This window comes from Mycobacterium ahvazicum (assembly GCF_900176255.2).
GTDB classification, from domain to species: Bacteria; Actinomycetota; Actinomycetes; order Mycobacteriales; family Mycobacteriaceae; genus Mycobacterium; species Mycobacterium ahvazicum.
In genome coordinates, this window is record NZ_FXEG02000001.1 from 337,699 (window position 1) to 453,041 (window position 115,343).

The 115,343-nt window shown below is 67.2% G+C and carries 97 protein-coding genes and 3 pseudogenes (2 of these 100 only partly in view); 52 read left to right on the forward strand and 48 right to left on the reverse strand.

The window, feature by feature from the left end; translation table 11 throughout:
• Positions 1 to 762: pseudogene (locus tag MAAFP003_RS01585) on the reverse strand (sigma-70 family RNA polymerase sigma factor); it reaches 370 nt to the left of the window's first position.
• Here MAAFP003_RS01585 and MAAFP003_RS01590 point away from each other — a divergent pair.
• The 4 genes from MAAFP003_RS01590 (at position 761) to MAAFP003_RS01605 (ending at position 4,994) form a co-directional block, all read left to right on the forward strand.
• The gene (locus MAAFP003_RS01590) at positions 761 to 1,549 is read left to right on the forward strand and encodes an alpha/beta hydrolase (RefSeq protein WP_243393737.1); all 789 of its coding nucleotides are present in this window, start codon (positions 761 to 763) and stop codon (positions 1,547 to 1,549) included. The pseudogene MAAFP003_RS01585 and the gene MAAFP003_RS01590 overlap by 2 nt on opposite strands.
• A gap of 93 nt (positions 1,550 to 1,642) precedes the next feature.
• A complete protein-coding gene (locus MAAFP003_RS01595; protein WP_096283853.1) occupies positions 1,643 to 2,392 on the forward strand; it encodes a DUF2786 domain-containing protein in 750 nt (249 codons plus the stop codon).
• Positions 2,389 to 2,910: a TIGR04338 family metallohydrolase gene (locus MAAFP003_RS01600; protein ID WP_096283855.1), complete on the forward strand. Its 522-nt coding sequence runs from the start codon at positions 2,389 to 2,391 to the stop codon at positions 2,908 to 2,910. The genes MAAFP003_RS01595 and MAAFP003_RS01600 overlap by 4 nt, the downstream gene beginning before the upstream one ends.
• Entirely contained in the window at positions 2,898 to 4,994 is a 2,097-nt protein-coding gene (locus tag MAAFP003_RS01605; RefSeq protein ID WP_207768434.1) for a beta-glucosidase, read from the forward strand. The genes MAAFP003_RS01600 and MAAFP003_RS01605 overlap by 13 nt, the downstream gene beginning before the upstream one ends.
• A gap of 35 nt (positions 4,995 to 5,029) precedes the next feature.
• On the opposite strand, the gene mymT is transcribed toward MAAFP003_RS01605, so the two are convergent.
• The gene (gene mymT, locus MAAFP003_RS01610) at positions 5,030 to 5,185 is read right to left on the reverse strand and encodes a copper-binding metallothionein MymT (protein WP_085222450.1); all 156 of its coding nucleotides are present in this window, start codon (positions 5,183 to 5,185) and stop codon (positions 5,030 to 5,032) included.
• A gap of 200 nt (positions 5,186 to 5,385) precedes the next feature.
• Between mymT and MAAFP003_RS01615 the strand changes: the two genes are divergently transcribed.
• Entirely contained in the window at positions 5,386 to 6,051 is a 666-nt protein-coding gene (locus tag MAAFP003_RS01615) for an O-methyltransferase (RefSeq protein ID WP_096283857.1), read from the forward strand.
• 16 nt (positions 6,052 to 6,067) lie between these two features.
• Here the strand turns inward: MAAFP003_RS01615 and ilvD are convergent, their stop codons facing one another.
• Positions 6,068 to 7,780: a dihydroxy-acid dehydratase gene (gene ilvD / locus MAAFP003_RS01620; RefSeq protein WP_096283859.1), complete on the reverse strand. Its 1,713-nt coding sequence runs from the start codon at positions 7,778 to 7,780 to the stop codon at positions 6,068 to 6,070.
• A 99-nt stretch (positions 7,781 to 7,879) separates the two neighbouring features.
• On the opposite strand from ilvD, the gene ricR reads away from it, so the two are divergent.
• The 3 genes from ricR (at position 7,880) to MAAFP003_RS01635 (ending at position 10,683) form a co-directional block, all read left to right on the forward strand.
• Entirely contained in the window at positions 7,880 to 8,170 is a 291-nt protein-coding gene (gene ricR, locus MAAFP003_RS01625; protein WP_096283861.1) for a copper-sensing transcriptional repressor RicR, read from the forward strand.
• A gap of 140 nt (positions 8,171 to 8,310) precedes the next feature.
• The gene (locus MAAFP003_RS01630; RefSeq protein ID WP_096283863.1) at positions 8,311 to 9,555 is read left to right on the forward strand and encodes an MFS transporter; all 1,245 of its coding nucleotides are present in this window, start codon (positions 8,311 to 8,313) and stop codon (positions 9,553 to 9,555) included.
• A 117-nt stretch (positions 9,556 to 9,672) separates the two neighbouring features.
• Positions 9,673 to 10,683, forward strand: coding sequence for a L,D-transpeptidase (locus MAAFP003_RS01635; RefSeq protein WP_096283865.1), 1,011 nt, complete (start codon positions 9,673 to 9,675; stop codon positions 10,681 to 10,683).
• On the opposite strand, the gene MAAFP003_RS01640 is transcribed toward MAAFP003_RS01635, so the two are convergent.
• Positions 10,680 to 11,720 carry a carbon-nitrogen hydrolase family protein gene (locus tag MAAFP003_RS01640; protein WP_243393729.1) on the reverse strand — a complete coding sequence of 347 codons (1,041 nt, stop codon included), beginning with the start codon at positions 11,718 to 11,720 and terminating at the stop codon, positions 10,680 to 10,682. The two genes, MAAFP003_RS01635 and MAAFP003_RS01640, sit on opposite strands and share 4 nt — an antisense overlap.
• Positions 11,721 to 12,183: 463 nt before the next feature.
• Between MAAFP003_RS01640 and MAAFP003_RS01645 the strand changes: the two genes are divergently transcribed.
• The 5 genes from MAAFP003_RS01645 (at position 12,184) to MAAFP003_RS01665 (ending at position 17,872) form a co-directional block, all read left to right on the forward strand.
• On the forward strand, positions 12,184 to 12,498 hold the full coding sequence (locus tag MAAFP003_RS01645; protein ID WP_243393738.1) for a DUF485 domain-containing protein: 315 nt from the start codon (positions 12,184 to 12,186) through the stop codon (positions 12,496 to 12,498).
• Positions 12,495 to 14,129, forward strand: a complete 1,635-nt coding sequence (locus tag MAAFP003_RS01650) for a solute symporter family protein (protein WP_096283867.1) — start codon at positions 12,495 to 12,497, stop codon at positions 14,127 to 14,129. The genes MAAFP003_RS01645 and MAAFP003_RS01650 overlap by 4 nt, the downstream gene beginning before the upstream one ends.
• 23 nt (positions 14,130 to 14,152) lie before the next feature.
• Entirely contained in the window at positions 14,153 to 14,959 is an 807-nt protein-coding gene (locus tag MAAFP003_RS01655; protein ID WP_096283869.1) for a TrmB family transcriptional regulator, read from the forward strand.
• An 80-nt stretch (positions 14,960 to 15,039) separates the two neighbouring features.
• Entirely contained in the window at positions 15,040 to 15,615 is a 576-nt protein-coding gene (locus MAAFP003_RS01660) for a TetR/AcrR family transcriptional regulator (protein WP_096290807.1), read from the forward strand.
• A 19-nt stretch (positions 15,616 to 15,634) separates the two neighbouring features.
• Entirely contained in the window at positions 15,635 to 17,872 is a 2,238-nt protein-coding gene (locus tag MAAFP003_RS01665) for a molybdopterin-dependent oxidoreductase (protein ID WP_096283871.1), read from the forward strand.
• Here MAAFP003_RS01665 and MAAFP003_RS01670 read toward each other — a convergent pair.
• Positions 17,869 to 19,863, reverse strand: a complete 1,995-nt coding sequence (locus MAAFP003_RS01670) for a M13 family metallopeptidase (protein ID WP_096283873.1) — start codon at positions 19,861 to 19,863, stop codon at positions 17,869 to 17,871. The two genes, MAAFP003_RS01665 and MAAFP003_RS01670, sit on opposite strands and share 4 nt — an antisense overlap.
• Before the next feature lie 78 nt (positions 19,864 to 19,941).
• On the opposite strand from MAAFP003_RS01670, the gene MAAFP003_RS01675 reads away from it, so the two are divergent.
• Entirely contained in the window at positions 19,942 to 20,613 is a 672-nt protein-coding gene (locus MAAFP003_RS01675; RefSeq protein ID WP_096283875.1) for a hypothetical protein, read from the forward strand.
• Complete coding sequence (locus tag MAAFP003_RS01680; RefSeq protein WP_096283877.1) at positions 20,610 to 21,299, forward strand: hypothetical protein; 690 nt, start codon at positions 20,610 to 20,612, stop codon at positions 21,297 to 21,299. The genes MAAFP003_RS01675 and MAAFP003_RS01680 overlap by 4 nt, the downstream gene beginning before the upstream one ends.
• A 10-nt stretch (positions 21,300 to 21,309) precedes the next feature.
• Here the strand turns inward: MAAFP003_RS01680 and MAAFP003_RS01685 are convergent, their stop codons facing one another.
• Entirely contained in the window at positions 21,310 to 21,819 is a 510-nt protein-coding gene (locus MAAFP003_RS01685) for a transcriptional regulator (protein WP_096283879.1), read from the reverse strand.
• Positions 21,816 to 24,839, reverse strand: a complete 3,024-nt coding sequence (locus MAAFP003_RS01690) for an MMPL family transporter (protein WP_096283881.1) — start codon at positions 24,837 to 24,839, stop codon at positions 21,816 to 21,818. The genes MAAFP003_RS01685 and MAAFP003_RS01690 overlap by 4 nt, the downstream gene beginning before the upstream one ends.
• Before the next feature lie 241 nt (positions 24,840 to 25,080).
• On the opposite strand from MAAFP003_RS01690, the gene MAAFP003_RS01695 reads away from it, so the two are divergent.
• On the forward strand, positions 25,081 to 25,596 hold the full coding sequence (locus MAAFP003_RS01695; RefSeq protein ID WP_096283883.1) for a hemophore: 516 nt from the start codon (positions 25,081 to 25,083) through the stop codon (positions 25,594 to 25,596).
• Here the strand turns inward: MAAFP003_RS01695 and MAAFP003_RS01700 are convergent.
• The gene (locus tag MAAFP003_RS01700; protein WP_165796276.1) at positions 25,593 to 26,807 is read right to left on the reverse strand and encodes a lysylphosphatidylglycerol synthase transmembrane domain-containing protein; all 1,215 of its coding nucleotides are present in this window, start codon (positions 26,805 to 26,807) and stop codon (positions 25,593 to 25,595) included. The genes MAAFP003_RS01695 and MAAFP003_RS01700 overlap by 4 nt on opposite strands.
• Positions 26,808 to 26,927: 120 nt before the next feature.
• On the opposite strand from MAAFP003_RS01700, the gene MAAFP003_RS01705 reads away from it, so the two are divergent.
• Positions 26,928 to 28,070, forward strand: a complete 1,143-nt coding sequence (locus MAAFP003_RS01705) for an AI-2E family transporter (RefSeq protein ID WP_096283887.1) — start codon at positions 26,928 to 26,930, stop codon at positions 28,068 to 28,070.
• Positions 28,071 to 28,085: 15 nt separating this feature from the next.
• Here the strand turns inward: MAAFP003_RS01705 and mmpL3 are convergent, their stop codons facing one another.
• The 3 genes from mmpL3 to trmB all read right to left on the reverse strand — a co-directional run bounded on the left by mmpL3 (position 28,086) and on the right by trmB (position 32,513).
• Complete coding sequence (mmpL3, locus tag MAAFP003_RS01710) at positions 28,086 to 30,899, reverse strand: trehalose monomycolate exporter MmpL3 (protein WP_096283889.1); 2,814 nt, start codon at positions 30,897 to 30,899, stop codon at positions 28,086 to 28,088.
• A 64-nt stretch (positions 30,900 to 30,963) separates the two neighbouring features.
• Positions 30,964 to 31,692 carry a PIN domain-containing protein gene (locus tag MAAFP003_RS01715; RefSeq protein ID WP_096283891.1) on the reverse strand — a complete coding sequence of 243 codons (729 nt, stop codon included), beginning with the start codon at positions 31,690 to 31,692 and terminating at the stop codon, positions 30,964 to 30,966.
• Between the two features lie 2 nt (positions 31,693 to 31,694).
• Complete coding sequence (gene trmB / locus MAAFP003_RS01720; protein WP_096283893.1) at positions 31,695 to 32,513, reverse strand: tRNA (guanosine(46)-N7)-methyltransferase TrmB; 819 nt, start codon at positions 32,511 to 32,513, stop codon at positions 31,695 to 31,697.
• 222 nt (positions 32,514 to 32,735) lie between these two features.
• On the opposite strand from trmB, the gene MAAFP003_RS01725 reads away from it, so the two are divergent.
• From MAAFP003_RS01725 to MAAFP003_RS01755, 7 genes are all read left to right on the forward strand, one after another.
• Entirely contained in the window at positions 32,736 to 33,776 is a 1,041-nt protein-coding gene (locus MAAFP003_RS01725) for a hypothetical protein (protein WP_096283895.1), read from the forward strand.
• On the forward strand, positions 33,773 to 35,314 hold the full coding sequence (locus MAAFP003_RS01730; RefSeq protein ID WP_096290808.1) for a hypothetical protein: 1,542 nt from the start codon (positions 33,773 to 33,775) through the stop codon (positions 35,312 to 35,314). The genes MAAFP003_RS01725 and MAAFP003_RS01730 overlap by 4 nt, the downstream gene beginning before the upstream one ends.
• Positions 35,315 to 35,481: 167 nt before the next feature.
• Complete coding sequence (locus MAAFP003_RS01735; protein WP_096283897.1) at positions 35,482 to 37,311, forward strand: phosphoenolpyruvate carboxykinase (GTP); 1,830 nt, start codon at positions 35,482 to 35,484, stop codon at positions 37,309 to 37,311.
• A gap of 139 nt (positions 37,312 to 37,450) precedes the next feature.
• Complete coding sequence (locus MAAFP003_RS01740; protein WP_423790842.1) at positions 37,451 to 37,750, forward strand: hypothetical protein; 300 nt, start codon at positions 37,451 to 37,453, stop codon at positions 37,748 to 37,750.
• 59 nt (positions 37,751 to 37,809) lie between these two features.
• Positions 37,810 to 38,883 (forward strand): alpha/beta fold hydrolase, encoded by a 1,074-nt coding sequence (locus tag MAAFP003_RS01745; protein WP_103175393.1) that lies wholly within the window; start codon positions 37,810 to 37,812, stop codon positions 38,881 to 38,883.
• Between the two features lie 48 nt (positions 38,884 to 38,931).
• Positions 38,932 to 40,449 carry a fatty-acid--CoA ligase FadD4 gene (fadD4, locus tag MAAFP003_RS01750; RefSeq protein ID WP_096283901.1) on the forward strand — a complete coding sequence of 506 codons (1,518 nt, stop codon included), beginning with the start codon at positions 38,932 to 38,934 and terminating at the stop codon, positions 40,447 to 40,449.
• Positions 40,450 to 40,452: 3 nt separating this feature from the next.
• Complete coding sequence (locus tag MAAFP003_RS01755; protein WP_096283903.1) at positions 40,453 to 41,421, forward strand: enoyl-CoA hydratase/isomerase family protein; 969 nt, start codon at positions 40,453 to 40,455, stop codon at positions 41,419 to 41,421.
• Here MAAFP003_RS01755 and MAAFP003_RS01760 read toward each other — a convergent pair.
• Together MAAFP003_RS01760 and MAAFP003_RS01765 are read right to left on the reverse strand one after the other, a co-directional pair.
• Positions 41,415 to 41,873, reverse strand: coding sequence for a CD225/dispanin family protein (locus MAAFP003_RS01760; RefSeq protein WP_096283904.1), 459 nt, complete (start codon positions 41,871 to 41,873; stop codon positions 41,415 to 41,417). The genes MAAFP003_RS01755 and MAAFP003_RS01760 overlap by 7 nt on opposite strands.
• Before the next feature lie 111 nt (positions 41,874 to 41,984).
• Positions 41,985 to 43,190, reverse strand: coding sequence for an acyl-CoA dehydrogenase family protein (locus MAAFP003_RS01765; protein ID WP_096283906.1), 1,206 nt, complete (start codon positions 43,188 to 43,190; stop codon positions 41,985 to 41,987).
• An 8-nt stretch (positions 43,191 to 43,198) separates the two neighbouring features.
• Between MAAFP003_RS01765 and MAAFP003_RS01770 the strand changes: the two genes are divergently transcribed.
• The 3 genes from MAAFP003_RS01770 to MAAFP003_RS01780 are packed head-to-tail and all read left to right on the forward strand — an operon-like array spanning position 43,199 to position 46,718.
• Positions 43,199 to 44,203 carry a MaoC family dehydratase gene (locus MAAFP003_RS01770; protein ID WP_096283908.1) on the forward strand — a complete coding sequence of 335 codons (1,005 nt, stop codon included), beginning with the start codon at positions 43,199 to 43,201 and terminating at the stop codon, positions 44,201 to 44,203.
• An 11-nt stretch (positions 44,204 to 44,214) separates the two neighbouring features.
• Positions 44,215 to 45,411, forward strand: a complete 1,197-nt coding sequence (locus tag MAAFP003_RS01775; protein ID WP_096283910.1) for a CoA transferase — start codon at positions 44,215 to 44,217, stop codon at positions 45,409 to 45,411.
• Positions 45,405 to 46,718 carry an amidohydrolase family protein gene (locus tag MAAFP003_RS01780; RefSeq protein ID WP_096283912.1) on the forward strand — a complete coding sequence of 438 codons (1,314 nt, stop codon included), beginning with the start codon at positions 45,405 to 45,407 and terminating at the stop codon, positions 46,716 to 46,718. The genes MAAFP003_RS01775 and MAAFP003_RS01780 overlap by 7 nt, the downstream gene beginning before the upstream one ends.
• On the opposite strand, the gene MAAFP003_RS01785 is transcribed toward MAAFP003_RS01780, so the two are convergent.
• Positions 46,715 to 47,617, reverse strand: coding sequence for an alpha/beta hydrolase (locus MAAFP003_RS01785; RefSeq protein WP_096283914.1), 903 nt, complete (start codon positions 47,615 to 47,617; stop codon positions 46,715 to 46,717). The two genes, MAAFP003_RS01780 and MAAFP003_RS01785, sit on opposite strands and share 4 nt — an antisense overlap.
• 326 nt (positions 47,618 to 47,943) lie before the next feature.
• Here MAAFP003_RS01785 and MAAFP003_RS01790 point away from each other — a divergent pair, with 326 nt between their 5' ends.
• From MAAFP003_RS01790 to MAAFP003_RS01825, 8 genes are all read left to right on the forward strand, one after another.
• Positions 47,944 to 48,600 (forward strand): methyltransferase domain-containing protein, encoded by a 657-nt coding sequence (locus MAAFP003_RS01790; RefSeq protein ID WP_096290810.1) that lies wholly within the window; start codon positions 47,944 to 47,946, stop codon positions 48,598 to 48,600.
• Positions 48,597 to 49,841, forward strand: coding sequence for a molybdopterin-dependent oxidoreductase (locus MAAFP003_RS01795; protein WP_096283916.1), 1,245 nt, complete (start codon positions 48,597 to 48,599; stop codon positions 49,839 to 49,841). Before MAAFP003_RS01790 ends, MAAFP003_RS01795 begins: the two co-directional genes overlap by 4 nt.
• Before the next feature lies 1 nt (position 49,842).
• On the forward strand, positions 49,843 to 50,361 hold the full coding sequence (locus MAAFP003_RS01800) for a hypothetical protein (RefSeq protein ID WP_096283918.1): 519 nt from the start codon (positions 49,843 to 49,845) through the stop codon (positions 50,359 to 50,361).
• 112 nt (positions 50,362 to 50,473) lie between these two features.
• Positions 50,474 to 51,679, forward strand: coding sequence for an alpha/beta hydrolase (locus MAAFP003_RS01805; protein WP_096283920.1), 1,206 nt, complete (start codon positions 50,474 to 50,476; stop codon positions 51,677 to 51,679).
• A 44-nt stretch (positions 51,680 to 51,723) separates the two neighbouring features.
• Entirely contained in the window at positions 51,724 to 53,133 is a 1,410-nt protein-coding gene (locus MAAFP003_RS01810; RefSeq protein ID WP_096283922.1) for a WS/DGAT/MGAT family O-acyltransferase, read from the forward strand.
• Between the two features lie 126 nt (positions 53,134 to 53,259).
• Positions 53,260 to 54,039: a crotonase/enoyl-CoA hydratase family protein gene (locus MAAFP003_RS01815; RefSeq protein WP_096283924.1), complete on the forward strand. Its 780-nt coding sequence runs from the start codon at positions 53,260 to 53,262 to the stop codon at positions 54,037 to 54,039.
• Between the two features lie 81 nt (positions 54,040 to 54,120).
• Complete coding sequence (locus tag MAAFP003_RS01820) at positions 54,121 to 55,647, forward strand: class I adenylate-forming enzyme family protein (protein ID WP_096283926.1); 1,527 nt, start codon at positions 54,121 to 54,123, stop codon at positions 55,645 to 55,647.
• Between the two features lie 17 nt (positions 55,648 to 55,664).
• Positions 55,665 to 55,961 (forward strand): hypothetical protein, encoded by a 297-nt coding sequence (locus tag MAAFP003_RS01825; RefSeq protein ID WP_096283928.1) that lies wholly within the window; start codon positions 55,665 to 55,667, stop codon positions 55,959 to 55,961.
• Here the strand turns inward: MAAFP003_RS01825 and MAAFP003_RS01830 are convergent.
• The 4 genes from MAAFP003_RS01830 to MAAFP003_RS01840 all read right to left on the reverse strand — a co-directional run bounded on the left by MAAFP003_RS01830 (position 55,958) and on the right by MAAFP003_RS01840 (position 59,529).
• Positions 55,958 to 56,536: a TetR/AcrR family transcriptional regulator gene (locus tag MAAFP003_RS01830; protein WP_096290811.1), complete on the reverse strand. Its 579-nt coding sequence runs from the start codon at positions 56,534 to 56,536 to the stop codon at positions 55,958 to 55,960. The two genes, MAAFP003_RS01825 and MAAFP003_RS01830, sit on opposite strands and share 4 nt — an antisense overlap.
• An 86-nt stretch (positions 56,537 to 56,622) precedes the next feature.
• On the reverse strand, positions 56,623 to 56,754 hold the full coding sequence (locus MAAFP003_RS29845) for a hypothetical protein (RefSeq protein WP_279304274.1): 132 nt from the start codon (positions 56,752 to 56,754) through the stop codon (positions 56,623 to 56,625).
• Positions 56,755 to 57,187: 433 nt separating this feature from the next.
• Positions 57,188 to 58,657, reverse strand: coding sequence for an aldehyde dehydrogenase (locus MAAFP003_RS01835; RefSeq protein WP_096290812.1), 1,470 nt, complete (start codon positions 58,655 to 58,657; stop codon positions 57,188 to 57,190).
• Positions 58,658 to 58,749: 92 nt separating this feature from the next.
• On the reverse strand, positions 58,750 to 59,529 hold the full coding sequence (locus tag MAAFP003_RS01840; RefSeq protein ID WP_096290813.1) for a class I SAM-dependent methyltransferase: 780 nt from the start codon (positions 59,527 to 59,529) through the stop codon (positions 58,750 to 58,752).
• Between the two features lie 219 nt (positions 59,530 to 59,748).
• Here MAAFP003_RS01840 and MAAFP003_RS01845 point away from each other — a divergent pair, with 219 nt between their 5' ends.
• On the forward strand, positions 59,749 to 60,903 hold the full coding sequence (locus tag MAAFP003_RS01845; RefSeq protein WP_096290814.1) for a glycosyltransferase family 4 protein: 1,155 nt from the start codon (positions 59,749 to 59,751) through the stop codon (positions 60,901 to 60,903).
• Positions 60,904 to 61,002: 99 nt separating this feature from the next.
• Positions 61,003 to 62,211: a Fic family protein gene (locus MAAFP003_RS01850; protein WP_096283930.1), complete on the forward strand. Its 1,209-nt coding sequence runs from the start codon at positions 61,003 to 61,005 to the stop codon at positions 62,209 to 62,211.
• An 84-nt stretch (positions 62,212 to 62,295) separates the two neighbouring features.
• Here MAAFP003_RS01850 and MAAFP003_RS01855 read toward each other — a convergent pair whose 3' ends face one another.
• Positions 62,296 to 63,996 carry an MmpA family trehalose lipid delivery protein gene (locus MAAFP003_RS01855; protein ID WP_096290815.1) on the reverse strand — a complete coding sequence of 567 codons (1,701 nt, stop codon included), beginning with the start codon at positions 63,994 to 63,996 and terminating at the stop codon, positions 62,296 to 62,298.
• 42 nt (positions 63,997 to 64,038) lie between these two features.
• Complete coding sequence (gene pgfA, locus MAAFP003_RS01860; protein WP_165796278.1) at positions 64,039 to 65,292, reverse strand: cell envelope lipid trafficking protein PgfA; 1,254 nt, start codon at positions 65,290 to 65,292, stop codon at positions 64,039 to 64,041.
• A gap of 153 nt (positions 65,293 to 65,445) precedes the next feature.
• Between pgfA and MAAFP003_RS01865 the strand changes: the two genes are divergently transcribed.
• Positions 65,446 to 66,576 carry an acyltransferase family protein gene (locus MAAFP003_RS01865; protein ID WP_423790847.1) on the forward strand — a complete coding sequence of 377 codons (1,131 nt, stop codon included), beginning with the start codon at positions 65,446 to 65,448 and terminating at the stop codon, positions 66,574 to 66,576.
• Here MAAFP003_RS01865 and MAAFP003_RS01870 read toward each other — a convergent pair.
• The 3 genes from MAAFP003_RS01870 to MAAFP003_RS01880 are packed head-to-tail and all read right to left on the reverse strand — an operon-like array spanning position 66,573 to position 69,577.
• Entirely contained in the window at positions 66,573 to 67,052 is a 480-nt protein-coding gene (locus MAAFP003_RS01870; protein ID WP_096283936.1) for a YbjN domain-containing protein, read from the reverse strand. The genes MAAFP003_RS01865 and MAAFP003_RS01870 overlap by 4 nt on opposite strands.
• A 50-nt stretch (positions 67,053 to 67,102) precedes the next feature.
• Positions 67,103 to 68,599 carry an AMP-binding protein gene (locus MAAFP003_RS01875; protein ID WP_096283938.1) on the reverse strand — a complete coding sequence of 499 codons (1,497 nt, stop codon included), beginning with the start codon at positions 68,597 to 68,599 and terminating at the stop codon, positions 67,103 to 67,105.
• Positions 68,600 to 69,577: a phosphotriesterase family protein gene (locus MAAFP003_RS01880; protein WP_096290816.1), complete on the reverse strand. Its 978-nt coding sequence runs from the start codon at positions 69,575 to 69,577 to the stop codon at positions 68,600 to 68,602.
• Positions 69,578 to 69,697: 120 nt separating this feature from the next.
• Here MAAFP003_RS01880 and MAAFP003_RS01885 point away from each other — a divergent pair, with 120 nt between their 5' ends.
• A complete protein-coding gene (locus tag MAAFP003_RS01885) occupies positions 69,698 to 71,398 on the forward strand; it encodes an acyl-CoA dehydrogenase family protein (RefSeq protein ID WP_096283940.1) in 1,701 nt (566 codons plus the stop codon).
• 2,262 nt (positions 71,399 to 73,660) lie between these two features.
• On the opposite strand, the pseudogene MAAFP003_RS01890 reads toward MAAFP003_RS01885, so the two are convergent.
• From MAAFP003_RS01890 to MAAFP003_RS01915, 6 genes and pseudogenes are all read right to left on the reverse strand, one after another.
• Positions 73,661 to 74,299 (reverse strand): annotated as a pseudogene (locus MAAFP003_RS01890) (PPE family protein); the annotation flags it as partial.
• A 128-nt stretch (positions 74,300 to 74,427) separates the two neighbouring features.
• Entirely contained in the window at positions 74,428 to 75,282 is an 855-nt protein-coding gene (locus MAAFP003_RS29850) for a PPE domain-containing protein (RefSeq protein WP_279304277.1), read from the reverse strand.
• Positions 75,283 to 75,321: 39 nt separating this feature from the next.
• The gene (locus MAAFP003_RS01900) at positions 75,322 to 76,551 is read right to left on the reverse strand and encodes an IS256 family transposase (protein ID WP_096290817.1); all 1,230 of its coding nucleotides are present in this window, start codon (positions 76,549 to 76,551) and stop codon (positions 75,322 to 75,324) included.
• A gap of 110 nt (positions 76,552 to 76,661) precedes the next feature.
• A pseudogene (locus MAAFP003_RS01905) lies at positions 76,662 to 77,000 on the reverse strand (PPE family protein); the annotation flags it as partial.
• A gap of 127 nt (positions 77,001 to 77,127) precedes the next feature.
• Entirely contained in the window at positions 77,128 to 79,749 is a 2,622-nt protein-coding gene (locus MAAFP003_RS29855; RefSeq protein ID WP_096283946.1) for a helix-turn-helix transcriptional regulator, read from the reverse strand.
• 151 nt (positions 79,750 to 79,900) lie between these two features.
• Positions 79,901 to 80,545: a S1 family peptidase gene (locus tag MAAFP003_RS01915; RefSeq protein ID WP_096290818.1), complete on the reverse strand. Its 645-nt coding sequence runs from the start codon at positions 80,543 to 80,545 to the stop codon at positions 79,901 to 79,903.
• Positions 80,546 to 80,676: 131 nt separating this feature from the next.
• On the opposite strand from MAAFP003_RS01915, the gene MAAFP003_RS01920 reads away from it, so the two are divergent.
• Both MAAFP003_RS01920 and MAAFP003_RS01925 read left to right on the forward strand, forming a co-directional pair.
• Entirely contained in the window at positions 80,677 to 81,372 is a 696-nt protein-coding gene (locus MAAFP003_RS01920) for a TetR/AcrR family transcriptional regulator (protein WP_096283948.1), read from the forward strand.
• Positions 81,369 to 82,304, forward strand: coding sequence for a R2-like ligand-binding oxidase (locus MAAFP003_RS01925; RefSeq protein WP_096283950.1), 936 nt, complete (start codon positions 81,369 to 81,371; stop codon positions 82,302 to 82,304). The genes MAAFP003_RS01920 and MAAFP003_RS01925 overlap by 4 nt, the downstream gene beginning before the upstream one ends.
• A 7-nt stretch (positions 82,305 to 82,311) precedes the next feature.
• Here the strand turns inward: MAAFP003_RS01925 and MAAFP003_RS01930 are convergent, their stop codons facing one another.
• Entirely contained in the window at positions 82,312 to 83,727 is a 1,416-nt protein-coding gene (locus MAAFP003_RS01930; RefSeq protein WP_096283952.1) for an NADP-dependent succinic semialdehyde dehydrogenase, read from the reverse strand.
• A gap of 81 nt (positions 83,728 to 83,808) precedes the next feature.
• On the opposite strand from MAAFP003_RS01930, the gene MAAFP003_RS01935 reads away from it, so the two are divergent.
• Complete coding sequence (locus MAAFP003_RS01935; protein WP_096283954.1) at positions 83,809 to 85,455, forward strand: acetolactate synthase large subunit; 1,647 nt, start codon at positions 83,809 to 83,811, stop codon at positions 85,453 to 85,455.
• Positions 85,456 to 85,492: 37 nt separating this feature from the next.
• Here MAAFP003_RS01935 and MAAFP003_RS01940 read toward each other — a convergent pair whose 3' ends face one another.
• The 5 genes from MAAFP003_RS01940 to MAAFP003_RS01960 form a co-directional block, all read right to left on the reverse strand.
• Positions 85,493 to 86,935, reverse strand: a complete 1,443-nt coding sequence (locus MAAFP003_RS01940; protein WP_096283956.1) for a lipase maturation factor family protein — start codon at positions 86,933 to 86,935, stop codon at positions 85,493 to 85,495.
• Between the two features lie 67 nt (positions 86,936 to 87,002).
• Positions 87,003 to 91,259 (reverse strand): DUF3367 domain-containing protein, encoded by a 4,257-nt coding sequence (locus tag MAAFP003_RS01945; protein ID WP_207768435.1) that lies wholly within the window; start codon positions 91,257 to 91,259, stop codon positions 87,003 to 87,005.
• Positions 91,260 to 91,308: 49 nt separating this feature from the next.
• Positions 91,309 to 91,482 (reverse strand): DUF2613 domain-containing protein, encoded by a 174-nt coding sequence (locus tag MAAFP003_RS01950; protein WP_066947240.1) that lies wholly within the window; start codon positions 91,480 to 91,482, stop codon positions 91,309 to 91,311.
• Positions 91,483 to 91,568: 86 nt separating this feature from the next.
• Positions 91,569 to 91,775, reverse strand: a complete 207-nt coding sequence (locus tag MAAFP003_RS01955; RefSeq protein WP_096283958.1) for a DUF2613 family protein — start codon at positions 91,773 to 91,775, stop codon at positions 91,569 to 91,571.
• 88 nt (positions 91,776 to 91,863) lie between these two features.
• A complete protein-coding gene (locus tag MAAFP003_RS01960) occupies positions 91,864 to 92,124 on the reverse strand; it encodes a DUF2613 family protein (protein WP_096283960.1) in 261 nt (86 codons plus the stop codon).
• A gap of 127 nt (positions 92,125 to 92,251) precedes the next feature.
• On the opposite strand from MAAFP003_RS01960, the gene MAAFP003_RS01965 reads away from it, so the two are divergent.
• The 3 genes from MAAFP003_RS01965 to MAAFP003_RS01975 all read left to right on the forward strand — a co-directional run bounded on the left by MAAFP003_RS01965 (position 92,252) and on the right by MAAFP003_RS01975 (position 95,371).
• Positions 92,252 to 93,397, forward strand: coding sequence for a glycoside hydrolase family 3 N-terminal domain-containing protein (locus MAAFP003_RS01965; RefSeq protein ID WP_096283962.1), 1,146 nt, complete (start codon positions 92,252 to 92,254; stop codon positions 93,395 to 93,397).
• Between the two features lie 66 nt (positions 93,398 to 93,463).
• Positions 93,464 to 94,093, forward strand: a complete 630-nt coding sequence (locus tag MAAFP003_RS01970; RefSeq protein WP_096283964.1) for a TetR/AcrR family transcriptional regulator — start codon at positions 93,464 to 93,466, stop codon at positions 94,091 to 94,093.
• Between the two features lie 18 nt (positions 94,094 to 94,111).
• Positions 94,112 to 95,371, forward strand: coding sequence for a chloride channel protein (locus tag MAAFP003_RS01975; RefSeq protein WP_096283966.1), 1,260 nt, complete (start codon positions 94,112 to 94,114; stop codon positions 95,369 to 95,371).
• Positions 95,372 to 95,374: 3 nt separating this feature from the next.
• Here the strand turns inward: MAAFP003_RS01975 and MAAFP003_RS01980 are convergent, their stop codons facing one another.
• Both MAAFP003_RS01980 and MAAFP003_RS01985 read right to left on the reverse strand, forming a co-directional pair.
• On the reverse strand, positions 95,375 to 96,220 hold the full coding sequence (locus tag MAAFP003_RS01980) for a MaoC/PaaZ C-terminal domain-containing protein (RefSeq protein ID WP_096283968.1): 846 nt from the start codon (positions 96,218 to 96,220) through the stop codon (positions 95,375 to 95,377).
• Between the two features lie 73 nt (positions 96,221 to 96,293).
• Positions 96,294 to 97,670: a 3-oxoacyl-ACP reductase gene (locus MAAFP003_RS01985; protein ID WP_096283970.1), complete on the reverse strand. Its 1,377-nt coding sequence runs from the start codon at positions 97,668 to 97,670 to the stop codon at positions 96,294 to 96,296.
• A gap of 177 nt (positions 97,671 to 97,847) precedes the next feature.
• Between MAAFP003_RS01985 and MAAFP003_RS01990 the strand changes: the two genes are divergently transcribed.
• Entirely contained in the window at positions 97,848 to 99,140 is a 1,293-nt protein-coding gene (locus MAAFP003_RS01990) for an acetyl-CoA C-acetyltransferase (protein WP_423790843.1), read from the forward strand.
• 301 nt (positions 99,141 to 99,441) lie between these two features.
• On the opposite strand, the gene MAAFP003_RS01995 is transcribed toward MAAFP003_RS01990, so the two are convergent.
• Positions 99,442 to 101,277 (reverse strand): acyl-CoA dehydrogenase, encoded by a 1,836-nt coding sequence (locus MAAFP003_RS01995; RefSeq protein WP_096283974.1) that lies wholly within the window; start codon positions 101,275 to 101,277, stop codon positions 99,442 to 99,444.
• 210 nt (positions 101,278 to 101,487) lie between these two features.
• Here MAAFP003_RS01995 and MAAFP003_RS02000 point away from each other — a divergent pair, with 210 nt between their 5' ends.
• Together MAAFP003_RS02000 and MAAFP003_RS02005 are read left to right on the forward strand one after the other, a co-directional pair.
• A complete protein-coding gene (locus MAAFP003_RS02000) occupies positions 101,488 to 102,543 on the forward strand; it encodes an isopenicillin N synthase family dioxygenase (RefSeq protein WP_096290820.1) in 1,056 nt (351 codons plus the stop codon).
• Entirely contained in the window at positions 102,540 to 103,028 is a 489-nt protein-coding gene (locus MAAFP003_RS02005; RefSeq protein WP_096283976.1) for a flavin reductase family protein, read from the forward strand. The genes MAAFP003_RS02000 and MAAFP003_RS02005 overlap by 4 nt, the downstream gene beginning before the upstream one ends.
• A 69-nt stretch (positions 103,029 to 103,097) precedes the next feature.
• On the opposite strand, the gene MAAFP003_RS02010 is transcribed toward MAAFP003_RS02005, so the two are convergent.
• From MAAFP003_RS02010 to MAAFP003_RS02025, 4 genes are all read right to left on the reverse strand, one after another.
• Complete coding sequence (locus tag MAAFP003_RS02010) at positions 103,098 to 103,844, reverse strand: succinate dehydrogenase/fumarate reductase iron-sulfur subunit (protein ID WP_096283978.1); 747 nt, start codon at positions 103,842 to 103,844, stop codon at positions 103,098 to 103,100.
• The gene (locus MAAFP003_RS02015) at positions 103,844 to 105,763 is read right to left on the reverse strand and encodes a fumarate reductase/succinate dehydrogenase flavoprotein subunit (RefSeq protein ID WP_096283980.1); all 1,920 of its coding nucleotides are present in this window, start codon (positions 105,761 to 105,763) and stop codon (positions 103,844 to 103,846) included. The genes MAAFP003_RS02010 and MAAFP003_RS02015 overlap by 1 nt, the downstream gene beginning before the upstream one ends.
• Before the next feature lie 40 nt (positions 105,764 to 105,803).
• A complete protein-coding gene (locus tag MAAFP003_RS02020; RefSeq protein WP_096283982.1) occupies positions 105,804 to 106,631 on the reverse strand; it encodes a hypothetical protein in 828 nt (275 codons plus the stop codon).
• A 79-nt stretch (positions 106,632 to 106,710) separates the two neighbouring features.
• A complete protein-coding gene (locus MAAFP003_RS02025) occupies positions 106,711 to 107,007 on the reverse strand; it encodes a hypothetical protein (protein ID WP_096283984.1) in 297 nt (98 codons plus the stop codon).
• Between the two features lie 112 nt (positions 107,008 to 107,119).
• Between MAAFP003_RS02025 and MAAFP003_RS02030 the strand changes: the two genes are divergently transcribed.
• On the forward strand, positions 107,120 to 107,881 hold the full coding sequence (locus MAAFP003_RS02030; protein ID WP_096283986.1) for an isocitrate lyase/PEP mutase family protein: 762 nt from the start codon (positions 107,120 to 107,122) through the stop codon (positions 107,879 to 107,881).
• Positions 107,882 to 108,006: 125 nt separating this feature from the next.
• Here MAAFP003_RS02030 and MAAFP003_RS02035 read toward each other — a convergent pair whose 3' ends face one another.
• Positions 108,007 to 108,501: a winged helix-turn-helix transcriptional regulator gene (locus tag MAAFP003_RS02035; protein WP_096283988.1), complete on the reverse strand. Its 495-nt coding sequence runs from the start codon at positions 108,499 to 108,501 to the stop codon at positions 108,007 to 108,009.
• Positions 108,502 to 108,598: 97 nt separating this feature from the next.
• On the opposite strand from MAAFP003_RS02035, the gene MAAFP003_RS02040 reads away from it, so the two are divergent.
• The gene (locus tag MAAFP003_RS02040) at positions 108,599 to 109,138 is read left to right on the forward strand and encodes a DUF302 domain-containing protein (protein WP_096283990.1); all 540 of its coding nucleotides are present in this window, start codon (positions 108,599 to 108,601) and stop codon (positions 109,136 to 109,138) included.
• Positions 109,139 to 109,203: 65 nt separating this feature from the next.
• Here the strand turns inward: MAAFP003_RS02040 and MAAFP003_RS02045 are convergent, their stop codons facing one another.
• On the reverse strand, positions 109,204 to 109,644 hold the full coding sequence (locus tag MAAFP003_RS02045; protein WP_096283992.1) for an Hsp20/alpha crystallin family protein: 441 nt from the start codon (positions 109,642 to 109,644) through the stop codon (positions 109,204 to 109,206).
• 225 nt (positions 109,645 to 109,869) lie between these two features.
• Between MAAFP003_RS02045 and nirB the strand changes: the two genes are divergently transcribed.
• Together nirB and nirD are read left to right on the forward strand one after the other, a co-directional pair.
• Entirely contained in the window at positions 109,870 to 112,437 is a 2,568-nt protein-coding gene (nirB, locus tag MAAFP003_RS02050) for a nitrite reductase large subunit NirB (RefSeq protein WP_096283994.1), read from the forward strand.
• A gap of 17 nt (positions 112,438 to 112,454) precedes the next feature.
• Entirely contained in the window at positions 112,455 to 112,811 is a 357-nt protein-coding gene (nirD, locus tag MAAFP003_RS02055; protein ID WP_096283996.1) for a nitrite reductase small subunit NirD, read from the forward strand.
• Here the strand turns inward: nirD and MAAFP003_RS02060 are convergent.
• From MAAFP003_RS02060 to MAAFP003_RS02075, 4 genes are all read right to left on the reverse strand, one after another.
• The gene (locus MAAFP003_RS02060; RefSeq protein WP_096283998.1) at positions 112,808 to 113,257 is read right to left on the reverse strand and encodes a TetR/AcrR family transcriptional regulator; all 450 of its coding nucleotides are present in this window, start codon (positions 113,255 to 113,257) and stop codon (positions 112,808 to 112,810) included. The two genes, nirD and MAAFP003_RS02060, sit on opposite strands and share 4 nt — an antisense overlap.
• Before the next feature lie 24 nt (positions 113,258 to 113,281).
• On the reverse strand, positions 113,282 to 114,019 hold the full coding sequence (locus MAAFP003_RS02065; protein ID WP_096284000.1) for a sirohydrochlorin chelatase: 738 nt from the start codon (positions 114,017 to 114,019) through the stop codon (positions 113,282 to 113,284).
• The gene (locus tag MAAFP003_RS02070) at positions 114,016 to 115,161 is read right to left on the reverse strand and encodes a uroporphyrinogen-III synthase (RefSeq protein WP_096284002.1); all 1,146 of its coding nucleotides are present in this window, start codon (positions 115,159 to 115,161) and stop codon (positions 114,016 to 114,018) included. Before MAAFP003_RS02070 ends, MAAFP003_RS02065 begins: the two co-directional genes overlap by 4 nt.
• Before the next feature lie 77 nt (positions 115,162 to 115,238).
• On the reverse strand, positions 115,239 to 115,343 hold the final stretch of the coding sequence (locus tag MAAFP003_RS02075) for a nitrate/nitrite transporter (protein ID WP_096284004.1). It continues 1,293 nt past the right edge of the window; only the last 105 of its 1,398 coding nucleotides appear in the window; the start codon falls outside the window, past its right edge; its stop codon occupies positions 115,239 to 115,241.

Below are 115,343 nucleotides of genomic sequence, written 5' to 3' on the forward strand. Positions count from 1 at the left end.
GAATCCGGCGGCGCCAGGCGGTCATTCGAGCTGGGCCCGACGGTTTCCAGCTGGGTCCGGGCCCGCTGCAGCAGGCTGTTGACTGCGGTCGTGGTGGTACCGATCGCGTCGGCCACCTCGGCGGCCTTCCACTGCAGCACGTCGCGCAGCAGCAGCACCGCCCGCTGCCGCGGTGAGAGGTGCTGCAGCGCAGCGACAAACGCCAACCGCACCGATTCGCGCGAACCCACGATCACCGACGGGTCGGCCGGATCCTCCGTCGTGTCGGGCAATGGTTCCAGCCACGGCACCTCACGGCGTTCCACCAGCTCGGCCGTCGGATCCGAGCTGGGCCCGCCGAGCCCGGTGGGCAGCGGCCGGCGCGTGCGGCCCTCCAGCGCGGTCAGGCAGGTGTTGGTGGCGATGCGGTGCAGCCAGGTGCGAATCGAGGACTTGCCTTCGAACCGGTCGTAGGCCTTCCACGCCCGCAACAGCGTCTCCTGCACCAGGTCTTCCGCGTCGTGCAGGGAGCCGGTCATCCGGTAGCAGTGCGCCAGCAGCTCGCGGCGATACGGCTCCGCATGAGCCGAGAAATCGCCGTGGCCCCCGCCCGTTGCGGGGATTTCTGCGTCGCCGGAATTCTCCGCGAGCACGCTCACCCGACTGAGCCTACGCAGCGCCTCGGACAACAGAGCCGCAGGAGCCATTACGCTGCCCCTAATGACTAGGACGACCCGTGACCCGCACTGAACGGAACTTCGACGGCCTCGGCGGCGTCCGCATTGTGTACGACGTCTGGACGCCGGATACCCCGCCGCGGGCCGTGGTGGTGCTGTCGCACGGTCTCGGCGAATATGCGCGCCGCTACGACCATGTCGCCCAGCGCTTCGAGCAGGCCGGCCTGGTCACCTACGCGCTGGACCACCGCGGGCACGGCCGCTCCGGCGGCAAACGCATGCTGGTGCGCGACGTGTCGGAGTACACCGCCGATTTCGACACCCTGGTCGGTATCGCCACCCGCGAACACCCCGGCCTCAAAATTATCGTGCTCGGGCACAGCATGGGCGGCGGCATCGTCTTCGCCTACGGTGTCGAGCGCCCGGACAACTACGACCTGATGGTGCTGTCCGGGCCGGTGGTGGCCGCGCAGGACGCGGTGCCCGGGCTGGTGGCGTTCGCCGCCAAAGTCCTGGGCTCGGTGCTGCCCGGCGTGCCGGTGCAGGACCTCGACGTCGACGCCATCTCCCGTGACCCCGCCGTGGTGGCCGCCTACAAGGCCGACCCGCTCGTCTACCACGGAAAGATCCCGTTCGGTGTCGGCCGGGCGATGCTGGAAGTCAGCGAGACCATGCCGCAGCGCGCGCCGGCCCTGACCGCTCCGCTGCTGGTGGTGCACGGCGAATGCGACCGGCTGGTGCCCGTCGCCGGAAGTCGTCGACTGGTCGAATGCGTGGGATCCACCGACGTCACGCTGAAGGTCTACCCGGGGCTCTACCACGAGGTCTTCAACGAACCGGAGCAGGATCAGGTGCTTGACGACGTCGTCGCCTGGATCACCGAGCGCCTGTGAGCGTTGAGCGAATTGTCGGGATGCTCCCGTAGTTTGGCGCTATGACCCGCGCCGGCGACGATGCAGAGCGGAGCGATGAAGAGGAGCGGCGCTATGACTGACGACAAAATGTTGGCGCGCATCGCCGCGCTGCTGCGTCAGGCCGAGGGCACCGACAACGCGCACGAGGCCGATGCCTTCATGACGGCCGCGCAACGGTTGGCGACGGCGGCGTCCATCGACTTGGCGGTCGCCCGTTCGCATTCGTCCAACCGCTCGGCGGCCCAGGCGCCGACGCAGCGGACCATCACGATCGGGGCGGCCGGCACCAAGGGGCTGCGGACCTACGTGCAGCTATTCGTGCTGATCGCATCGGCCAACGACGTGCGCTGCGATGTGGCGTCGAATTCGACGTTCGTCTACGCCTACGGGTTTGCCGAGGACATCGACGCCAGCCACGCCCTCTACGCCAGCCTGGTCGTCCAGATGGTGCGCGCCTCGGACGCCTACCTTGCCTCGGGCGCGCACCGGCCCACCCCGACGATCACCGCCCGGCTGAACTTCCAGCTGGCCTTCGGGGCACGCATCGGCCACCGGCTGAGCGAGGCGCGCGAAGAGGCCCGGCGCGAGGCCACCAAGGACAGCAGCCGCCGGCCAGGAACCGCTATCGCATTGCGGGACAAAGATATCGAGCTGCACGATCACTACCGCAAGGCGTCCAAGGCGCGCGGCACCTACCAGGTCAGCCGGGCGACAGCGGGATACTCGTCGGCGGCGCGGCGCGCGGGTGATCGGGCCGGCAAGCGGGCGCGGCTCGGCAACAGCACCGAACTGCCCGGAGCGCGGAGCGCGCTGGGCACGTGACCGCCGGGGAGGCGCCGAAGCGGGATACCCAGCGCGCCAAGGTGTATGCCGCCGAGGAATTCGTCCGCACGTTGTTCGACCGTGCCGCCGAGCACCGATCGTCGGCCGTGGAATTCTTCGGCACCCAGTTGACGCTGCCGCCGGAAGCGCGATTCGGCTCGGTGGCGTCCGTACAGCGCTATGTTGACCAGGTGCTTGCGCTGCCGGCGGTACGCGAACGGTGGCCCGAGGTGGCGCCGCTGAGAGTGCGCCCGCGCCGGGCCGCGACCGCGGCTCATTACGAAAACTACGAGGACACAGGCATTATCGCGGTTCCCGACCGTCACACCGCCGACTGGGCGCTGCGCGAGCTGGTGGTGCTGCACGAAGTCGCACATCACCTGTGCCAGGTGCAGCCGGCACACGGTCCGGAGTTCGTCGACACGCTCTGCACGCTGGCGCAGTCGGTGATGGGACCGGAGCTCGGGCATGTGTTGCGGGTGGTGTACGCCAAAGAAGGGGTGAAATGGGCGAATTAGCCGATCCGGACGCCCGGGCCCGCGACGTCGAGAGCCGGATGACCGACGACGAACGCTTCACGTTGCTGGTCGCGGTGATGGGAACGTCGGAACTGTGGCCACTGCCGGACGACCGCATCCCGCCCGGCACCCCGATGAGTGCGGGCTACGTGCCGGGGATTCCCCGGCTTGGTATCCCGGCGCTGCGGATGAGTGATGCCGGGCTCGGCGTCACCAATCCCGGCTACCGCCCGGGTGACACCGCGACCGCGCTGCCGGCCGGCCTGGCGCTGGCCGCCGGTTTCGATCCGGCGCTCGCGCACGCCGCCGGCGCCGTGATCGGACGCGAGGCGCGCAGCCGCGGATTCAACGTGCAACTGGCGGGCGCGATGAACCTGGCGCGCGACCCTCGCAACGGCCGCAACTTCGAATACGTCTCGGAAGACCCACTTTTGACGGCCACGATCGCCGCCGCATCCGTCAACGGAATCCAGCAGCAGGGCGTCATCTCGACCGTCAAGCACTACTCGCTGAACTGCAACGAGACCAACCGGCATTGGCTGGACGCGGTTATCGACCCCGACGCGCATCGCGAGTCCGACCTGCTGGCATTCGAGATCGCGATCGAGCGGTCTGCGCCCGGTGCCGTGATGACCGCCTACAACAAGGTCAACGGTGACTATGCCTCGGCGAACGGGCTGCTGCTCAACGACATCCTGAAAGACGCTTGGGGATATCGGGGTTGGGTCATGTCCGACTGGGGCGCCACACCCGGCTGGGAGTGCGCGCTGTCCGGCCTGGACCAGGAATGCGGTGCCCAGATCGACACCGTGTTCTGGGGTGCGGAGGCATTCACCGAACCGCTGCGGTCCGCCTACGCCGACGGAAAACTGCCCAAAGACCGCCTGTCCGACATGGTTCGGCGGATTCTGCGTTCGATGTTCGCGGTCGGAATCGACCGGGACGCTCCCGAGCCGGATATGGCCGCCCACAACGAGATTGCGCTGCAGATCGCCCGCCGGGGCACCGTGCTGCTGCAGAACCGCGGAGTGCTGCCGCTGGCACCCGATGCCCACATCGCCGTGATCGGCGGCCACGCGCAGCTGGGAGTTCCGACGGGCTGCGGCTCGAGTACCGTCGTTCCTCCCGGCGGCTACGCGCAGGTGGTCCCGATCGGGGGAGCGGGTCTGACCGGAGGCACCCGAAATCTCTACCTGTTGCCGTCCAGCCCGGTCGAGGAACTCAGGAAGCAATTGCCCCACGCGCGGCTCGAGTTCGATCCCGGCCTCAGTCCGGCCGAAGCGGTGCTGGCCGCGCGGCGGGCCGACGTAGCGATCGTGTTCGGGATCCGGGTCGAGGGCGAGGGTTTCGACGGTGCCGACTTGTCGCTGCCGTGGGGTCAGGATGAGGTCATCGCCGCGGTCGCGGCCGCCAACCCGAACACGGTGGTGGTGCTGGAGACCGGTAACCCGGTGGCGATGCCGTGGCGAGATTCGGCGAGCGCGATCCTGCAGGCGTGGTATCCGGGCCAGGCCGGCGGCCAGGCGATCGCGGAGATCGTTGCCGGACAAGTGAATCCATCGGGGCGCCTGCCGATCACGTTTCCGGACGGACTGGACCAGACGCCGCGCCCGGAGCTGCCCGACCTCGGCGCCGCGTTCGGCACGCCGACCGCGATCGACTACTTCGAAGGAGCCGAGGTCGGTTACCGGTGGTTCGCCGGTCAGGGTCACACGCCGTTATTCGCGTTCGGTCATGGCTTGTCCTACACCAGTTTTGAATACCACGACTTAGTGGTCACCGGTGGTGACACGGTCACGGCGAGCTTCAGCGTCGTCAACACCGGCCAGCGGAGCGGGGCCGATATTCCACAGTTGTATCTGACTCACCAACGCCTGCGGTTGCTGGGATTCGAGCGGGTCGAGTTGGACCCGGGTGCGACGTGCCGGGTGACGATCTCCGCGGATCCGCGCTTGCTCGCCCGCTACGAACGCGGCAGCTGGCGGATCGAGCCGGGCCAGTACCAGGTGGCGGTCGGCGCCTCGGCGGCCGCGGTTCGGCTGACGGCCGAGGTCGAGCTGGCCGGTCGTGCGTTCGGGCGCTGATTGGCACGTCGAACGCGACGACCGGCCGGCTGGATTTACTTGACGGGCACCAATGCTTCGCCGCAGGAGCAGCGGTAGTCCTCGTCCGCGCCCGAGCAGTGGCATGCGACCTCGATGCGGACGCGACATCCGCATCCCTCGTGACCGCACGTCAGCTGGGTCCCCTCGTCGTAGTGCGCCATGTGAATCACCCTTGTCTGTTACGGGATCCCGGTTGGTTCACCGCAATCCAGTGGATACCTTCCGTGGTTGCCCGACGATCGGGCCGCCACGCTCAATGTATACCCCATACGGGTATCTGGTAAAGCCTCGGCGTTGGGTCCGTTATCGATTGGATGCGCGACCAGGTGCGAGACGGCGGCCGGCGCCGCGTGCGGCTAGCGTGGATCGCATGACCGACGAACCCACCCCGCAAGACGTCGACGCCTTCTTGGACAGCACCGTGATCGGTGACGATCCGGCCTTGTCCGCGGCGCTGGAGGCCAGCAACGCCGCCGGTCTGCCGCAGATCGCGGTGTCGTGGCAGCAGGGCAAGTTCCTGTCGCTGCTGGCCGGTGCCATCCAGGCGCGGCGCATTCTCGAAATCGGCACCCTCGGTGGCTTCAGCACCACTTGGCTGGCGCGTGCGGTGGGCCCGGACGGACAGGTGGTGACGCTGGAATTCGAGTCCAAGCACGCCGACGTCGCATGCGCCAATCTGAAGCGGGCCAACGTCGTCGATCGGGTCCAGGTGGTTGTCGGCCCGGCGCTGGAAACCCTGCGGACACTGAACGGCGACCCCTTCGACTTCGTGTTCATCGATGCGGACAAGGAGAACTATCCCAAGTATCTGGAGTGGGCGATCAAGCTGACCCGCGTCGGTGCACTCATCGTGGTGGACAACGTAATTCGGGAAGGCGAAATCCTGTCACCGGATTCCGATGATGAGAAAGTGGCCGCCACCCGGGAGACGCTGCAGCTGATGGGTGAGCACGCGCAACTGGACACCGCGGTGATTCAGACGGTCGGAGCCAAGCACTGGGACGGCTTCGCCATCGCGTTGGTCAAAGAACTCTGAACCCCGCTCGCGGCGGTTAGCCGCAGACCGCGCCGATCGCGGCCGAGCTGACCAGCTTGACGTACTTGGCCAGCACGCCGGTCTTGTAACGCGGCGCAGGAGGGGTGAAACCACTTTGGCGAGAAGCGAATTCGGTCGCGTCGCCCAGCACGTCTAGGGTGCCGCCGGCCACGTCGAGCCGGATCCGGTCGCCGTCGCGCAGGAATGCGATCGGTCCGGCGTCCACTGCCTCCGGTGCGATGTGTCCCACGCACAGGCCGGTGGTTCCGCCGGAGAACCGGCCGTCGGTGAGCAGCAGCACGTCTTTACCCAGCCCGGCACCCTTGATCGCCCCGGTGATGGCCAGCATTTCGCGCATCCCGGGCCCGCCCTTGGGGCCCTCGTAGCGGATCACCACCGCGTCACCCTTGGTGATGGTGCCGTCTTCGAGCGCGTCCAGGGCGGCCCGCTCGCCATCGAAAACCCTTGCGGTGCCTTCGAACACGTCGGAGTCGAAACCGGCGGACTTGACCACCGCCCCCTCCGGGGCCAGGCTCCCACGCAGGATCGTGATCCCACCCGTCGGGTGGATCGGATCGCTCAGCGCGCGCAGCACCTTGCCGTCCGGATCGGGCGGCTCGATGGCGGCCAGGTTCTCGGCCAGGGTGTGGCCGGTCACCGTGAGGCAGTCGCCGTGCAGCAGCCCCGCGTCCAGCAGTGCCTTCATCATCACCGGGACGCCGCCGATGTGGTCGACGTGCGACATCACGTGCCGGCCGAACGGCTTGACGTCGGCCAGGTGCGGCACCTTGGACCCGATCCGGCTGAAGTCATCGAGCGTCAGCGCGACCTCGGCCTCGTGGGCGATCGCCAGCAGGTGCAGCACCGCGTTGGTCGAACCACCGAACGCCATCACCACCGCGATCGCGTTCTCGAAGGCTTCCTTGGTGAGGATGTCGCGGGCGGTGATGCCGCGGCGCAGCAGTTCGATGACGGCCTGTCCGCTGCGCCGGGCGAACCCGTCGCGGCGGCGGTCGGTGGCCGGGGGAGCGGCACTGCCGGGCAGTGACATGCCCAGTGCCTCGGCGGCGCTGGCCATCGTGTTCGCGGTGTACATCCCGCCGCACGCGCCCTCGCCGGGACAGATCGCGCGCTCGATGGCGTCGACGTCCTCGCGCGACATCAACCCACGCGAGCAGGCGCCGACGGCCTCGAACGCATCGATGATCGTCACCTCGCGCTCGCTGCCGTCGGAGAGTTTGGCCACGCCCGGCAGGATCGAGCCCGCGTAGAGGAACACCGACGCCAGGTCCAGGCGCGCGGCGGCCATCAGCATGCCGGGCAGCGACTTGTCGCAGCCGGCCAGCAGCACCGAGCCGTCGAGTCGTTCGGCCTGCATCACGGTCTCGACGCTGTCGGCGATCACCTCGCGGGACACCAGGGAGAAGTGCATGCCTTCGTGGCCCATCGAGATGCCGTCGGAGACCGAGATGGTGCCGAATTCCAGCGGGTAGCCGCCGGCGGCGAACACCCCCTCCTTGACCGCCTTGGCCAGCCGGTCCAGCGAGAGGTTGCACGGCGTGATCTCGTTCCAGGACGAGGCGACACCGATCTGCGGCTTGGCGAAGTCTTCGTCGCCCATGCCTACGGCACGCAGCATGCCCCGGGCGGCGGTCTTCTCCAGACCGTCGGTGACGTCACGACTACGGGGCTTGATGTCGGCTGTTGCCGCCTCGGTGTGCAGGGCCATTGATCAAGTATGCGCGGCCAGGACAAGCCAATTTCACGGGCAATACCCCGCTGGGGTATAGGGTATCGTGGAGGTTTGACACGCCGCAGAGAGGCTGAGATGACGACTCCACACGGATACTCGCAGCAGAAGGACAATTACGCCAAGCGGCTGCGGCGCATCGAGGGCCAGGTGCGCGGCATCGCCAAGATGATCGAGGACGACAAGTACTGCATCGACGTGCTGACCCAGATCAGCGCCGTGAACAGCGCGATGCGGTCGGTGGCGCTGAACCTGCTGGACGAGCACCTCGGACACTGTGTGACCCGCGCCGTCGCCGAGGGCGGCAGCGACGCCGACGAGAAGCTCGCCGAGGCATCCGCGGCCATTGCGCGTCTCGTTCGTTCCTGATCGGTGACGTAGTTGAGACCGGTGTTGCGGTCCTAAGTTGGCCGAACCCGTTGTTGAGGTGCGTACGGTAAGGCAGTGTGATCGCATTAGGCACGACAACCCAGGAACTGGGGAGCCCGGCCGATACCGTATCCCACGCCATGACTGCCGAAACCGGAACAGCCGCCGCCACCGCGCGAACGTGGACGCCACGGATCGCCGTGCAGCTGGCGGTGCTGGCAGCGGCGGCCTTCATCTATGTCACGGCCGAGATCCTGCCGGTGGGCGCGCTGTCGGCGATCTCCCGCGACCTGCATGTCAGCGTCGTCTACGTCGGCACCCTGCTGACCTGGTATGCGCTGGTCGCGGCGCTGACGACGGTTCCGCTGGTGCGCTGGACCGCGCACTGGCCGCGCCGGCGCGCGCTGCTGCTCAGTCTGACCTGCCTGACCGCCTCGCAGGCCATCTCGGCGCTGGCACCCACCTTCGGGGTGCTGGCGGCCGGACGCGTGCTGTGCGCGTTCACGCACGGCCTGCTGTGGGCGGTGATCGCCCCGATCGCCACCCGGCTGGTGCCGGCCAGCCATGCCGGCCGCGCGACGACCTCCATCTATGTCGGGACCAGCCTGGCTCTGGTGGTCGGTAGCCCGCTCACGGCGGCGTTGAGCCTGATGTGGGGCTGGCGGCTGGCGGTGGTGTGTGTGCTGGTAGCGGCCGTCGTCGTGACGATCGCCGCCCGGGCGATGCTGCCGCAGATGGTGCTCACCGAGGACCAGCTGGCCTGCGTCGGCCCGCGGTCGCGTCACCACCGCAACCCGTGGTTGATCACGGTCAGCCTGCTCGCGATGGTCGCGGTGACCGGCCATTTCGTGTCCTACACCTACATCTCGGTGGTCATCCGCGACGTCGTCGGCGTGCGCGGACCGAACCAGGCCTGGCTGCTGGCCGCGTATGGCTTGGCGGGCCTGCTGTCGGTGCCCCTGGTGGCACGGCCGCTGGACCGGCGGCCCCGGGGCGCCATCATCCTGTGCATGGCCGGGTTGACCGTCGCGTTCGTGGTGCTGACCGCGCTGGCGTTCGGCGATCGCACCACCACCGTGGCGAGCGCGCTGATCGGGACCGCCGCGATCGTGCTGTGGGGCGCGATGGCCACCGCGGTGTCCCCGATGATGCAATCCGCCGCGATGCGCAACGGCGCCGACGACCCCGACGGCGCGTCCGGGCTGTACGTGACGGCGTTCCAGGTGGGCATCATGGCCGGCTCACTATCCGGTGGCCTGTTGTACGAGCACAGCGTGGCCACGATGCTCACCGCATCGGCGGGTTTGATGGGAATCGCGCTGGTCGGAATTGCCGTCAATCGACGGATGCTCGACGTTGCTCCGGCAAGCTCACGCGATTCCTAGCTAGGCAGTTCACCGGGCCTAAATGCGGCCGAAACGGTGCCGTGGACGGCCCGGATTAGGTAGCTGGTGGCGGCGCTATGCCACACTGGGGACCAGTAACTGACTGGAGGTACGCATATGTCGGGCTGGACGAGGGCAAGCCTCTTCGCGGCTCTGAACGCAGTCGGCGTCGCCGCCGTGCTGGTGCTCGGCGCCGGCCCCGCACTCGCCGACCCGGACCCGGTTCCCGCCGACCCGAACGTGGTCGCCGCGCCCCCCGCGCCGCCGCCGCCGTTCGAACTGCCGCCGTTGCCAGGATTGCCACCTCCGCCGCCCGGAGACGCGCCGCCACCGCCGCTGTGGGCGCCGCCCGGCGTCGTGGCGGCCGCGGCCGGTGCCGCCGACGGTCAGGACCCGACGCCGTTCACCGGCACCGCGCCGTTCGGGACGCCCACGTTCGTCCCGAAGACCGGATCGATGGTGGGTGTCGCGCAGCCGATCATCATCAACTTCCCGGGACGGGTCGACGACGCCGGCGCCGCCCAGGCCGCCGTGCACGTCTCGTCGATCCCCCCGGTCCCGGGCAAGTTCTACTGGATGACTCCGACCCAGCTGCGCTGGCGCCCGATCAACTTCTGGCCCGCCAACACCGCGGTCAACATCGACGCCGGCGGCACCAAGTCCAGCTTCCGGACCGGCGACCAGCTGATCGCCACGGCCGACGACGCGACGCACCAACTCACGGTGACCCGCAACGGCACGCTGGAGAAGACGATCCCGATGTCGATGGGCATGACGGCCGGTAACCACCAAACCCCCAACGGCACCTACTACGTGCAAGAGAAGATGCCCTCGGTGGTGATGGATTCCTCGACCTACGGGGTTCCCGTCAACTCGACCTACGGCTACAAGGTGACCGTCGAGCTGGCCGTCCGGTTCGACAACGTCGGCGACTTCGTGCACAGCGCGCCGTGGTCGGTGGACGATCAGGGCAAGCGCGACGTCAGCCACGGCTGCATCAACATCAGTCCCAGCAACGCCAGGTGGTTCTTCGACAACTTCGGTCCCGGGGATCCGATCATCGTGAAGAACTCCAGCGGTGGGTCGTACAAGAAGAACGACGGCTCCAGCGACTGGATCACCAACTAGCCGGCCGGGGCCGCGCCGAGATTGTTCGTGACGACGACGCGGGCCTCGGTGGCCGAGTCAGTCTGATTCGGTTGGCTTGCCTGGTGATTCGGGCGCAGGATCGCCGGGCGCGTCATGTCGACCGACAGGCTGAAGATGTCCGCACGGTTGTAGGTGCCGACGATGTCATGGGCTTGCTTGGCGACGACCTCCTTGCGCAGGTCGACCTCGGCGTGCAGGATTCCCTCCGCCTGGGTCATCGGACCGGCCACGATCCGGCCGTCGGGGCCGATCGCCATCGCGGCGGGAGGTGTTGCCGTCAAAGCCTTTTCGATGCGGGTGTCGCCGCCGGCGACCGCCCTCACGGCGGTGTCGTCCAGTGTCGTCGCCGCGACGACGACGAATACCTTGCCCTCGAACGCGTGGGCGGCGCTGCGCAGCCGGATGAACTCGCAGAGGTCGTAGTCGAAGTCCTCGGACCGGCCGTCGAACGGCCAGGCCGGCGGGTAGGTCGCGATATGCAGCCGTTCCCCCTGGGCGAGCAGGGTGAATCTCGCTAGCGTGTTGGTGTTTTCGCCACAAATGAGAGCGCCCAGGTACCACCCGTCGAGCTCGACCGGGCGCAGGTCGTGAGCGTCTCCGTGTGACCAGGTGAGGCGTTCGTACCAGGTGGCCACGAGCTTGCGACGGTGATTCACCAGCCGCCCGTTCGGGTCGAACACCAGGTTCGAATTCCAGAGTTGGCCCAGGCTGTCGGGATTGCGTTCGTTTACTCCGACCGACAATGTCACCTTGTTCGCGCGGGCGATGCGGCCGAGGCGCTCCGTCTCGGGACTGGGCACGACGATCGACTCGGCGACGAGGCGTTCGTGCCATCCGTGTTGATCGATCGGCGGCAGAACGGCATTCCAGATCGGGAATCCGGCGAGAAACGCCTCGCCGAACACGACCAACTGCGCTCCGTCGCGGGCGGCGGTTGCCACCAGGTCCTCGACTTTGTCGATGCTGGCTCGCAGGTCGAGGAAGACGGGCGCCGCGTTCACGGCGGCAACAGCCACTGTCGGGAGTCGAAGTGATGACATGTCGTGACCCTTCTCGAGATTGTTGTGATCGATCGACAATGTTTCCAGTCCGGCCCGGTGCGTGATGACCACTCTATCGATTAACTGTCAATCGCATTGCCTTGAGCAAGAATTCAACCTGATTGTCGACATTTCTCGACAACGATGGTCACTGGGAGCTTCTGTCGACCAGGTGATAGGCAAAGGCTTTCACCGATGAGTTGCCGACGGTGGTTAGCCACTTATAGTGATGCACAACACTATTCGATCCGCTCGATTTCCTAAGTCGACCCTTTTCGACAGACCACTTGTGCTGAATTCGGAGGTTCACGTGTCACAGCCAACAGCGAGCAGCCAACAGCAACGTGGGCCCACCCCGCCTATCGCGCCGCTGCAGCAGTCCAATAACGGTCATTCAGAGGGTGATTCGACAGCAGGCCGCGGCGCGGCGCGAGCGGCCTTGGGGCTCGAGGACTTCGTGCGCATGCAAGCCACCGCGGAGTTTCAGGATCTGCGGCACCGGCTGCGCCGATTCGTCTTTCCGATGACGGGGTTCTTCCTCGCGTGGTACCTGGCCTACATGCTGCTCGCCACGTATGCGCATTCATTGATGGCGACCAGGGTGCTCGGCAACGTCAATCTCGGTGTGCTGCTTGGCTTCGGCCAGTTCGTCACGACTTTCGGAATCACCGTGGTCTACCTGCGCTTCGCCGGCCGGATCCTCGATCCGCGGGCCGCGAAGATCCGCCACGAACTCGAAGGAGCGAGCGCGTGACCTCGACCCTTGCGGCTGTTGGCAACGTCGGCAACCCACTGGTCAACATCGCGGTCTTCGGGGTGTTCGTCGCGGGTTCGATGGCCCTGGTGGTCTGGGCCGGTCGAACCACCAAGCGGCCCAGTGATTTCTACACCGGCGGCGGTGAGTTCTCCGGGGCGCAAAACGGATTCGCGATCGCCGGTGACTACCTGTCGGCCGCGTCGTTCCTCGGCGTGTCCGGCGCCATCGCGATCTACGGTTACGACGGATTCCTGTACTCGATCGGCTTTTTGGTGGCATGGCTGGTGGCGCTGCTCCTGGTCGCCGAGATGCTGCGAAACACCGGCCGCTTCACGATGGCCGACGTGTTGAGCTTCCGGCTGCGGCAGCGTCCGGTCCGGATGGCCGCCGCCGTGTCGACGCTTACGGTCTCGCTGTTCTACCTGCTCGCCCAGATGGCCGGCGCCGGTGGGCTCGTCGCGTTACTGCTCGAAGTGCGCAGCCGGGCCGGTCAGTCGACGGTGGTTGCGGTCGTCGGTGGGTTGATGATCGCCTATGTGCTGATCGGCGGCATGAAGGGCACCACGTACGTGCAGATGGTGAAGGCCATTCTGCTGGTGACCGGAGCCGCGATCATGTTCGCACTGATCGTGATCGCGGTACGCGGCGACTTCTCCCGGCTGCTCGCCAATGCCCAAGCGGTGGTTGCCCATTCGGCCAACGAGGCCGTCGCCGGTCGCGATATCCTCGGTCCGGGCGCCAAGTACGGCGCCACGCACATCACCCGGCTGGACTTCCTGTCGTTGGGCATTGCCCTGGTGCTGGGAACGGCCGGCCTGCCCCACGTGCTGATGCGCTTTTACACGGTTCCCACCAGCATCCAGGCCCGTCGCTCGGTCACCTGGGCGATCGGTTTGATCGGAGTCTTCTACCTGTTCTCGTTGGCCATCGGTTACGGCGCCGCCTGGCTGGTCGGACCTGACGTGATCCTCGCGACCGCCGGGAAAGAGAACTCCGCCGCGCCGTTGCTGGCATTCAAGCTGGGCGGAACGGTATTCCTCGGCGTGATCGCCGCCGTCGCATTCGCCACGATCCTGGCGGTGGTGGCCGGCCTGGCGATCACCGCAGCCACCTCGTTCGCCCACGACATCTACGCCGGCGTGATCAAACGGGGTGCGGCCTCCGAGGAACAGCAGGTTCGGGTGTCGCGGGCGATGGTCGTCGTAATAGGCATCCTGGCCATCGTTCTCGGAATCCTGGCGATGGGCCAGAATGTGGCGTTCCTCGTGGCGCTGGCGTTCGCCGTCGCCGCGTCGGCGAACCTGCCCACGCTGCTGTACTCGTTGTTCTGGAAGAACTTCAACACCCTGGGCGCCTTGTTCAGTATCTACGGCGGGCTGCTCAGTTGCCTGGTGCTGATCATCTTCTCGCCGGCGGTATCCGGAAATCGCTCGGCGATGTTCCCGCGCCACGACTTTGCATGGTTTCCGCTGGCGAACCCCGGCATCGTCAGCATTCCGCTGGCGTTCGCGCTGGGGATCATCGGCACTTACCTCGGGCGACGCCGGCCCGAGGATCCGGCCAAGCAGGCGGAAATGGAGGTTCGATCCCTGACCGGCGTCGGCGTGGAAAAGGCCCTTGTGCATTGACGGTCCATTGACGGAGAGACGCCATGTGGGCAGAGCTGGTTGAGGCGGGGCTGGAGCCGAAGGAGGCCCGCTTCTACCTGGCCGCCCTCAACACAGACTCGGCGACCGTTGCCCAGCTCGCCGAGGCGTCGAAGATCAGCCGCACCAACGCATACGACATCGCCAAACGCCTGGCCCGGCGCGGCCTGGTGTCGCTGATCGAGGGGGGCAGCCATCGCGAGGATCCGCACGCCAGCGGACGCCCCAGAACCATTGTGCGAGCGGCAGATCCGCAGCGCCTGCTGGACGAATGGGGGCAGCGGCGCCGGGTACTGGAATCGGTGGTGCCCCAACTGCGCGCCTTTCATGCCAAAGCCGGCACGACGCCGCGGGTGCGGTACCTGGACGGCGCCAGTGGAATCCGGACGGCGTTGTTCGAGACCCTGGACTGGCCTTCGCCGCTGCGCGCCGTGCTGTCGATGCGCGACCTGTTGAGCGTGCCCGGGGTCGAGGCGATGGAGGAGTACATCTCCGGCCGGCGGGAGCGGCAGTTGTGGCTGCATGTGCTGCGGTCACCCGAGAAGGACCTACCGGGCGGCTGGCCCACCAGTTACGACGACTACCGCCGCACCCGGTATGTGCCCACCGAGTACGTCTTCACGATGTCGATGATCCTCGGCGATGTGTCGGCGGCGATGATTTCGTCCAGGCGGGAGAACTTCGCCTTGGTGGTCGAGAGCCTCGAGTACGTCGAGATGCACCGCAACCTGTTCGAGGTGCTGTGGGCCGCTGGTAGTGAAGGGGCCGCAGATCCGCGCCCGCGCGATGCCCCGAGCAGTCGCAGCGGCTGATGCCGACCGATTTCACGCCGAGAGCTTTCGCCGGCCGGGGGCTTATGTATAGCATCATACATAAGCCGAAAGGGGTGGCGATGCGCAGTCCACGCGAGCGGATGGTGATCTCCGCCGCGCTGTTGATCCGGGAACGCGGCGCTCACGCCACCGCGATCTCGGACGTGCTCGAGCACAGTGGGGCGCCGCGCGGTTCGGCCTATCACTACTTCCCGGGTGGCCGCACCCAATTGCTCTGCGAGGCGGTCGACTACGCCGGCGAACACGTCGGCGCCGTCATTGATAAGGCCTACAGCAGCCTCGATTTGCTGGACACGCTGATCGACAAGTACCGCCGCCAGTTGCTCGACAGCGACTACCGCGCGGGCTGTCCGATCGTGGCGGTCTCCGTCGAATCCGGCGACCAGCAGGACCGCGAGCGGATGGCACCCGTCATCGAACGGGCGGCCGCGGTGTTCGACCGCTGGAACGGCCAGGTCGCGCAACGCCTGATCGCCGACGGCATACCGGCGGTGCAAGCCAGCGAACTTGCGGTGCTGACCATCTCGGCGCTCGAGGGCGCCATCGTGTTGGCCCGGGTGCGGCGCGACGTGGCGCCGCTGGATCTCATTCACCGTCAGCTGCGCAACTCGCTGCTGGCCGCCCTGCAGAAGTAGCTCGAAAGGAAGTCCCGCGATGGCCGCTGAGTGGCAGTCGACCGCATGCATCCTCTGCGAATGCAACTGCGGCATTGTCGTACAAGTCGAAGATCGCACGCTGTCGCGCATCCGCGGCGACAAGGCCCCCCCCGCCTCGCAGGGCTACACCTGCAACAAGGCGTTGCGGCTGGACCCCTCCCAGAACACCCGCGCCCGCCTCACCTCCCCGATGCGCCGCCGCCCCGACGGCAGCTACGAGGAAATCGATTGGGACACTGCGATTGTCGAGATCGCCGAAGGTTTCAAACACATCCGTGACACCTACGGTGGCGACAAGATCTTCTACTACGGCGGCGGTGGGCAGGGCAACCACCTGGGCGGCGCATACAGCGGCGCCTTCCTCAAGGCTCTGGGGTCGAAGTACCGGTCAAACGCTTTGGCGCAAGAGAAGACCGGCGAAGCCTGGGTGGACGGGCACCTGTACGGCGGCCACACCCGCGGCGAGTTCGAGCACGCCGAAGTATCGGTGTTCGTCGGCAAGAACCCCTGGATGTCGCAGAGCTTCCCGCGCGCCCGGGTGGTGCTCAACGAGATCGCCAAGGATCCCAGACGTTCGCTGATCGTGATCGACCCCGTGGTGACCGACACCGCGAAGATGTCCGACTTCCACCTGCGGGTGCGACCGGGCACCGACGCCTGGTGTCTGGCCGCCCTGGCCGCCGTGCTGGTTCAGGAAAACCTGTGCAACGAAGCGTTTCTCGCCGAGCACGTGCACGGCGTTGAGGCCGTGCGGGCCGCGCTGCGCGACGTCCCGATCGCCGACTACGCCCAGCGCTGCGGCGTGGACGAAGAACTGCTGCGTGCCGCGGCGCGGCGCATCGGCAGCGCCGAGAGCGTCTCGGTGTTCGAAGACCTCGGGATTCAGCAGGCACCGAACAGCACCCTGAGCTCCTACCTGAACAAGCTGCTCTGGATCTTCACCGGCAACTTCGCGAAAAAGGGTGGCCAGCACTTACATTCGTCGCTGGCCGCATTGTTCAGCACGGTGTCGGGCCGGACGCCCGTCACCGGGGCGCCGGTCATCGCCGGTCTGATTCCCGCCAATGTGGTGCCCGAGGAGATCCGCACCGATCACCCGGACCGGTTCCGGGCGATGATCGTGGAGAGCGGTAATCCCGCGCACTCGTTGGCCGATTCGACCGCGTGCCGGGAGGCTTTTCAATCCCTGGAACTGATGGTAGTCGTCGACGTCGCGATGACCGAGACCGCCCGACTGGCGCACTACGTGTTGCCGGCGGCGTCCCAGTACGAGAAGACCGAGGCGACGTTCTTCAATTTCGAGTTCCCGCACAACGGCTTTCACCTGCGCCGGCCACTGCTCAAACCGCTGGAGGGAACACTGCCCGAGCCGGAGATCTGGGCTCGGCTGGTGCGGGCGCTCGGTGTCCTCGACGAGGCGGAGCTACGGCCGCTGCGTGCGGCCGCCGAGCAGGGCCTGCAGGCGTATGCCGAAGCATTCCTGACCGCCGTCGCGGGCAATCCGACGATGGCGCGGCTGGTGCCCTATGTGCTATACGAAACGCTCGGGCCGACGCTGCCCGAGGGCATGGCCGGGGCCGCCGCGGTGTGGGGACTGGCGCAGAAAACGGCGATGACTTATCCCGAGGCCGTGCGACGGGCCGGCCACGCCGACGGCAACGCGCTGTTCGAGGCCATCCTGAACAACCCCTCGGGGGTCGTCTTCACCGCGCACAACTACGAGGACGACTTCGCGTTGATCAGCCACTCCGATCACAAGATCGCGCTCGAAATCCCGGAAATGCTGGACGATTTGCGGGCCCTGGCCGCGGCGCCGCCGCAACTGACCACCGCGGAGCTGCCGATCGTGCTGTCGGTGGGGGAGCGGCGCGCGTACACCGCCAACGACATTATCCGCGACCCGTCCTGGCGTAAACGCGACGCCGACGGAGCGCTGCGGGTCAGCGTGGAGGATGCCCAGGACCTCGGCCTCGTCGACGGATGCCGGGCGCGTATCACCACCGCGGCCGGCAGCGCCGAGGCGACTGTCGAGATCACCGAGACGATGCTGCCCGGACATGCGGCCCTGCCCAACGGATTTGGGCTGGACTACATCGCCGATGACGGGCGAACAGTCGTCCCAGGTGTAGCCCCGAACGCGCTGACGTCGACCGGGTGGCGTGACTCCTACGCCGGAACGCCCTGGCACAAGCATGTGCCGGCCCGCATCGAGGCGTTGGTGGCGGCCGGGGGCTAGTTCCAGATCCGGACCCGGCGCTGCGGCGCCAGGAATAGCGCGTCGTCCTCGGCCACGTCGAAGGCCTGGTAGAAGGCGTCGAGATTGCGGACGACGCCGTTGCACCTGAACTCCGGCGGTGAGTGCGGATCCACGGCCAACCGCCGGATGGCTTCAGCCGCACGGGATTTGGTGCGCCACACCTGAGCCCAGCCGTAGAACACCCGCTGCACGCCGGTCAGCCCGTCGATCACCGGAGCCTGTCCGCCGTTGAGTGAGAGCTGGTAGGCCAGCAGCGCGATCGACAGCCCGCCCAGGTCGCCGATGTTCTCGCCGACGGTGAAGGCGCCTTGGACATGAGGCGGCCCTGGCTGGCCCTTCAAGTCGCGGGGGATGTATGCCTCGTACTGCTCGATCAGCGCCTTGGTGCGGGCGCCGAATTCGCTGCGGTCGTCGTCGGTCCACCAGTCGACGAGATTGCCGTCACCATCGTACTTGGCCCCCTGGTCATCGAAGCCGTGCCCGATCTCGTGTCCGATCACCGCGCCGATACCACCGTAGTTGGCGGCGTCGTCGGCTTGGGCGTCGAAGAACGGTGGCTGCAAAATGGCTGCGGGAAAGACGATTTCGTTCATTCCCGGGTTGTAATACGCGTTGACGGTCTGCGGCGTCATGAACCATTCGTCACGGTCCACCGGTCCACCCAGCTTGGCCAGCTCACGGTCGTGGTTGACCGCATACCCGCGCAGGCAGTTGCCGTAGAGGTCATCGCGGTCGATGACCAGCGCGGAGTAGTCGCGCCACTTCGCCGGGTAGCCGACCTTAGCGGTGAACTTGCGCAGCTTGGTCAGGGCACGCTCCCGGGTCTGCGGCGTCATCCAGTCCAGGTCGCTGATGCTGACCCGGTAGGCCTCCTGCAGATTGTCCACCAGCGCATCGATGCGCGCCTTGGCGTCGGGCGGGAAATGCCTTTGTACGTATAGCTTTCCGACCGAGTCGCCCATCAGGCTCTCGACCAGCGAAACCCCGCGTTTCCAGCGGTCCCGGATCTGCTCGGTCCCGGTCAGCAAGCGGCCGTAGAAGTCGAAGTCCGCGGCTACCACGGCGTCGGTCAGCCACGACGCACGCGCGCGGATCAATCGCCAACGCGCCCAGCGCTTCCAGTCTTCGAGGTCTTCGCTGTCCCACAGCGCAGCGAACGCGGTGAGGTAATCGGGTTGGCGGACAACGACTTCCGCGACAGCCTGCGGGGTGCTGCCCAGCGCGGTGACCCAGCCGGCCCAGTCGAAGCCCGCGCCTTCGGTCTGCAGCTGCGCGAAGGTCCGCAGGTTGTAGGTCAGATCGGCGTCGCGGCGTTTGACCACATCCCAGTGCGCGGCGGCAAGTTTGGTCTCCAGCGCCACGATGCGCGCGGCGGTGTCGGCGTGATCTGTCGCCTCCCCGCCGTACACCAGGGCGAACATCCGCGCGATGTGTCCGGGGTAGGCCGCCAGCACCTGCGCGTGCTGCTGGTCGCGGTAGTAGGACTCGTCGGGCAACCCGATGCCGGACTGGTTGACGTGTATCAGGTAGCGGGTGGAGTTCTTGGCATCGGTGTCGATGTAGACGCCGACGCCGCCACCGACCCCGGTGCGCTGCAGCGCACCGACGACCGCGGCCAGCGCCGCCGAATCGGCCGCGCCGTCGACGGCGGCCAGCTCGTCGTGCAGCGGTTGGGTGCCCCGGCGCTCGACGGCATCCTCGTCGAGGAAGCTGGCGTACAGGTCGCCGATGCGCTGCTCGTCGCTACCCGGTGCCGCACCGCGCTCGCTGGCCTCGATGATCAGGTCGCGGACCTGCTCCTCGGCCTGGTCGAACAGGGTACGGAAGGCGCCGTCGGTGGCACGGTCCGGGGGAATCTCGTAGTCGGCCAGCCAGCGACCGTTCACGTAACCGAACAGGTCGTCCTGGGGACGGGCGTTTTCGTCGATGTGGCTCAGGTCCAGGCCCGAGCGGGTGGCCGCATACGTCACCCTGCCATCCTTACCATCTTCCGCGTGCCGGACGCCTGCTGCGCCGACCGCGACGGACGGCGGGGTAACCTCGCGCCCATGCCTGGGGCCGAACAGACCGAGCCGGCGACCGAAGCTGACGAGCAGGACGCCGAGGCCAGCGCGCCCGAGTCCGAAGACGACGAAGACGACGCCGAAGGTGCCGATGGCGCGATCTTCTCGCCGTACGGCATCGCCTCGGCGGTCCTGGGCGTGCTGTCGGTCGCCGCGGTCGTACTCGTCGGGATCATCTGGTCCGACCACCGCGCCGAGTCGGCCGAACGCACCTATCTGAGTCGCGTGATGCAGACCGCCGCCGACTGGACCGGCGTGCTGATCAACATGAACAGCACCAACGTCGACGCCAGTCTGCAGCGGCTGCACGACGGGACCGTCGGCGAGCTCAACACCGAGTTCGACGCGACCGTGCAGCCGTACCGGCAGGTGGTCGAGAAGCTGCAGTCGCAGAGCAGCGGGCGCATCGAGTCGGTGGCGATCGAGACGGTGCATCACGACCTGGACAGCCAACCGGAGGGCGCAAGGCATCCAAGGGAAGTGGTGACCACCAAGCTGCCGGCGCTCGCGAGCCGGACGGATTCGGTGATGCTGGTCGCGACGTCGGTCAGCGAGAACGTCGGTGCCAAGCCGCAGACCGTGCACTGGAGCCTGCGCCTCGACGTCTCCAACGTGGACGGCAAGCTGATGATCTCTCACCTGGAGTCGATCCGATGAGAAACCTGTGGCGGCTGCTGGCCTTCGACATCCTGGCGCCGCTGGCCACGATCGGTGCCCTGCTGATGATCGGCGTCATCCTCGACTGGCCGCTGTGGTGGGTGTCGGTGTGTTCGGTGCTGCTGGTGCTGATCACCGAGGGCGTCGGAGTCAACTTCTGGCTGCTGCGCCGGGATTCGGTCAGCGTCGGCACCGACGACGACGCGCCGGGGCTGCGGCTGGCGGTCGTCTTCCTGTGCACCGCAGCCCTGGCGGCCGCGGTGCTGACCGGTTACACGCACTGGACCAGCACCGACCGCGACTTCAAGAAGGACTCCCGCGACGTGGCCCAGGTCGCCAGCGGGATGGCAGAAGCGATGGCGTCGTTCAGCCCGGGCGCGCCGACCAGCTCCATCGACCGCGCCGCGGCGATGATGGTGCCCGAACGCGCGGACGCGTTCAAACAGCAGTATCAGAAGTCCAGTGCCGAACTCGCTCAGCGCAATGTGACGGCGCAGGCCTCGACACTGGCGGCCGGGGTGGAGGCGCTCGGACCCACCGCTGCCAGTGTGGCGGTCATCCTGCGGGTCACCCAGAACACACCGGGTCAGCCGCCCAGCCGGGCGGCGCCGGCGTTGCGGGTGGCACTGGTCAAGCGGGGCAGCGACTGGCTGGTGAACGACGTGCTGCCGATCAACGCCCGCTAGGTCAGTCGGCTCAGTTATCTTGGGGCGGGGGCGTGTTCACCTTCACGAACCGGTCGGAGAGCCGGCGCATCCGGATCATCAGCGAGGCCGACGGGCTGACGCTGCCGTCGAGGTAGGAGGCCAGATCCTCGGCCGCCACCCCGATACGAGCGGCGAATTCCTGCTGGGCCAGGCCGGACCGCTCGATCAGCAGCCCGACGTGGCGAGCCACCTCGGCGCGTTCGTTGGCCTCCAGGTGGATGCGGGCGCGCTCCAGCACCTCCCACAGCGCTTTGGAAATGCCGTACGGGCGGGTGCCCTCGAGGACTTCTTCGACCTGGCGGGCGGTGCGGCCGAATGGGTCGCGCTTCAGCGCGGCGGCAATCCGCTTCCAGATGTCGATATCACCGCCCTGCAGCGCCGAGCGAATGGCCGCGGTCGGCCAGAATTCCACCGGCCGATCGAAATCGTGCTGCGGACGAGTCTCTGCGGCGGGCTGCTGGGGCGGCGGCACGCGTCGACGGTCGGCTGCCAACGTCACCTCGCCTCCTCCAGCATCGCGACGGCCACCGACAGACAGCGCTGCCTTACGTCCTCCCATTCTGCCTTGGCGTCCGGTTCCGAGACGGCGTCCGGCAGATCGGAAGGATTCGGATCCGCGAGTCGACGGACCAACTGGGACGTGATCCATTGCTGCCTGGGCGGTTGAGAACAGTAATACCTGTCCATTCCGGCGAGCACCACCGCGGCCGTTTCCGGTTCTAATGCGTCGACCATGTCAGCAAATTCGGCATAATCGCGGCTGCTGTTACGGGACATGATCAGGTAGCTCTTGAGACGTAGCGTCTCGGCACCCGTCGGAACCTGCAGCCGATCGCCGGTGGGCAATTGCACGTTGGTGGTTTCCACCGGGCTGCGACGCGCGTATTGCGGCCGGCTGCGGTCGCGGGCGCCGGCCTCGAGCGCGTCGATGGCGACCGACAACCGACTCCGCCACAGCGTGACCGGGTGCACCGGCCGATCGCTCCACGGCATGGCCCGGGCGATGCCGTTGCGCGCGGCCAGGCCGTCGACCAGTTTCTTGGCCCCGGACGCGGCCCGGGTCTGGCCGTTGCTGCCGTTCTTCTCGGCACCGAGCGTGACCGCGACAGTGTCCCCATCGCCGATGTTGACCTGGTGCGGAATCTGGCCCGGGCCCTGGCCGCGGGTTTCGTCGGCGTCCTTGCAGTTGCGCCCACAGCCGGTGAAAGCCAGCGGATCGGCCACCGTGATCGCGTCGGGCGCCAGATGTTTGAGCTTGGCGGCCGACTTGAGCACCATGCGCACGTCCGCGCTGGGAGCGGTGAGCGCCGAGATGTCGTCGGGAATGACGACGACGTCGCCGAGGTCGACCGCGGGCAGCGGCCGGTCGAAATCGACCGACGGCAAGACGCGGCGCAGCCAGCTCGGCAGCCACCAGTTCCACTGCGCGAACATCGCCATCAGGGCCGGGACCAGCACCAGCCGCACCACGGTGGCGTCCACCGCGATCGCGACCGCGCACGCCACTCCGATCTCGGCGACCAGCGGCATGCCGGCGAACGCGAAGCCGATGAATACCGCGATCATGATCAGGGCGGCGCTGGTGATGGTGCGGGCACTGGTACTCACGCCGTAGGCGACGGCGTCGCGGGTGTTTCCGGTGTGCAGGAAGCGTTCTCGGATCCGAGTCAGCAGGAAGATCTCGTAATCCATCGACAACCCGAACGTCATCGCCAGCACCAGCGGGGGAACGGTGCTGTCGATCGAGGTGATGTGGGCGAACCCGAGATCCCGCAACCAGCCCCACTGGAACACCATGACCAGGCTTCCGTAGGCGGCGGCGACCGACAGCAGCGTCATCAGCACGCCCTTGAGGGCCAGGAACACCGAGTGAATCGACAGCAACAGCATCACGAACGCGATGGTCGCGACGAACAGCAGCACAAACGGTTCGGTCGCCGAGACCCGGTCGTCGAAGTCCTTGATCAGCGCCGTCGGCCCGCCCACGTCGACGCGTGCGGTCCCCTCATTCGGCACCGTCGGTAGCTGGGCGCGCATCCAGTCGACGGACTGCCGCGCGCCCATGTCCTCGGGATCGACCGACAACACCGCGGACAGCAAGGCACTGCTGTTGTCGTCGGCGAACTGCGGCGGGGTCACCGAGACGATGTGCGGGGCCTGCGTCATCCGCTGCCGGATCGCGGCCAACGTCTGGCTGTGTTCGGGTGCGGACGCCGAGCCGTCGGGGAAGCTCACCATCACCTGGATCGGACCGAGCGCGCCGGGCCCGAGAGCCTGGGAGGCCCCGGCGACGCCGGCGCGGATCTCGTGCGCGGAGTCGAACTGGCGCAGCAAGCTGTTGCCCAGCACCATCGACGCCGCCGGTGCGGCCATGGCGAGCAGAACCGTCGCCGCCGCGATGGACGATATCCAGGGCCGGCGCATCACGGCTGAAACCCAGCGGTTCCAGAATCGGGACTGCGTGCTTTCCGGTCGCCGCGACCAATGCAGCAGCACCGAGCGCTTGGCCGCCGCCCGGCCGAACGTCGCCAGCGCTGCCGGCGTCAACGTCGTCGAGGTCAGCATCGCCACCGCGACGGCCATGATCGCGCCGGTGGCCATCGATTTCAGCGCCGGGGTGTTGATCAGGTAGATCCCCGTCAGGGACGCGACGACGGTCAACCCGGACAGCACCACCGCCAGCCCGGAGGTGGCCATCGCGGCGTCGACGGCCTCGCGGTGCTGTCGCCCGGCCCGCAATTCCTCGCGGAACCGCATCAAGATGAACAGCGAATAGTCCACCGCCAGCGCGATACCGAACATCGACACCGTCGAGGTCACGAACACCGACATCGTCGTGTACGCCGACAGGAAATAGACCAGTCCCATCGTCACCACGACCGTGCAGACGCCGAGCGCCAGCGGTATCGCCGCGGCGGCCAGCGAGCCGAACACCACGAGCAAGACGATCAGGATGATCGGCAGATTCCATTGTTCGGCTTTGGCGATGTCGTGTTTGGTGTTCTCCGCGGCGGCCGCACTGAGCGCGCCCTGCCCGATCACGTAGAGCCGAACCCGGCCGTCCGCGGTCTGCCCGGACTGGTCGCCCTTCACGCCCACCTTCTGCCGGAGCCGTTTGGCGATGTCGCTGGTACCGGCATTGCGGGAGTCGAGCCGCAGCGTCAGCACGTACGGCCGGTCGGGCTGCGGCGGGCGCTGCGTGGGGTTGGTTTTCTCGGTGACGCCGGGGAATTCGCCGATGATCTGCCGCAGCTGCGTCACGGCGTTGTTCATGTCGTCATAGCTGGCGTCGGGCCGGGGGGCGGCCACCAGGGCCAACGATGACGCGCCCAGGTCGTGATACTGCTCCTCGAGCTGATCGTGGACCTTCAACGACTGCGAACCGGCCACTTCGAAACCACCGCCGGTGAGATTCCCGGACTGCGTCAAGGCCAAGTAGATCGCCGGGACCAATGCCAACAACCAGCCTGTGAAGACCAACCAGCGGTACCTGCGCAGGCTGCGGCTGAGGCGCATCATAAACTGCTGGATTTCAGGCTCCCCAAGTATCTCGCTTACGCGTGAGGGCGACGATACCGCAGCAGTCTGTGCATTAGTTCGGCTTAACGAATTCGTGAGCTGCACAGACGGCTCCGTGTCCGAGTCGCGACCGAGTCGTTGCCGACCGGTGATCAAGCGGGATGTGCGTCACACCAGATGGCAGCGTCGGGACCCCGATGGCAGGATGGCGCAGGGTCGCGCGGGAATGGGGAGTTCAAGCATGAAGACAGGCATTCTGACCGGACGGCGCACGCTGGTTGCCGGGATGTTCGCCGCCGCGGCCGTCGCACTGATGGCCGGGCCGCCGGCCACGGGCGCCAACGACCCGTGCGCGGCCAGCGAGATCGCCCGGACGATCGGGTCGGTCTCCAAATCGATGGGCGACTATCTGGACTCGCACCCGGAGACCAACCACGCGATGACCGCGATGCTGCAGCAGCAGGCCGGCCCGCAGTCGGCCACCGGGCTGAAGTCCTACTTCGAGGCCAACCCCAAGGTGGCCGCCGACGTGGCCGGCATCGCGCAGCCGCTGACCAACCTGTCGACGCAGTGCAAGTTGCCGATCAGCATTCCCCAGGCCATGGGCATGATGCAGCAGGCCCCAAGCGCCGGCGGTGCGCCCGCGTTGCCCGTGTCGCCGGCCGCCGGGCTGGGCACTGCGCCCACGGCGACCGCCCCGGCCCCGGCCGGGAGCGGCGCCCTGCCCGGGCCCTCGCGGCAGAACAACGTCGGCTAGCCGGCGCCTTGCTCGGGCGGCGGTAGCGGACCCTGCAGCGCATCGGCGGTGGGATCGTCGTTCCAGTGCCGCAACTCTGGCTCGATCAGCGGCAGTGGCCCGGTCGGCGGGTCGTCGTCGGAGCCGCCGGGGTTTTCGGTGCGGAACACGAAGAAGAACACCACCCAGCCGACCGCCGAGATCAACAGCCAGCTGATCAGCCGGTAGAGCAGCATCGCGGAGATCGCGTTGGGCAGCGACATGCCGCTGGACACCAGGCCGGGCACCAGCACCGCCTCGACGACCAACAGCCCGCCCGGCATCAGCGGAATCGTGCCGACGGCGCGGGCGGCCGCATATGCCACTGTCAATCCCGCGATCGACGCGTGGTCGCCGGCGGCGTAGGCGGCGAACGCGAGGCAGGCGACGTCGGCGATCCAGTTGAACATCGACCAGCTGAACGCCACCCCGAGGTCGCGCCGGCCCAGGCTGACCGACTCGAGCTGCATCAGGATCTCGCGCCACTTGGCCAGGCCGGTGTCGACCGGCTTGCCGCGCGCGGAGTTGAACAACGACAAGACGCGGGCGCCGATGCCTTCGATCAGCTCCGGGCGCGACGCCACCGCCTGGAAAAGCAGCAGCAGCGCGATGAAGCCGCCGAGGGTGAACAACAACGAGAACGGGTTGTTCTTCGCGCCCAGGAAGAAGGCGCCGCCCAGCCCGAGCAGCGCCAGACCCACCGCCTGCAGCACACCCGACATCACCAACTGCCAGGACGCCACCACGGTCGAGGCACCCCAAATGCGTTGCTGCCGAAGCAAAAACGTCGCCGACAACACCGGGCCACCGGGCAGCGTGGTGCTCAGCGAATTGGCGGCATAGAACGCGGCCTCGGAGCGTAACTGCTTGACGTGCACCCCCGCGGACTTCAGCAGGGTGCGCTGGATCTGGGCGAAGCTGTGCATCGATGCGGCCGCCGCCGCCACCGCCGCGAGCAGCCACCACCAGTTGGCCTGGAACAGGCTGGTCCACGCCTTGGCCAGCTGATCCCAGCCCAGCGCGACCTCGACGCCGAGCACGATCGCGACCAGGCCGAGCACCGCCGGGCGCACCCACCAGTATTTGCCGCGCGGCGTCTCGCTCTCGCGTGCGGGAGCGGGCGGCGCATCCTCATGCGCGAATGCCCCGCCGCCCGGGAAGCGGAGGTTGCGGACGGGCGCGTCGTGCGGCACGTGATTTAGGGTAACCGCGCAGGTGGCACGCCGATCGAGACGCAACTCCGCGCGTGTCGCCGTTGTAACCGGATCGTGCTGACGTCACTACCCAACTTCGCAGCCCGATAGGCTGGCCGAATGCCGGCAAACTCCGACGACGACGCGGTCGAGCCCCTTGTCCGCAAGACCGCAGCCTGGGCCTGGCGTTTGCTGGCCATCTTCGCCGCGGCACTCGCGTTCTTCTGGGTGGTGGCCAAGCTCGAGGTCATCGTCGTCCCGGTGCTGCTGGCCCTGATGATCAGCGCGCTGCTGGTACCGGTCGTGGACTGGCTGGATCGGCACGGTCTGCCGCGCGGCGGTGCCGTCGCTCTGGTGCTGCTGGGCGGGTTCGCGGTGTTGGGCGGCATCCTGACGTTCGTCATCACCCAGTTCATCGTCGGTTTGCCCGACCTGACCGAGCAGGTGACCCGCAGCATCGACACCACCCGGCGGTGGCTGATCGAAGGACCGGTGCATCTGCGCAGCGAGCAGATCACCAACGCGGGCAATGCCGCGATTCAGGCGCTGCACAACAACCAGTCGAAGTTGACCAGCGGCGCGCTGAACACCGCGGCCACCCTCACCGAACTGCTCACCGCCGCGGTGCTGGTGTTGTTCACCCTGATTTTCTTCCTGTACGGCGGCCGCAACATCTTCGCCTACACCGCCAAGATCTTCCCGATCGGCGTGCGCGACCGGATCATGGAGGCGGGCCGGGCCGGATACGGCTCGCTGATCGCCTATGTCCGGGCCACCTTCCTGGTGGCCTTCACCGATGCGGCCGGGGTGGGCGCCGGGCTGGCCATCATGGGCGTTCCGCTGGCACTGCCCCTGGCGTCGCTGGTGTTTCTCGGCGCCTTCATCCCGCTGATCGGTGCCCTGATCTCGGGACTGGTGGCCGTGGTGGTCGCGCTGCTGACCAAGGGCATCGTCTATGCGCTGATCACGCTCGGCTTGCTGGTCGTGATCAACCAGATCGAGTCGCATCTGCTGCAGCCGCTGGTGATGGGCCGCGCGGTCTCGATCCACCCGCTCGGGGTGGTGCTGGCGATCTCCACCGGCGGTGTACTCGGCGGGATCGTCGGCGCCCTACTGGCCGTCCCGACGGTGGCGTTCCTCAACAACGCAATCCAGGTGCTGCTCGCCCGGGACCCGGCCGCCGAAGCCGAGAAATTGGACGAGGATTCCGATGGCATCGTTCTCCACGCCCAGGCGGACGAGCCGGTGAAGCGGTCCGACTAAATAACCCGAGCGGGTCTAGAGCCGTCCCTCGCGGCGCAGCAGATCCTGGGCCGACAGCCCACCGCCCGCGCGGCGGCGCGGACGCGCATTGTCTCCGTTGTCGGCCTGGCCGCCCGGCCCGCGCGCATTCATCTTCTCGGTGGCGGGATCGGAGTCGTCGCCCTCCGAACGCATCACCGGAAGCGCCGTGGTCGGGTCGGACGTGCCCTCGTGGTGGCCGGGAACAGGCATGGCCCTGGTTTGACCGGCCGACGGCGGCGGTGCGGGTGGCGCGGGCCGCGGGTCGGCGCTGCCCTGAGCCGAGAAGCGGGTCGTCTTGGCTTCCGTCGGCTGGCTGGGCCGGGACGGGGCGCGGCTGGGGCCCGGAGGCAGCTCCGCTGCCGGCCGCGGCTCGGACGGTCGCGACGGCTCCGGGGGCGCGCCGGGGTGCGTGGGGTCGTGCGGGGCCCGCGGTTTCGCGGCGACCAGGCTGGCCGCAACCGGCGGCCGGAGGGCCCGGCCGTTGACGACGTTGCGCTTGCGCTCGTCGGGCAGGTCGATCTCGCCCAGGCCGATCTTGTTCTGCAGCCGCCGGGCCCAGCGCGGGGCCCACCAGCAGTCGTCACCGAGCAGCTTCATGACCGAGGGCACCAGGAACATCCGGACCACGGTCGCGTCCAGCAACAGCGCCGCCGCCAGGCCGAACGCCAGGTACTTCATCATCACCAGATCGGAGAACATGAACGAGCCGGCGACCACGGCGAGCACCAGCGCGGCGGCCGTGATCAAACGTCCGGTGGTCGCGGTGCCGATCCGGATCGCCTCGGCGGTCGACATGCCGCGTTCGCGGGCCTCGACCATTCGGGACACCAGGAACACCTCGTAGTCGGTGGCCAGACCGAAGCCCACCGCGACGACCAGCGCGATCAGCACCACCATCAGCGGCGTCGGTGTGAAGTTCAGCCACGTCGAGAAGTGCCCGTCGACGAAGATCCAGGTCAGGATGCCCAGCGTGGAGCCAAGCGTCAGCGCGCTCATCAGCGCGGCCTTGATCGGCAACACCACCGACCCGAATGCCAGGAACATCAGCAACAGACTGGCGCTCAGCAGCAACACCAGCATCAGCGGAGCCTTGTCGAACAGACTGTGGATGCTGTCCTGCTCAAGCGCCGGCGTGCCGCCGATCAGCAGGGTCAGGCCCTTCGGCGGATTGATCGCCCGCAGCTCGTTGATTTTCTTCTCGGCATCGTTCTTGTTGACCAGGCCGTTCTGGATCACCCGCACCGAATCGTCCTTGGGCTGGGTGGTGCCGTTCGGACCGGCGACGCAGGGGTTGTCGGCGATCACCGGGCAGGGGCGCTCCTCCCACGTCTTGTCGGTGAAGCCGGTGATCCCGGAGATCCGGTTGCGGATATCGGCCACCTGCTGGTCGGTGACCTTGCTGTGGTTGTTGCTCTTGATCACCACGGTCAGCTGCTCGGTCCGGTAGCCCGGGAAGAGCTTGTCGAAGTGCTCCTGCGCCTGGCGCACGGCGTTGTCGGGGGGCAGGTATTTCTCGCTCATGCCGCCTAGCGACAGGTTGCCCAGCGGGATGACCAGCAGGATCATGCCGACGGCGATCGGGATGGCGAACGCCAGCGGGCGCTTCATCACCGTCGTGACGAGCTTGCCCCAGAAGCCGGCCTCGACCTCTTCACGGGTCTTGGTCTTCTGCAGGCGCTCCGCCAGCCACTCCAGGTAGACCCGGGAAACCTTCCAGTTGCGCAAGAACGGCACCCGGAAGGCGGTCCGCACGCCCAGGGCGTCGACGTTGCGGCCGAGGATGCCCAGGGCGGCCGGCAGCAGGGTGATCGACAGCAGTGCGGCAAGCCCGACCGCGGCGAAGATCGCATAGGTCAGCGAGTGCACGAAGCCCTGCGGCAGCACCAGCAGGCTGGCGCTGCAGGCGATGATCAGCGCCGCGGAGAACACAACCGTACGACCGGCCGTCATCACCGTACGGCGCACCGCGGCCTCGGTGTCGTAGCCCTCGGCAATCTCCTCCCGGAATCGGCTGACGATGAAGAGGCCATAGTCGATGGCGATACCGAATCCGATCAGCGAGACCACCGGCTGGGCGAAGAAGTGCACCGGGCCGAAGATCGCGGCGAAGCGCAGGATGCCCAGCGCCCCGGCGATACTCAGGCCGCCCACGATGACCGGCAGGCCGGCGGCGACCGCGCCGCCGAACACCAAGAACAGCACCACCGTCACCAGCGGGAGGCCCAGATATTCCAGGAGCTTCTGGTCGCTGGCAATGGTGCCGGTCAAAGCGTTGGCGACGGGCTCGAGGCCGGCGAGTTCGATCTTGCCGCCCCCCAGCTTCTGCAGGTCGGGGGCGATGGTCTTGTAGTTGTTGAGGATGGTGTCGTCGTCGTCGCCCTTGAGCGGGATGGTGACGAAGGTGTGTTTCTTGTCCTCGGTCGCCATGCCCTTGATCTGGGCGTTGGGGGGTTCGGAGCCGGGAGCCAAGGCGAGATAGCCGGCCCAGCCGAGCACCTGGCTCGAATGATCCTTGACAAACTTGTTCAGCTCGTCGACGGTGTGCTGCCGCCAGGCCGGGTCGTCGACGGTCTTGCCGTCAGGCGCGGTGAAGGTCGCCACGATCTGCGCGGTGCGATCACGGCCGTAGGTCTTGTCGCCCAGGATCGAGGCCGCGACGGACTGGCTGCCGTCGTCGTAGAAACCACTCTGCGTGACGTGCTTACCCAGGCTCATCCCGAAGACGCCACCGCCAAGGCACAGAGCCACCATGACCCCGATCACGATGTACCGGTAGCGGTACACGGTTCGACCCCACCAGGCGAACACGTAAGCTCCTTACTGGATCACTAACAGCGACCCGCGCAGCGTCTTTCGGTTTTTCAAGCCAGTGTCACACACGCGTGGTCAAGAGCGCGGACAGCGGCCGGAACGGCTGCAGCCATGCTCCCTGGTCGGGCAGCGAATCTAGGCCGATCCGCGGCAGCGGTTCCCGGAAAACACCCTCGATGTCCTCCAGGTCAACGAAGTCCAAGGTATCCGACGCTAGTGCCCAACTCGCATGTTCGCGAAATCCGATCACTTGGACGGGGGTCGTCCCGCCAACCCCGGCGCGTGCGATTTCTTCTAGCGGCTGACGGAACGCTTGACCGTCGGCCGAGGCTACGACCAGCGCCGCGAGCCCTTCTTGGCGCCGCAGTTCGATGTGGGCGAGCATGTCCCGGTCGACGTCGCTGTCTTCGTCTATTTTCGGCTTGGCGAAGACCGCGAACCCCACGTTACGCAGAGCGTCCACCCAGGGCCGAACGACTTCGGCGCTGCCCGGGGCGATGTTGGTGAACACGGTGGCCTCGGGTTCGACTCGGATGTTTGCGACGCCAGCGTCGCTGGCGCTCACCTCGGCCGTCCGCGCCAGCAGCCAGCGCCCCAGCGCGTCGAACCGGGGGCGCTCCAGCGCGGTCGGGCGCCGGCCCAGGATCGAGCCCAGCCCCATGTCGAGGTTGGGGGCGTCCCACACCAGCAGCACGCGCCGCGGTGCCGCGTCGAGGCTGCCCAGATCGTTACCGGACGGCGCCGCCGGCGCTGCGGCGGTTTCCGCGGTCGTTTCTTCTGCGAGGCTCATACTCATCGTCTTTTCCAGATGAACTCGGATACGGAGCTGCCCGCTTCTTGGGCTTTCAGTTCGTATTTGGTCGTCGGGCGCACGGTCGAGATCGGCAGCTCGCTGCCGGGTTCGACGCGACAGAGCCGGGGTTCGGCGTCCCCTACCTCGGCCATCTGCTCGGCGTAGCCGGGGTGATCCGTCGCGGCGTGCAGGACACCACCGGGGAGTAGCCGGTCGGCGATCAGGGCAACGGTGCCCGGTTGCAGGAAGCGTCGTTTGTGGTGGCGCGCTTTCGGCCATGGGTCGGGAAAGAAGAGGCGGAACCCGGTCAACGAGGACGGTGCGATCAGATGCTGCAGCACGTCGATCCCGTTGCCGCGGATCAACCGGATGTTGGTGACCTGCTCGCGGTCGATCGCGCACAGCAGCTGGGCCAGGCCCCGCTTGTAGACCTCCACTGCGATCACGTCGATTGCAGGTTCATCGCGGGCCATCGCCAACGTCGACGTGCCGCTGCCGCAGCCGATCTCGAGCACCAGCGGCGCTTGCCGGCCGAACCACGCCCGGGTGTCCAGCGGTTCGGAGCCGCGCGGGATGTCGGAGCGGCCGATCGCCGGCCACAGCCGGTCCCAGGTCTCTCGTTGTCCGCCGGACAGGGTGGAACGCCTGGAGCGAAAGCTCGTGGCCGGTAGATAGCCCCGTTGAGGGGCGTCCGAACCGTCCGCACCCGACGCTGGCGTCACACCTTCTTCGGTATCCAGGCCGGTTCCCACCTCCACCGGTGCATCGGGACAGGTCCCGACCCCGGGTTGCGCATGCATTTGTCCATGGTGGCCCATGAATCCCCGATGTAGCCGCCCCTGGTCCAGATTGATACCCAACAGTTGCCTTCAACTGGTAACAGATAAGCGGTGGCTCGCAACTCGAAGACGCAAGTGCCACTATGCGGAGGTGCCCGATCGTTTGCCCGGCAAACAGGCCCGGTGCCGGCGACAGCCCCGCATGCGGCGCGAAGCAACGCCGCAGTGGGGCGCGGGCCGATCGGATCGAGCAGGCAGGAAATGAAGGTACGGGGAGGCCTAGTTTTCACCGACGAGCTGGCACGGTTTGCTGCCGAGTGTGACGACGCGCGCGTGAGCGCGATCGCCGAGAAAGTCGCGGCGCCGCTGCGGGTGGCGGTACACGGGCGCGCCGGAGTCGGGCGCGGCACCGTGGCACGCGCGTTGGGTCATGCAGCGGCGGCGCCGGGAATCATGGTGACCCCGGCCGAAGGCGCGGCCGACGTGGTTGTCCAGGTCATCGCTGAAGTGGTCAAACCCGAAGACGCCGAGGCGATCGCCGCCGCCGGCCGCCCGGTGCTGACCGTGCTCAACAAGGCCGACCTGCTCGGCTCGCTGTCGGGCCGCGGCGGTCCAGGTCCGCTGGTGCGGGCACAACACCAAAGCGCGCGTCTCGCCGAGGTCGTCGGCGGCCCGGTCGAACCGATGATCGCTTTGCTGGCGGTCTCCGCGTTCGACGGATTGGACGCCACCTCGTGGACTGCGTTGCGGACGCTGGGCGCCCACCCCGCCGGACTGGACGGCTCGTTCGAGGAATTCGCCGCGGCAGATAACCCCGTTCCGGCCGACGCGCGGCTGCGGCTGCTGGACAGCCTGGACCTGTTCGGCACCGCGCTGGGCGTCGCCGCGGTGCGTCGCGGCGGCACGCCGGCACAGGTCCGGGCCCTGCTGCGGCGGGTCAGCGGCGTCGACGCGGGGATCGCCCGGGTGTCGGCCCTCGGCGCCGGGGGGCGCTACCGGCGGGTGCTGGATGCCGCCGCGGAGCTGGAGGCCCTGGCTGTCGGCCACGTGAACGGGGACCGGATCAGCGAATTCCTGTCCGGTGACGACACCGTGCTGGCGCGGATGGCCGCCGCCGTCGACGTGGCCGAAGCGGCCGGGCTGGATGTCGACGGCGACGACGACGCGGCCGGACACCTGCCCCGCGCGCAGCGCTGGCAGCGTTACAGCCGCGGATCGGCGAGTGAATTGCACCGCAGCTGCGGTGCGGATATCGCCCGCGGATCGCTGCGGCTGTGGTCGCGGAGCCGGGGGGCGGCATGAGCGGCGCTGTGTCCGGCGATCCGGCTGCCCAGGTCGACGAACTCGTGGCGGCGATCGGGCCGCGGCTGGAGTCGCCCGTGGTCAGCCGCCGCGACGTCGTCCTGGTGACCGGCCCGTGGATGGCCGGCGTGACGGGGGTGGCCACCGCGCTGAGCGAGCGGCTGCCCGCGCACAAGTTCGTCGAGTCGACGGATCTGCAGCCCGGCGAGGCGCCGACGGCGGTGGTGTTCGTCGTCTCCGCGGCCGCCGAACTCACCGCGTCGGACTGCGCGCTGCTCGACGCCGCTTGCGAGCACACCGACGTCGTCGTCGCGGTGGTCTCGAAGATCGACGTGCACCGCGCCTGGCGCGAGGTACTGAGCGCCAACCGCGACAAGCTCGCCGCACATGCGCCGCGCTACGCCCAGGTGCCGTGGGTCGGTGCGGCCGCCGCGCCCGAGCTGGGCGAGCCGCAGCTGGACGAATTGGTCGACACCGTCGCGGAGCAACTCGACGCAACTGATGTCGGGCGCCGAAATCGATTGCGAGCCTGGGAATCCCGACTTCAAACGGTCGCGCGGCGGTTCGATCGCGACGCCGACGGCGCCGGACGGCGGGCCCGGGTCGACGCGCTGCGCGAGGAGCGCAGCACCGCGTTGCGGGAGCGTCGGCAAGCGAAATCCGAGCGCACCATCCGGATGCGCGGCCAGACCCAGCAGGCGCGCGTCCAGCTGTCGCACTTCGCGCTGAACCGATGCTCGTCGGTGCGCAGCGAGCTGCAATCCGACGCCGCGCATCTGCCCCGGCGCGACATGGCCGGATTCGAGGCGCACGCGCGGGGCCGGGCCGCAGAGGTGGTCAGCGAGGTGAACGAGGGCACCACCACCCAGCTCGACGACGTCGCGCGCGAGCTGGATCTGCCGATGGAGTTACCGCCGATCGAGCAGCTGCCCACCGTCGACGTCGCCCCGCCCCCGCTGAAATCCCGGCGGCAGGAGACCTGGCTGATGCTGCTGCTCGGCGTCGGGTTCGGGGTGGGCGTCGCGTTGACGCTGTCGCGGCTGGTCGCTGGTGTCGCCCGTCGACTGAATCCGGCGCTGGAAGTCGCCGGCGCGGTGGTGTGCGTGGTGGTCGGCGTGGCGGTCACCGCGCTCGTGGTCAAACTGCGCGCCCTGCTGCGCGACCGCGCGCTGCTGGACCGCTGGACGGCAGATCTGACGTCGGCGCTGAAATCCGTCGTTGAGGAGCTGGTCGCCACCCGCGTGCTGGCCGCCGAGTCGCTGCTGAGCACCGGGCTGGTCGCGCACGACGAGGCCGAGAACACCCAGGTGTCCGAACAGGTCAGCGTGATCGACACCGAGCTGCGCGAGCACGCCATCGCCACGGCGCGGGCCACCGCCGCCCGGGACCGGGAGATGCCGACGGTTCAGGCCGCGCTGGACGCCGTGCGTGCAGAACTCGGAGAACCGGGTATTCCCCGCGACGATGATTCCGCCGGAGACGCCGGCGGGGCAGAGAACGTCAAAACGGCTTGGAGGAGCGCGGATGAAGAAGAATAGACGCTTCTGAATCGTTGTTGTGAGAAGGCTTATACCCGCCCGGGCCTTCCCCAGCAAGGGGATCGCGATAACCTGTAGCTAACGCCACCATGTCAATATCTGTGTGGGCGACTGCATACGCAATCACAATATGCCCGCGCGTACGGAGATGAATTCAGGAGAGTTCGATGACCTCAGCGACCATTCCCGGTCTAGACAACGCACCCACGAATCATCGGGGGCTGCTGGCGTGGGTAGAGGAGGTCGCCGAGCTCACCCAGCCCGACCGGGTTGTGTTCGCTGACGGCTCCGACGAGGAGTTCAACCGGCTGGCCACGCAACTCGTCGAGGCGGGCACCCTGAAGAAGCTGAACGAGGAGAAGCGGCCCAACTCCTACCTGGCGCTGTCGGACCCGTCCGACGTGGCGCGGGTGGAGTCGCGGACCTTCATCTGCTCCGAGCGCGAGATCGACGCGGGCCCGACCAACAACTGGATGGACCCCGCCGAGATGCGGTCCACGATGAACGACCTGTACCGCGGCTGCATGCGCGGTCGCACCATGTGGGTGGTGCCGTTCTGCATGGGCCCGCTGGGTGCCGACGACCCCAAGCTGGGCGTGGAGATCACCGACTCCGAGTACGTCGTCATCTCGATGAAGGTGATGACCCGGATGGGCAAGGCGGCGCTGGAGAAGATCGGCGACGACGGCTTCTTCGTCAAGGCGATGCACTCGGTGGGCGCCCCGCTGGAGCCGGGCCAAAAAGACGTGCCGTGGCCGTGCAACGACACCAAGTACATCACCCACTTCCCCGAGACCCGCGAAATCATGAGCTACGGCTCGGGCTACGGCGGTAACGCGCTGCTGGGTAAGAAGTGCTACTCGCTGCGGATCGCTTCGGCGATGGCGCACGACGAGGGCTGGCTGGCCGAGCACATGCTGATCCTCAAGCTGATCTCCCCGGAGAACAAGGCGTACTACTTCGCCGCCGCTTTCCCGTCGGCGTGCGGCAAGACCAACCTCGCGATGCTGCAGCCGACCATTCCGGGCTGGCGCGCCGAGACCCTCGGTGACGACATCGCCTGGATGCGGTTCGGCAAGGACGGCCGCCTGTACGCCGTGAACCCGGAGTTCGGCTTCTTCGGTGTCGCGCCGGGCACTAACTGGAAGTCCAACCCGAACGCGATGCGCACCATGGAGGCCGGCAACACCGTCTTCACCAACGTCGCGCTGACCGACGACCACGACGTGTGGTGGGAAGGCCTGGAAGGCGAGCCGGACCACCTGATCGACTGGAAGGGCAACGACTGGATCTTGCGCGAGACGGACACCAAAGCGGCGCACCCCAATTCGCGGTACTGCACCCCGATGTCGCAGTGCCCGATCCTGGCGCCGGAGTGGGACGACCCGCAGGGTGTGCCGATTTCCGGCATCCTGTTCGGTGCGCGCCGCAAGACGACGGTGCCGCTGGTGACGCAGGCCCGCGACTGGCAGCACGGCGTTTTCATGGGCGCCACGATGGGCAGCGAGCAGACCGCCGCCGCCGAGGGCAAGGTCGGCACCGTGCGCCGCGACCCGATGGCCATGCTCCCGTTCTTGGGTTACCACGTCGGTGACTACTTCCAGCACTGGATCGACCTGGGCAAGAACTCCGACGAGTCCAAGCTGCCAAAGGTGTTCTTCGTCAACTGGTTCCGTCGCGACTCCGACGGCGGCTTCCTATGGCCCGGTTTCGGCGAGAACAGCCGGGTGCTCAAGTGGATCGTCGACCGCATCGAGCACCAGGCCGGCGGCCAGGACACCGCGATCGGCATCGTGCCGAGCGCGGACGACCTGGACCTGGACGGGCTCGAGATCGAGGGCGGCGACGTGGCCAAGGCGCTGGCGGTCAACGCGGCCGAGTGGCGCGAGGAACTGCCCCTGATCGAGGAGTGGTTCGAGTTCGTCGGCGACAAGCTGCCCACCGGCGTCCGCGACGAGTTCGAGGCGCTCAAGCAGCGGCTCGCCGAGGCCGAGTAACACCGCGGGCAACGTTGAATCGGGCTGGCGCGCAAGACGCGTCAGCCCGAATTCATTCCCCGGGTTCTCGGCAAACGGGTGTTTGGAACCGCACGCTGCGGTGTATAGATAGCTAACACCCGAACCCGGAAGGCCGACGATGAAGTCTGTGAAGTCCAAGACAACCCCCGCGCTCACGATTGTGATTGCAGCGGCGGGAATCCTGTTCAGCGGATGCTCGGCGTCGCAAGTGATCAACACCGGCGGCGACACCAAGTGCAAGGACTTCACCACACAGGACGAGAAGAAGCAGAACGACGAGGTCAGCAAAATGCTGAAGGACAAGAGCGGCCAGGATCCGGCCAATCTGGAGATTTCCGCGACGCGACTGTCCGCACAGACCTGGTGCCAAACGTTGGGCAAGCCGGACTCCAAGATCTCCGAGGCGCCGCACGGCTGACGCGCTAGTCCTACCAGCGCAACTTGCACGGCGGCGGCGCCGGTGAAGATCATCGAAGCGTGATCGTCGACCGCCGCCATGCACTCGTCGCGGCGGGGCTGCTGGTTTCCGCCTGTCGCGGCACGCCCGCAGGGCCACGTGACGCCGAGCCGCCGATACCGTGGCCCTCGGGTGACGCCCTCGGTATCGGCTTGGAGGGCTATCCCTATCCCCCTCCGGTGCACTATCTCGACGTCACGCACGTCGCCCAGGCGGCATGGATCGATCGCCAGGCTCCGGAGTGGGAACGGCGGGCGCGGCTGGCGTACATGGACATTGCGCCCGAGCGCGCGCAGCCCCGGGGCACGGTCCTGCTGGTCCACGGGAAGAACTTCTTCGGCGCCTACTGGAAGGACGTCATCGCGGCGCTGCGTCGCGAGGGCTACCGGATCATCGTTCCCGACCTGGTCGGCTGGGGTAAGTCCACCAAGCCCTCGACGTTGACCGCGGAATCGCTGGTGACACACCTGCGTTCGCTGCTCGACGCCCTCACCGTGAATTCCGTTGCCGTCGTGGGTCATTCGACGGGCGGGCTGGTGGCCATGCAGATGGCCCGGGCACTGCCCGAGCGGGTGGCCGCGCTGGTGCTGGAGAACCCGATGGGACTCGAAGACTACCGGCACAACCTGATCCGCCAGGTGGGCCACGACGACTGGGCAGCCGACGAACGGTCCTCGACCGCCGATCAGATCCGGCAGTACATCGCGCACTATTTCGTGAACAAAGATCCTCGACTCATCGATCCGTTCGTCGCGGTGCGGACGGCGAGCGGGCGCTCACCGGAGTTCGAGCGCTGGGTGCAGAGTTCGGCGGCGGCCACCGACATGCTGCTCAATGAGCCCGCAGTGGATTTCGTCGCGTCGTTGTCCGCCCGCACGCTGTTCGTCTGCGGCCGGTCCGACCGCACCTATGTCGGCGCGAAGTACACCGCGCCCAACGAGCAATCCGCCAAAGGGAATATCGCCGCACTGGCCCAGGCCGTCGCGGCCAGGATGCCCGCCGCCCGTTTCGTCGGGGTCCCCGACACCGGCCATGTGCCGCATCTGGAAACACCGGCCGCGTTCATGTCGGCCGTGCTGGACTTTCTGCACTGAGACCGGCCACTTGACACCCGTCAAATTTGGCGGCGGTACAGTCTTCGCATGCAGATCCGCCCCTATCTCGGCGCCGACAAGCCGGCGATCATCCTGTACCCATCGGGAACGGTCGTCACCTTCGATGAACTGGAAGCACGGGCCAACCGGCTGGCGCACCGGTTCCGTCAGGCGGGTCTGCGCGAGGGCGACAGCGTCGCGATTCTGATGGAGAACAATCAGCACATCCACGCGGCCATGTGGGCGGCCCGGCGCAGCGGTCTGTACTACGTGCCGATCAACACCCACCTGACCGCGGCCGAGGCGGCCTACATCATCGACAACAGCAACGCCAAGGCGATCGTCGGTTCGGCGGCGTTGCGCGACACCCTCGCCGGCCTGGCCGAACATTTGCCGAACGGTCTACCCGAACTGCTGCTGATCGCCGACGGTGAATTGCCGGGCTGGGAACGCTACCCGGAATGCGTTGCGAATCAACCGGATACCCCGATCGACGACGAGATCGAGGGCGATCTGTTGCAGTACTCCTCGGGCACCACCGGCCGGCCCAAGGGGATCAAACGCGAATTGCCGCATGTGCCACCGGAAGACGCGCCGGGCATGATGTCGGCTCTGGTCGACTTCTGGATGGACAGCGACACGGTGTATCTGAGTCCTGCCCCGCTGTATCACACCGCGCCGTCGGTGTGGTCGATGACGGTGCAGGGCGCCGGTCTGACTACGGTGGTGATGGAGAAATTCGACGCCGAGGGGACGCTGGACGCAATCCAGCGGCACCGGATCACCCACGGCCAGTTCGTGCCGGCCATGTTCGTCCGGATGCTGAAATTGCCTCAGGCCGTTCGTGATTCATACGACCTGTCCAGCCTGAAACGGGTGATGCACGCCGCGGCGCCGTGCCCGGTACAGATCAAGAAGCAGATGATCGAGTGGTGGGGACCGATCGTCGACGAGTATTACGCGTCGTCGGAAGCGCACGGGTCGACGCTGATCTTCGCCGAGGACTGGCTGACACATCCGGGTTCGGTCGGCAAACCCATGGGCGGTGCCGTGCACATTCTCGATGAGAACGGCAACGAGCTACCGCCCGGCGAGGCCGGCGAGATCTACTTCGAAGGCGGGGTTTCGTTTGAATACCTCAACGACCCAACGAAAACCGCCTCATCCCGAGACAAGCACGGGTGGACCACCGTCGGCGACATCGGCTACCTCGACGAAGAGGGCTATCTGTACCTGACCGACCGGCGCCACCACATGATCATCTCCGGCGGTGTCAACATCTATCCGCAGGAAGCCGAGAATCTTCTGGTCACCCACCCGAAGGTGCTGGACGCCGCGGTGTTCGGGGTGCCCGACGACGAGATGGGTCAGCGGGTGGTGGCGGCGGTGCAGACCGTCGAGCAGGCCGATGCCACCGAGGAGTTCGGCGACGAACTGATGACGTGGCTGCGAGACCAGCTGTCGCACTTCAAATGCCCGCGCTCGATCGCGTTCGAGACTCAGCTGCCCCGCACCGACACCGGCAAGCTCTACAAGAATGCGTTGATCGAGAAGTATTCGGTGTGACCGATGTTCCGGGTAGTCGACGCGTCGAGTGCGCCGGAGGCGGCCTTGCCCTCGCCGCCCGGGGTGGTCGTCGGCGTCGCATCGGCCGCTGAGATCGCACGAAACGAATCCTGGCTGGACACAGCAACTTTCACGCTCACCGAGGACACCTGCGCCGACCGGCGGGTGATCACCGTCGATTCTGTGCCCGAGACGCTCGCCGAGCTGCGCAAGCGGTGTGAGCACTGGCCGCAGGCCAGCAGTGTCTGCGACGACGTGTTGCGGGCGATGACGCCCGATGTCCCGACGCTGGCCGCGGTGGTGACCGAATCGCTGGCCTACTCGACCCTGCAGGCCGGCCCGGAGTTCGCGCGCTGGCTCGCCGAACGCGGCCCGGCCCGGATGCCCGAGATTCCCGACCCGGTGCAGGCCGAGCGCGACGGCGACACGCTGCTGGTCAGGTTCAATCGCCCACATCGCCACAACGCGTTTTCCACCGACGCACGCGCGGCACTGCTGGAGGCACTGACCGTCGCGCAGCTCGACCCGTCGGTCACCGGGATCGTGTTGAGCGGCAACGGTCCCTCGTTTTGCAGCGGCGGGGATCTCGCCGAATTCGGCACCTTCGCCGATCCCGCGAGCGCGCACCTGGCCCGCACCCGTCACAGCCCGGCGCTGGCGCTCGACGCGCTGACCGCCAAGCTCGGCAGGTCCTGCCGAGCGCAGCTGCACGGCCGGGTGCTGGGCAGCGGCTTGGAGATGGCCGCATTCTGTGGATGGGTTGAGGCGCAGCAGGATTCGCTCTTCGCGCTGCCGGAATTAAGCCTCGGATTGATCCCTGGTGCCGGCGGAACCGTCAGCATCACCCGCCGCATCGGCCGCTGGCGAACGGCTTATCTGGTGCTGTCCGGCCGGACCGTCGGTGTCGACACGGCGCTGCGCTGGGGGCTGATCGATGCGACTTACGTTGGCGCGCAACCGATTGGTCAGTAGCCCCCGAAGGTGGTGCTGGTCGTCGACGGGATGCTCGACACGGCGACCACGGCGATGACGATGTAGAGGATTGCGATGATCGCATAGGTCACGCCACCGGCGATGGCGCCGATGATCGCCCACTTCTTGGCGTTGCTCGACGCTTCCTGCGCCTCGGCGACCCGGCCCTGCGCCCAGAGTCCGGAGACCTTGTTGGAGTAGACAAGCGAGATGATCCCGAACGGCAGGCAGCACAACACCGTGCACAGAATCGCCCAGACGAGGTAGTTATCCGGTTCCTGCTGGCCCGGCCAGGCGCCCGGCTGTTGGGCCGGCCAACCCGGTTGTGGTGGCTGCTGCCAGCCCGGTTGCTGCGGTTGACCCTGCCACTCCGGTTGCCCCTGCCACTCGGGTTGCTGGGGTTGGCCCTGCCACTCGGGGGAGCCTTCGTACGGCCCTGGGGGATAACTCATGGCAACCGACTTTCTTTCGGTCCAACAGGTTTACTCCCGCGCCGGTTTGCTGGTGCGCAAGTCAGGCAAATATAGCGCACAAGCGGAGGTCAAGCGCCGATTCGGCCCCGCTCAGATACCGCCCCGGGCCACCAGCTGGCCGGCAATCACATTGCGCTGGATCTCGTTCGTGCCCTCCCCGACGATCATCAAGGGCGCGTCGCGAAAGTAGCGTTCGACGTCGTACTCGGTGGAGTAGCCGTAGCCGCCGTGGATGCGTACCGCGTTGAGCGCGATCTCCATCGCGATCTCCGAGGCGAACAGTTTTGCCATCCCGGCTTCCATGTCGCAACGTTCGCCGCTGTCGTAACGCTGCGCGGCGTAGCGGGTGAGCTGGCGGGCGGCGGTGAGTTTGGTGGCCATGTCGGCCAGGTAGTTGCCGACGGCCTGGTGCTTCCAGATCGGCTGGCCGAAGCTCTCCCGCTGCTGGGCATAGGCCAACGCATCCTCGAGTGCCGCGGTCGCCACGCCCAGCGCGCGGGACGCCACCTGGATGCGCCCCGTCTCGAGGCCCTTCATCATTTGCGAAAAGCCTTCGCCCATAACATCTCCCAGGACGGCAGAAGTGGGAGCCGGGTAGTTGTCGAAGGACAGCTCGCACGACTCGACGCCCTTGTAGCCGAGCTTGGGTAGATCCCTGGAAATCGTCAGACCCCGACCCTGCTCCACAAGCACGATCGAGATGCCCTTGTGCCGTGGTGTGGCGTGCGGGTCGGTCTTGCACAGCAGCGCGATCAGCCCGGAATGACGCGCGTTGCTGATCCAGGTTTTGGCGCCGTTGATCAGCAGGCCGCCCGAGCCGTCGGGCAGCGCGGTGGTTGACATGTTCTGCAGGTCGGAGCCGCCGCCGGGCTCGGTCAGTGCCATCGTGGCCCGCACCTCGCCGGTGGCCATCCGCGGCAGGTAGGTCCGCTTCTGCTCCTCGGTGCCGAACAACACCAGCAGTTTGGCGACCACGGTGTGCCCGCCCATCGCGCCGGCCAGGCTCATCCAGCCGCGGGCCAGCTCCTGGGTGACCCGCACATACCCCGGCATCGATACCGGCGAACCGCCGTATTCCTCGGGGATGGCCAGGCCGTAGATGCCGATGCGCTTCATCTGCTCGATCCACGCCTCGGGGTAGGCGTTGGCGTGTTCGACCTCGCGGACAGTCGGTTTGACCTCCCGGTCGATGAAGGCCCGCACCGTGGCGACCAGCATGTCTTCTTCGTCGTCCAACTCCGACCCTTCCCCGTGCCACCTCCGGCATTGCGCTTCGATTCGACAGCCTGCCAGCATGAGGCGTTGTGACGGGTAACGGGTATGCGGGAATCCGGCAAGGCGGGCCGTACTTCGACGATCTGTCCAGAGGCCAGGTCTTCGACTGGGCACCGGTGGCGACACTTTCGGCGGGGATGGCCGCCGCGCATCAGGCGATCCTCGGGGACCGGCTGCGGCTGGCCCTGGACGCCGACCTTTGTGCCGCGGTGACGGGCGCGCCCGGACCGCTGGCGCACCCCGGACTGGTCTGCGATGTCGCGATCGGGCAGAGCACGCTGGTCACCCAGCGGGTCAAAGCCAACCTGTTCTACCGCGGGCTGACCTTCCACCGATTCCCGGTCATCGGCGATTCCCTCTATACCCGCACCGAAGTCGTTGGGCTGCGGGCGAACTCGGCCAAGCCCGGCCGGGCTCCGACTGGTCTTGCCGCGCTGCGAATGACGACGATCGACCAGGCCGATCAGCTGGTGCTCGATTTCTACCGCTGCGCGATGTTGCCCGCGAGCCCGGACTTCGATCCCGATAACGCGCCCGCCGACGATCTGTCCACGATCGGTGCCGATGCGGCACCGCCCGCTGTTGCGCCGACGGCGCACTGGAACGGCGAGGCTTTCCGAAAGCGGGTGCCCGGACCGCATTTCGACACCGCACTGGCGGGTGCGGTGCGCCGCAGCACCGGCGACGTCGTCAGCAGTGCGCCCGAGCTGGCCCGGCTCACCCTGAACATCGCTGCAGCACACCATGATTGGAGATCCGGTGGGCGCCGGCTGGTGTATGGCGGACACACCATCGGGCTGGCGTTCGCGCAGGCCAACAGGCTGCTGCCCAACCTGGGCACGGTGCTGGGCTGGGAGTCGTGCGATCACACCGGGCCGGTCTACGAGGGCGACACCCTGTACAGCGAACTGCGTGTCGAGTCGGCCGACGCCGGCGTGCTGCGACTGCGATCGCTGGTCTACGCGGTCGGTGACGGGGCCGAACAGCCCGACCGGCCGGTGCTGGACTGGCGACTGCGGGCGCTGCAATTCTAACCCGGAGCACAATGGTCCAGGTGAGCAACGCGGCGTCCCGGTGGGGGAGCAGCGGGCTGGCCTGCCTGACCGGCCTGCCCGGCGGACCGCCGGACTTCTCCCGCGCCGAGGTGCTGGCCCGCGCCGAGCAGGTCGCGACGGCGGTCGGCACCCATCTGGGCATCACCGTCGGTGCGGCCACCCTGCTGGCCGGCCGGGCCGGATTGCTCGGATTGCGGCGCGGCGGCCGGATTTCGGCCGGCGGTGCCACCCGGCTGCTCGCAGCGCATGACGGTTGGTGCGCGCTGACGCTGTCGCGTCCCGACGACATCGCCGCTGTCCCCGCACTGTTGGAAGCCGACGAGGTGCCCGCCGATCCCTGGCCGATGCTGCAGCGCTGGGCCGCAACGCGTCTCGCCTCGGCGATCACCGAACGGGCCGGCCTGCTCGACTTGCCGGCGGCCATCCTGGGCGAGGCCGCCGCCATGTCGGCGCGAGTAGCGCGAATGGGCAGCGTGGGCGCCGCGCGAGACGTCGAGGGCCTGCTGGTGGCCGACCTGTCCTCGATGTGGGCCGGTCCGCTGTGCGGGCAGCTGCTGGCCCGCGCGGGAGCCATCGTCGTCAAAGTCGAAAGCCCACGACGACCGGACGGCACCCGGGCAGGCAATCGCGCATTCTTCGACTGGATGAACGGCGAAAAGCTGGCCTATTGCCTAGACTTCGACAGCCAGGCCGACGAGCTGCGCGAGCTGCTCGCGGTCGCCGACATCGTGATCGAGGGCTCGCGACCCGCGGCACTGGACCGGCGCCGTTTGGGCCCCGACCATATTGCGCCGCGAGCCGGCCGAATCTGGTTGCGTATCAGCGGGTATGACCAGCACCCCGGCCGGCCGGCGTTCGGCGACGATGCCGCGGTGGCCGGTGGCCTGGTCGGCGCCGCCGCGGACGGCCCGGTGTTCTGCGGGGACGCCATCGCCGATCCGCTCACCGGGCTGGAAGCCGCCCGGGCCGTGGCCGAATCGCTGGTCCGCGGTGGCGGCGAATTGATTCAGCTGTCGATGGCCGGGATCGCCGCGGGCTATGCCGCCCTGCCCCGCGCGGTGTCGGTGGCCGACTGCCCGGCGCCCCCGCCGCAGCCGCCGCAGTCGCACCGCCGCGCCGCCGAACTGGGCGCGGACAACGAGGGCGTCCGCCAGCTGGTCAGCGAAAGACGTTTGCTGTCATGCTGATTCAGCGAGCTACCCTGCTGGACGGCACGGTGACCGACATCCGGGTCGGAGCGCAGATCGAGGAGATGGGCGACGGCCTCACATCCAGAAGTGGCGAGACCGTGCTCGACGCGCACGGCGCGACCGTGCTGCCCGGCCTGCACGACCACCACGTGCATCTGCGCTCGGCCGCCGCGGCGATGAATTCGGTGATACTCGGACCGCCTCGAGTCCACACCAAAGATCAACTGGCACATGAACTTTCGGCGGCCACGCCGAATGCCGACGGATGGATCCGGGCGATCGGCTACCACGAATCCGTCGCCGGTGAGCTGGATCGGTCCGCGCTCGACGCCATCGTGGCAGACAGTCCGGTCCGCGTCCAGCACCGCAGCGGCGCCTTGTGGATCCTCAATTCCGGGGCACTGCGACTGCTCGGAATGGCCGACCACCCCGACGGGCGGTTGCGCGCCAGCGACCGTTGGTCCGAGGTGCTGCAGCGTCAAACCAGCGACCTCACCGAACTGAGTAGGCGCCTCACCGCCGTCGGAGTCACCGGAGTCACCGACGCCACACCGGATCTGGGCGCGGACGACATGGTGTCGCTGTTGGTGGCGCACCGGCACGGAGAGTTCGCACCGCGGCTGTCTTTCTTGGCTCCGGGTAAGAAGATCCTGCACGACGACCGTCTCGACCTGGACTCGCTGACCGAATGGATCGCCGACCGCCACGCCGGCGGACAGCCGGTTGCCGTGCACTGCGTGACCGCGGCTCAGTTAGTGGTCACCATCGCGGCATTGCGTGCCGCCGGCAGCCATCCGCGGGATCGCATCGAGCACGCCGCGGTCGTCGACGACGACAACCTCGCCGACCTCGCGGACCTTTCCCGGTCCGAGGGGCTCACCGTGGTGACCCAGCCCAACTTCGTCGCCGAACGCGGTGACCAGTACCTCGCCGAGATTCCCGCCGCCGAGCACGCCGCACTGTGGCGGGTCGCATCGCTGCGGAAAGCGAAGGTGCGCTTGGCATTATCGACCGACATGCCGTTCGGTCGCGGCGACCCGTGGGCGGCGATGCGGGCTGCGGTACACCGCACCACACCCGGCGGCGCGGTGCTGGGCGTCGACGAATGTGTCTCGGCGACAGCCGCTTTGACGATGTTTCTGGGTGCTGCCGATCAACCGGGCCGACCCAGGGTCGTCGACGTCGGAGCGCCGGCCGACCTGTGCGTGCTGGCCGCGCCGCCCGCCACGGTGCTGGCCGAGCTGGACGCCGGTCTGGTGGCCGCGACGATCATCGGCGGCGTTACCGCCCATCCCGCGCACTAGGGCGCCGCGGCCAGCGCCTCGCGCAGCACGTCGCACTGGCTGTCGAAGAAGCGCTGCGACACTTGCACTTTCGGTGCCACCAAGTCGAATCCGTGGAAGGCGCCGGGGATGGTCTCCACCACGCACGGCACTCCGGCGGCCCGCAGGCGCTCGGCGTAGACGAGGTCTTCGTCGTGGAACAGGTCGTGCGTCCCGACGCCGATCCAGGCCGGTGCCAACCCGGCGAGGTCGTCGCGGCGGGCGGGCACGGCGACCCGCGGATCGGTGTCGCCCAGATACGCCGACCAGCCGAACTGATTGCTGCGGGTGTTCCACAGGCGGTAGGCCGGGTTCTCGGCCGTCAGCGAGCTGCGGTCGTCGAGCATCGGGTAGGCCAGCAGCTGAAAGAAGGGTGCGACCTCGCCGCGGTCGCGGGCCAGCAACGCCAGCGCCGCCGCCAGACCGCCACCGGCGCTGGCGCCGCCGATCGCCACTCGCGTCCTGTCCACCGCGGGCAGCCCGGCCAGCCAGGTCAGTGCCGCATAGCAGTCCTCGAGCGGCGTGGGATACGGATGTTCGGGGGCCAGTCGGTACTTCACCGCCGCGACGGTGATGCCCAGCCTGGTGCTGAACCCGTGGCACACCCGGTCGTCTTGTTGCGGGCTGCCCATCACATATCCGCCGCCGTGTATCCACAGCAGCGCCGGTGCCGGATCGGTGACGCCGGGCGGCCGAAACAGGCGGATGCCGACTCCGGAACCGAGGGTGATCACTTCGGCATGGCGGGACGCAGCGGGATTGCGGCGCTCGCGCAGCTTGGTCAACACCCGGATGGTGGACAGGCTGCGGGGACTGACGATTTGTCGCGGCGCGATGCGCGCGATCCGGCGTAGATCAGGGTGAACGTCGCTGTTCGGCACCGGTCCAGTATGCGTACCCGGCCGAAATCAGATAGCGCGCGGCATCGCGGTTCGGCTGGAACGGCGCGCGCGACGCCATGTAAGTCAACGCTTGATTCCGGACCCGTCCACGCTCGCCTCGGCGCCGAATCACTTCGGTGGACCGTTTCGACCGGACGGTAGACCGACCCCTCTTCGGCCTGGTTAGCTGACGAGGGATTGCTATCGATCCGGATGATCCAAACGCTGGCGTAGCCCGTGTAAGTGGGGTGCGGGTTCGGTTGCAACACCCTCCAGTGGCCCGGAATTCCGGGTCGCCCTGGTCGGACGCGATGCGAAAGGCGGACATGCTGGGGCAACTCTACGATCGGGCGCTCGGCGGTGAGCGGTGCTGGATTCGTCATGACGACGGCGAGGTTCGGGTGCTGCCGGCGCATCGCTGGCTGGGCGCACGGTGCTCCCCGAACGGAGGTTTGGTCGATGCCCTCGACGAGGACTTCGACGAAGCCGTCACCCAGATGTGCAGCGGGCCGACAATCGAGCTCGGCTGCGGGCCGGGAAGGTTGGTGGCGCGGCTGTTCGAGCGAGGGATACCCGCACTCGGCATCGACCGGTCCGCGACCGCGATCCGGCTGGCCGGGCGCGGCGGCGCGCCGGCCCTCCTGGGCGACGTGTTCGAGCCGCTGCCCGGCATGGGCCGCTGGCAGACGGTGTTGCTGGTCGACGGCAATGTCGGCCTGGGCGGGGACCCGCGGCGGATCCTGGCGCGCGCGGCCGAGCTGCTGCGCCGAGGTGGTCGCTGCGTGGCCGAGTTCGAGGCCGACGCGATCGGCATCCGGGAGCGCTGGGTGCGGCTGGAGTCGGCCTGCGACGTGGGTCCCTGGTTCCGCTGGGCATCCGTCGGGGTGGATAGCGCCGCTGCCCTGGCGAGCCAGGTCGGACTGACGCTGACCGGCGTTCGGCTGATCAGCGGTCGGGTGGTTGCGAGCCTGGCCGCGCCGTGAACGGCTTGGGTGCCAGGCTGCTGATCCGTTTTCGCAGCCCGCTGCGCGGCCCGTGGCTGACGTCGGTGTTCGGGCTGGTGCTGTTGGTGGCACTGCCGATCATCACGCTCACCGGGCTGCTGTCCTACATCGCCTACGCACCGCAATTCGGCCAGGCCATCCCGGCCGATGTCGGCTGGCTGCGACTGCCGTTGTTCGTCTGGCCCACCCGCCCGTCGTGGTTGTACCGGCTGACGCAGGGCCTGCACGTGGGTCTCGGCCTGGTGATCATCCCGGTGGTGCTGGCCAAGCTGTGGTCGGTGATCCCGCGGCTGTTCGTCTGGCCGCCCGCCCGCTCGGTCGCTGCGTTCCTGGAGCGGGTGTCGCTGCTGATGCTGGTCGGCGGGATCCTGTTCGAAATCGTCACCGGCGTGCTGAACATCCAGTACGACTACATCTTCGGCTTCAGCTTCTACGACGCGCACTACTTCGGCGCGTGGGTCTTCATCACCGGGTTCCTGATGCATATCGCGATCAAGCTGCCGCGCATGGTCACCGGATTGCGGTCGATGCCGCTGCGCGACGTGTTGCGCACCGGCCGCGCCGACACCCGTCCGGAGCCGCCCGATGCCGACGGCTTGGTGGCCACCGACCCGGCCGAACCGACGGTGAGCAGGCGTGGCGCCCTTGCGTTGGTCGGCGGCGGCGTCGTGCTGATCGCGGCCCTCACCGTTGGCCAGACTCTCGGCGGGGCCTCTCGCGGCGCCGCCCTGCTGCTGCCACGTGGGCGGGGCCGGGGTGATTTCCCGGTGAACAAGACCGCGGTCGCCGCCGGCATCAGCCGCGAAAGTGTCGGCGAGAGCTGGTCATTGGTGCTGCGCGGCGGGCCCACGCCGATCGCGTTGAACCGCGCCGCACTGGCCGGCATGCCGCAGACCACCGCGCGTCTGCCGATCGCGTGCGTCGAAGGTTGGTCGACCGTACAGACCTGGAGCGGCGTCCGGCTGGCCGAGCTGGCCCGCATCGCGGGCGTACCCGCGCCACGCTCGGCGCGGGTGATATCCCTGCAGCGAGGCGGTGCGTTCGGGCAGGCGACGTTGCAAGCCAACCAGATTGGCGACCCCGAGGCGCTGCTGGCGCTGCGGGTCAACGGCGCCGACTTGTCGCTGGACCACGGCTATCCGGCCCGGATCATCGTGCCCGCGCTGCCGGGTGTGCACAACACCAAGTGGGTGGCCGCGATCGAATTCCAGGGCGGTTGAGATGCCAAGAATCGCACCACGTTTCGCCACGATCTACGGATCGCATCCGCTGCACCTGCTGACGATGCTGTCCGGCTTCGCGCTGCTGGGCTACATCCTGGTCGTCTTCAAACCGGCGACACTGTGGAACTCCGGCACCTGGTGGCAGTCGATCGCGGTCTGGTTCGCCGCCGCCGTGGTCGTTCACGATCTGCTGTTCTTCCCGCTCTACGCGTTGGCCGACCGGGCGCTGTGGGCACCCCGGCAGCCGGCCCACACCCACCCGAAAGTGCTCGCCCGCAACTACATTCGAGTGCCGGCGATGGGAGCGGGGCTGACGCTGTTGATCTTCTTGCCCGGGATCATCGAGCAGGGCGGACCCACCTATGAGGCGGCGACCGGACAAACTCAACAGCCCTTCCTGGGCCGGTGGCTGCTGCTCACCGCGGCGATGTTCGGGATGAGCGCTATCTGCTACCTGATCCGGATCGTCGCGGCGCGCGGGCGCCCCGCGCCCAGCGAAGGCAAAACCTCAGTCTAGGGCGGTAGATCCGGCGATTTAGCAAACATTTAACACGGCGATTTCGCAGCAACTGCAGGACTTCTACGCAAACGTCAGTTTGCTCCGACGGGGTGGGGGTACAGTCCCCTACATGACGGCGAGGGTCCCGAGCATGACACCGTGTCTCAAATGGTTGCTGCGGGCCCGTCCCGCCGACTATGCGCTGGCACTAAGCGTTGCCGGTGCTTCGCTGCCGGTGGTGGGTAAGCACCTGGAACCACTGGGCGGTGTGACCGCGATGGGCGTGTGGGGAGCGCGGCATGCGCCAGAGGCTTTCTCTGCACTGAAGAAGGACTGGCTGACGCCGGGGATCAACGACGTGCGCCGCCGGGACCGCGAGAGCACACACGAGGTGTCCGTCGCGGCGCTGCGTGGCATCGTGTCGGCCGCGGACCTCGAACTCGACTGGCCGGTGGTCGCCAAGAAGCCGCCGATCTGGGAAGCGTTGGGGCAGCGCCGTTACCTGTACCGCCGGGCGGTCCACTACGGCGACCACCCCGCACAGGTGCTGGACGTGTGGCGGCGCAAGGATCTGCCGCCCCAGCCCGCCCCCGTGCTGATCTTCGTCCCGGGCGGCGCCTGGGTGCACGGCCGGGCGATGATGCAGGGCACCGCCCTGATGTCGCGACTGGCCGAGCAGGGCTGGGTGTGCCTGGCGATCGACTACCGTGTCGCGCCCTATAACCGCTGGCCGCGACACATCACCGACGTCAAGACCGCGATCGCGTGGGCGCGCGCCAACGTCGACAAGTTCGGCGGTGACCGCGATTTCGTTGCGGTGGCGGGTTGTTCGGCCGGCGGGCACCTGTCCGCGCTGGCCGGACTCACGCCCGACGACCCGGGCTTCGCGCACCGACTGCCGGAGGGCGCGGACAGCTCGGTCGACGCGGTCGTCGGCATCTACGGCCGCTACGACTGGGAGGACCGCTCCACCCCCGAGCGAGACCGGTTTGTCGAGTTCCTGGAGCGGGTGGTCGTCAAGAAGTCCATCGCCCGTCATCCCGAGCTGTACCGCGACGCGTCGCCGATCGCGCGGGTGCACCGGAATGCTCCGCCGTTCTTGGTGATTCACGGCAGCAAGGACAGCGTCATTCCCGTCGAGCAGGCGCGCAGCTTCGTCGAGCGGCTACGGGCGGCCTCGCATTCGATGGTCGGCTACCTGGAGTTGCCCGGGGCCGGACATGGCTTCGACATGATCGACGGCGAGCGCGCCGGCGTGGCGGCCCATGCCACTTCGCTGTTCCTCAACCAGATCTACCGCACCAAGGTGCAGATCAGGTCAAAAGAGGTCATCTAGCTCAGTCGCTGAGTAAGGTCCCAGCTTGAGGGGAAGGGGCACTGATGAAACGGCTCAGCGGCTGGGACTCGGTACTGCTGTACAGCGAGACCCCGAACGTGCACATGCACACGATCAAGGTCGCCGTCGTCGAAATCGACCCCGATCGCCGCGACTTCGACGTCAACTCGTTTCGCCAGGTCATCGGGGCCAGGCTGAACAAGCTCGAGCCTTTCACCTATCAGCTCGTCGACATCCCGTGGAAGTTCCATCATCCGATGTGGCGCGAGCATTGCGAGGTCGACCTCGACTATCACATCCGCCCGATGCAATTGCCCGAGCCGGGCGGTCGCCGCGAGCTGGACGAAGCGATCGGGCGCATCGCCAGCACCCCGCTGAACCGTGACCGTCCGCTGTGGGAGATGTACTTCATCGAGGGCCTGGCCGACAACCGGGTCGCGGTGGTCGGCAAGATCCACCACGCGCTCGCCGACGGTGTCGCGTCGGCCAATCTGCTGGCCCGCGGCATGGACCTACTGCCCACCCCGGAAAGCGGCCCGCAGCTCACCGACCCCGCGCCGTCGAAGTCGCAATTGGTGCGCTCGGCGTTCTTCGATCACCTCCGTCAGGCCCGCAAGCTGCCGGCGACCTTCCGCTATACCGCGCAGGGGATCAATCGGGTCCGGCGCAGCTCGCGCAAACTCTCGCCGGAGCTGACCATGCCGTTCACGCCACCGCCCACCTTCCTCAACCACCGGATCACTCCGGAACGCCGTTTCGCGACGGCCACCCTGGCGCTCGCCGACATCAAGGAGACGGGCAAGAAGTGCGGCGGGACCATCAACGATGTGGTGCTGGCCATCTCCACCGGGGCGCTGCGCACCTTGCTGTTGCGGTACGACGGCACGGCCGAACCGCTGCTGGCTTCCGTCCCGGCGAGTTTCGACTTCTCACCCGAACGGATATCGGGCAACTATTTCACCGGGCTGATGATCGCGCTGCCGGCCGACCTCGATGATCCGCTGGAGCGGCTGCAGGCCTGCCACGACAACGCCGTCTCCGCCAAGGAGGCGTTCCACCTGGTCGGCCCCGAGTTGATCAGCCGGTGGTCGAACTACATGCCGCCGCTGGCCACCGAGTCGTTCTTCCGCTGGGCGTCCAGCCGTGACGGCCAGAACAAGGTGCTGAACCTGCCGATCTCGAACGTGCCCGGCCCACGCGAGCACGGGCGGGTCGGCGGCGCACAGGTCACCGAGATCTACTCGGTCGGGCCGTTGACCGCGGGCAGCGGACTCAACATCACCGTGTGGAGTTACGTCGACCAGCTCAACATCTCCGTGCTGTCCGACGGCGCCACCGTCAAGGACCCGCACGAGGTGACCGAGGCGATGGTCGCCGACTTCATCGAATTGCGCAGGGCTGCAGGACTTTCCGAAGAGCTGACGCCGGTCGAGGCCGCGATGGCGCCGGCCTGACCGGTCCGGCCGTCACCACGACCCCGAAATTCGGTAACGAGACTCTCTCCTGGTGCCAATGGCATTTCCGTCGGCGGCTACCATCAGTCGGTAACAGCCACCGATCGAAGGAGATGGGCAGCTACCGTGAGCACCGACGAATCCCACGAGCCCGAGGTCCTGACCGAACAACGCGGCCGAATCCTGATCATCACGATCAACCGGCCCAAGGCCAAGAACGCGGTGAACTCCGCGGTGGCCAATGGCCTGGCGACGGCAGTCGATCGGCTCGACGCGGAGCCCGGCCTGTCGGTGGGCATCCTCACCGGGGCGGGCGGCTCGTTCTGCGCGGGCATGGATCTCAAGGCGTTTGCCCGGGGCGAGCTGCCGATCGTCGAGGGCCGCGGCATGGGATTCACCGAGCGACCGCCGGTCAAGCCGCTGATCGCGGCCGTGGAGGGCTACGCGCTGGCCGGCGGCACCGAGCTGGCATTGGCCACCGACCTGATCGTGGCGTCCAAGGATGCGGCCTTCGGTATCCCGGAGGTCAAGCGCGGCCTGGTCGCCGGGGGCGGCGGGTTGCTGCGGCTGCCGCAGCGCATCCCGTCGGCCATCGCGATGGAGCTGGCGTTGACCGGCGAGAACCTCTCCGCGGAGCGCGCCGCCGCGCTGGGCATGGTGAACGTGCTGGCCGAGCCCGGGAAGGCGCTGGACGCCGCGATCGATCTGGCCGAACGGATCGCCGCCAATGGGCCGCTCGCGGTGGCCGCGACCAAGCGGATCATGGTCGAGTCGCGCGGCTGGAGTCCGGACACCATGTTCGCCGAGCAGAACAAGCTGTTGGCTCCGGTCTTTTCGTCCAACGACGCGAAAGAGGGCGCGATCGCATTCGCCGAGAAGCGAGCTCCCCAGTGGACCGGCACCTGAGAATCGATACACTATGTTTATAGAGTCGTCTGCTGGGCCGCTGTCCGGGCGCAAAAGGGTTGGGATTCAGAGGGATCGAGTATGAGCATTTCGCTGCTTCTCGAGATGGCTGCGTCGAGCAACCCCGATCGCACCGCCGTCGTCTCGGGGGAAACCCGGCTGACGACGCAGGAACTCAGCGATCTGGCCGACGGCGGCTCCGCGGTGATCGCGGAATCGGGTGCTCAGCACGTGGCCTATGTGGGCGTCGGCGGTGCGATGCTGCCGGTGCTGGCCTTCGCCGCGGCCCGCGCCGGGCTGCCCTTCACCCCGCTCAACTACCGGCTGTCCGCCGAGGGCATCCAGGCGCTGATCGAGCGGCTGCCCGAACCCCTGGTCATCGTCGACGGCCGCTATAAGGACATGCTCGGCGATTCGTCCAAGCGGGTGATGGATTCCGATGACTTCCTCACCGCCGCGCGCCGCGCCGAGGCCGCCGCCGAAGGTCTGGCGTTTCCCGACCCGGAATCGGTCGCGATCGTGCTGTTCACCTCCGGCACCACGTCGCAGCCCAAGGCGGTCGAGCTCTCGCACAACAACCTGACCAGTTATGTCACCGGAACCGTCGAATTCGACTCGGCCGCAGCACAAGACGCGGCACTGATCTGCGTGCCGCCGTATCACATCGCCGGCGTCGGGGCCGCGCTGTCGAATCTCTATGCCGGTCGCAAAATGGTCTACCTGCCCAACTTCGACGCAGGAGAATGGGTGCGGCTGATCGGCGCCGAACACGTGACCACCGCGACGCTGGTGCCCACCATGCTGGACCGCGTCGTCACCGTGCTCGAGACGGGCGACGAGACTTCCCGCGACCTGACATCGCTGCGCAACCTGGCCTACGGCGGCTCGAAGGTCGGTCTGCCCCTGGTGCGCCGGGCGCTCGAACTGCTGCCGGAGGTGGGCTTCGTCAATGCCTACGGCCTGACCGAGACGAGCTCGACGATCGCGGTGCTGACGCCCGCCGACCACCGCGCGGCGCAGTCCGCCTCGGAAGCGGCCGCGATCAGGCGGCTGGGTTCGGTGGGACGGCCGGTGCCCGGCATCGAGATCGAGATCCGCGACGACGAGGGCAACGTACTGCCGGCCGGTGAGACCGGCGAGCTCTTCGTGCGCGGCGAGCAGGTGTCCGGGCGCTACACCGGGATTGGCTCGGTGCTCGACGAAAACGGTTGGTTCCCAACCAAAGACATCGCGATGCTGGATGAAGAAGGCTACCTGTTCATCGGCGGACGCAGTGACGACACCATCATCCGCGGCGGCGAGAACATCGCGCCCGCCGAGCTGGAAGAGGTGCTCGTCGAGCATCCGCACGTGCGCGACGTCGCCGTCGTCGGCGTCGAAGACCCGCAGTGGGGACAGGCGATCGTCGCCGTGGTGGTCCCGCGGCCCGGCGTCGACCCCGATCCCGAGGAGTTGCGGGACCATGTCCGAAAGGCTTTGCGCGGATCGCGAACTCCCGACCGCGTCGTGTTTCGCGACGAGCTGCCGACCACACCCACGGGCAAGGTCCTGAGGCGGGAAATCATCGGAGACCTAGAAGGGTTGCAGGCCGCACCGGCCGAGCAGTAAGTAGAGGACGAAAAATCATGATCAAGAACGGAACCCGCCTCACCAGTCAGGTGTGCGACACCCAGGTGATCGTCGTGAGGAGCTCCGACAGTCTCGACGATCTGCGCTGCGGCGGGGTGCCGATGGTGCCGATCGGTGGCGAGCGCTCGGGCGAACTCGACCCGGCTTTCTCCGAGGGCACCGTTATGGGCAAGCGCTACGTCGACGAGGCCGGCGCCGAGGTGCTGGTCACCAAGCCGGGCGCGGGTAGCCTGAGCATCGGTCAGACCGCGCTGGCGCTCAAAGAGGTCAAGCCGCTACCGGCGAGCGACTAGCCGTCCTGCTTGCCGGGCATCCCGTTGCGGGTAACGAATTCCCTTGCCTTGATCAGGAATTCGAGTTGCTCGCCGACCTGGCTGAGCGGGAGAACCGAGCGGGTCGAGCGGGCCAGCACGATCGCGCCTTCGAGCGCTGAGATCGAGGTCACCGCCAGCGAGGCGGCGTCGTCGTCGTTGAAGCCGTCTTTGGCGAACGCCCGGGTCAATGCCGTGCACCACCGGCCCAGGATCATGCCGGCTTCGCCGGTCAGGTCCTGATCGTTTTCGTCCGAGCTGATCGCGGCCGCGACCACCGGACAGCCGGCGAGGAAGTCGCCGTCGGTCAGCAGCCGCTCCCAGAGTTCGATGAACTCCCGCAGCAGTGTGCGGGCGCCGTGGTCGGCGGCCGCGTCGATGGTGGCGGTGATGGCATCCCCCGAATACCGCAGGGCCTCGCTGAGGATCTGATTTCGGCCCTCGGGGAAGTGGTAGTACACCGAGCCGCGTGGGGCGCCGCTGCGGGCCAGCACGGCGTCGATCGTGACGCCGGCCGCCCCGCGTTCCCGCATCACCTCGGCGGCGCTGACGAGCATCTTGGTGCGGGTGCCGCCGCGCTTCGTCGACGAAGGTTCGACGACGTCACTCGTGGTCGGCACTCTCGTACCTCCTGGGGCTGACGTCATGCAGCGTGCGAATGCCGCGATACCGGCCAGTGCATGTTACGCGGGCTGAAGCGGAAAGACGGGCGTTTCAGGTCGGGCACCTCGCGGGTGAAGTGATAGCCGGCGACGTTGAGTTCGATGATCCACATGGTTTTCTCCCGGCCTGAGGGTGCTGTCATGCGCCGGGGCCGGCGGCTCATGATTATGCTGAGAATCATATAAGACATTGGTCTACTAAGCAAGTTGTTAGTGGTACTAAACTCGCAGACCACCGGAAATGTGTGACGTAGGTCATTTACTCGCGGTGAGCATAAGCTGAGTAAACCGTAAGGATTATGCTTTATGGCATAATTTTGGGTCCTGGCGTCCACTGTGGCATGGCACACATGCACAACAAGAGGGCCAGTCAGATCCTTCCCGATCGCGGCATGTGACCCCGAATCGCGAGGGACTGTTTTGCTGATCGGGTCGGCGCTGCGCGTGAAACTAAACGTGACGCTCGCGGTACCCCCACGCGAGCGTTACGCCAGCGTGGCTATGGAGGCCGAACGTCACGCCAGCGTGATGCTCGGCGACAAGGCGTTAGCCCTCGACGGTGTAGCCCATCGGCATCAGCACACTCTTCTGCTGCGTGAAGTGTTCGACACCTTCCGGCCCGTTCTCGCGGCCGATACCGGAGTTCTTGTAGCCGCCGAACGGGCAGCACGGATCGAAGGCGTACCAGTTGATGGCGTACGTCCCGGTGCGGATTTTCTCCGAGATCGCGATGCCCTTGGGGATGTCGGACGTCCACACGCTGCCGGCCAGGCCGTAGGCCGAGTCGTTGGCGATCTTGATCGCATCCTCTTCGGTGTCGAACGGGATGATGCTCAGCACCGGACCGAAGATCTCTTCCTGGGCGATCGTCATCTTGTTGTCGACGTCGGCGAACACCGTGGGCTGGACGAAGAAGCCGTTGTCCAGGCCCTCGGGACGGCCACCGCCACACACCAGCCGGGCGCCCTCTTCGATGCCCTTGGCGATGTAGCCCTCAACGCGAGCGCGCTGCTTCTCCGAGATCAGCGACCCGATCTGGGCGGCCGGGTCCGACGGCGGGCCAACCGGCAGCGCCTGCACGAATTGGCTTACCGCTTCCACGATTTCGTCGTAACGCGAGCGGGGCGCCAGGATGCGGGTCTGGCCGACGCAGGCCTGCCCGGTGTTCATGATCCCGGAGAACACCAGCATCGGGATCGCCGAGGCCAGATCGACGTCCTCGAGCAGGATCGCCGCGGACTTACCGCCGAGCTCGAGCGTGCACGGCTTGAGCATCTCGGCGGCGCGCCGGCCGATCTCCTTGCCGACGCCCGAGCTGCCGGTGAAGGTGAACAGGTCGACGCCCGGGTTCGACGTCAGCGCCTGGCCGGTCTCGATACCGCCGGGCACCACCGACAGCACGCCCTCGGGCAGTCCGGCCTCGGCGAAGATCTCCGCCAAAGCATTTGTGGTGAGCGGGGTTTCGGCGGCCGGCTTGAGCACCACGGTGCAGCCGGCGAGCAGTGCCGGGCCCAGCTTGTTGACGGCCAGGAACAGCGGCACGTTCCAGGCCACGATCGCGCCCACCACGCCGATCGGCTCGCGGTGCACGATGGTCTGCCCGTAGGAGCCGTTGCGGATCTCCCGCCACTTCACCTGATCGACCGCTGGGCCGGCGAAGAAGTTCATCGCGCCCATCGAGCCCATCCAGTGCATGGTTTCGATGGTGGTCGGTGGCTGTCCGGTCTCACCGGCGAGCAGCGCGCTCAGCAGCTCTTTACGCTCTTCCATCAGCTTGACCACGTTGGCGATGACGGCCGCGCGTTCCTTCGGCGGCGTGGTGGGCCAGGGGCCGTTGTCGAACGCGGCGCGGGCCGCGGCGACCGCGGCGTCGACGTCTGCCGCCGCTGCCAGTGGCGTCTTGCCGAAGTATTCGCCGGTGGCCGGACAGTGCACCTCGATCACCTCAGAGGTCGACGGCTCCGTCCACTTGCCGCCGATGAAAAGCTTGTCGTATTCGGTCTTGATGTCGGTCATATTCCGCCGCTCCTCCTCATTGCGCCGCGCTGCATCGTCGCCGACGGGCATGGCGCCACCCTACATAAGCGAGAGCAAAACGAGAACATGTTTCATTCTCGGGGTGAAAGCACCAGCACGAGATTGCTGACCAGGAACTCGCGCAGTACCGGCACCGACGTCAACCACCAGGCCCATCGCGGGTGGTAGCGCGGAAATGTGGCCAGCAGCGCCCCGGTGTTCGCGGCCCAGCTCAGCCCCGCGGCGGCGGACACCGCGAACAACGACGACCCGTAGTCGTTCTTCGCGCGATGGCCGTGTTTATGTGCGTACCGGGCCGCTGCGCGCTCACCGCCCAGGTAGTGCGTCAGACCCATCTCGTGCCCGCCGAAGGGGCCGAGCCAGACGGTGTAGGACAGCACGGCCAGCCCGCCCGGCTTGGTCACCCGCAGCATCTCGGCGCCGAGCTGCCACGGGCGCGGGACGTGTTCGGCGACGTTGGACGACAGGCAGATGTCCACCGAGTCGTCGGCGAACGGCAGCGCCATCCCCGACGCGCGGACGAACGAGTCCTGGAACGGCTTGGCCTGCCGCGCCGCGGGCCCGGCGGCGTGCATCTCGCTCGGATCGGGCTCGACACCCACGTAGTGCACGCCGGCTCTGGTGAACGCTTCGGCGAAGTAACCCGGCCCGCCGCCGACGTCGAGGAGCGTGCGGCCGGCCGGCGGTTCTCCGCGCGCGGCCAGCCACAGGTCGCCGACCATCGCCGCGGTATCGGTGGCCAGGGCGCCGTAGAACCGGCCCGGGTCCGGCTGCTCGTAGCGGAATTCGGAGAGCAACCGCACCGAGCGCGACAGCGTGGCCCGTCGCGCAAAGAGGTCAGTCACCGCCACCGGGCAACCGTACGCAGCGGCGGACGGCACCGTGGTCGGGTGGCACCCGAAGTGCCCGCCTCGCAGCGACAACGTGCCACCGCCACTCTCACGCGATCGATTTGTCGCTCGGAGGCGGGCACCTCGCACTATCCGCGGGGCCGATGCCGTGCGATGGATGTGACCGAAACCGTCGCCGTGGCCAAAGTGCAGGTTGTCGCCGCGTTAGGCTGGCCGGTGATGTCTGAACTGCGATCCGTCCTGCTGCTGTGCTGGCGCGACACCGGCCACCCGCAGGGCGGCGGCAGCGAAGCCTACTTGCAGCGCATCGGCGCGCAGCTGGCCGCATCGGGTGTCTCGGTCACGCTGCGCACCGCCCGCTACCCGGGCGCGCCGCGCCGCGAGCTCGTCGACGGCGTGCGGATCACCCGTGCGGGTGGGCGCTACTCGGTCTATGTGTGGGCCCTGCTGGCGATGGCAGCGGCCCGGGTAGGCCTGGGGCCGCTGCGGCGAGTGCGACCCGATGTGGTCGTCGACTCGCAGAACGGTTTGCCGTTTTGCGCCCGGCTGCTCTACGGCCGCCGCGTGGTGGTGTTGGTCCACCACTGCCATCGCGAGCAGTGGCCGGTGGCCGGACCGGTGCTCGGCCGGCTCGGCTGGTTTGTCGAGTCGTGGGTGTCGCCGCGGTTGCACCGGCGCAATCAGTACCTGACGGTGTCGCTGCCGTCGGCGCGTGACCTGGTCGCGCTGGGCGCGGACAACGAGCGGATCGCGGTGGTGCGCAACGGCCTTGACCAGGCGCCTGCGCGATCGTTGGAAGGCCCGCGTTCGCCGGTGCCGCGGGTCGTGGTGCTCTCGCGGCTGGTGCCGCACAAGCAGATCGAGGACGCCCTGGAAACGGTGGCCGAGCTACGCCCGCGATTTCCCGACGTGCATCTGGACATCGTCGGCGACGGCTGGTGGCGCCAGCGGCTCGTCGACCACGTCCGCAGCCTCGGCATCAGCGACGCGGTGACCTTCCACGGCCATGTCGATGACGTGACCAAACACCATGTGCTGCAAGGAGCTTGGGTGCATGTGCTGCCTTCCCGCAAGGAGGGCTGGGGCCTGGCGGTCGTCGAGGCCGCACAGCATCGGGTGCCGACGATCGGCTACCGCTGCGCGGGCGGACTGTCGGACTCGATCGTCGACGGGGTGACCGGGATCTTGGTGGACAACCGCGCCGAGCTGGTGGACCGCCTCGAAGAGCTGCTGTGCGATCCGGTGCTGCGCGATCAGCTCGGGGTCAAGGCGCAAACCCGCAGCGGTGAGTTCTCCTGGACGCAAAGCGCCGGGGCGATGCGCGCCGTGCTGGAAGCCGTCCAAGCCGGGCAGTTCGTCAGCGGCCTGGTGTAAAACCGGGTCTAACCCGCCAGATCGCGCCGCCTGTTGCAACCGATAGCGACGCCTACGCTTATTATCAGTTAACCACCTAAGTGATGATAAGATCAATTTATGTCATCAGTTAGGTCGGGCACCGCAGTAGGGTACGAAACCCTCACCTGGGGCAAACCGACCGAGGCAGGCTATCAGCGCAGCGACTTGCGTGCTGCCCAGCGCCAGTCAGGCGAGTACCAAGCTGTCATCCCCGCAGAGATAGCCGCTATAGAGGTCAGCCTGCCGTCTCATGTTCTAGCCGACGCCGAAGAAGCCAGCCAGGAGATCGCGCGTTTCGATACAGAGCTCGGGGGCGAGATCGCGCCATTCGGCTCTGTGCTCTTACGGACAGAATCAGCGGCAAGCTCCAGAATTGAGAACCTAACCGCCAGTGCGCGCGCGATCGCTGAAGCCGAGACACTGGGAAACGCCAAGCGTCGCAATGCTTCAATGATCGTCGCGAACACCAAAGCGATGCAGGCGGCCATCGATCTAGCCGACCAGATCAGCGACGATGCCATTCTGGCCATGCATGACGCGCTGATGCGCGCGAGCGAACCGAGTATCGCGGGCAAATGGCGCATGGAGCAGGTGTGGATAGGCGGCGGCAACTTCGGCCCACGAGACGCTGACTTCATCGCACCGCACCAGGATCGGGTCCCGGGTGCCATCCATGACCTCGTCAGGTTCGCCAAGCGCAGTGATATAGCTGTCCTTCCTCAAATCGCAATTGTGCATGCACAATTCGAAACAATTCACCCCTTTCCAGATGGCAACGGGCGCACCGGGAGGGCTCTAATCCAGTCGATGTTGCGCAATAAGCGGCTAACCCGTCAGGTCACAGTCCCCGTGTCAGCGGGACTGCTAACCGACACCGGTTCGTACTTCCAGGCACTAACCGCCTACCGCGAGGGCGACCCCGCTCCGATCGTCGAGCGGCTCTCAGAGGCCTCGATGCTGGCCGTCTTCAACGGCCGACAACTAGTGGCTGATCTGAAGACAATCAGGGGACAGTGGGAATCAAAGATCACCGCCCGCCGCAACTCAACGATCCACCGGGTAGCGGACTTGCTAATCAAACGCCCGGTGATCAATGCCCAACTAGTCAGCGATCAACTGAACATCGCGATTAACAATGCCTACCGATACTTGGATCCACTTGTCGAGTCCAAGATCATCGTCGAGTTCACCGACCAGGCCCGTAATCGTGCCTGGCGTGCCCCGGAAGTTCTGAGTGCGCTAGACGCTTTTGCCGAGCGCGCCGGCCGCCGAGCGCTGCTCGATTGACGAAAACCATCGCGAAACCCCTGATGGTGAATGCGCATCACAGAAGAGATTCAGATCAATGGCTGGTGCAGGCCGGCGACTACTTCAGCGGCCTGGTGTAAAACCGGGTCTAACCCGCCAGATCGCGCCGGCCAGCGCGCCGACACCGCCCACGAGCAGCATCCCCAGCCAGGCCAGGTGCGCGATCAGCGTGGCATTGCGCCGGGCCGGCGCAACCCCAGCGGCGCCACTGCCGACCCGGTACAGCGTCAACTCTGCGTCACGGAACACCGGTGTCAGCGCGCCCACGGTGCGCGCGGCCGAGCCCATGTTTCCGGCGCTGTCCGATTCGACGACCAGCCACCCGACGCCGGCCGGGGCCAAGGCCGACGGCGCAGGCCCGGACAGCAGCAACTCCTGGACGGCCCGGGCGCGGTTGCCCTCCCCGGGCACCACCCGCCCGGAGATCGCCAAGTCGCCCGTGCTGAACACGTCGGCGCGCAGCCAGCGCGGCAGCGGATCCAGCACCGGCGCCGGACCCGACCAGGCGAAGCGGCGCATCGAGCCCGCGGGCAGCACCGCGACCGGCGCGGGCGCCCGGTTGATCGCCGCCGCCACCGCGGCCCAGCCCGGCGGGTAGCGCACCGGCGCGACCTTGCCGCCCACCCCCCACGCCAAATCGGGCAGCACAGCGATCAGCGCGAGACAGCCCACCAGCGCCGTGGCCGCCGGATGCGCCCACCGCCGCAGCGTCACCACCGTGCCGGCTCCCGCAAGGGTGTAGCCCGGCACCGCCAGCGCGACCCATTTCTGCCCGTCGCGCAGCACGCCCAGACCGGGCGCCGCGTCAACCACCGTGGCAAGCAGGTGCAGGCCGGGCCCGGAGGCCAGCGCGGCCGGCACCACGACCGACACCAACGCGAGCACCAACAGTGGCAGCGCCGGCGGGCGGCGCAGCACCGTCGGGACGCCGGCCGCCACCACACCCAGCAGCACCAGCGCCGAGATCAGCGCGAACAGCGTTGCTCGCGAACTGGGTACCGCCTCGCCGTTCCAGATACCGCCGAGACTGGCCAGGCTGACCAGCGTGCCCAGACCGGGCTCGGCGCGTGGCGCGAAGGCGATCACGCCGAGCGCGCTCGCCGCCTTGGGAGTGGACAGCGACGAGCCCGTCGCCGCGGCCACCAGCCACGGCAGCGCCGCCACCAGCGCGGCACCCAGCGCCGTCGCGGCGCACTGCCAGCGGGCCCGGCCCCCACCCGGCGCGGCGACGCAGACCAGCGCCACCGTCGCGGCCAGCATCAGCCCCGTCGGCGTCAGCCCGGCCAGCGCGATCCAGAACGCCAACGAAAAAAAGCCGGGCCCACCGGATCGCAGGCTCAGGACCGTCGTCGCCACCCACGGCAGGCAGCCGTAACCGACCAGCAGGCTCCAGTGCCCCTGCAGAAGTCGTTCGGCGACATAGGGATTCCAGATCGCGAGCGTGACCGCGACGAACTGGCCCGGCGCGCCGGCGCAGGGCAGCGCGGTGGCCACGAGTCGTGCCGAACCCCAGCCCGCCAGCCACAACCCCGCGACCAGCAACACCTTGACCACGACGCCGCCGTCGACCAGGTGCGAGGCCAGCGCCACGGCGAAATCCTGCGGAGTCGCCCGCGGCGGTGCGGTCAACCCCAGGGCGGTATCGGACAGGTAGGAACGCGGCGTCGAGACCGCGTCGCGCAGCAGCAGGTACCCCGGCCGCAGCAACGGCGCCACCACCAGAAACGCCAGGGTTAACGCATACCCGGGGAGAGACCACTGCAGCGCCCGGCGCCATGGCGCGGTCACGGTCGGCGCAACCGCGGGTTAGTCCCGGTCGGGCGGGACGGGCGGATTCGGCTCCGGCGCCGGTGGATCGGAGCCGGGCGGATCGTCATCCGTCTCGGAATGCTGCGCGGGCAGCTTCTCGGTCTCGGCTTCGGCGCCGGGCACCCGTTCCTCGAGCCCACTGCGGCCGAAGAACTCCTCGTCGCCGCGGTCCAGGCCCGGGTCTGTCAGCGCGCTCTCGGTCCGCAGGCTGAACGACGCGAACAAGCCGCCGCCGATCAGCGCGATCAGGCCGACCGCGGTGAAGGTGATCGGCAGCACCCGCGACCACAGCGCGAGCCGGTCACGCTCGTCGCGGGCCGCGTTCACCTGAGATTCCACGGTGTCCTCGTTGGAGGTGACCTTGTAGTCGGCCAACGTCAGCTCGGGCTTGAGCGGGTCCCGGGCGAAGAAATGGTTGGCGTGCTCGGTCTCCTTGACGATGGTGCCCGAGACCGGATCCACCCAGAAGGTCCGCTGCGCCGCGTAGTAGCGGGTCATCGTGATCTGCTCGGCCGGGTCGCCGCCCTGGATGCCCCACATCGCCGCGGACGTGGTCACCTTGCCGTCCTCGTCGCCGGCGTACAGCGACGGGTACTTCACCGGCGCCACCAGCTTTCCGTCGGCGCTGTAACCGATGTTCTGGGTGAACTTGTAGGCGCTCAGCCCGTTGACGTCCTCTTGGGTGTCGTAGTTGACGTCGTAGGTCTTCTGCGCGACCGGATCGAAGTAGGGGTAGGTCTTCTTCTCGGTGTGGAACGGGAAGCGGTAGGACAACCCGTCGTGGCGCACCGGGATCGAGGTGGGCGGGTTCTCGTCGTTGAAGGTGCGCGGCTTCTGGACGGCGCCGCCAGTGTGGGTGTCGTCGGAGACGGCCATCGCGGTCTTGCGGTTGAGCGTGACGGTGTCGACGATCGCCAGCAGCAGCCCGGTGTCCTTCTGCTTATCGGTGCGCCGCAGGGAGGTGCCGACCTGCAGCGTGACGACGTCGGCGTTGGCCGGCGACTCGACGCTGATCTGCTGCTGGGAGACCAGGGGCACGTTCTGGTTGACCACGACGTGGTCACTGGACAGCGACGCCGAGTCGAGCGCGGTTCCGGTGCCGTCGCTGACCAGCGTGGTGTCGATGTTGAGCGGGATCTTGGTGATCCGGCTGGTGGTGTAGGTCGACAGCAGCAGCGCGGCGATCAGCAGGGCAGCCCCGAGCCCGATGATCCCGCATGCGGCGAACCGCAACATAACCGCTCGGTTCACGTTGCTGTGCCCTCCCTAAATGCTCTAGGCAAATCCGTTCGACCCTAACAGCAGTACCCGATTAGCCAGGTAACAGAGCGCAGGCAGACTGTGATCGTGACCGATGGCGACCAGGCGGGCGGAACTCGCAGCTTCCTGCCCGCTGTCGAGGGTATGCGCGCCTGCGCGGCCATGGGCGTGGTCGTCACGCATGTGGCCTTCCAGACCGGCCACTCCAGCGGTGTCGACGGGAGGCTGTTCGGCCGCTTCGACCTTGCCGTGGCCGTGTTCTTCGCGCTGTCGGGGTTCCTGCTGTGGCGTGGCCACGCGGCCGCGGCGAGGGGTCTGGGACCCGATGGTTTCAGGAGTCCGCCTACCGGCCACTACCTGCGATCGCGGCTGGTCCGCATCATGCCGGCCTATCTGGTGGCCGTCGTCGTGATCCTCACCCTGCTGCCCGACGCGGACCACGCCAGCCTGACCGTCTGGCTGGCAAACCTGACCCTGACCCAGATCTATGTGCCGCTCACCCTGACCGGAGGGCTGACCCAGATGTGGAGCCTCTCGGTCGAGGTCAGCTTCTATCTGGCGCTGCCGATTCTCGCGCTGTTGGCCCGCCGCATTCCGGTCCGCGCCCGGGTGCCGGCGATCGCCGCGCTGGGGGCGCTCAGCTGGGGGTGGGGCTGGCTTCCTTTCTTCTCCGGGCACGCGGGGTCCGGCAATCCGCTGAATTGGCCGCCGGCCTTCTTCTCCTGGTTCGCCGCGGGCATGCTGCTGGCCGAGTGGGTGCACAGCCCGATCGGGCTGGCAGTGCGCGTGGCGCAGAACAAGGCGGGCCGGGTACTGATGGCCGCCATCGCATTGGCCGCGTTCCTGGTGGCCGCCTCCCCGCTGGCGGGCCCGGAGGGGCTGACGCCGGGGACCGCGGCGCAGTTCGCGTTGAAGACCGCGATGGGGTCGATCGTCGCGTTCGCGTTGGTCGCGCCGTTGGTGCTGGACCGCGTCGATACCCCGCACCGGCTGCTGGGCACCGCCGGGATGGTCACCCTGGGTCGCTGGTCCTACGGCCTGTTCATCTGGCACCTGGCCGCGCTGGCGATGGTGTTCCCGGTGGTCGGCACGTTCCCGTTCACCGGCAACATGCCGATGGTGTTGGTGCTGACGCTGCTCTTCGGCTTCGCGATCGCGGCGGTGAGTTACGCCCTGGTCGAATCGCCGTGCCGGGAAGCGTTGCGCCGCTGGGAGAAACGCGAGAAACCGACCGCTGCGGCAATAGATGCCGAGGCGGACGCCATCGCGCCCTAGCCGGTGCGGTCCATCCACTCTTCCAGTGCGCCCGCGGACGGCAGACTGACGGCCTGCTCGATCTTCTCGATCAGGTCGGTGCCGTACTCGACGGTGGACCTGACGAAGTGGCCCAGCCCCGCCAGGTGAATGCCGTCGGTCAGCAGGTAAGCGCTTTCGCCGACCACGCTGAAATGGCTCGGCTGCGCGCTCTCGCGGACAAACGCCTTGGGCCAGTGGTTGTCGCGGTTCCAGTCGTTGACCAGTTCCATCAGGCGGGGGCGCTCGCTGGCTTGGTAGTACCCCGCGGGGCTGATCGAGATCTCCAGGATGTCGGGCCGCAATCCGTTGATCCGCAGGTTCACGTGCAGCTTGCCCCGCTGATAGTGGGACAGCACCATCATGAATTCCGTGCCGTCGTCGCTGCGGAAGAATCGCAACTGGTGCGATCGTAGATAGCGTTCGATCAGCTCCGGGCTCAACGGCTCGATTTGCATGGCGCTGATCGTGCGGGCGGAGCCTTGAAGAATTCTTGGTGCCTTCGGAGTCAGCTCGCTTCGGCGGCCTGCAACCGCGCCATGATCTCGGCCCGGACCGCCGAGCGCCGGGCCTTGCCGGCGTCGTCGCGCAGCGGGGTGTCGACGAATTCGATGAAGTCGGGGGTGTGCGGCACCTTGTACCCCGCGATGTTGGCGCGCAGAAACTCCTGCACCCCCGCGGCATCCAGGGTGGAGCCGTCGATCGTCTGCACCAGCGCGTAGGGCACCTGGCCGAGATCACCGGCGTTCGGATCGGGGACGCCAACAACCAAGCAGGACAACACATCCGGGTGTGCCGATAGCGCGCTCTCGATCTCCGCGGGATAGACGTTGCGCCCGCCCACGGTGAACATGTCGACCCGCCGGTCCGACAGGTACAGGAAACCGTCGGCGTCGAAGTAGCCCAGATCGCCCAGCGAGTCCCAGCCGTTCCGGCTTTTCGCCGTCGAGCCGACATACCGGTAGGTCGGCGCGCTGCCCGGCGCCGGCCGCATGTAGATCTCGCCCTCGACGCCCGGCGGGCAGGGGTTGCCGTCGTCGTCGAGCACCGTCATCTCGCCGCTGACGACGATGCCGACCGAACCCGGGTGGGTCAGCCACTGGTCGCCGGAGATGAACGTCAGCGCCTGTAACTCGGTGCCGCCGTACAACTCCCACACTTTCTCGGGGCCCAGCAGGTCGATCCACGCCTGCTTGATGGCCGGCGGGCACGGTGCCGCCAGGTGCCAGAACCGCCGGATCGATGACAGGTCGTAGGCCTGCGGGTTGGCCTGGTAAACCGGTAGCACCCGCTGCATGATCGTCGGCACCGTCACCATGAAGGTGACGCGATGATCGGCGATCACGCGCAGGAATTCGTGCGGATCGAACCGGTCGGTCAACACCAGGTGGTGGCCCATGATCAACGCCAGGGCCGCCATGGTGATCCCGGTGTTGTGGGATAGCGGCACCGGAACATAGGTGGTGTCGCAATCTTGTGCGCCCATCGCGTAGGCCGCCAGCGGTGAAAGGCGGCTGTCGACACCGGCTTCGATCAGCTTGGGCCGCCCGGTGCTGCCGCCGGACCCCATCGCCTTCCACGTCGGCGACACCGCCTCCGGCAGCGGCGCATCGGACAATGCCGCATCGGGGATGAAACCCTTGACCACGCTTGGTATTTCAGGGTGCTCGGCGCCCACCAGCAGGGCGCGCGGCCGCAAGTCCAGCAGGCCTTGCAACTCCGCGGTCGGCAGTCGCGGCGACAACGGCTGCGGCACCGCGCCCAGCTTCCAGCACGCCACGGCGGCCTGCACGAACTCGACGGAGTTGGGCAGCAGGATCGTCACGTAGTCGCCGACGCCGACACCAAGTTCGGCATAGGCACGGGCCAGCCGGTTCGTTGACTTGTCGAGTTCGGCGCGGGTCAGCGTCAGGCCTTCACAGGTGACCGCCGGCTCGTCGGGCGCGCATTCGGCCAGCGCCGAAACCTGGGTGCCGATCGGCGGAGTCGGCTCACTCTGGGTCATTTAATAGGCGCCCTGCTGCTCGAAGATGCGCCGCGGGTTGTCGACGAGCATGGTGTGCAGTTGCTCCTCGGTGACGCCGCGCTCTTTGAGGGCGGGGATCACGTCGTTGTGGATGTGCAGGTAGTGCCAGTTGGGTGCCATCTGCGGAACGAGTTCTTCGGGGAGTGCGTCGAAGTAGCAGTTGGCGTCGTGCGACAGCACCATCTTGTCGGCGTGCCCGCGCTCGCACATCTGCGCCACGATGCCGACTCGTTCTTCGAACGGTGAGATCACATCGAGGCCGAACCGGTCCATTCCGAGATAGGACCCCGCCGCGATAAGTTCCTCCAGGTATCCGATGTCGGTGCTGTCGCCCGAATGTCCGATGATCACCCGGCTCAGGTCGACACCCTCTTCTTCGAAGATGCGCTGCTGTTCGAGCCCGCGGCGCAGACCCGCGTGGGTGTGTGTAGAGATCGGCACCCCGGTGCGCTTGTGTGCCTGGGCGACCGCGCGCAGCACCCGCTCGACGCCGGGGGTTACGCCCGGCTCGTCGGTGGCGCACTTGAGGATCCCGGCCTTGACGCCGGTGTCGGCGATGCCTTCCTCGATGTCCTTCACGAACATGTCGGTCATGATCTCCGGACCGCCCAGCATGCCGCCCGGACCCTCGTAGTGGAACCGCAGCGGCAGGTCGTTGTAGGTGTAAAACCCGGTCGCCACAACGATATTCAGCTCGGTCGCAGCGGCCACGCGGGCAATGCGCGGGATGTAGCGGCCCAGCCCGATCACGGTGAGGTCGACGATGGTGTCCACGCCGCGCGACTTCAGCTCGTTGAGCCGGTCGATGGCATCGGCCACCCGCTTTTCCTCGTCGCCCCAGGCGTCGGGATAGTTCAGCGCGATCTCGGTGGTCATGATGAAGACGTGCTCGTGCATGAGCGTCACGCCGAGATCAGCGGTATCGATGGAACCGCGCGCGGTATTTAGTTCGGACACGTGGCTGATGCTAGGCCGGGCCGGAATCATCCAACAGAGGCAATTGCGATGACAATGCGGATTTCGCGGCGCACCTTGGGCTGATACCGCGACCCCGCACATCGGCGTACCGTCTGCCGCATGCTGCTCAACCCCAACCAGTTGACCCGTAAATACCCCGACGCTCGGTCGGGCGAGATCATGGCCGCCACCGTCGACTTCTTCGAGTCCCGCGGCAAGGCCCGGCTCAAGGCCGACGACCACGCGCGGGTCTGGTACTCGGACTTTCTCGATCACATCGGGCGGGAACGCATCTTCGCCTCGCTGCTGACCCCGTCCGAGTACGGCGCCTCAGCTGACTGCCGTTGGGACACCTATCGGATCAGCGAGTTCGCCGAGATCGTCGGGTTCTACGGGCTGAACTACTGGTATCCGTTCCAGGTCACCGCCCTTGGCCTGGGTCCGATCTGGATGAGCGACAACGAGGACGCCAAGCGCAAGGCCGCAGCCCAGCTCGAGCAGGGCGAGGTGTTCGCCTTTGGCCTGTCCGAGCAGGCGCACGGCGCCGACGTCTACCAGACCGACATGATCCTGACGCCGTCCGAGCATGGCTGGACCGCCAGCGGCGAGAAGTACTACATCGGCAACGCCAACGTCGCCCGGATGGTCTCGACGTTCGGCAAGATCGGCGAGACGGACGAGTACGTATTCTTCGTCGCCGATTCGCAGCACGACCGCTACGAGCTGAAGAAAAACGTCGTCAACTCCCAGAACTACGTCGCCAACTACGGGTTGCGCGAGTATCCGGTCACCCAGGCCGACATCCTGCACCGCGGCCCCGGGGCTTTCCACGCCGCGCTCAACACCGTCAACGTGTGCAAGTACAACCTCGGCTGGGGTGCGGTCGGCATGTGTACCCACGCCATGTACGAGGCGGTCACCCACGCCGCCAACCGCCACTTGTACGGGACCGTCGTCACCGACTTCAGCCATGTGCGGCGGCTGCTCACCGACGCCTATGCGCGACTGATCGCGATGAAGCTCGTCGCCACCCGCGGCAGCGACTACATGCGCAGCGCCTCGGCCGACGATCGTCGCTACCTGCTCTACAGCCCGCTGACCAAGGCGAAGATCACCAGCGAGGGCGAGCGAGTGATCACCGCGCTGTGGGACGTGATCGCCGCCAAGGGCGTGGAGAAGGACACCATCTTCGAGGCGATGGCCCGCGAGATCGGGCTGCTGCCCAGGCTGGAAGGCACCGTCCACATCAACATCGGGCTGCTGGCGAAGTTCATGCCCAACTACTTGTTCGCGCCCGACGGCGAACTGCCGCTGATCGGGCGCCGCGACGAGGCGGTCGACGACTCGTTCCTGTTCAACCAGGGCCCGACCGGGGGATTGGGCAAGGTCCGCTTCCACGATTGGCGCGCGCCGTTCGACGGCTTCGCGCAGCTGCCCAACGTTGCGCTGCTGCGTGAGCAGATCGACGTGCTGGCCGAAATGCTGACGTCTGCTACTCCAGATGCCTTGCAGCAGAAGGACATTGACTTCGCGTTCGGCGTCGGCCAGCTGTTCGCGACAGTGCCCTATGCGCAGCTGATTCTGGAGGAGGCGCCATTGTCGGGTGTGGACGATGCGCTGATCGACGAGATCTTCGCCGTGCTGGTGCGCGACTTCAACAGCTACGCAGTCGAATTGGCGGACAAGCGCGCCACCACCGACGCACAGGCCGGGTTTGCGATGCGGATGATCCGTCGCCCGGTGTTCGACCAGTCGCGCTACGACCAGGTTTGGAAGGAACACGTGCTGCCGATCAACGGCGCCTATCAGATGCGGCCGTAGCTTTCTTGCTCGAGCGCCCGGCTGGCTGGGCGTACGAGACCCAGCGCCCGGCCAGCCGGGCTAGTCGCCATCGAGCAGCACACCCCAGAGTTCGTCCCAACGCCGGTCCCGCAATGCGTCCAGGTTGACCTGCGGTTGGATTCCCGACGTTCCCGCCAGGCCCGGCGAGGCCAAGCTGCTGGCGAGCCCCGGATCCGCGGCAGGGGTGGGGGGCACCGGTACTGCCGGCGCAATGTAGGCAGTTCCGACCAGCCCCTGCGGCCCGGCCGAACCGCCGGGGCCGAGCGTGATGGCCTGGCCGGGGCCGATGGTCAGGGTGCCGCCCGGCGTGATGGGAACGATGGTGCCCGCGTTGGCGGTCAGGTATCCGCCGTCGTTGACGGTCAGGGCGCCGCCTTGGATGGACATGATGCTGGTGCCGTTGAGAGTGACGGTGCCGGCGTCGTTGACGGTCAAAGTGCCGTTCACGGCCCAGGCCGCGTCGCCGTTGAGGGTGAGCGCACCGTCGGTGTTGACGGTGACCGCGCCGAGGTCGTTGACCGCCCCGCCGTCGGCGACGGTCATCGTGCCGGAATCGACCAGGCTGCCGTCGGGGGCGATGGCCACGGTCCCCGCGTCGGTCAGCGTCGCACCGGGCTGCACGGTCACCGTCCCGGCGTCGACGAGGGTCCCGCCATTGGTCACCGTCGCCATGCCACCGCTGTTGACCGTGACCGTCCCGCTGTCAGTCAGGCTGCCGCTGACGGTGAGGCTGCCGGTGTCGGCGCCACCCGTGCTCACGGTCAGGCCGCCACCCTGGCTGACCGTGACACTCCCGCCGCTGTCGACCGTGAGCGCGCCGCCGTTGGTGACGGCGACGGTGTTGCCGGACGGCACGGTGAGGGACCCGCCGTTGGTGATCTCGACGGTGCCGCTGTCGGTCAGGGTGCTGTTGGCCAGGTTGAGGTCGGCACCGTCGATGAGCGTGCCACCGCCATGGACCGTGACGGCGTTGCCGAAAAAGGTCTGGTTGAAGGTCATTCCGTGGCTGAACGTGATGGTGCCGGAGTCGTTGACCGTTGTATTGAAGAAGATGGCATTGCCGCCGCTGTCGACGGTCAGGGCGCCGCCGCTGTTGACCGTCACGTTGGCGTTGGTGACGACGATCTTGCCGAATTGGGAGACGGTGACGGTGCCGCCGTCGATCAGGCTGCCGCCGGGCTGGAGAACAAGACTGTCGCCGAAGGCGGTACCGTCGCCGACGGTGACCGTGCCGCCGGAGTTGACGGTGAGCGTGCCACCGTCGGTCAAAGTCCCGCCACTGCTGATGGTGAGGGCGCCGTTGTCGGTGAGGGTGCCGCCGGTGCTCACGGTGAGGTTCCCACCGGAGACGTCGAGGGTGGCGCTGTTGGTGAGGGTGCCGCCGTTGGTGACCGTGAGGGTGCCGTCGATCTGGGCCGACGTGCCGGAGGCCAGGTTCATCGTCCCGGAGTCGGTGAGCATGCCGTTGTACTGGATGTCCATGCCGCTGTGGTCAATAAGGTTCAACGTCGCGCCGTGGTTGACGGTCAGGGTGCCTGAGTCGGAGAAGGATGTGTCGATGGTCATGGTGCCGCTGTCGTAAGCGGCTCCGCCGGAGTCGATGGTGAATAGACTCGTCGTGAACTGGCCGCCGGAGTTGACGTTGAGCACCCCGCCGCTGGTGACTTCCACCTCAACGTTGGAGAAGGAACCGCCGGAATCAATGGTCAGCGTGCCGCCATCCATGAAGGTGCCCCCGCCCGTGATGTTGCCACCGTTGGCGACGGTGAAACTGCCGGCGGATTGGATGTTGACGGTGCCGAAGTTCAGAACGCGGGCGCTCTCGGCGACAGTGAGACTGCCGCCGGATTGGATGTTGACGGTGCCGGAGTTCCAAAGGCCGATGCCGCCACCGAAGTTGCCGCCGTTGATCATGACGGAGCCGGCGTTGGTCAGCGTGCCGCCGCTGTTCACGGTGAGCATGCCGGTGGATGCTTCTATGTCGAGGGTCCCGCCGGAACTTACGGCGAGGGTGCCGCCGCTTTGGACGGTGACATCGCCGAACTGGACGGTCATGGTGCCGCCGCTGTCGATGGTCAGCGTGCCGCCGGAGAGCACTTTGACCTGGCCGTCGACGACTAGCTCGCCGCCTGAGGCGACTTCCACCGAGGTGTACGTCCCGCCTGGCCCGATCGTCAGCTGCTGAGTGAAGCCGACGGTGTAGGTGTCGTTGATGACGAGGGGGTTGTCGGCGTCGAGCGTCGTGACCAGCTGCTGGGTCGTAGGTGAGTTGAGCTGCGTCAAGCTCTGCATGCGGGCGCTCGCGTTGACGACAGGCTGCGATAGTGCCTGGGTCTGACTGGTCGGCGTGTTGCCGTTGGTGGTCTGCGGCGGCTCGTCGAACGACTCCAGCGTGCTGGCCGCGGCGGCGTCTCCGGCGTAGGTGTACATGGCCGCGGCGTCTTGGACCCACATCGCGGTGTATTGGGCTTCGGTGGCCGCGATCGCCGCGGTGTTCTGGCCGAAGAAGTTGGTCGCGATCAGCGCCATTAGCTGCGCGCGATTGGCCGCGATCACCGGCGGGGGCACGGTCATCGCGAACGCGGCCTCGTAGGCGGCGGCGGCCGCGTAGGCCTGGGTGGCCGTGACTCCCGCTTGGGCCGCGGCGGCCTGCAACCACGCCGCATAGGGTGCCGCCGCGCCGGACATCGCCATCGACGACGGCCCGAACCAGGACAGGCCGGTCAGGTCGGCGATTTGTGAGGAGTAGCCCGCGGCAGCCGATTCCAGTTCGGCGGCCACCTCGTCCCAGGCGGCCGCGGAGGCCAGCAGCGGTCCCGACCCGGGCCCGGCGTACATCCGGGCCGAGTTGATCTCCGGTGGCAGCAGCCCGAAATCCATGGCGTCTTGCTCTCGTCGCAAATGGCCAGCGCGTTCGCCGACCAGCGTGCCCCGAAACGACGGCAGCGCTATCCGGGAGTGACTACTGCAATTTTTGGCCGCCTCAGCAAACGACTACTGCATTGGTGTTATCCGGCCGAGAGCGCGTCCATGAGTGCGTCGACGTTGAACTGGGGTTGGATTCCGGCGGCTCCCGCCAGGCCCGGTGCGCTGACCACGGGGGCGGCCGCGGGTGCCGCAGCCAACGCGCTCGACGAGCTCGAGACGACCGGGGCGACCGGGGCGACGGGGAAGGCGTAGGGGGTGGCGGTGACGGGGCCGGTGATGACGGTGCCGGCGTTGATGGCGGTGACGAGGCCGGTACTGGCGTCGATGGTGGCCTCGACGCCCGTGCTGCCGGCGGTGACGGAGCCGCTGGAGACGGTGAACGCGCCTGTCCCCCCGAAATAGGGGCTGTTGACGGTGAATGAGCCGCTCGTGATCAGGTAATGGGCGACGAAGACCAACGTACTGCCGGCTTGGGAGCTGCTCGTTACTCCGGCGTCAAGGTTCACCCAGTCGATGCCGTTTGGACCCACGGTGAGCGTGGCACCAGAGGTGTTCGTGACGGGCGAGCCGCTGGTGACGCTGACGGTCGTGCCGGGCTGCAGGGTGGCGCCGCCGGGTGCGATGTTGGCGGTGCTGCCGGCGGGCAGGGGCGGGTCGACGAGGTTGGTCTGCTGCGTGGCGAGGCTTTGCAACAGGGATTGGGTGCGGCCTGCGGTGGTGTTGGCGGTGGTTTGGGCCAGCGAGCGGGCTTGGGTGTCTTGGCCGGATTGGTTGGTGGTCTGCGGCGGCTCGTCGAACGACTGCAACGTGCTGGCCGTCTCGGCCTCTGCCGCGTAGCCATACATGGCGGTGGCGTCTTGGACCCACATCTGCAGGTATTGGGCTTCGGTGGCCGCGATCGCGGCGGTGTTCTGCCCGAAGAAGGGGCGTGTCAAGATAACTGTGTAAGTTGTTGTAGCCGTTTATCTTTGGGGTCATAGGGGGAGTCGGTCGGGGAATTGGATGGCGAAGGTGTTCAGGGCTTCGGTCCAGCGGTAGGTTCCTGGTCCGTGGGATCCTCGTTTCTGGTTGATGTTGCGGATGGCCAGGTAGAGCAGTTTTAGGGCGGCGGCGTCCGAGGGGAACGAGCCGCGGGCCTTGGTGACCTTGCGGAGTTGATAGTTGAGCGACTCGACGGCGTTGGTGGTGTAGATAATCTTGCGGATCTCGACGGGGAACGCTAGAAACGGCACGAATTCGGCCCAGGCGCGATCCCATACGGCTACCGCACCGGGCGATTTGGTTTTCCATTGGGCGCGAAAGTCCTCGAGGGCGAGTTTGGCGGCCTCTTCGGTGGGCGCGGTGTAGATCGGACGCATCGCGGCGGCCATCTTGCGGCGCTCGGTGTAGGAGGCATAGCGCATCGAGGAGCGCAGCAGGTGCACCACGCAGGTCTGGATCACCGCGGCTGGCCACACCGCCGCGATCGATTCGGGTAGCCCGCTCAACCCGTCGCAGCACCCGAACAGCGCGTCGCGACACCCGCGGTTGCGCAGCTCGGTGAGCACCCCGTGCCAGACCTTCGCGCCTTCGCTCTGCTGGATCCAGATCCCCCGGACCTGCTTGATGCCGTCGTTATCGACGCCGATGACCACGTGGGCGGCCTTGTTGGCCACCACCCCGGAGTCGCGGATTTTGAGGCGGATGGCGTCGATATACAGGATCGGATAGACCGGATCGACCGGTCGGGACTGCCAGGCGGCGATCTCCTCGGTCACGACGTCGGTGACTCGCGAGATGGTGGCTGCTGACACGGTGGCGCCGTAGACCTCGGCCAGATGCTCGGTGATATCGCGCGTGGACATTCCCCGCGCGTACAGCGACAAGATCATGTCCTCGACCTGGCCCAAGCGGCGTTTACGCTTGGGCACGATCACCGGGCTAAAGGTGCCGTTGCGGTCCCGGGGCACTTCGAGCTCGACCGGCCCGGCCGTGGTCAACACGGTCTTGCGGCCACGCCCGTTGCGGGAGTTACCCGAGCCATAACCGGCCGGATCGCCGTGCTCATAGCCCAGGTGATCGGCGATCTCGACATCCAAAGCGCGTTCGAGCACCGCCTTGGTCATCTGCGCCAACAGTCCGTCAGGACCATCGATCGGCGTGCCCGAGGCCTCGGCATCGGCCAACAAAGCATCCACCGCCGCCGCCGGCAACAGCTCGGCCAGCTTGGCAGCCGCAACGTCCCTGGGCGAGTCAGATTGAGACAACTGAGAACTCCTGTCTGGTGGTCACCCACCATTCAGGCCCAACCACTTACACAGTCAATGAGACACGCCCCGAAGAAGTTCGTCGCGATCAACGTCATCAGCAGCGCGCGGTTGGCCGCGATCACCGGCGGGGGCACCGTCATCGCGAACGCCGCCTCATAGGCCGCGACCGCCGCATACGCCTGCGCGGCCGTGACCCCGGCTTGTGCGGCCGCGGCCTGCAACCACCCCCCGTAGGTCGCGGCCGCACCCGACATGGCCAGCGACGACGCCCCGAACCAGGACAGTCCGGTCAGGTCGGCGATCTGCGAGGAGTAGCTTGCCCCAGCCGCTTCCAGCTCGGCGGCCACCGCATCCCAGGACGCCGCGGCGGCCAACAGCGGCCCCGACCCCGGACCGGTGTACATCCGGGCCGAGTTCACCTCCGGGGGCAGTAAGGCGAAATCCACAAGACATGCTGTGCCGAAACGACGACAGTGCGATCCGGGAGCGACTACTGCATTTTTCGCCCGAAACAGCGAACGACTACTGCAATCATCGTCCGTTGCTGCGCGACAACGATGCTCCGCCGATGACGCCGGCCAAGCCGGCGCGGCCGGTCACCCCGGCCTTGCTGCACGCCCGATAGATGTGGCTCTCGACGGTCCGCACGGACAGCGACACCGCCTCGGCGATCTCGCGGTTGGACAGGCCCTGGGCCACCAACACCGCGATCTCGCGCTCTCGGTTGGTGAACGGCGGCGCGTAGGAAGCCGACTGGATGGCGGGGCTGGTCGCGCCGTGACACCGCGCCGCCAGCCGGTGTGCCCGTGCCGCCGCCGTCATCGCACTGCCTGCGCGCCCGGCGCGACGGTAGGCGGTAGCGGCTTGCCCCGCGGCGTCGGCGCCGGCGAGCAGGTCGCCCATCGCCTCGAAATCCGTTGATACTCGGTCGAGTCCGCTCGCGTCGTCGGCCGCCAGCGCCGTCGCGTAGCGCGTCGCGACCGCAACGCGCGGGCCTTCGACGAGCGTCGCAAGCTCCTCGAGCCGACCGGCCGCGTCGGTGTCGTCGAATTGCACCGCGGTCTGTAAACACCACACCTCGCGCGCGAGTTGATCGTGGCTGCGCGCGAACTCGGCCGCCTTGCGCGCCAGTCCGCGCGCTTCGGTCATTCGCTGGTGGGATGCGGCCAACCAAGCCTCGGTCAGGAGTTCGGTCGACGTGACGTAAACGTAGGCGGGATGTCGATGCGCCCGGGCGGTGTGCAGCGCGCCCTGCGCCCCGGCGCTGTCGCCGGATCGCGCCAGTGCCTGCGCGCGCAGCAGATGGAAGCGATAGAAGCTGTTCACCACATGGAAGCTGTTCGCCATTTCGGCCTCGACCTTGTCCGGCAGATGCCGCAGCGCCGCGGCTAGGTCGCCGGCGGCCAACATCACCATGCCGTCGATCTCGGCTACCACCGCTCGTACATCCGCCGGCTCGTCGCGGTGCGCGCGGCGGTGACGTTTGGCCACGTCCGCGGCCTCGGCGATGCGTCCCGCCGCCACCAAGGCGAAGGTGTGAAACTCGGTCAACGTCTGACGAAGGAAATTGCCCTGCTCACTCATCGCTAGTGCCTCGTCGCCCGCGATGGCCTTTGCCACGGCCTGATCGGGTTGACCGAGCTCGCCATAGGCCATGCTTTCGGCGCCAAAGGCCATCGTCGCGCCGTACCGATCGAGGTCCTCATAGTCGACCTGGGCCATGGTCGCGAGGACCTCGAGCGGCTTCGCCGCTAGCGCGAGCTGATTGGCGCGGAATACCAGGACTTGGTAGCGGCGCGCGCCGTGCGAGGCCTTGAGTGCGTCGTCGATGAGCCGCCAGGACCGCTCGGGAGATCGCATGCCCCACAACAGATTTGACGCACGCATTATCACGTCGTTGATGAAGGCGGATTCCGTTGCTTCGTCGACCTCCACGCCTTCGAGAACTTCCAGCGCAAGCTCTCCCTTATCCCGCATGAAAAGGGAGTAGGCGAGCGGTATTCGCGCTTGCGCGCCGATACCGGTTGCGGCGGCGGCCGTGAAAAGCCGCTCCGCGGTCTCGAAGTCCAACAGCGAACTCGCCGCCGTGGCCGCCGAGAGCAGCACGTCCGGCTCGGGCGGAAGGTCCGACTCCAACCAGAGCAGGCCGCGCTTCATCACCTTCGCCGCGCCCCCGCCGTCCTTCATCGCGGTTGCCACCTGACCGCGCAGGCGTCGCAGCCGCGAGGAGCCGCAGCGATTCAGGCGCACCTCGGCGAACATGGGGTGGCCGATGTACACGTCGTCGCCGGACAACCGGATCAATTCGCGCTGCTCGGCCTCCTCGATCGCGTCCTGCTCGGCGAGCATTTTCAAGCATTGCCAGTCGACGGGTTCGGAAATAGCCACCAGATCGACGACGTCGCGTACTTCATCGGGAATGGCGCCGATCTGTGCGTCCACCAGCTCGGCCAACGACGACGACAGGCGCAGGTTGCCCTGCCAGCGCAGCACGCCAGCGTCGGTCACCAGCCGTCCCGCATAAAACTCCTGTTCGACCAATTGCCGCAGGAACAACACATTTCCGCGCGTCAGTCGCCACAATTCGTCCCCGCACTGCCGATCGGGTGCGTACCCCGATACCGCCCACAGCAGTTCGTCGGTCTGATCGCGGGTCAACGGGTCGATTTCCCGGCGGGCCACCAACCCGTCTTTCCAGAGCGCCGTCACCGCGGCCGGAGCCGGCTCGCCGGTCCGAATCGTGACGAGCACCGTGGCGGCCTGCAACTGCACGAGTTGATGCAGGACCAGGGCCGAGAGATCGTCGAGCAGATGGGCGTCGTCGACGAAGACGAGCAGGCGGTCCGGCTGCGTGCCCGCGGTCAGTGCATCGACGACTCGGCGGGCCAGCGCATGGGGTGCGCCCTGCGCATCATCGGTCCATAACGCGAAGGCGGCCAATGGAATTGGCCGGTGGGTAACGGTCGCGGCCGTGCTGCGCACCGTCCACCCGGCGTCGGCGGCCGCCCGGACCGCCTCGCGGGCCAGCCGTGATTTGCCCACGCCGGCCTTGCCGGCCAATGCGACACCGCGCAACCCCCTTGTGGTTGCGAAGAGTTGGCTGAACTCGTCGATCTCCCTACTTCTGCCGACGATGGGCCAGTGGTCCAACATCACGAGAATATTAGCCAGCAAATTGAATCCTCGCTGGAGATCGGATCGACTTGGCGCTCGAACGGGGTCGAACCGGGCGCCGATTTTCACAGCGCCGCAACATTTCTCGACCCTTGGCTCAGCGGCTGGCAAATCCGCGCAGAGTGCACCGTCAGGGCAGCAGGCGCAAGCCCCATTTGGTGAGCAACGGCGCCACGATGATGAAGTAGGTCGTGTGGTCGTCATCCAGGGCTGAGGTCAGAATGCCGATCGCGCTCGCGGTGCCATCGGGGTTCTTGACGAACCCGGGGCTGCCGCTGTCGCCGCCCAGACAGCGCAGGTCGGCTTCCACCACCGAGGTGCCCTCGATGTTCGTGATGGGCCCGCACGTTTCGCCGGTGACCGCACCGACCTTGCACATCTGGGTGCCGACCTTGATCTGGGAAACGCTCAACGCGTCACGCACCGGATACTTCCCGGCGATGTCACCCGACGGCGCACCCACGCTGGGCTCGAGTTTGATCAGCGCCGCGTCCTTGGTCTGAGATCCCTCCGGGGTTTCTTCGTATTCGCCTTTGACGAGTCTGCCCAGCGGGGTGTCGTCCGCGCCGTAGGTCCAGACCGAACCGTCATGGGCGTCGCAGTGCCCGCTGGTCATCAGGTAGTAGCTGCCGTCGTCGCCCTCGGCGGTGAAAGCCGAAGTGCAGAAGCTGGTTTCGTCGTTGATCTTGATGCCGGGAGTGGGCGGTGACTGCGCGTGGGCCGGCGCGGCGGTCAGCAACATCAGCACGGTGGCGATTACCGTCCGACAGGCCATTGTCACCAACTCGCCCCCTTTGCGCTCGTGTCCGAGCGGAAGCGTAATCGCCGCGCGCGAGTCATACTGGGGCTTGACTGTGATGCAGCTCACGTTAATATGACCAGTGGTCATCCAGACAAGGAGGTCCGATGCCAACGGTGACATGGGCGCGGGTTGACCCCGCTCGTCGCGCGGCGATCATCGAGGCCGCGGAGGACGAATTCGGGGCACACGGATTTTCCGGCGGCAGCCTGAACGTCATCGCGCGCCGGGCCGGCGTCGCCAAGGGCAGTCTCTTCCAGTACTTCGCGGACAAGCGCGACTTGTTCGCGTTCATCGCCGACATCGGCAGCCAACGGGTGCGCGTCTGCATGGAAGACCTGATCCACGAGCTCGACCCCGACCGGCCGTTCTTCGAATTCCTCACCGAGCTGCTCGACGGCTGGGTCGCCTACTTCGCCGAACATCCGCACGAGCGTTCGCTGCATGCCGCGGCGACCCTGGAGGTCGACACCGACGCCCGCGTCAGCGTGCGCAGCGTCATCCACCGCCACTATCTGGAGGTGCTGCGACCGTTGGTGCAAGGCGCCCAGAAGCGCGGCGATTTGCGCACCGATGCCGACACCGACGTGTTGCTGTCGTTGCTGCTGCTGATCTTCCCGCACCTGGCGCTGGCGCCCTACATGCGCGGCCTGGACCCGATCCTCGGCCTCGACGAGCCCAGCCCCGAGCAGCCCGCGCTGGCGGTGCGCAGGCTCGTCGCGGTGCTCGCCGCCGCCTTCGCGGCAGCGCCGAATGCCTCCGTTCACCCAGCCCCATTGCGATCCGAGGAGGTCACATCATGAATCGAACCCGAGTTGCCTCAATGTCCCAGGGCGGTCTCAACTGGGATAGCTTGCCGCTCAAGCTCTTTGCGGGCGGCAATGCGAAATTCTGGGATCCGGCGGCCATCGACTTCTCGCGCGATCGCGAAGACTGGGAACGTCTGACCGACGACGAACGCAGCTACGCGACCCTGCTGTGTGCCGAGTTCATCGCCGGCGAGGAATCGGTGACCCAGGACATCCAGCCGTTCATGGCCGCGATGCGAGCCGAGGGACGGCTCGGCGACGAAATGTATCTGACGCAGTTCGCCTTCGAGGAGGCCAAGCACGTTCAGGTGTTCCGGATGTGGCTCGACGCCGTCGGCGTCACCGAGGACCTGAACAACCTCATCGACGACGTGCCGACCTACCGCACCATCTTCTACGAAGAACTGCCCGCGTGTCTCGATGCGCTGTCGGTCGATTCGTCACCGGCCGCCCAGGTGCGGGCGTCGGTCACCTACAACCACATGGTTGAGGGCATGCTGGCGCTGACCGGTTACTACATCTGGCACAAGATCTGCGTGGAACGCGACATCCTGCCTGGCATGCAGGAATTGGTTCGGCGCATCGGCGACGACGAGCGACGCCACATGGCCTGGGGCACCTTCACCTGCCGGCGCCACGTCGCCGCCGACGACGCCAACTGGGGTGTCTTCGAAACGCGGATGAACGAGCTGATGCCGCTCGGACTGCGGCTGATCGAAGAGGGTTTTGCCCTCTACGACACGATGCCGTTCGGTCTGTCGACAGACGACTCCATGCAGTACGCCTCGGACAAGGGGATGCGCCGGTTCGGCACCATCTCCAGCGCCCGCGGACGCCCGCTCGAGGAGATCGACCTCGACTACTCACCGCTGCAGCTCGAGGACACCTTCGCAGAGGAGGACGAGCGGGCGCTGGCCGCCGTCTAGCGCTCGCTCACTCGACTTTGGCGCCAGCGGCTGAGCCCTCGTCGGATTCCCCAACCCACACCGTCTTGGTGTTGCAGAACTCGCGGATGCCGTAGCCCGCGAGCTCGCGGCCGTAACCGGAGCGCTTGACGCCGCCGAAGCCGAGTTCGGGATAGGACACCGTCATCCCGTTGATGAATACCTGCCCGGCCTCGATGTCGTCGATGAACCGCTGCTGCTCCGCCTCGTCGTTGGTCCAGGCGTTGGAACCCAGCCCGAAGGTGGTGGCGTTGGCGATTTCGATGGCCTCGTCGATGTCGGCGGCCCGGTACATCGACGCGACCGGACCGAACACCTCCTCGGTGTAGAGCGCCATGTCCTTGGTGATGTCGGTGACCACCGTCGGCGGGTAGAACCACCCGGGCCCCTCGGGCGTCTTGCCGCCCAGGGGAATCTTCGCGCCGGCCGCGGCGGCGGCGTCGACCTGCTTCGCGATCTCGTCACGTCCCGATTCGGTCGCCAGCGGGCCGACGTCGGTGTCCGGGTCGGTCGGGTCGCCGACCTTGAGCGCGGCCATGCGCTCGACGAACTTGTCGACGAAAGCGTCGTAGATGTCGGTGTGCACGATGAACCGCTTGGCGGCGATGCAGGACTGCCCGTTGTTCTGCACCCGGGCGGTGACCGCGGTCTTGACGGCCTCGTCGAGGTTGGCCGACGGCATCACGATGAACGGGTCGCTGCCGCCGAGCTCGAGAACGGTGGGCTTGATCTCGTCGCCGGCGATGGCGCCGACGGACTGGCCGGCCGGCTCGCTGCCGGTCAGCGTGGCCGCCGCCACCCGCGGGTCCCGCAGGATGCGCTCGACGGCGCTGGACGAGACGAGCAGCGTCTGGAAACAGCCCTCGGGGAAGCCGCCGCGCGCGATGACGTCGGATAGATACAGCGCCGACTGCGGGACGTTGGAGGCGTGCTTGAGGATGCCGACGTTTCCCGCCATCAGAGCGGGCGCGGCGAACCGCACGGCCTGCCACAGCGGGAAGTTCCACGGCATGATGGCCAGCACCACGCCGAGCGGCTGATAACGGGTGTAGGCGCGCTTGGCGCCCACCGCCTTGGCGTCGGCCGGTTCGTCGGCGAGCAGCTGCTCGGCATTATCCGCGTAGTAGCGAAAGCCCTTGGCGCACTTGATGACTTCGGCCTTGGCCGATTTCAGGGTCTTGCCCATTTCCAGAGTCATCATGGCGCCGACCTCGTCGGCCTCGGCTTCCAGCAGATCTGCGGTGGCGTTCGCCCACTGGGCGCGCTGGGCGAAAGTGGTGTTGTGGCGATAGTCGCGGAATCGCTCGTAGGCGCGGGCGATCGCCGCCTCGACTTCCTCGTCCGTGGCCGGCGTGAAGGTTTTGACTGTCTCGCCGGTAGCCGGGTTGATCGTGGCAATAGGCACGCTGACATCCTTCGCGTTTAAGGGTTGGCAATACGTCCAACATCTAGCCTGCCACTATCGTTCCCTCCAGGGAGGTGCCGGATGAGCAAAGCGGCCGAGCTGATGGTCAAGTGCCTGGAAAACGAGGGTGTGGAGGTGGTCTTCGGACTGCCCGGGGAGGAGAACATCCGGTTCGTGCAGGCCCTGGCGTCCTCGCAGATCCGCTACGTGCTGACCCGCCACGAGCAGGCCGCGGCGTTCATGGCCGAGATGTACGGGCGTGTGACGGGCCGGGCGGCCGTGGTCTCGGCCACGTTGGGCCCGGGTGCGATCAACATGCAGCTCGGGGTGGCCGACGCCACCACGAACAGCACCCCGATGGTGGCGATCTCCGCGCAGGTCGGCCAGGACCGCCAGTTCAAGGAGTCCCACCAGTACGTCGACCTGGTATCGATGTTCGCCCCGATTACCCGCTGGGCCGACGGCGTGCCCACCGCACGCGCGATCCCGGAGATGTTCCGCAAGGCGTTCAAGGTGGCCGAGGCCGAACGCCCGGCCGCGGTCTACCTCGCGGTGCCCGAGCACATCGACGCCGACGAGACCGACTACGAGCTGAGCCCGCTGCCGCGCAACGTGGTGCGCGCCGAGGCGCCGGCTCCCGGACAGATCGAACGCGCGGTCGAAATCCTGCGCGGCGCCAAGCGGCCGGTGGTGCTGGCCGGGCACGGCGCCGCGCGCGCCGACGCCACCGCGGCATTGGTCCGGTTCTCCGAGGACTTCGGGATTCAGGTCGCCAACACCTTCCACGGCAAGGGTGTCATGCCCGACGATCACCCCAACGCCATCGGGACCATCGGGTTCATGCGGCACGACTACGTCAACTTCGGATTCGATAACGCCGACGTCGTGATCGCGGTCGGCTACGAACTGCAGGAGTTCGACCCGGTCCGAATCAACCCGCAAGCCGACAAGAAGATCATCCATATTCATCGTTTCCCGGCCGAGGTCGACATGCACTACCCGGTCGACGTCGGGATCATCGGCGACATCACTGCTTCGCTCAACGCCCTGACCGAGGCCCTGGCCGGTCACGGCATCGAGCACGCCGAAGAGGTACCCGGGTCCGGCCTGCTCGCCGAGGAATTCGCTCGGGGACAACAGGATTCGCGATACCCGCTGGCGCCCCAGCGAGTTGTCGCCGACATCCGGGCCGCGCTGGGCCGCAGCGACGTCGTGCTGGTCGACACCGGTGCGACCAAGATGTGGATGGCCCGGCTCTACCCGACCTATGAGCGCAACACCTGCTTGGTATCGAATGGCTTGTCCACCATGGCTTTTGCGCTGCCGGGAGCGTTGGGAGTCAAGCTGGCCCGGCCGGAGTCCAAGGTGCTCGCCGTGGTGGGTGACGGCGCCTTCTTGATGAACTCGCAGGAAATTGAGACCGCGGTGCGCGAGAAGATCCCGCTGGTGGTGTTGATCTGGGAGGACGGCGGCTACGGCCTGATCGAGTGGAAGATGGACCTCGAGCTCGGCAACCACTACTACGTGAAGTTCGACAACCCCGATATCGTCAAGTACGCCGAAAGCTTTGGCGCCAATGGATATCGGATCACCAGCGCCGACGAGTTGTTGCCGACGCTGCAGGCCGCGCTCGCCGATGATGGGGTTTCGCTGATCGCCTGCCCGGTGGACTACTCCGAGAATCTGCGGCTGACCGACCGGCTCGGCGAACTGGACGAAACGCTGTAGGCCTTCCGCCCTCCGGAAACCGGCCCGACCGTCGAGGTTAGGTGTTTTTCGCCGTTTTGTGCAACGTCATCGGCGAAACATATTGGCCCACCAGCGCGCGGTGCCACCAGACCCGATCGCGCCGCAATTCCACCGGTGTGCTGAAGCGGTACTGGTAGAGCTGCGCGCGCACATACCGCGGCGGCGAGTCCGGAAAAGGATTGTGCCGCAACAGCCGCAGCGTAGCCCGGTCGTTGCGCAGCAGTCGTTGCATAAACGGCTTCAGCCACGGCTGGGCGTAAGCCGGGGAGATGGCGGCGAACCACATCAGCCAGTCCAGCCGCAAATGGTAGGGCGCCCACTGGCGTGGCAACCGCCCGGGAGCGCCGGGTTTGCCCTTGAATTCGTATTCCTTCCACACTGTCTGCGCGGTGAGTCGCGGTTCGTCGGTGCCTTCGATCACCACCTCGCGGCGGACACGGCCGATGTTGCCGAAGGCGCCGTAGGTGTTCACCAAGTGAAATGGGTTGAACGACATGTTCATTCGCTGACGCGGTGACAGCATGTTGCGCACCGGCCAGTAGGTCAGGAACAGCACCGCGCCGGCGAAGCCCACCACCAGGGTGGCAAACCACAGCGGCGCCGCCGACACCGCGAGATGTCCGGGTATCGACACCAGCGGGGCGGCCGTCGAATCGTCGATGGCGCTGAACGCCAGCACGATCGTCAGCCAGTTTAGCCAGGCGAAGTTGCCCGAAAGCACCAGCCACAGCTGGGTCAGCACAATGATCGCCGCGGCCACGCTGGCCACCGGTTGGGGCGCGAACAACCCGAACGGGACCACCAGCTGCGCGAAGTGGTTGCCCGCCACTTCGATTCGATGCAGCGGCTTGGGCAGGTGATGGAAGAACCAACTCAGCGGACCCGGCATCGGCTGGGTTTCGTGGTGGTAGTACAGGCAGGTCAGGTCGCGCCAGCAGGCGTCACCGCGCATCTTGATCAGCCCGGCGCCGAACTCGACCCGAAACAGCAGCAGTCGCGCCATCCACAACGTCAGCACCGGCGGAGCGACGTGATCGTTGCCGAGGAAGATCATCAGGAATCCGCTTTCCAGCAACAGGGATTCCCAGCCGAACGAATACCACGCTTGTCCGACGTTGACGATCGAAAGGTAGAGCACCCACAGAGTCAGCCAGACCGACATCGCGGCCCAGAGCGGCAGCACGTCGGCCGCACCGGCGACGACGGCCGCCGACAGCGCGGTGCCGAGCCAGGACACCGAGGCGAACAGCCGATCGGAGTAGTGCAGCGCAAAGATGCTGGGCGATCTCCACGCTGACTGCCCCGCCAAAAATCGCGGCACCGGCAGGATTCCGTGCTCGCCGATCAGGGCGCGGAACTGCAGCGCGGCGGCGACGAACGCGATCAGGTAGATGGCCGCCGCGCCGCGCTCGAGCACGAACCTGCCCAACCAGTAGTCGGGGGCTGAAAACCAGTCCATGGCCACAACTCCTCGGACAGCGGCGGTCATACGATTCCGCGTATCCAGTCAACCAGCCGATAAACGGCTAGCCAACGCCCGAAACGTCATTCGCCGTGCGCGGGTGCCCGCGATCCGGCATGGCGACCACCGAGGTGGCGAGCACAGCCAGCGAAATCATCGCCAGCAGTTGAACATTCGCCCAATGGCCGGAGTACCCGTCGACCGACCGCCAGGGATGGCGCGACAGCGCCGCGCCGGCCAGAATCAGTCCGCCCGCACTGGCGGCGATGGTGGTCCGGTCGCGCAACCGCTCGCGATGGCGCAGCGCGTACCGCAGGCCGAGCGCGGCGCCGACCACGGCGACCCCGGCCACGCCGGCGATCAGCGCCCCGGCCGCCAACAGCGGCACCACCGCCCAGGGCCCCGGCGACCATGGTGACGCGGGTGGGTCGTCGGAACGGGCGCGCCGGCGCCACAACGCGAGCATGGCCAACAGCGGCAGCAACGCCAGGCCCGCGGCCAGCCCGACCCGGTACAGCGCGTTGGATGCGAAGCTCAGCGTGATGGTGCCGGGATCTCCGGGGGGCACCACCCAGCCCTGCTGCCACCCGTTGACGGCCACCGGCGTCAAGCGGGTCCCGGTGCTGGTGCGTGCGACCCAGCCCGGGTTGATGCTTTCTGGAATGACCAGCACCCGCGAGGCGGAGGATGCGGGGACCCGGATTTCGCGGCGGTCGGGCCCCCACGCACCCGTCGCGGCCGGCATCGTCGAAACCCCGGTGGGGCTGGGCGATTCGACGGTCGACAGTTGTGCCCCGTCCACGACGAACTGGGCGCCGGGACTGATCAGCAATTCCTGTTGCCCGGTCGGCAACGCGATCGGATTGGGATCGCAGGTGCTCACCGGTGTCGGCTCGCCGTTGAGCAGCGCTTGTGCCGTGGTCCGGATCGAGGTGTGCACGAACCGGCCCGCGACCGCGATGACCGGGCCATGGTCGCAGTCGACGACGATCTCGCGTGACCGGTTGCGCGCCGCGTCGGCGGGGGCGATCGGATTGCCGTCGGCGCCCAGCGCCGCGATCTCGGCCAGGCCCGGCGGCTTGAGCTGGTCGAAGCCCAGCGCGTTGCGGTCGATGACGTCTTGCCAGTCCATCAGGCTGACGGTGACGGTGTCGGTGACCCGCGGGCGCAGCGACAGCGTTTGCGGCCGGGCGGCGCCTTCGTCGCTCGGCGTGAGTTTGCGGACCTGCGGGCCGTCGCCGAGGTTGACGGCCACTACCGTCGGCTGCGCGGGCAACGTCGACCGGCTGGGCAACAGCCGCAGACCCGCGACCTCGGTCGGCCTGGGCAGGACTAGCGTCAGCGTCGGCGCGCTGCGGTGTTGCACCACGCGCTGCGGCGCCGTCCAGGCGGTGGCCGGATCGCCGTCGGTGGCCGCATAGGCCGAACCCAGGATGTCCACCGTGTCCGAATCACCTTGGGCCCGAGTGGTATTCGGCTCGGCGATCAGGTCGGCCAAGCGGGGGCCCTGGCGCGGCCGCACCCACAACCGCGGGGTCACCGACACCGGCGCCGAAACCGTCAGGGTGCGGCTGAAATTGACCGGCTCCTCCGGAGCCAGCGCCATCGACGGCGCGCAGCGCACGCTGTCACCGGCCGCGGCACAGCCCGGCCGGCCGAGCAGCTCGGAACCCAGATCCCAGCCGGTGACCGCCGAACCCGGCGGCGGGCCGGGCACCCGCACGGTATGCCGCAGGTCGACCGGGTGCGCGAAACCCGAGGCGTCGTACTGGGTGATCGACAGGTCGGTGATGCCGAACTGCACGCCGCTGGATCCGTCGTCGGTGCCGGCGGCGGTGATCCGCACCCACGGGGTTTCGCCGTAGGGCAGCGCCACGGTGAGCGGTTTGCCGGGCTGATCGAAGCGCAGCGTGGTGCTGCCGGTGGCGGTGTCGATCGCGATGCGACGGACCTGGGAACCCACCGCGGTCGCGCTGGGTGTGAGGGTGAGCGCCGCGTTGGTCACCGGGTGATCGAAGTTCACCTGCATCCACTGCCCGACCGCGGCTTGCAGGGCGTTGGTCACCCACGCGGTTGCCGGATCGCCGTCGATCGCGGCGGCGGGGGAGGTCGCCGGAGCCACATCGGGCATGGCGGTCGAATCCGACGACGAACTCGAGACCGTGATCCGGCCGCCGTTCCACCCGCCGAATATCGGGTCGGTGCCCGGGACCGGATAGTCGGGCACCCGGTTGAAGGTGTGCCGGGTGTCGCCGTCGGCCCGGATCGCCGACGAGTGTTGGTCGACGCGGCCGTAGTCGGTCTCCCGTGCCGTCGGGGTGTCCGTCACGGTCACCCCAGCGTTGGGGGGCATCGGCAGCCTCGCCCCCCGGGCGTCGGCGGTCAGCAGCACCGGACCCAGTGGCGGTTGGCCCAGCAGCCGGCGCCGTTCGTCGAGCCGCAGCAGCACTTCGGGTCCGCCGTCGATGCGGGACAACTGATCGACGTCGGCCAGGTAGGGCGCGCCGGGATTGCCGGCAGCGGCCACCCGATAGATCTCGACCGCCGGGTAGCTCGGCCGCAGCCCGCTGTCGGCGACGAACCCCGGCAAGGTGCCGGGCCCCACCGGCTCGCCGAACTGCGCCACCTTCTCCAGTCGCGGCGAGCCTTCGACCGCGCGGTGCACCAGGATCGGGCGCGCCGAACGCGACGTGTCGGGATCCAGGTCGTTGCGCACCACCACATACGAAATGCCTTGGCGGGCAAGCGTATCGGCGAGTCCCGCCGACGGGATACCGGCGGCGAACAGGCGCTGCACGGAATCCAGCGCCCGGATGGTCTGCGGCGGGGTCAACGGGATGGAGTCGCGCACACCCCACGGGCTGGTGCCGAGCACCTGCAGCGGCTCGTCGTGGGTGGTGCCCCACGTCTGCGTCGCGAACGGTGCCCCCGGGACCACCAAAACCCTTCCGGGCGTGGGGGTTCCGGTGTTGTGCGCACTGAGCCAGTCGGCGGCGTCGTGCCAGTAGCGGGGGATCGCGCTGAATGTGCCCGGCGGGGTGAGCCGGGCGGTCCATGCCAGCGAGGTGCTGACCATCAGCGCGGTCAGCACCACCACCGTCACGGCGACCCGCTTGTCGCGTTCGGGGTGGGCGAAGGCAGCCACCCACTGCGCTCGCGGCACGCTACCCGGCCCCCAGCCAGGAAGAGGTACCCGGCCCAGCAACGCCGCGACGCCCAGCACGATCGGAATCCGGATGACCGACTCCAGCTTGTGCACGTTGCGCAGCGGTGCGCCCGCGGCGTCCAGGAACAGCTGCACTTGGTGTGCCAGCGGCGAGCCCAACCCGCCGCTATAGCCGACGGCCATCAGCACCACCCCGACCAGCAGCATCGCCACCAGCCGTCCGCGGGCCGGCGTCGCGGGGTGGGCGAGCCCGGCCAACCCGGCCGCCGCGACCAGACAGGTCGCCAGGATGGCCGCCGATCCGGTCACCAGCGGCGCGCCCGCGGTCGCGGTCGGGGCCACGAACGGCGTCCAGCTGTCGGTCCCTCGCAACATCTCGACCAGTGACGACCATTGCGTCGTCACCCCCGAGGATTCGATGAAGTCCAGGAACGGCGGGCTGACGTTACGCAGCAGCACCAGCGCGACGACCCACCACAGCATCGCCAGCACAAGGCTCAACAGCCACCATCCCGTGTAGCGCCACCACAAGCGATTCGGCCGATGACAGGCCCACCAGATCACCGCCGGCAGGCAACCCGCCAGCGTGGCGATGGCGTTGACCGCGCCCATCAGAGCGACCGCCAGCCCCGCTTGGCCGGCCAGTGCCCGCACCGATCTGCCGCCCCGCAAAGCCAGGATCGTCGGCAGCAAAACCCACGGCGCCAGCATGATCGGCAAGGTCTCCGACGAGATCGAGCCGAGAGTGGTCAGTACCCGCGGGCTCAGCGCGAACGCGGCGGCCGCGATCAGACGCGATGTCGGGCTGCCGATCCCCAGCGCCTCGGCGACCCGCAGCAAGCCCCAGAAGCCGACCGTCAGCAGCAATGCCCACCACAGTCGCTGGGTCATCCAGCCCGGCACACCGAGCAGGTGGCCGATTGCGAAGAATGCGCCGTGCGGAAACAGATAGCCGTAAGCCTGGTTCTGCGTCTGGCCGAATGGCAGCTCGCTGTTCCACAGGTTTGTCGCGCGGGCCAGGAAGCGCAGCGGGTTGGCCGTCAGGTCCAGCTTGGTGTCCGGGGACACCTGTCCGGGCGATTGCGCCAACGTCAGCGCCAGGCACACCGCGCCCACCAGCAACAGCCAGCGTCGCGACAGCGGTGTGACGGACAAGCCCGCGTCCGATTCCGCGGGCGCCGCCGACGGAGTCGTTGCCGCGGAGCTAGCTACGGTTGCCGTACTCGACCCGGTTGAGCACTGACGACTGCGGATCGCCCCCGGGGAGTGGCGGCTTCGTGTCCTGTTGCACCATCAGCGTGACACCGAAGATCGCGGCCGCGCCCAGCAACAAACCAACCACCACGCTCGCGGCGGCGGGCGCAATGATCCGGTTCATCGGTCTCCTAGGGTTTCGCGGGCGTCACGGGGGACTACCCAGAAGTCAACCTAGCAGAACGGCCGTCCCGGTCCGCGGACCGCGAGTCATGGCCATGGCACGCAATGCCCATGCCAACAGCGGGAGCCATAGTTCACCAGATACGGTCCCGCGGGACTGGGGATGGCCGGCGCGCTTGGTACGGGCTCCAGCCGATGGTCCTCGACGGTGAGCGTGACGCCGACGGTCGCGGCGGCGCCGATCGTCAGCCCCGCCGCGATGCCGATGGCCGCGGCCAGCGCGAACCCGGGCATCGCTGGCTCCTCCCCTTGCCAGTCACAGGTCTGTGGCCAACCTAACCGGGGCGGGATCGGAAATGCGTGACGACGGCCGCGAGTCGCGTCAGGGCTGCAGTTCCGGCGGCAGTCCCGGAATCGGCGGGGTCTGGGTCAGGCAGTTATCCGGGCTGTCGCCCGGGAAGCAGGACCCGCCGCTGCACCGGTCGCCGTACTGCACGAGGTAGTGCGAGGACGGATGGGACGGGGCTCGGGCCGGCACCATCGTGTGGTCCTCGGCGGCGAGCGTGACGCCGACGGTTGCGACGGCACCGATCGCCAAACCCGCGGCGATACCTGCCGCGGCCGCCAGCGTGAAGGCAGTCATCGCTGCCTCCTCCCTCCCCGAGCTGATGAGCCGTAGCTAACTTATCCCGGGTCGACACTCGGTGACCACGGAATTCGCCCGGTCGGGCGCGCATCAATGCGCACAGCCGTCGTGACACCATGTCCCGATGCCTTTTCCGCGCACCCTGGCCGTGCTGGCCGCCGCCACCGCTGTGGTGGCGGCGTGTGGACACGACACCGGCCGGCCCCCCGCATCCAGCACGAGCAGCAAGGTGGTCGCCGCACCTCCGGCGCCACCGGTTTGCGGTGATCCCACGGCCAAGCTGTCCACCCGCGACAAGCTGGCCCAGTTGCTGATGGTCGGGGTGAAGAACGCCGACGACGCCCGCGCGGTGGTCAACGGCTACCACGTCGGCGGCATCTTCATCGGCAGCTGGACGGACCTGGACATCTTCAAGGGCCCATTGGCCGAGATCGCGGGCAACGCGGGGCCCCTGCCGCTGGCGGTCAGCGTCGACGAAGAAGGCGGCCGGGTATCGCGGCTGAAATCGCTGATCGGTACCGCGCCCTCACCGCGGCAGCTGGCCCAGAGCCAAACCGTCGAACAGGTCCACGACCAGGCGGCCCAGCGCGGCAAGAAGATGCATGACCTGGGTATCACCGTCGACTTCGCGCCGGTGGTCGATGTGTCCGACGAGCCGGACGACGACGTGATCGGGAACCGCTCGTTCAGCAACGACCCGGCCGTCGTCACCGCGTACGCCGGGGCCTACGCGCAGGGCCTGCGCGACGCCGGAGTGCTGCCGGTGCTCAAACACTTCCCCGGCCACGGGCACGGGTCCGGGGATTCGCACAAGGGCGGTGTCGTCACGCCGCCGCTGAGCGATCTGCAAACCAGCGACCTGGTGCCCTACCGGACGCTGATCACCGCGACACCGGTCGCTGTCATGGTGGGCCACCTGCAGGTTCCCGGGCTGACCGGCGACGACCCGGCCAGTTTGAGCCGGCCCGCGGTGCAATTGCTGCGCGACGGCATCGGTTACGGGGCCCCGCCCTTCAACGGGCCGGTGTTCAGCGACGATCTGTCCAGCATGGCCGCGATCTCCGATCGTTTCGGCGTTGCCGAAGCGGCGCTGCGGAGTCTGCAGGCGGGTATCGATGTCGCGCTGTGGGTCACCACCGACGAAGTCCCCGCGGTCCTGGACCGTCTCGAAAAGGCAGTATCCGCAGGCGAATTGGCGTTGCCGGGGGTGGACCAATCGCTGGTCCGGGTGGCGGCGATGAAGGGACCCGCCCGGACGTGTGGACACTGAACGGCCGCTCGATCGTTACCCTGGAGTCAGATTGACAGAGCCCGACGGGCTTGAAAGGGCGCAGCGATGGCAGGTGGTACCAAGCGGCTACCGCGTGCTGTCCGGGAACAGCAAATGCTCGACGCCGCCGTGCAGATGTTCTCGGTCAACGGCTATCACGAGACGTCGATGGACACCATCGCCGCCGCGGCCGAGATTTCCAAGCCGATGCTCTACCTGTATTACGGCTCCAAAGAGGACCTGTTCGGCGCCTGCCTGAATCGCGAGATGACCCGGTTCATCGACGCGGTGCGCGCCGACATCGACTTCACCCAAAGCCCGAGGGACTTGCTGCGCAACACCATCGGCTCGTTCCTGCGCTACATCGACGCCAACCGGGCGTCCTGGATCGTGATGTACACCCAGGCCATCAGCTCGCAGGCGTTCGCCCACACCGTGCGCGAGGGACGCGAGCAGATCATCGAGCTGGTGGCCGGGTTGGTGCGGGAAAACAGCCGCACGCCGCGCACCGACGCCGAGCACCAGATGATGGCCGTCGCGCTGGTGGGCGCCGGCGAGGCGATGGCCAACCGGCTGTCCACCGGCGATATCGACGTCGACGAGGCGGCCGAGCTGATGATCGACCTGTTCTGGCACGGCCTTCGCGGCGTGCCGGTGGATCAGGACGCCAGCGCCTCGACACGCAACGCGGGCTAGATTCGTGCAGTGCCCCGCGTGCGCGCCTGGACCTCGGGTCGCAATGTCGACTTCTTCTGTGCCGTCGTCATTGTGGGATTGTTGGCCGGGGTCGCCGGCCTCTCGACGACGTTCGTGCTGCGCTTTGTTCAGCACCTGACCTACAACTACAGTTTCGGCACTTTGCTGGTCGGGGTCGCCGGCAGCAGCCCGGTGCGCCGCGCGCTGGGACCGATGGTCGGCGCGTCGCTGGCCGGGCTGGGCTGGTGGATTTTGCGGCGCCGGGCCGAAGTGCCGCCGCTGGCCGGAACCATCGCCCGCCACGAGCGGATACCCCGGCTGTCGTGGAGCATCGACGCGATGCTGCAGGTGTTGTTGGTCGGTTCTGGGGCGTCCCTGGGCCGGGAAGGTGCGCCACGCCAATTCGCTGCGGCACTAAGTGATTTCGCGACGGGCTGGCTGCGTCGACTGTCCGGCCGCGACCGCGAGATCCTGCTGGCCTGCGCGGCCGGGGCCGGGCTGGGGGCGGTGTACGCCGTGCCGCTGGCCGGTGCGCTGTTCTCGGTGCGGATCATGCTCAACACCTGGCACCCGCGGGCGCTGGGCGCGGCATGCCTGACCTCCAGCCTGGCCGTCGCGATCGGCTCGGCCATCACCCGCGATCAGCCCAACCTTGCGTGGCCGATCGGGGAGTCCACCTACCTGCTGACCGCACACGGATTGATACTGGCGCCGTTCGCCCTTGCGGTGGGACTGGCGTTCAACCGGCTGATGTCGGTGGCGCGCCCCGCCCGCCAGATCCGCAGCTGGGTGCTGATTCCCGCGCTCGCCGGCGCCGGGCTGGTGATGGGCATCTGCTCGCATTGGTGGCCCGAACTGCCCGGCAATGGGCGCAGCATCCTGACCGTCAGCCTGGCCAGCGGCCTGACACTGACCGCGGCGACCGCGATCCTGGTGCTGAAGCCGTTACTGACCGCCCTGTTCCTGCGGGCCGGGGGTGCCGGCGGAATGCTCACGCCGTCGCTGGCCACCGGCGCCGCTACCGGTACGGCGTTGGTGCTGGCCATCAATTGGCTGACCGGAGCGCATTTGCATGTGCCGGCCGTTTCGCTGGCCGGCGCCGCCGGGGTGCTCGCGGTCACCCAGGGCTCACCGATCTGGGCCGCGATCTTCGTCTGGGAGCTGGCCCGGCCGCCGCTATGGCTGTTCGGAGTTTTCCTGCTGACCGCGACCGGCGCCCACGGCCTCAAAAAACTGCTCAGCGTGCGCGGACAGAAGCAGGACGAACGCGCCGGCTGAGCTCTACAGCGGCCGGACTGTTCCGGTCAGATGCGGATAGCCCTTGGCGATGTTGCGCAGGGCGAGCTCCCAGCTGCCCCGGTCGTTTTCCTCGATGTAGAGGCCCATGGTCGCGGGCAGGATCACCGGCTTGCCGAACCGCACCGAGTACTTCACCGCATCGGGTAGCCGGGCTTCGATATTAGCCAATACTGCTGCGGCACTGAACATTCCGTGCGCAATAACAGTCGGGAATCCGAATAGCCTGGCAGCGATCGGGTTGGTGTGGATCGGGTTGTGATCACCGCCGATGACCGCGTAGCGGCGGATCTGACCGGGCGTAATCCGCAGCAGCGCGGGCGGTGGCGGCAGCTTCGGCTGCTTCTGCGGCGGGGGTTTGGGTTCGTCGGACAAGCTGGTGCGCTGCTGATGCAGGAAGGTCGTCACCTGATGCCATGCGGTTTCGTTGCCGACGCTCACGTCGGTCACCAGGTCGACGAGTAGGCCCTTGCGGTGCTCGCGCAGATTCTCGGCGTGCACCCGCACCCCGACGGTGTCGGTGACCGCGATCGGCCGGTACTGCGTGATGTGGTTCTCGGTATGCACCGAACCCATTGCGGCGAAAGGGAAGTCAAAACCCGTCACCAACGACATCAGTGCCGGAAAGGTCAGCGCGAACGGATAGGTGAGCGGCACGTTGTTGCCGTAGCGCAAACCCGTGATCGCGGCGTACTCGGCCACGTTCGTGCGGTCGATCGGCAGTTCCTCGACGGTCGCCGTGCGACTGGGCAGCTGATCCGTCCGGGACACCAGGGGCAGCGCCCCGGCGGCCGCTCGCAGCATGTTCCGCAGGCCGCTTGGCTGATTCATTCGTTCTCCTTGAACTCCGGCTGGATTTGTCCGCCTCCTCAGCGGGCCGTTGCGGCCCGCATCGTCACCGGACTCAAGCGCCCAGCATGGCCTGGCCGCAGACGCGAATGACGTTGCCGGTCACCGCGTTTGACGCCGGGCTGGCGAAGTAGGCGATCGCCTCGGCGACGTCGACCGGTTGCCCGCCCTGCAGCAGTGAGTTCATCCGGCGGCCCACCTCGCGGGTGGCGAGCGGAATCGCTTCTGTCATCTTGGTTTCGATGAATCCCGGTGCCACCGCGTTGATCGTGATGCCCTTCTCGTGCAGCTCCGGCGCCAGCGCCTGGGTGAGGCCGATCATCCCGGCCTTCGTGGTGGCGTAGTTCGTCTGTCCGCGGTTGCCGGCGATACCGGCCATCGACGATAAGCCGATCACCCGGCCCCCTTCGCCGATGCTGCCGTTGCCGATCAGCCCTTCGGTAAGTCGTTGCGGGGCAAGCAGATTCACGGCCAGGACGGAGTCCCAGCGGGCGTCGTCCATGTTGGCCAGCAGCTTGTCGCGCGTGATGCCGGCGTTGTTGACCAGCACATCGGCGTGCCCGGCGTAGTGGTCGCGCAGGTGCTCGGTGATCTTGTCGACGGCATCGTCGGCGGTGACGTCGAGCCAAAGCGCGGTGCCGCCAACCCGGCTCGCCGTTTCGGCCAGTGCCTCGGCACTGGACTCCACGTCGATCGCGACGACGCGCGCACCGTCGCGGGCGAACACCTCGGCGATCGTCGCGCCGATGCCGCGGGCGGCACCGGTCACAATCGCCACCTTGCCGTCCAGCGGCCGGTCCCAGTCGGCCGGCGGGGTGGAGTCATCGGCACCCAGATAGAAGACCTGGCCGTCAACATAGGCCGACTTAGCCGAAAGGATAAACCGCAGAGTCGATTCCAGGCCCGTCGCGGCCGGTTTGGCGTCCGGTGACAGGTAGACCAGCGCCACGGTCGAGCCGTGGCGCAGCTCCTTGCCCAGCGAGCGGGTGAAGCCCTCCAGCGCGCGCTGCGCGATCCGCTCGTCGGTGCTGCCGGCGGCGTCGGGTGTGGTGCCGACCACAACCACGCGCGCGCAGTGGGCGAGATTGCGCAGCAGCGGTGTGAAGAAATCGTGCAGCGCCTTGAGGCCCTTGGGCGCCGCAATGCCGGTGGCGTCGAAGACCAGCCCGCCGAATCGGTCGGCCCAGCGGCCACCCAGATTGTTGCTGACCACGTCGTAGTCGCCGTCCAGCGCCGCCCGCAGCGGCTCGACCACCCTGCCTTGCTGGTCGGGTGGGCCGCCGATCAGCAAGGATCCGGGCAGTGGCGCGTCACCGGCGGAGTAGCGGCGCAGGTGCTCGGGTTGCGGAACACCAAGTTGCTTCGCCAAAAAGGAGCCGGGAGCGGAGTTGACCACCTGTGAGAACAGATCGGACGAACGATTGGGAGCCACTGAGCTGCCTTCCGTTTCTTGAGTGCCGTACGAGCCAACCGTATCGGGCACGAACTTACTGCAGAGTAAGAACCGTGGGTAGTATGGGTCCCAACGTCCAATCCCCCAAACTGAAAATTGGAGATGAACGTGGCCCCTGCAAGTTCGCAGCCAGGCAATCAGGCAGCTCAGGCGAGTATGAAGTCCCGGCGGCGCGTCGCCGTGCTGGGCGGCAATCGCATTCCCTTCGCACGATCCGACGGTGCCTACGCCGAGGCTTCCAATCAAGACATGTTCACTGCGGCGCTGGGCGGCCTGGTGGACCGGTTCGGGTTGGGTGGGCAGCGGTTGGGCGTGGTCGTCGGCGGTGCGGTGCTCAAGCACAGCCGCGACTTCAACCTGATGCGTGAGTGTGTGCTCGGGTCCGAATTATGCTCGTACACACCGGCATTCGACATTCAACAGGCGTGCGGTACCGGCCTGCAGGCGGCGATCGCGGCCGCGGACGGCATCGCGTCAGGCCGCTACGAGGTTGCCGCCGCCGGCGGAGTGGACACCACGTCGGACCCGCCGATCGGCCTGGGCGACAACCTGCGCCGCACCCTGCTGAAGTTGCGCCGGTCCAAGTCCAACCTGGAACGGCTGAAGTTGGTGGGGACGTTGCCCGCCACCCTCGGCGTCGAAATCCCGGCCAACAGCGAGCCGCGCACCGGCCTGTCGATGGGCGAGCATGCCGCCATCACCGCCAAGCAGATGGGGATCAAGCGGGTCGACCAGGACGAGTTGGCCGTCGCCAGCCACCGCAACATGGCCGCGGCCTACGACCGGGGCTTTTTCGACGACCTCGTCACACCCTTCCTGGGGCTGTACCGCGACGACAACCTGCGGGCCAACTCCAGCACCGAGAAGCTCGCCACGCTGCGCCCGGTATTCGGCGTCAAGGCCGGCGACGCGACGATGACAGCCGGCAATTCGACACCGTTGACCGACGGCGCCTCGGTCGCCCTGCTGGCCAGCGAGGAGTGGGCCGCCGAGCATTCGTTGCCCACGCTGGCCTACCTGGTGGACGCGGAGACCGCCGCGGTCGACTACGTCAATGGACGGGACGGGCTGCTGATGGCACCGACGTATGCGGTGCCCCGGCTGCTGGCCCGCAACGGCCTGAGCCTGCAGGATTTCGACTTCTACGAGATCCACGAGGCCTTCGCGTCGGTGGTGCTGGCGCATCTGCAGGCGTGGGAGTCCGAGGAGTACTGCAAGGAACGGCTGGGGCTCGACGCCGCGCTCGGATCGATCGACCGGTCCAAACTCAACGTCAACGGCTCGTCGCTGGCCGCTGGCCACCCGTTCGCGGCCACCGGCGGGCGGATCCTGGCGCAGGCCGCCAAACAGCTGGCCGGGAAGAAAGCCGAGCGCAACGGACCGGCGCGGGCGCTGATCTCGATCTGTGCGGCCGGTGGCCAGGGTGTTGCGGCCATCCTGGAGGCGTGACCCGTCGTTGGCCGGTATCCGCTGATCCGCACCGCTCGTGCATGAAGTCCGTCACACCGGGTTAGCGAGATCGGGGGACGGGTAACCGATGTGCGGATTGTCCCGTGTTGTGGTCTGACCCCCCGACCCCGACGGCAACACGGGGCATCCCCTATTCGACCGCCGGTTCACAAGACGGGCGTACGAAAAGGGCCGCCGCTGGTTTGAGGGGATCCAGCGGCGGTCTTTTTGGTACCGCCCGCCCGAGATGCAAAATCCCCCGCTTCAGCGTGGAAGCGGGGGATTTTGCGTGTACAGCTTTCTAGAAGGCGGCCTCGTCCAGCTCCATGATGTCGTTGTCCAGCGTCTCGATCACCTCGCGGGTGCCCGCCAACAGCGGCAGGAAGTTCTTCGCGAAGAACGACGCGACCGCGATCTTGCCCTCGTAGAAGGACCGGTCGGCACCGCTGGCGCCGGCGTCGAGCGCCTGCACGGCCACCGCCGCCTGACGCTGCAGCAACCAGCCGATCACCAGGTCTCCGACGCTCATCAGGAAGCGCACCGAACCCAGCCCCACCTTGTACAGGCTGGAGATGTCCTCCTGAGCGGCCATCAGATAGCCGGTCAGGGTGGCGGCCATCGCCTGGACGTCTTCCAGGGCCTTGGCCAGGTGCTCGCGCTCGGTCTTGAGCCGGCCGTTGCCGGTCTCGGCGTCGACGAACTTCTGGATCTGCTCCGACACGTGCGCCAGCGCCACACCCTTGTCGCGGATGATCTTGCGGAAGAAGAAGTCCTGCGCCTGGATGGCCGTGGTGCCCTCGTAGAGGGAGTCGATCTTGGCGTCCCGGATGTACTGCTCGATCGGGTAGTCCTGCAGGAAGCCGGACCCACCGAACGTCTGCAGGCTCTCGGTCAGCTTCGCGTAGGCCTGCTCGGAGCCCACTCCCTTGACCACCGGCAGCATCAGGTCGTTGACCTTGACCGCCAGGTCCGCGTCGACGCCGTACAGCGCCTCGGCGACGGCCGCGTCCTGGTAGGTCGCGGTGAACAGGTACAGCGCGCGCAAACCCTCGGCGTAGGCCTTCTGGGTCATCAGCGACCGGCGCACATCCGGATGGTGCGTGATGGTCACCCGCGGAGCGGTCTTGTCGGTCATCTGAGTCATGTCAGCGCCCTGCAGGCGCGATTTCGCGTACTCCAGCGCGTTCAGGTAGCCGGTGGACAGCGTGGCAATCGCCTTGGTGCCGACCATCATCCGGGCCATCTCGATGACCTCGAACATCTGCGCGATACCGTTGTGCACGTCGCCGACCAGCCAGCCCTTGGCGGGCACGTCGTGCTGACCGAACGACAACTCGCACGTGGCGGAGACCTTCAGGCCCATCTTGTGCTCGACGTTGGTGACGAACACCCCGTTGCGCTCGCCGAGCTCGCCGGTCTCGTGGTCGAACAGGAACTTCGGCACGATGAACAGGGACAGTCCCTTGGTACCGGGGCCGGCGCCCTCGGGGCGAGCCAGCACCAGGTGCACGATGTTCTCGAACAGGTCGTCAGAGTCGGCGGACGTGATGAACCGCTTGACGCCGTCGATGTGCCAGGAGCCGTCCTCCTGCTGGACTGCCTTGGTGCGGCCGGCGCCGACATCCGAGCCGGCGTCCGGCTCGGTCAGCACCATGGTCGCGCCCCAGCCACGCTCGGCGCACATCACGGCCCACTTCTTCTGCTCCTCGGTACCGAGGTGGTAGATGATGTTGGCGAAACCGGCGCCGCCGGCATACATCCACACCGCCGGGTTAGCGCCGAGGATGTGCTCGTGCAGGGCCCACACCAGCGCCTTGGGCATCGGCATGCCGCCCAGCACCTCGTCGATGCCGGCCTTGTCCCAGCCGGCTTCGACCACCGCGCGGACGGACTTCTTGAACGACTCGGGCAGGGTCACCGCGTGAGTCTTGGGGTCGAACACCGGCGGATTGCGGTCGCCGTCGACGAACGACTCGGCGACCGGCCCCTCGGCCAGCCGGCTCATTTCGGTAAGCATTTCGTGGGCGGTGTCGGCATCGAGGTCGCTGAATGCGCCTTGGCCGAGCGCCTGGTCAACGCCCAACACCTCAAACAGGTTGAATACCTGGTCGCGGACGTTGCTCTTGTAGTGGCTCACTATTCTCCTCCTCGTTGAGAATGCCACGCTGTGGTTGAGTACTCGGGCTAAGTTACCCACCAGTAACACCGCTAAATATAGCCGCTGGATCGGTTGGCGCAAGTGAATGTGAGCTAGATTTCATTGTCTAATTAACCAACCGGTTGGGAAGGCCCAGTTCACGCCTTCGACAGCTTCTCTACCTGCGGCGATAATGGAACGGTGACAGGTGTGAAGAGCGTCACCGCCTTGCCGGTGGTGGACCTGACGGCCGATAACGAGGTGTTGCGCGAGCGCCTGCGCGACGCCGCCCACGAGGTGGGTTTCTTCTATCTGACCGGCCACGGCGTGGCGCAGACGCTGGTCGCCCGGGTGCTGGAAGCAGCCCGCGCGTTGTTCGCGCTGCCGCAGGCCGACAAGGACGCCGTCGCGATGGTGCGCAGCCCGCATTTCCGCGGTTACACCCGGCTGGGCGGCGAGCTGACCCTGGGCGAGGTGGATTGGCGCGAGCAGATTGATATTGGGCCGGAGCGCCCCGCCGTCGGCGGGCCCGGCCAGCCGGACTACCTGTGGTTGCAGGGCCCCAACCAGTGGCCGGCGGCGCTACCCGAGTTACCGGCCATCATCGCCGAGTGGGACACCGCGCTGTCGCGAGTGGCCCGCATCCTGCTGAGACATTGGGCGGCCTCGCTGGGCAGCCCGCCCGACGTGTTCGACGCGGCCTTCGCCGAGACGCCCGCCACGCTGATCAAGGTCATTCGCTATCCGGCCCGCGCGGCCAGGCCGCAGGGCGTGGGTGCGCACCGGGACTCCGGGGTGCTGACGCTGCTGTTGGCCGAGCCGGGCAGTCGGGGACTGCAGGTGCGCCGGGGCGACTCGCGAGGCTGGGTCGATGTGGCGCCGGTGCACGGGGCGTTCATCGTCAACATCGGCGAGCTGCTCGAGGTCGCGACGAGCGGCTACCTGCGTGCCACCGAACACCGGGTGAATCTGAGCGGCGGGACCGCCGAGCGAATTTCGATCCCGTTCTTCTTCAACCCCCGGCTGGATGCGCAGATACCGGTGTTGTCGCTGCCGCCGGAGCTGTCGGCACTTGCCGCCCGCTCCGATAAAACCTGGTCACCGACCGAAAACCCGTCCGACCCGATCTTCTCGGTCTACGGTCGCAATGCCTGGAAGAGCAGGCTGCGGGCGCACCCGGACGTGGCTAATGCGCACGGGCACTCGACGGGTAGGGTCAGAAACGCGAATCCGTCGTTGGCTCAAGGGGCGAATGAAGTCCAGTGAATGCATCGAACAAGCTGACACCATCCACACTTCGTGAGGCCTTCGGTCATTTCCCGTCCGGCGTGGTGGCGATCGCCGCCGAGGTGTCGGGAGTCCGGGTGGGTCTGGCCGCCAGCACCTTTGTCCCCGTCTCGTTGGACCCGCCGCTGGTCTCGTTCTGCGTGCAGAACACCTCGACCACCTGGCCCAAGCTCAAGGACCTGCCGATGCTGGGCATCAGCGTGCTCGGTGAGGCGCACGACGAGGCTGCTCGCACCCTGGCCGCCAAGACCGGAGACAGGTTCGCCAACATGGAGACGGTGTCCTATGAATCCGGCGCGGTCTTCATCAAGGGCACCGCACTCTGGCTGGAGAGCGCGATCGAGCAAGTGATCCCGGCCGGGGACCACGTCATCGTCGTCCTACGGGTCAACGAAGTGACGGTTGACGCCGAGGTGGCACCGATTGTCTTCCACCGCAGCGTATTTCGTCGCCTCGGCGCCTGACGGCCGCCCAACTGTAATTGGCAACGCATCGCCCGAGAGGCGACGTCGGAAGTTACAGTCTCGCGGATATCAGCGGCGGAACAGCTTGTTGCCCAGCCAGACGACGGGGTCGTACTTGCGGTCGGCGACCCGCTCTTTCATCGGGATCAGCGCGTTGTCGGTGATCTTGATGTGCTCGGGGCAGACCTCGGTGCAGCACTTGGTGATGTTGCAGTAGCCCAGGCCGAATTCCTCCTGGGCCATGTCGCGCCGGTCCAGCGTGTCCAGCGGATGCATCTCGAGCTCGGCGGCCCGCATCAGGAAGCGAGGGCCGGCGAAGGCCTTCTTATTCTCCTCGTGGTCGCGGATCACGTGGCAGACGTTGTTACACAGGAAGCACTCGATGCACTTGCGGAACTCCTGCGAGCGCTGCACGTCGGCTTGGGCCATCCGGTACTCGCCGGGTTGCAAGTCCTTGGGCGGTGCGAAAGACGGGATCTCCCGGGCCTTTTCGTAGTTGAATGAGACGTCGGTGACCAGGTCGCGGATCACCGGGAAGGTGCGCAGCGGGGTCACCGTCACGACCTCGTCCTCGGCGAACGACGACATCCGGGTCATGCACATCAGCTTCGGCATGCCGTTGATCTCTGCCGAGCAGGATCCGCACTTGCCCGCCTTGCAGTTCCACCGCACCGCGAGGTCGGGGGTCTGCGTCTGCTGCAGGCGATGGATGATGTCGAGCACCACCTCGCCCTCGTTGACCTCGACCGTGAAGTCCTGTAGCGCGCCGCCGACATCGTCGCCGCGCCACACCCGCATCGTCGCGTTGTAGCCCATTAGCCTCTCCGTCCTGGGTGGTCGGCCAGCTCTTCATCGGTGAAGTACTTCTCCAGCTCGGAGATCTCGAAGAGCTCCAAGAGGTCGGACCGCATCGGCAGCTGGTCTTCGCGTGTGACGGTGACGTCGGGAATAGCGTCGCCGTCACCGCCGTCCGCGCGGCACACCAGCAACACCTTGCGCCACGACGGGTCCATGCCGGGGTGGTCGTCGCGGGTGTGTCCGCCACGGCTCTCGGTGCGCAGCAGCGCGGCCTTGGCGACGCATTCGCTGACCAGCAGCATGTTGCGCAGGTCGATGGCCAGGTTCCAGCCGGGGTTGTACTGGCGGTGCCCCTCGACGTGGATGTGCTTGAACCGCTCACGCAGCGCGTTGAGCCGTTCCAGCGCCTCGGAGATCTCCTCCGACTTGCGGATGATGCCGACCAGGTCGTTCATCGACTGCTGCAGTTCCAGCTGCAGCGTGTACGGGTTCTCGGCGGCCGATCCGTTGGTCGGTGCCTCGAAGGGAGCCAGCGCCCGCTTGGCGGCCGCCTCGATCGCGTCCTCGCTGACGGTCGGGCGACTGGACAGAGCGCGCGCGTAATCGGCGGCGCCCAGCCCCGCGCGACGGCCGAAGACCAGCAGGTCCGACAGCGAGTTGCCACCCAGCCGGTTGGAGCCGTGCATGCCGCCGGAGCATTCACCGGCGGCGAACAGGCCGGCGACGGTGGCCGCGCCGGTGTCGGGGTCGACCTCGACACCGCCCATCACGTAGTGGCAGGTGGGCCCGACTTCCATGGGCTCCTTGGTGATGTCGACGCCGGCCAGCTCCATGAACTGGTGGTGCATCGACGGCAGCCGCCGCTTGATCTCGTCGGGCGTCAACCGGGAAGCGATGTCCAGGTAGACGCCGCCGTGTGGGGTGCCGCGACCGGACTTGACCTCCGAGTTGATCGCCCGGGCGACCTCATCGCGGGGCAGCAGGTCCGGGGTGCGCCGCGCCGAGTCGTTGTCCTTGAGCCATTGGTCGGCTTCCTGCTCGGTCTCGGCGTACTGGCCCTTGAACACCGGCGGGATGTAGTCGAACATGAAGCGCTTGTTGTCGGAGTTCTTCAGCACTCCGCCGTCGCCGCGCACACCCTCGGTGACCAGAATTCCCTTCACACTCGGCGGCCAGACCATGCCCGTCGGGTGGAACTGGATGAACTCCATGTTGATCAGCGTCGCGCCGGCCCGCAGCGCCAGTGCGTGGCCGTCGCCGGTGTACTCCCAGGAGTTCGACGTGACCTTGAAGGACTTGCCGATTCCACCGGTGGCCAGCACCACAGCGGGTGCGTCGAAGACGACGAACTTGCCGCTTTGGCGCCAGTAGCCGAATGCTCCGGCGATCGCGTCACCGTCTTTGAGCAGCTCGGTGATTGCGCACTCGGCGAAGACCCTGATCCGCGCCTCGTAGTCGCCGAGTTCGGCGAAGTCTTCCTGCTGCAGCGAGACGATCTTCTGCTGCATGGTGCGGATCAGCTCCAGGCCGGTGCGGTCACCGACGTGCGCCAGCCGAGGATAGGTGTGGCCACCGAAGTTGCGCTGGCTGATCTTGCCGTCCTTGAGACGGTCGAACAGCGCGCCGTAGGTCTCCAGCTCCCAGACCCGGTCCGGTGCCTCCTTGGCGTGCAGTTCGGCCATCCGCCAGTTGTTGAGGAACTTGCCACCGCGCATCGTGTCGCCGAAGTGGGTCTTCCAGTTGTCCTTGGGGTTGGTGTTGCCCATGGACGCCGCGCAGCCACCCTCGGCCATGACCGTGTGGGCCTTGCCGAACAGGGATTTGGTCACCACCGCGACCTTGAGGCCGCGTTCGCGCGCTTCGATGACCGCGCGCAAACCCGCGCCGCCGGCACCGATCACGACCACGTCGTAGGAGTGCCGTTCGACCTCAGTCATGGAACCTCACTTAACATTCCGATTTCTGGCAAAGGGCTTGTCAGCCAACAAATCTCGGGTCTGAGATGGTGCCGCTGGCCACCAGTGCGATGTAGAAGTCGGTAAGCATCAGCGTGCCCAGGGTGATCCACGCGTACAGCTTGTGCCGGGTGTTGATGACGCTGACCTTGGTCCAGATCCAGTACCGCACAGGGTGTTTGGAGAAGTGCTTGAGCCGTCCGCCGGTCACGTGCCGGCACGAGTGGCAGGACAGGGTGTAGACCCACAGCATGATGACGTTGCCCAGCAGGATCAGATTGCCCAGACCGAAACCGAATCCGCCTGGTCCCTCGTCCGAATGAAACGCGACGATCGCGTCGTAGGTGTTGATGACCGAGATGATGCCGGCGATGTAGAAGAAGTACCGATGCGTGTTCTGGACGATCAGCGGGAACTTGGTTTCGCCGGTGTAGTGGACGCGGGGCTCGGCCACCGCACACGAGGTGGGCGACTGCCACACCGTGCGGTAGTAGGCACCGCGGTAGTAGTAGCAGGTCAGCCGGAACAGCAGCAGGAATGGCAGGGTCAGCGCCGCGTACGGCAACCACCACACGTCCGGAAGGACCTGCGGCCAGAATTCGCTGGACGCACCGCAGGCCTTGCTGACGCACGGCGAGTAGAACGGCGTCAGGTAGTGGTACTTCGGGACGTAGAAGTAGTTCTGTTGGAACGCCCGGAACGTCGCGTAGATGACGAATGCGGCGAAGCCGAGGTCGATGCGCAACGGCGACATCCACCACCGGTCGGTACGTAGTGTCCGCTGCTGAATTTGGGCGCGCGTCGGTGAAAAGATGCCGGACGCAGGACGGTTCGCCGTTGGTGCGCTCATGCAAATGTTCCTCTTCGAACAGGGCTGTTGCTCGAAGGGTACAAGACCAGTGCCTCCGATTTAACGGGGGCTTGGAATATCAGGAACGATTGTGACCCCCGACACCCTCGTCGTCGACATCGCGCCAGAAATCGGTGTCGTACTGAGTGTCGGGAATGATGATCTTCTCGCCAGAATGCTGAACAGTGGCTCGCGCCAAGTCCAATTCCGAAACATCGGTGTCGAGTAATTCGACATCGCCGATGATCCGGTCGGCGTCGATCACGATGCGACGCATCGCCGGGCTGTCGCCGTAGCGCGATCTCAAGGAGCTCACGCACCGCCGTAAACCGCCGATGAGATCGTGCAGTTCGGCGAGTTCAGTCGTGGTGGACAAGAGATCTCCTAGGGCCGAGGGTGTCAAGGATCACAATATGACTTTCGATACTATCCACCGCGCCGGACGCACGTCGGACAACTGACTCGCCCAGATTGCGGAGCAAACACCCATGACTGGTCAGACCACCGCCGCCCAGCGCGCGGCCACGCTGCTGGAATTGCACCAACCGGGCAACCCGGTGGTGCTGCCGACCGTTTGGGATGCCTGGTCGGCCCGCCTTGCCACGGGTGCTGGATTCGCCGCCCTGACCGTGGGCAGCCATCCGCTGGCCGACTCCATCGGCAAACCCGATGGCGAGGGCATGTCGTTCGACGATGTGCTCACCCGGGTCGCCCAGATCACCGCGGCGGTCGACGTGCCGGTGTCGGTGGACATCGAGTCCGGCTACGGCCAGCCGGCTCAGCGCTTGATCGACGGCTTGCTGAGCGTCGGCGCCGTCGGGCTCAACATCGAGGACACCGTGCATTCGGAGAACAAGCGACTGCGGTCCGCGCGTGAGCACGCCGAATTGGTGGGCGCGCTGCGCTCGGCGGCCGATGCGGCCGGGGTGCGCGTTGTGATCAACGCCCGTACCGATCTCTTTCTGCGCAACGACGGCGACGATTCGGACCGCGTCGAGCGGGCCGTGGCGCGACTGATCGAGGCGGCCGACGCCGGCGCCGACGTGCTCTACCCGGTGGGTCGCCACGACCCGGAGACGTTGCGGCGCTTGGCAACTGAGCTGCCGCTGCCGATCAACGCGATCGCGCTGCCAGACCAGGGTGACCCGGCGTCGTTCGGTGCGCTGGGTGTGGCCCGGATCAGCTTCGGCCCGTTCCTGCAAGCCGCGCTGGCCGAGCGCGCCAAGGAACTGCTGGCCCGCTGGGCCTGAAGCTCGACTGTGCCTTGCGGGCTTCGAGTGTGTCCTGTGGGCGCAATTCGATCCCACATTCCGCCGTGGGTGCACGCTCAAAACCGTGATGGCACACTCAATCGCGCACCGCTGGTCCCGAACGGCTAGATCGGTTCCAGCATCCGGCGGGGCCGGCGCAGCGCCTCGCTGACCGGATCGTCGCGACTCGAATCATGTGGGCGCCGAGCCGGATGCCCGATCAGGTCACCGACGTCAGGGACCTGATCGCAGCGTTCGCAGCGTCGATCAGGTCCGATGCTGCCGCCGCACTCCGCGTGCCGATAGGTCCGGGTCGGTTTGTCCAGCAGGTTTTCGCTTCCCCACGCGATCATCGACCAAAGCACCGGCCATAGCCGTTTGCCCTTGGTGGTCAGCGCGTACTCGCCGGCCGTCTTGGTTAGCACGCCCTCGGCGACCAGGAAGGTAAGCCGTTCGGACAGCACGGCTTTGGGGATTCCCAGGTGACTGTGAAAGTCGCTGAATCGCCGCACGCCGTAGAACGCGTCACGCATGATCAGCAACGTCCAGCGCTCACCGACGATCTCCAGAGACCGGGCGATCGGGCAATTCGTGTCCGGATATTCACGGGGAAGGGCCACGTTGTCAATGCTACCTCTTGCCGGTTCATTCACTGAACCGTATAGTCGAACGTGTGAAGTTCATTCACCGAACCATTGACGAATCTTGAGGAATGTCATGACAAGTAGCGTTAAGGCGGCCGAATTCAATCGCGTGTCCCACACCATGAACCGCATCGACATCAGCACGGGTATGGATTTCGACGATTTCGTCGCGGCTTTCGAGAAGGCCGCTCCGGTGGTCGACCGGGCGGCGGTCCAGGAGATCGTCGACCGCGGTGGGAGCTGGGACGACGTCCTCGCCGCCGCGGCGCGCAACGCGCCTAACGATCTGATGGTGTACGCAAAGATCGACGCACTGCCGTTCTTCAGTGTGGCCGGCCACACCACCAAGGCGGTGGAGTATCTGCTCGGCAACCACACGATCGCCGAAACGATGTACCGCCATGATCCGAAAGCCTTGCTGTACGCGCCATTACGACTGCTGATCTACGCAGACTCCGACGGCAATGCGGTGTTTTCGATGGACCAGCCTGGTCCCGCGTTCGGCAGCCTCAGTATCCCCGAGGTGACGAAGGTGGGTGAAAGCCTGGATCGCAAGGTGGTAAACCTGTTGCGAGTCATCGGTATTGACGCCGGCCAGGCGTTCACCCGTTAGTACGCGAACGCCGGGTCGTTGGGCGCCTTGACGGCCATATTGCCCAACAACCCGGCGATCGACGGTTACTTGGCGATCTCGATGCGCTGCGGCTGGGCTCCGGCGTACGCGCCGCTGACGCGCACGGTCAACACACCTGCGTCGTAGGAAGCCTTGATGGCCTCGCCGGTGACGTGCGCGGGCAGCTGGAACGAGCGACGGAACGATCCATAGCGGATCTCCCGCAAGGTACGGCCGTCCTTGTCTTCTGCGTGCTCGTCGCGGTGTTCGCCGTGGATTACCAGCCGGCCCCTATCGACCTCGACGTTGACGTCCTTCTCGACATCGACACCGGGCAGTTCCAGGCGGACCACCGCGTCGTCGCCGTCCTTGACGACCTCCGCTGCGGGGTTGAAACCGCTGCTCACCGGCTTGTTCCAGTCCGCTGTCGCGGCCGGGCCGAAGAAGTCGCGCAACCATCGGTCGGTGTCCCAGGCCGGGCGCGACCACACTGCGAGATTACTCATTTCGTCACCTCATTGCTTCCTTGAGCTTCATTGTGAGTTTGCTGTGACCGGCGCCTTGCCGGCCGGCTACTTAGACGAACTTGAGTTGACCACGCTAAAGTTCCACCTGCCCGTTCGCCGGGAGCGAACACACATCACACAGGAAGTTGTGAGGTGTGAGACCCACGTCATACGAGCGATACATTCGGCGGTTTTTCCTTAATTTCTGGCCCCTAACCTCATGGCATGACCTCAGCCCCAAACTCGCGCGTGCAGTGTGCCGCCCGTCACTTGGTTGTGGTGGGTCACGGCATGGTGGGCCACCGATTGGTCGAGGCGCTCCGCGCCCGTGACACCGACGGGGCTTGGCGCATCACCGTTTTGGCCGAAGAAGCCGACGCCGCCTACGACCGCGTTGGATTGACGTCGTACACCGAAAGCTGGGACCGTGCCCTGCTGGCGCTGCCCGGCAACGACTACCCCGGTGACGAGCGGGTACGACTGCTGCTGAACGCGCGGGTCACCGAAATCGACCGTGCGGCAAAGACCGTAGTGACCGCGGACGGCGAACGGCACGACTACGACGCCCTGGTACTGGCCACCGGTTCCTACGCCTTCGTCCCTCCCGTGCCCGGACACGACCTGCCCGCCTGCCACGTCTACCGCACCCTGGACGACCTCGATGCGATCCGGGCCGCAGCCGAGCGTGCCCGTGATGAGGGTCACGGTGCTGCCGGCGTGGTGATCGGCGGTGGTCTGCTCGGACTTGAGGCCGCCAATGCGCTGCGCCAGTTCGGGTTGGAAACACACGTCATCGAGATGATGCCGCGACTGATGGCCCAGCAGATCGACGAGGCCGGTGGTGGGCTGCTGGCCCGGATGATCACCGAGCTCGGGATCTCGGTGCACGTCGGCACGGGCACCGAATCGATTGAATCCGTTGAACGCGCAGACGGTTCGGTGGCGACGCGGGTGCGGTTGACCGACGGCGACGTGATCGAGGCGGGCCCGGTGATTTTCGCGGCCGGCGTGCGGCCTCGTGACGAACTGGCTGCGGCAGCGGGGCTGACGCTCGCCGAGCGCGGCGGTGTGCTCACTGACTTGTCCTGCCGGACAAGCGATCCCGACATCTATGCGATCGGCGAGGTCGCGGCGATCGACGGGCGGTGCTACGGCCTGGTCGGACCGGGCTACACCTCGGCGGAGGTCGTGGTGGACCGGCTGTTGGGCGGCGGCGCGGAGTTCCCGGAAGCCGACCTATCCACCAAGCTCAAACTGCTGGGCGTCGACGTCGCCAGCTTCGGTGACGCGATGGGTACGACCGAGAACTGCCTCGAGGTCGCCATCAACGACGCGGTGAACCGGACCTACGCCAAGCTGGTGCTCTCCGACGACGCCAAGACCTTGCTCGGCGGGGTACTCGTCGGCGACGCCTCCAGCTACGGCGTGCTGCGGCCGATGGTCGGCAGCGAACTGCCCGGCGACCCGCTCGCGCTGATCGCGCCGGAGGGTTCCGGCGGCGGGGCCTCGGCGTTGGGTGTTGGCGCGCTGCCGGATTCGGCGCAGATCTGCTCCTGCAACAACGTCACCAAGGGCGACCTGAAGTGCGCGATCGCCGATGGCTGCGGCGACGTTGTGTCGCTGAAGTCGTGCACCGCGGCCGGCACGTCGTGTGGATCGTGCGTGCCGCTGCTCAAGCAGTTGCTGGAAGCCGAGGGCGTGGCACAGTCCAAGGCGCTGTGTGAGCACTTCAGCCAGTCGCGGGCCGAGCTCTTCGAGATCATCTCGGCCACCGAGATCCGGACCTTCTCGGGCCTGCTGGAGCGATTCGGCCGCGGAAAGGGTTGCGACATCTGCAAACCCGTGGTCGCGTCGATCCTCGCCTCGACCGGTTCCGAGCACATCCTGGACGGGGAGCAGGCCTCGCTGCAGGATTCCAATGACCACTTCCTGGCCAACATCCAGAAGAACGGCAGCTACTCGGTGGTGCCGCGGGTGGCCGGCGGGGACATCAAGCCCGAACATCTGATCCTGATCGGCCAGATCGCGCAGGACTTCGGGCTTTACACCAAGATCACCGGTGGCCAGCGCATCGACATGTTCGGGGCCCGGGTGGACCAATTGCCGCAGATCTGGAAGCGGCTCGTCGACGGTGGCATGGAATCCGGCCACGCGTACGGCAAGTCGCTGCGCACCGTCAAGAGCTGCGTCGGCACCGACTGGTGCCGCTACGGTCAGCAGGACTCGGTGCAGCTGGCCATCGACTTGGAGCTGCGCTATCGCGGTCTGCGGGCACCGCACAAGATCAAAATGGGTGTGTCGGGCTGCGCGCGGGAATGCGCGGAGGCCCGCGGCAAGGACGTGGGCGTGATCGCCACCGAAAAGGGTTGGAACCTCTACGTCGGCGGCAACGGCGGTATGACGCCCAAGCACGCCCAATTGCTGGCCGGTGACCTGGACACCGAGACGCTGGTTCGCTACGTCGACCGGTTCCTCATGTACTACATCCGCACTGCCGACCGGCTGCAGCGCACCGCGCCGTGGGTCGAGTCCATCGACGGCGGGCTGGACCACGTGCGCGAGGTCGTGTGCGAGGACTCGCTGGGCCTGGCCGCGGAATTCGAGGCCGCAATGGAGCGGCACGTGGAGAACTATCAGTGTGAGTGGAAGGGCGTGCTCGACGATCCGGACAAGCTCTCGCGGTTTGTCTCCTTCGTCAACGCGCCGGATGAAATCGATTCGACTGTCACATTCACCGAGCATGCCGGGCGCAAAATCCCTGTGTCCATTGGCATGCCAAAGGTCCGTTCATAGAGTCTGAAGGAGCAAGCATGACAATTCTCAACGACATCGAGGTATGGACCACCGCGTGCAACTACGACCACCTGATCCCGGGCCGGGGCGTCGGTGTGCTGCTCGACGACGGATCGCAGGCGGCGCTGTTCCGGCTCGACGACGGCTCGCTGCACGCGATCGGCAACATCGACCCGTTTTCCGGTGCGGCGGTGATCTCCCGCGGGATCGTCGGTGACCGTGGCGGTCGTGCCACTGTGCAATCGCCAATCCTCAAGCAGGCCTTCGCACTTGAGGACGGCCTATGCCTGGACGACCCGCGGGTGTCCGTGCCTGTGTACCAGGTGCGCGTCACCGACGAGGGAGAAATCCAGATCGCGCGATTGGCTGCCTAGCAGATATCGCCGACCAGGTAGCGCTGCATCGTCGGCCCGATCGCGTCGACGAGCGCATCGACCGACATCGAGTGCAGCGGCTCGCTACGCACCCCGTAGCGCATGATGCCGAGGCCGACCAGCTGCGAGGCACACAGCGACGCCCGAACGGCGACCTTGTCGGCGCCCAGCATTTTCAGCACCGGGCCGAAAACCGGCCCGATGAACATGCTTTGCACGATTTCGGCCGTCTTGGCCATACCCGTGGATGCGACCGCGCTAGCCGCGAAGGGGCCACCGCCGGCGGCGTCCCAGGTGGTGATCAGCATATGAAGCGTTCGGCGGCCGACCTGGTTGACCCCTCCGGTGATAATCCGGTCGATGAATTCCGGTGTGCCGAACGGCAACCGCAGCATCTTGGCGACCGGGTCGAGAAACCCACGCGATGGCTCGTCGCGACTGGGCATGGTGTCAGGATCACCCGCGGGTGATCAAAGATCAAGCATCGCGTGCGTCGGCGCGCCCGGCCGGTAACGACGTACTGGATGCCGGGTGGCCACCGGCACCGCCCGGCGGAACCGGTTCGCGATCAAGCGGGCCAGCCGCGGATGTGTCCCCAGCGGCCGGCTGACCAGATCGGCGCCGCAGTTGCGCAGCCTTTCCTGGAACAGCCCGTCGGCGAGCAGATAGGAGGCGACGGCGACACGGCGCGCACCGTCGGCCCGCGCCCTCTCGACAGCCTCGACGATCTGCGCATCGCCGGAGGCGGCAAATCCCAGAGTGACTCGTGATCCGGTCAGCGCGGACAACAGCGTCGCGGTGGTGTGCAGGTCCGCACAGGCAGTGGGGTCCGAAGTTCCCGCAGCCCCGAGGATCACCGAATCACCCGGGCGCCAGCCAGATTTCATCAACTGGTCGGCGACGATCCGGGCGATCTCCCCGCCCGGCCCCAGTGCCGGGGTGACGATGACATTGGGATGTCCGCTGGCTGCAACATGGGCGGGCACATCGGCGCGGACGTGGTAGCCGCGGGACAAGAATGCGGGCACCACGACGGCCCGGTGGCCACCGACCGCGGAAAGTACCTCGCTGGGTGTGGGTCCCAATACGTCGACGAAGGCGACTCGTACCGTGCGGCCGAGCTGTCGGCTGACCTGTGCCGCCAGGTCGCCGATCATCGCGACACCGCCCGGTCGGCGCGTGCCGTGCGCGGCAAGTACCAGGCTCATGGCGTTCCTACCGGTTCATCGATCGCCAGCCGGTAACCCCGCTTCACGACGGTTGCGACAATGTTCTTGTCGCCCAATGCCGTTCGCAGGCGCAGCACGGCTGTGTCGACGGCGTGCGGGTCGTTGCTGTTGCCGGGCAGTACCCGCAACAAATCATTGCGGGCCACGACGTCGCCGGGACGATGCGCCAGCGCGCGCAGCACCGCCATTCCGGATCCGGACAGCGATTGGACCGAACCGTCGACCAGAACGCAGTTTCCGCGGATCTCGATCGCGTGACCCGCGGCCTTCACATTGCACGACCCGAGCTGTGGCAGCTTTTGGGCGATGTGGCGGGCCAGCGCCCCCAGCCGCATCCGTTCGGGCGCCGTCGTCGGAATACCCTTGCGGTGCAACGGCTGTGCCGTCACCGGGCCGACGCACATGGCGTGCACATCGGTGCGCATCGCCTCGATCACCTGATCCTCGATATTCAGGTCGCGGCTGCGCTCCAGAACCGCCGCCGCAGCTGGCGCGGACGTGAAGCTGACCGCGTCGAATTGGCGCCGCGCGATTCCGGTGACCAGTTGGTCGAAGTTGCCGCCCATCGCGGTGGACTTCCAGCGATACACCCGGATCGGCACCACCTCGGCACCGGCGGCGCGCAATCCTCCGACGAACTCCGGGAACGGGTCCCAGGCGTCGGCGGCGCCGTGGAGTTGCACCGCGATCCGCGCGCCGGACACCCCCGACTCCAGCAAGTACTTGAGGAGTTCTTGGGAGGACTCGGATTTCGGCGACCACTCCTCGTGCAGGCCGGCCGCGCGCAGCGCCCCCGTCGCCTTCGGCCCGCGCGCGAGCACTCGCGCCTTGGACAACGACGCGATGAGTTGATTGGACAGCCCCCAACCCTCGGCGGCGGCCACCCAGCCGCGAAATCCGATGCCGGTGTGGGCTACCAGAATGTCGGGAGGATTGGCGATCACGGCTTCGGTAATGCTCTGCAGTTCTTCATCTTCGGGTAACGCGATCATGTTGATCGCGGCAGCGCTGGATACCTCGGCGCCCTGACGACCCAACAGCGCGCACAGCTCCTCGGAGCGGCGCGCGGACGTGACCGCTATCCGGTAACCGGTCAGCGGCGGGGACTCGGGCTGGTCCATACGACCTGTGTATGCCTGTGACATTTCCGCGGCGTTACCTGACGATTGCTGAAGCATTGCCCATGTTGCGGTGATCGTCACACCCGGGCGGGCTCTGTTGTGAGCACCGAATTAGGCGCTTCCTGCGCAGATACCGGGCGCCGCACGTACATCATCCAGGTCACTATGGCCGCCGCGATGTA

Bases quoted from the DNA above. Each gene is read 5' to 3' on its own strand.
- MAAFP003_RS01595 (WP_096283853.1), top strand. From the start codon at position 1,643: ATGACTGACGACAAAATGTTGGCGCGCATCGCCGCGCTGCTGCGTCAG.
- MAAFP003_RS01605 (WP_207768434.1), top strand. From the start codon at position 2,898: ATGGGCGAATTAGCCGATCCGGACGCCCGGGCCCGCGACGTCGAGAGC.
- MAAFP003_RS01615 (WP_096283857.1), top strand. From the start codon at position 5,386: ATGACCGACGAACCCACCCCGCAAGACGTCGACGCCTTCTTGGACAGC.
- ilvD (WP_096283859.1), bottom strand. From the start codon at position 7,780: ATGGCCCTGCACACCGAGGCGGCAACAGCCGACATCAAGCCCCGTAGT.
- ricR (WP_096283861.1), top strand. From the start codon at position 7,880: ATGACGACTCCACACGGATACTCGCAGCAGAAGGACAATTACGCCAAG.
- MAAFP003_RS01630 (WP_096283863.1), top strand. From the start codon at position 8,311: ATGACTGCCGAAACCGGAACAGCCGCCGCCACCGCGCGAACGTGGACG.
- MAAFP003_RS01635 (WP_096283865.1), top strand. From the start codon at position 9,673: ATGTCGGGCTGGACGAGGGCAAGCCTCTTCGCGGCTCTGAACGCAGTC.
- MAAFP003_RS01655 (WP_096283869.1), top strand. From the start codon at position 14,153: ATGTGGGCAGAGCTGGTTGAGGCGGGGCTGGAGCCGAAGGAGGCCCGC.
- MAAFP003_RS01660 (WP_096290807.1), top strand. From the start codon at position 15,040: ATGCGCAGTCCACGCGAGCGGATGGTGATCTCCGCCGCGCTGTTGATC.
- MAAFP003_RS01665 (WP_096283871.1), top strand. From the start codon at position 15,635: ATGGCCGCTGAGTGGCAGTCGACCGCATGCATCCTCTGCGAATGCAAC.
- MAAFP003_RS01675 (WP_096283875.1), top strand. From the start codon at position 19,942: ATGCCTGGGGCCGAACAGACCGAGCCGGCGACCGAAGCTGACGAGCAG.
- MAAFP003_RS01680 (WP_096283877.1), top strand. From the start codon at position 20,610: ATGAGAAACCTGTGGCGGCTGCTGGCCTTCGACATCCTGGCGCCGCTG.
- MAAFP003_RS01690 (WP_096283881.1), bottom strand. From the start codon at position 24,839: ATGATGCGCCTCAGCCGCAGCCTGCGCAGGTACCGCTGGTTGGTCTTC.
- MAAFP003_RS01695 (WP_096283883.1), top strand. From the start codon at position 25,081: ATGAAGACAGGCATTCTGACCGGACGGCGCACGCTGGTTGCCGGGATG.
- MAAFP003_RS01705 (WP_096283887.1), top strand. From the start codon at position 26,928: ATGCCGGCAAACTCCGACGACGACGCGGTCGAGCCCCTTGTCCGCAAG.
- MAAFP003_RS01715 (WP_096283891.1), bottom strand. From the start codon at position 31,692: ATGAGCCTCGCAGAAGAAACGACCGCGGAAACCGCCGCAGCGCCGGCG.
- trmB (WP_096283893.1), bottom strand. From the start codon at position 32,513: ATGGGCCACCATGGACAAATGCATGCGCAACCCGGGGTCGGGACCTGT.
- MAAFP003_RS01725 (WP_096283895.1), top strand. From the start codon at position 32,736: ATGAAGGTACGGGGAGGCCTAGTTTTCACCGACGAGCTGGCACGGTTT.
- MAAFP003_RS01730 (WP_096290808.1), top strand. From the start codon at position 33,773: ATGAGCGGCGCTGTGTCCGGCGATCCGGCTGCCCAGGTCGACGAACTC.
- MAAFP003_RS01735 (WP_096283897.1), top strand. From the start codon at position 35,482: ATGACCTCAGCGACCATTCCCGGTCTAGACAACGCACCCACGAATCAT.
- MAAFP003_RS01740 (WP_423790842.1), top strand. From the start codon at position 37,451: ATGAAGTCTGTGAAGTCCAAGACAACCCCCGCGCTCACGATTGTGATT.
- fadD4 (WP_096283901.1), top strand. From the start codon at position 38,932: ATGCAGATCCGCCCCTATCTCGGCGCCGACAAGCCGGCGATCATCCTG.
- MAAFP003_RS01755 (WP_096283903.1), top strand. From the start codon at position 40,453: ATGTTCCGGGTAGTCGACGCGTCGAGTGCGCCGGAGGCGGCCTTGCCC.
- MAAFP003_RS01760 (WP_096283904.1), bottom strand. From the start codon at position 41,873: ATGAGTTATCCCCCAGGGCCGTACGAAGGCTCCCCCGAGTGGCAGGGC.
- MAAFP003_RS01765 (WP_096283906.1), bottom strand. From the start codon at position 43,190: ATGCTGGCAGGCTGTCGAATCGAAGCGCAATGCCGGAGGTGGCACGGG.
- MAAFP003_RS01775 (WP_096283910.1), top strand. From the start codon at position 44,215: ATGGTCCAGGTGAGCAACGCGGCGTCCCGGTGGGGGAGCAGCGGGCTG.
- MAAFP003_RS01780 (WP_096283912.1), top strand. From the start codon at position 45,405: ATGCTGATTCAGCGAGCTACCCTGCTGGACGGCACGGTGACCGACATC.
- MAAFP003_RS01790 (WP_096290810.1), top strand. From the start codon at position 47,944: ATGCTGGGGCAACTCTACGATCGGGCGCTCGGCGGTGAGCGGTGCTGG.
- MAAFP003_RS01800 (WP_096283918.1), top strand. From the start codon at position 49,843: ATGCCAAGAATCGCACCACGTTTCGCCACGATCTACGGATCGCATCCG.
- MAAFP003_RS01805 (WP_096283920.1), top strand. From the start codon at position 50,474: ATGACGGCGAGGGTCCCGAGCATGACACCGTGTCTCAAATGGTTGCTG.
- MAAFP003_RS01810 (WP_096283922.1), top strand. From the start codon at position 51,724: ATGAAACGGCTCAGCGGCTGGGACTCGGTACTGCTGTACAGCGAGACC.
- MAAFP003_RS01820 (WP_096283926.1), top strand. From the start codon at position 54,121: ATGAGCATTTCGCTGCTTCTCGAGATGGCTGCGTCGAGCAACCCCGAT.
- MAAFP003_RS01825 (WP_096283928.1), top strand. From the start codon at position 55,665: ATGATCAAGAACGGAACCCGCCTCACCAGTCAGGTGTGCGACACCCAG.
- MAAFP003_RS01830 (WP_096290811.1), bottom strand. From the start codon at position 56,536: ATGCTCGTCAGCGCCGCCGAGGTGATGCGGGAACGCGGGGCGGCCGGC.
- MAAFP003_RS29845 (WP_279304274.1), bottom strand. From the start codon at position 56,754: ATGTGGATCATCGAACTCAACGTCGCCGGCTATCACTTCACCCGCGAG.
- MAAFP003_RS01835 (WP_096290812.1), bottom strand. From the start codon at position 58,657: ATGACCGACATCAAGACCGAATACGACAAGCTTTTCATCGGCGGCAAG.
- MAAFP003_RS01845 (WP_096290814.1), top strand. From the start codon at position 59,749: ATGTCTGAACTGCGATCCGTCCTGCTGCTGTGCTGGCGCGACACCGGC.
- MAAFP003_RS01850 (WP_096283930.1), top strand. From the start codon at position 61,003: ATGTCATCAGTTAGGTCGGGCACCGCAGTAGGGTACGAAACCCTCACC.
- MAAFP003_RS01865 (WP_423790847.1), top strand. From the start codon at position 65,446: ATGCGCGCCTGCGCGGCCATGGGCGTGGTCGTCACGCATGTGGCCTTC.
- MAAFP003_RS01870 (WP_096283936.1), bottom strand. From the start codon at position 67,052: ATGCAAATCGAGCCGTTGAGCCCGGAGCTGATCGAACGCTATCTACGA.
- MAAFP003_RS01875 (WP_096283938.1), bottom strand. From the start codon at position 68,599: ATGACCCAGAGTGAGCCGACTCCGCCGATCGGCACCCAGGTTTCGGCG.
- MAAFP003_RS01885 (WP_096283940.1), top strand. From the start codon at position 69,698: ATGCTGCTCAACCCCAACCAGTTGACCCGTAAATACCCCGACGCTCGG.
- MAAFP003_RS29855 (WP_096283946.1), bottom strand. From the start codon at position 79,749: ATGTTGGACCACTGGCCCATCGTCGGCAGAAGTAGGGAGATCGACGAG.
- MAAFP003_RS01915 (WP_096290818.1), bottom strand. From the start codon at position 80,545: ATGGCCTGTCGGACGGTAATCGCCACCGTGCTGATGTTGCTGACCGCC.
- MAAFP003_RS01920 (WP_096283948.1), top strand. From the start codon at position 80,677: ATGCCAACGGTGACATGGGCGCGGGTTGACCCCGCTCGTCGCGCGGCG.
- MAAFP003_RS01925 (WP_096283950.1), top strand. From the start codon at position 81,369: ATGAATCGAACCCGAGTTGCCTCAATGTCCCAGGGCGGTCTCAACTGG.
- MAAFP003_RS01935 (WP_096283954.1), top strand. From the start codon at position 83,809: ATGAGCAAAGCGGCCGAGCTGATGGTCAAGTGCCTGGAAAACGAGGGT.
- MAAFP003_RS01940 (WP_096283956.1), bottom strand. From the start codon at position 86,935: ATGGACTGGTTTTCAGCCCCCGACTACTGGTTGGGCAGGTTCGTGCTC.
- MAAFP003_RS01950 (WP_066947240.1), bottom strand. From the start codon at position 91,482: ATGAACCGGATCATTGCGCCCGCCGCCGCGAGCGTGGTGGTTGGTTTG.
- MAAFP003_RS01955 (WP_096283958.1), bottom strand. From the start codon at position 91,775: ATGCCCGGGTTCGCGCTGGCCGCGGCCATCGGCATCGCGGCGGGGCTG.
- MAAFP003_RS01960 (WP_096283960.1), bottom strand. From the start codon at position 92,124: ATGACTGCCTTCACGCTGGCGGCCGCGGCAGGTATCGCCGCGGGTTTG.
- MAAFP003_RS01965 (WP_096283962.1), top strand. From the start codon at position 92,252: ATGCCTTTTCCGCGCACCCTGGCCGTGCTGGCCGCCGCCACCGCTGTG.
- MAAFP003_RS01970 (WP_096283964.1), top strand. From the start codon at position 93,464: ATGGCAGGTGGTACCAAGCGGCTACCGCGTGCTGTCCGGGAACAGCAA.
- MAAFP003_RS01980 (WP_096283968.1), bottom strand. From the start codon at position 96,220: ATGAATCAGCCAAGCGGCCTGCGGAACATGCTGCGAGCGGCCGCCGGG.
- MAAFP003_RS01990 (WP_423790843.1), top strand. From the start codon at position 97,848: ATGAAGTCCCGGCGGCGCGTCGCCGTGCTGGGCGGCAATCGCATTCCC.
- MAAFP003_RS02010 (WP_096283978.1), bottom strand. From the start codon at position 103,844: ATGGGCTACAACGCGACGATGCGGGTGTGGCGCGGCGACGATGTCGGC.
- MAAFP003_RS02015 (WP_096283980.1), bottom strand. From the start codon at position 105,763: ATGACTGAGGTCGAACGGCACTCCTACGACGTGGTCGTGATCGGTGCC.
- MAAFP003_RS02020 (WP_096283982.1), bottom strand. From the start codon at position 106,631: ATGAGCGCACCAACGGCGAACCGTCCTGCGTCCGGCATCTTTTCACCG.
- MAAFP003_RS02030 (WP_096283986.1), top strand. From the start codon at position 107,120: ATGACTGGTCAGACCACCGCCGCCCAGCGCGCGGCCACGCTGCTGGAA.
- MAAFP003_RS02040 (WP_096283990.1), top strand. From the start codon at position 108,599: ATGACAAGTAGCGTTAAGGCGGCCGAATTCAATCGCGTGTCCCACACC.
- MAAFP003_RS02045 (WP_096283992.1), bottom strand. From the start codon at position 109,644: ATGAGTAATCTCGCAGTGTGGTCGCGCCCGGCCTGGGACACCGACCGA.
- nirB (WP_096283994.1), top strand. From the start codon at position 109,870: ATGACCTCAGCCCCAAACTCGCGCGTGCAGTGTGCCGCCCGTCACTTG.
- nirD (WP_096283996.1), top strand. From the start codon at position 112,455: ATGACAATTCTCAACGACATCGAGGTATGGACCACCGCGTGCAACTAC.
- MAAFP003_RS02060 (WP_096283998.1), bottom strand. From the start codon at position 113,257: ATGCCCAGTCGCGACGAGCCATCGCGTGGGTTTCTCGACCCGGTCGCC.
- MAAFP003_RS02065 (WP_096284000.1), bottom strand. From the start codon at position 114,019: ATGAGCCTGGTACTTGCCGCGCACGGCACGCGCCGACCGGGCGGTGTC.
- MAAFP003_RS02070 (WP_096284002.1), bottom strand. From the start codon at position 115,161: ATGGACCAGCCCGAGTCCCCGCCGCTGACCGGTTACCGGATAGCGGTC.